General features: G+C 44.8%; 117 protein-coding genes, 1 other RNA gene, 1 pseudogene and 2 riboswitches (2 of these 121 only partly in view). Of the genes and pseudogenes, 81 read left to right on the forward strand and 38 right to left on the reverse strand.

The genetic code is table 11. The features are described 5' to 3' along the window. Window positions 1-460 carry the 3' portion of a LysR family transcriptional regulator gene (locus NST16_RS01090; protein WP_168748780.1) on the forward strand. 413 nt of this gene lie to the left of the window's left edge, so 460 of the gene's 873 nt are visible here — the last part of the coding sequence; its start codon lies beyond the left edge, outside the window; the stop codon is at window positions 458-460. Between the two features lie 157 nt (window positions 461-617). Beyond that, complete coding sequence (locus tag NST16_RS01095; protein WP_010331920.1) at window positions 618-1,628, forward strand: LLM class flavin-dependent oxidoreductase; 1,011 nt, start codon at window positions 618-620, stop codon at window positions 1,626-1,628. A 46-nt stretch (window positions 1,629-1,674) separates the two neighbouring features. On the opposite strand, the gene araR is transcribed toward NST16_RS01095, so the two are convergent. Beyond that, a complete protein-coding gene (araR, locus tag NST16_RS01100) occupies window positions 1,675-2,763 on the reverse strand; it encodes an arabinose utilization transcriptional regulator AraR (RefSeq protein ID WP_010331919.1) in 1,089 nt (362 codons plus the stop codon). A 203-nt stretch (window positions 2,764-2,966) separates the two neighbouring features. Between araR and araE the strand changes: the two genes are divergently transcribed. From araE to gap, 3 genes are all read left to right on the forward strand, one after another. Next, window positions 2,967-4,361 carry an arabinose-proton symporter AraE gene (gene araE, locus NST16_RS01105; protein WP_010331918.1) on the forward strand — a complete coding sequence of 465 codons (1,395 nt, stop codon included), beginning with the start codon at window positions 2,967-2,969 and terminating at the stop codon, window positions 4,359-4,361. 297 nt (window positions 4,362-4,658) lie between these two features. After that, the gene (gene cggR / locus NST16_RS01110; RefSeq protein WP_010331917.1) at window positions 4,659-5,681 is read left to right on the forward strand and encodes a gapA transcriptional regulator CggR; all 1,023 of its coding nucleotides are present in this window, start codon (window positions 4,659-4,661) and stop codon (window positions 5,679-5,681) included. A 46-nt stretch (window positions 5,682-5,727) separates the two neighbouring features. Beyond that, window positions 5,728-6,735, forward strand: coding sequence for a type I glyceraldehyde-3-phosphate dehydrogenase (gene gap / locus NST16_RS01115; protein ID WP_010331916.1), 1,008 nt, complete (start codon window positions 5,728-5,730; stop codon window positions 6,733-6,735). A gap of 112 nt (window positions 6,736-6,847) precedes the next feature. Here gap and NST16_RS01120 read toward each other — a convergent pair whose 3' ends face one another. Then, complete coding sequence (locus NST16_RS01120; protein ID WP_154648864.1) at window positions 6,848-7,000, reverse strand: hypothetical protein; 153 nt, start codon at window positions 6,998-7,000, stop codon at window positions 6,848-6,850. A 48-nt stretch (window positions 7,001-7,048) separates the two neighbouring features. On the opposite strand from NST16_RS01120, the gene NST16_RS01125 reads away from it, so the two are divergent. The 4 genes from NST16_RS01125 to eno are packed head-to-tail and all read left to right on the forward strand — an operon-like array spanning window position 7,049 to window position 11,873. Continuing rightward, on the forward strand, window positions 7,049-8,233 hold the full coding sequence (locus NST16_RS01125) for a phosphoglycerate kinase (protein WP_340883606.1): 1,185 nt from the start codon (window positions 7,049-7,051) through the stop codon (window positions 8,231-8,233). A 30-nt stretch (window positions 8,234-8,263) separates the two neighbouring features. Next, complete coding sequence (tpiA, locus tag NST16_RS01130; RefSeq protein WP_010331914.1) at window positions 8,264-9,025, forward strand: triose-phosphate isomerase; 762 nt, start codon at window positions 8,264-8,266, stop codon at window positions 9,023-9,025. Beyond that, window positions 9,018-10,553, forward strand: a complete 1,536-nt coding sequence (gene gpmI, locus NST16_RS01135; protein WP_229149238.1) for a 2,3-bisphosphoglycerate-independent phosphoglycerate mutase — start codon at window positions 9,018-9,020, stop codon at window positions 10,551-10,553. Before tpiA ends, gpmI begins: the two co-directional genes overlap by 8 nt. Before the next feature lie 27 nt (window positions 10,554-10,580). Continuing rightward, the gene (gene eno, locus NST16_RS01140) at window positions 10,581-11,873 is read left to right on the forward strand and encodes a phosphopyruvate hydratase (protein ID WP_003151625.1); all 1,293 of its coding nucleotides are present in this window, start codon (window positions 10,581-10,583) and stop codon (window positions 11,871-11,873) included. Window positions 11,874-11,918: 45 nt separating this feature from the next. Here the strand turns inward: eno and NST16_RS01145 are convergent, their stop codons facing one another. Further along, window positions 11,919-12,380, reverse strand: a complete 462-nt coding sequence (locus tag NST16_RS01145) for a GNAT family N-acetyltransferase (RefSeq protein ID WP_168748777.1) — start codon at window positions 12,378-12,380, stop codon at window positions 11,919-11,921. Window positions 12,381-12,512: 132 nt separating this feature from the next. On the opposite strand from NST16_RS01145, the gene NST16_RS01150 reads away from it, so the two are divergent. Then, window positions 12,513-14,330, forward strand: coding sequence for a zinc ribbon domain-containing protein (locus NST16_RS01150; protein WP_340883610.1), 1,818 nt, complete (start codon window positions 12,513-12,515; stop codon window positions 14,328-14,330). Window positions 14,331-14,369: 39 nt separating this feature from the next. On the opposite strand, the gene NST16_RS01155 is transcribed toward NST16_RS01150, so the two are convergent. The 3 genes from NST16_RS01155 to opcR all read right to left on the reverse strand — a co-directional run bounded on the left by NST16_RS01155 (window position 14,370) and on the right by opcR (window position 16,573). After that, window positions 14,370-15,071: a zinc ribbon domain-containing protein gene (locus tag NST16_RS01155; RefSeq protein ID WP_340883612.1), complete on the reverse strand. Its 702-nt coding sequence runs from the start codon at window positions 15,069-15,071 to the stop codon at window positions 14,370-14,372. A 159-nt stretch (window positions 15,072-15,230) separates the two neighbouring features. Then, window positions 15,231-15,845: a PH domain-containing protein gene (locus NST16_RS01160; protein WP_024122878.1), complete on the reverse strand. Its 615-nt coding sequence runs from the start codon at window positions 15,843-15,845 to the stop codon at window positions 15,231-15,233. A gap of 170 nt (window positions 15,846-16,015) precedes the next feature. After that, a complete protein-coding gene (gene opcR, locus NST16_RS01165; RefSeq protein ID WP_010331908.1) occupies window positions 16,016-16,573 on the reverse strand; it encodes an opuC operon transcriptional regulator OpcR in 558 nt (185 codons plus the stop codon). A 262-nt stretch (window positions 16,574-16,835) separates the two neighbouring features. On the opposite strand from opcR, the gene opuCA reads away from it, so the two are divergent. The 4 genes from opuCA to opuCD all read left to right on the forward strand — a co-directional run bounded on the left by opuCA (window position 16,836) and on the right by opuCD (window position 20,267). After that, window positions 16,836-17,975, forward strand: coding sequence for an osmoprotectant ABC transporter ATP-binding protein OpuCA (gene opuCA / locus NST16_RS01170; RefSeq protein ID WP_010331907.1), 1,140 nt, complete (start codon window positions 16,836-16,838; stop codon window positions 17,973-17,975). Between the two features lie 21 nt (window positions 17,976-17,996). Continuing rightward, window positions 17,997-18,650 carry a glycine betaine/carnitine/choline/choline sulfate ABC transporter permease OpuCB gene (gene opuCB / locus NST16_RS01175; protein WP_010331906.1) on the forward strand — a complete coding sequence of 218 codons (654 nt, stop codon included), beginning with the start codon at window positions 17,997-17,999 and terminating at the stop codon, window positions 18,648-18,650. A gap of 64 nt (window positions 18,651-18,714) precedes the next feature. After that, entirely contained in the window at window positions 18,715-19,581 is an 867-nt protein-coding gene (gene opuCC / locus NST16_RS01180; RefSeq protein WP_340888243.1) for an osmoprotectant ABC transporter substrate-binding lipoprotein OpuCC, read from the forward strand. Between the two features lie 17 nt (window positions 19,582-19,598). Beyond that, window positions 19,599-20,267: a glycine betaine/carnitine/choline/choline sulfate ABC transporter permease OpuCD gene (opuCD, locus tag NST16_RS01185; RefSeq protein ID WP_010331904.1), complete on the forward strand. Its 669-nt coding sequence runs from the start codon at window positions 19,599-19,601 to the stop codon at window positions 20,265-20,267. 32 nt (window positions 20,268-20,299) lie between these two features. On the opposite strand, the gene NST16_RS01190 is transcribed toward opuCD, so the two are convergent. After that, window positions 20,300-20,833 carry a GbsR/MarR family transcriptional regulator gene (locus NST16_RS01190; protein ID WP_268472131.1) on the reverse strand — a complete coding sequence of 178 codons (534 nt, stop codon included), beginning with the start codon at window positions 20,831-20,833 and terminating at the stop codon, window positions 20,300-20,302. A gap of 284 nt (window positions 20,834-21,117) precedes the next feature. On the opposite strand from NST16_RS01190, the gene opuBA reads away from it, so the two are divergent. Genes opuBA through NST16_RS01210 form a run of 4 tightly spaced genes read left to right on the forward strand, consistent with a single transcriptional unit; the run spans window position 21,118 to window position 24,559 of the window. Then, window positions 21,118-22,263 carry a choline ABC transporter ATP-binding protein OpuBA gene (gene opuBA, locus NST16_RS01195; RefSeq protein ID WP_340883618.1) on the forward strand — a complete coding sequence of 382 codons (1,146 nt, stop codon included), beginning with the start codon at window positions 21,118-21,120 and terminating at the stop codon, window positions 22,261-22,263. Between the two features lie 14 nt (window positions 22,264-22,277). Continuing rightward, window positions 22,278-22,931, forward strand: a complete 654-nt coding sequence (gene opuBB, locus NST16_RS01200) for a choline ABC transporter permease OpuBB (protein WP_168748769.1) — start codon at window positions 22,278-22,280, stop codon at window positions 22,929-22,931. Between the two features lie 11 nt (window positions 22,932-22,942). Then, a complete protein-coding gene (gene opuBC / locus NST16_RS01205; protein WP_010331900.1) occupies window positions 22,943-23,863 on the forward strand; it encodes a choline ABC transporter substrate-binding lipoprotein OpuBC in 921 nt (306 codons plus the stop codon). Window positions 23,864-23,878: 15 nt separating this feature from the next. After that, window positions 23,879-24,559: an ABC transporter permease gene (locus tag NST16_RS01210; protein WP_268504636.1), complete on the forward strand. Its 681-nt coding sequence runs from the start codon at window positions 23,879-23,881 to the stop codon at window positions 24,557-24,559. 45 nt (window positions 24,560-24,604) lie between these two features. Here the strand turns inward: NST16_RS01210 and NST16_RS01215 are convergent, their stop codons facing one another. The 4 genes from NST16_RS01215 to rghR all read right to left on the reverse strand — a co-directional run bounded on the left by NST16_RS01215 (window position 24,605) and on the right by rghR (window position 27,709). After that, window positions 24,605-26,305 (reverse strand): HAMP domain-containing methyl-accepting chemotaxis protein, encoded by a 1,701-nt coding sequence (locus tag NST16_RS01215; protein WP_326191690.1) that lies wholly within the window; start codon window positions 26,303-26,305, stop codon window positions 24,605-24,607. A 130-nt stretch (window positions 26,306-26,435) separates the two neighbouring features. Beyond that, on the reverse strand, window positions 26,436-26,762 hold the full coding sequence (gene catR, locus NST16_RS01220; RefSeq protein WP_010331897.1) for a catDE operon transcriptional regulator CatR: 327 nt from the start codon (window positions 26,760-26,762) through the stop codon (window positions 26,436-26,438). Window positions 26,763-26,853: 91 nt separating this feature from the next. Next, complete coding sequence (locus NST16_RS01225) at window positions 26,854-27,273, reverse strand: helix-turn-helix domain-containing protein (protein WP_168748757.1); 420 nt, start codon at window positions 27,271-27,273, stop codon at window positions 26,854-26,856. 28 nt (window positions 27,274-27,301) lie between these two features. After that, window positions 27,302-27,709, reverse strand: a complete 408-nt coding sequence (rghR, locus tag NST16_RS01230) for a transcriptional repressor RghR (RefSeq protein WP_010331895.1) — start codon at window positions 27,707-27,709, stop codon at window positions 27,302-27,304. Between the two features lie 152 nt (window positions 27,710-27,861). Here rghR and NST16_RS01235 point away from each other — a divergent pair, with 152 nt between their 5' ends. Further along, entirely contained in the window at window positions 27,862-28,095 is a 234-nt protein-coding gene (locus NST16_RS01235) for a helix-turn-helix domain-containing protein (RefSeq protein ID WP_010331894.1), read from the forward strand. A gap of 43 nt (window positions 28,096-28,138) precedes the next feature. Here NST16_RS01235 and NST16_RS01240 read toward each other — a convergent pair whose 3' ends face one another. Continuing rightward, window positions 28,139-28,903 carry an alpha/beta fold hydrolase gene (locus NST16_RS01240; RefSeq protein WP_339191533.1) on the reverse strand — a complete coding sequence of 255 codons (765 nt, stop codon included), beginning with the start codon at window positions 28,901-28,903 and terminating at the stop codon, window positions 28,139-28,141. A 152-nt stretch (window positions 28,904-29,055) separates the two neighbouring features. Between NST16_RS01240 and secG the strand changes: the two genes are divergently transcribed. The 13 genes from secG to azoRB all read left to right on the forward strand — a co-directional run bounded on the left by secG (window position 29,056) and on the right by azoRB (window position 40,587). After that, on the forward strand, window positions 29,056-29,286 hold the full coding sequence (gene secG / locus NST16_RS01245) for a preprotein translocase subunit SecG (RefSeq protein ID WP_003220028.1): 231 nt from the start codon (window positions 29,056-29,058) through the stop codon (window positions 29,284-29,286). Window positions 29,287-29,416: 130 nt separating this feature from the next. Continuing rightward, entirely contained in the window at window positions 29,417-30,157 is a 741-nt protein-coding gene (locus tag NST16_RS01250) for an alpha/beta hydrolase (protein ID WP_010331892.1), read from the forward strand. A gap of 18 nt (window positions 30,158-30,175) precedes the next feature. Then, a complete protein-coding gene (gene rnr, locus NST16_RS01255; protein WP_010331891.1) occupies window positions 30,176-32,512 on the forward strand; it encodes a ribonuclease R in 2,337 nt (778 codons plus the stop codon). 142 nt (window positions 32,513-32,654) lie between these two features. Continuing rightward, window positions 32,655-33,125, forward strand: coding sequence for an SsrA-binding protein (gene smpB, locus NST16_RS01260; RefSeq protein WP_010331890.1), 471 nt, complete (start codon window positions 32,655-32,657; stop codon window positions 33,123-33,125). A 174-nt stretch (window positions 33,126-33,299) separates the two neighbouring features. Beyond that, window positions 33,300-33,662: a transfer-messenger RNA gene (ssrA, locus tag NST16_RS01265) on the forward strand. A 180-nt stretch (window positions 33,663-33,842) separates the two neighbouring features. Then, entirely contained in the window at window positions 33,843-34,637 is a 795-nt protein-coding gene (locus tag NST16_RS01270; RefSeq protein ID WP_340883623.1) for an SDR family NAD(P)-dependent oxidoreductase, read from the forward strand. Window positions 34,638-34,750: 113 nt separating this feature from the next. Further along, window positions 34,751-35,305, forward strand: coding sequence for a TetR/AcrR family transcriptional regulator (locus NST16_RS01275; protein ID WP_340883624.1), 555 nt, complete (start codon window positions 34,751-34,753; stop codon window positions 35,303-35,305). Window positions 35,306-35,320: 15 nt separating this feature from the next. After that, window positions 35,321-35,674, forward strand: coding sequence for a DMT family transporter (locus NST16_RS01280; RefSeq protein WP_268449171.1), 354 nt, complete (start codon window positions 35,321-35,323; stop codon window positions 35,672-35,674). Between the two features lies 1 nt (window position 35,675). Next, window positions 35,676-36,065 (forward strand): YvaD family protein, encoded by a 390-nt coding sequence (locus NST16_RS01285; RefSeq protein ID WP_268447197.1) that lies wholly within the window; start codon window positions 35,676-35,678, stop codon window positions 36,063-36,065. Window positions 36,066-36,158: 93 nt separating this feature from the next. Beyond that, window positions 36,159-37,100 carry an EamA family transporter gene (locus NST16_RS01290; RefSeq protein ID WP_268504640.1) on the forward strand — a complete coding sequence of 314 codons (942 nt, stop codon included), beginning with the start codon at window positions 36,159-36,161 and terminating at the stop codon, window positions 37,098-37,100. A gap of 6 nt (window positions 37,101-37,106) precedes the next feature. Beyond that, window positions 37,107-37,763: a GntR family transcriptional regulator gene (locus NST16_RS01295; RefSeq protein ID WP_168748749.1), complete on the forward strand. Its 657-nt coding sequence runs from the start codon at window positions 37,107-37,109 to the stop codon at window positions 37,761-37,763. 138 nt (window positions 37,764-37,901) lie between these two features. Next, complete coding sequence (locus tag NST16_RS01300; RefSeq protein WP_268449173.1) at window positions 37,902-39,800, forward strand: FUSC family protein; 1,899 nt, start codon at window positions 37,902-37,904, stop codon at window positions 39,798-39,800. Between the two features lie 160 nt (window positions 39,801-39,960). Further along, window positions 39,961-40,587, forward strand: coding sequence for an FMN-dependent NADH-azoreductase AzoRB (azoRB, locus tag NST16_RS01305; protein WP_168748747.1), 627 nt, complete (start codon window positions 39,961-39,963; stop codon window positions 40,585-40,587). Window positions 40,588-40,622: 35 nt separating this feature from the next. Here the strand turns inward: azoRB and NST16_RS01310 are convergent, their stop codons facing one another. Continuing rightward, window positions 40,623-41,669 carry an oxidoreductase gene (locus NST16_RS01310; protein ID WP_268449175.1) on the reverse strand — a complete coding sequence of 349 codons (1,047 nt, stop codon included), beginning with the start codon at window positions 41,667-41,669 and terminating at the stop codon, window positions 40,623-40,625. 157 nt (window positions 41,670-41,826) lie between these two features. Between NST16_RS01310 and csoR the strand changes: the two genes are divergently transcribed. The 7 genes from csoR (at window position 41,827) to NST16_RS01345 (ending at window position 49,217) form a co-directional block, all read left to right on the forward strand. Continuing rightward, the gene (gene csoR / locus NST16_RS01315; RefSeq protein WP_024122845.1) at window positions 41,827-42,129 is read left to right on the forward strand and encodes a copper-sensing transcriptional repressor CsoR; all 303 of its coding nucleotides are present in this window, start codon (window positions 41,827-41,829) and stop codon (window positions 42,127-42,129) included. 75 nt (window positions 42,130-42,204) lie between these two features. Then, window positions 42,205-42,414, forward strand: a complete 210-nt coding sequence (copZ, locus tag NST16_RS01320) for a copper chaperone CopZ (protein ID WP_229149220.1) — start codon at window positions 42,205-42,207, stop codon at window positions 42,412-42,414. 83 nt (window positions 42,415-42,497) lie between these two features. After that, entirely contained in the window at window positions 42,498-44,909 is a 2,412-nt protein-coding gene (copA, locus tag NST16_RS01325) for a copper-exporting P-type ATPase CopA (RefSeq protein WP_268449178.1), read from the forward strand. 168 nt (window positions 44,910-45,077) lie between these two features. After that, window positions 45,078-47,189, forward strand: coding sequence for a heavy metal translocating P-type ATPase (locus NST16_RS01330; protein ID WP_268449180.1), 2,112 nt, complete (start codon window positions 45,078-45,080; stop codon window positions 47,187-47,189). Between the two features lie 118 nt (window positions 47,190-47,307). Beyond that, window positions 47,308-47,976, forward strand: a complete 669-nt coding sequence (locus NST16_RS01335) for a DsbA family protein (RefSeq protein ID WP_268449182.1) — start codon at window positions 47,308-47,310, stop codon at window positions 47,974-47,976. Between the two features lie 4 nt (window positions 47,977-47,980). Continuing rightward, window positions 47,981-48,397, forward strand: coding sequence for a disulfide oxidoreductase (locus tag NST16_RS01340; RefSeq protein ID WP_268449185.1), 417 nt, complete (start codon window positions 47,981-47,983; stop codon window positions 48,395-48,397). A 208-nt stretch (window positions 48,398-48,605) separates the two neighbouring features. Beyond that, window positions 48,606-49,217, forward strand: a complete 612-nt coding sequence (locus NST16_RS01345; RefSeq protein ID WP_340883627.1) for a trimeric intracellular cation channel family protein — start codon at window positions 48,606-48,608, stop codon at window positions 49,215-49,217. 109 nt (window positions 49,218-49,326) lie between these two features. On the opposite strand, the gene NST16_RS01350 is transcribed toward NST16_RS01345, so the two are convergent. Next, complete coding sequence (locus NST16_RS01350; RefSeq protein ID WP_168748739.1) at window positions 49,327-49,761, reverse strand: hypothetical protein; 435 nt, start codon at window positions 49,759-49,761, stop codon at window positions 49,327-49,329. Window positions 49,762-50,338: 577 nt separating this feature from the next. Here NST16_RS01350 and helD point away from each other — a divergent pair. From helD to NST16_RS01370, 4 genes are all read left to right on the forward strand, one after another. After that, window positions 50,339-52,663 (forward strand): RNA polymerase recycling motor HelD, encoded by a 2,325-nt coding sequence (gene helD, locus NST16_RS01355; protein WP_340883629.1) that lies wholly within the window; start codon window positions 50,339-50,341, stop codon window positions 52,661-52,663. Between the two features lie 174 nt (window positions 52,664-52,837). Further along, entirely contained in the window at window positions 52,838-54,652 is a 1,815-nt protein-coding gene (locus NST16_RS01360; RefSeq protein ID WP_268449192.1) for an assimilatory sulfite reductase (NADPH) flavoprotein subunit, read from the forward strand. A 25-nt stretch (window positions 54,653-54,677) separates the two neighbouring features. Then, window positions 54,678-56,396: an assimilatory sulfite reductase (NADPH) hemoprotein subunit gene (gene cysI / locus NST16_RS01365; RefSeq protein ID WP_286057973.1), complete on the forward strand. Its 1,719-nt coding sequence runs from the start codon at window positions 54,678-54,680 to the stop codon at window positions 56,394-56,396. A gap of 259 nt (window positions 56,397-56,655) precedes the next feature. After that, window positions 56,656-58,668 carry a Na+/H+ antiporter gene (locus tag NST16_RS01370; RefSeq protein ID WP_168748735.1) on the forward strand — a complete coding sequence of 671 codons (2,013 nt, stop codon included), beginning with the start codon at window positions 56,656-56,658 and terminating at the stop codon, window positions 58,666-58,668. A gap of 46 nt (window positions 58,669-58,714) precedes the next feature. Here the strand turns inward: NST16_RS01370 and yvgO are convergent, their stop codons facing one another. Then, entirely contained in the window at window positions 58,715-59,200 is a 486-nt protein-coding gene (gene yvgO, locus NST16_RS01375; RefSeq protein ID WP_010331869.1) for a stress response protein YvgO, read from the reverse strand. 244 nt (window positions 59,201-59,444) lie between these two features. Here yvgO and pgoN point away from each other — a divergent pair, with 244 nt between their 5' ends. Beyond that, window positions 59,445-60,275: a glyoxal/methylglyoxal reductase gene (gene pgoN, locus NST16_RS01380; protein ID WP_095714057.1), complete on the forward strand. Its 831-nt coding sequence runs from the start codon at window positions 59,445-59,447 to the stop codon at window positions 60,273-60,275. A 15-nt stretch (window positions 60,276-60,290) separates the two neighbouring features. Here pgoN and modB read toward each other — a convergent pair whose 3' ends face one another. Continuing rightward, window positions 60,291-61,001 (reverse strand): molybdate ABC transporter permease subunit, encoded by a 711-nt coding sequence (gene modB, locus NST16_RS01385; protein WP_326329860.1) that lies wholly within the window; start codon window positions 60,999-61,001, stop codon window positions 60,291-60,293. Beyond that, a complete protein-coding gene (modA, locus tag NST16_RS01390) occupies window positions 60,973-61,755 on the reverse strand; it encodes a molybdate ABC transporter substrate-binding protein (protein WP_268449196.1) in 783 nt (260 codons plus the stop codon). Before modA ends, modB begins: the two co-directional genes overlap by 29 nt. Window positions 61,756-61,865: 110 nt before the next feature. Between modA and NST16_RS01395 the strand changes: the two genes are divergently transcribed. Continuing rightward, window positions 61,866-62,792, forward strand: coding sequence for a substrate-binding domain-containing protein (locus tag NST16_RS01395; RefSeq protein WP_268471569.1), 927 nt, complete (start codon window positions 61,866-61,868; stop codon window positions 62,790-62,792). A gap of 27 nt (window positions 62,793-62,819) precedes the next feature. Here the strand turns inward: NST16_RS01395 and NST16_RS01400 are convergent, their stop codons facing one another. Together NST16_RS01400 and NST16_RS01405 are read right to left on the reverse strand one after the other, a co-directional pair. Then, window positions 62,820-64,679 (reverse strand): LTA synthase family protein, encoded by a 1,860-nt coding sequence (locus NST16_RS01400; protein ID WP_340883634.1) that lies wholly within the window; start codon window positions 64,677-64,679, stop codon window positions 62,820-62,822. Between the two features lie 101 nt (window positions 64,680-64,780). Further along, window positions 64,781-65,263: a metal-dependent hydrolase gene (locus tag NST16_RS01405; RefSeq protein ID WP_286057979.1), complete on the reverse strand. Its 483-nt coding sequence runs from the start codon at window positions 65,261-65,263 to the stop codon at window positions 64,781-64,783. Window positions 65,264-65,429: 166 nt separating this feature from the next. Between NST16_RS01405 and sspJ the strand changes: the two genes are divergently transcribed. Both sspJ and NST16_RS01415 read left to right on the forward strand, forming a co-directional pair. After that, on the forward strand, window positions 65,430-65,570 hold the full coding sequence (gene sspJ / locus NST16_RS01410) for a small acid-soluble spore protein SspJ (protein ID WP_010331863.1): 141 nt from the start codon (window positions 65,430-65,432) through the stop codon (window positions 65,568-65,570). Window positions 65,571-65,685: 115 nt separating this feature from the next. After that, a riboswitch (Lysine riboswitch) is annotated at window positions 65,686-65,865 on the forward strand. A 104-nt stretch (window positions 65,866-65,969) separates the two neighbouring features. Further along, the gene (locus NST16_RS01415) at window positions 65,970-67,379 is read left to right on the forward strand and encodes an amino acid permease (protein WP_168748730.1); all 1,410 of its coding nucleotides are present in this window, start codon (window positions 65,970-65,972) and stop codon (window positions 67,377-67,379) included. A gap of 194 nt (window positions 67,380-67,573) precedes the next feature. On the opposite strand, the gene NST16_RS01420 is transcribed toward NST16_RS01415, so the two are convergent. Continuing rightward, a complete protein-coding gene (locus NST16_RS01420) occupies window positions 67,574-68,521 on the reverse strand; it encodes an iron-hydroxamate ABC transporter substrate-binding protein (protein WP_340883638.1) in 948 nt (315 codons plus the stop codon). A 212-nt stretch (window positions 68,522-68,733) separates the two neighbouring features. On the opposite strand from NST16_RS01420, the gene NST16_RS01425 reads away from it, so the two are divergent. The 6 genes from NST16_RS01425 to NST16_RS01450 all read left to right on the forward strand — a co-directional run bounded on the left by NST16_RS01425 (window position 68,734) and on the right by NST16_RS01450 (window position 74,866). Beyond that, window positions 68,734-69,774 (forward strand): FecCD family ABC transporter permease, encoded by a 1,041-nt coding sequence (locus tag NST16_RS01425; RefSeq protein WP_445684603.1) that lies wholly within the window; start codon window positions 68,734-68,736, stop codon window positions 69,772-69,774. Beyond that, a complete protein-coding gene (locus NST16_RS01430; protein ID WP_326226712.1) occupies window positions 69,774-70,784 on the forward strand; it encodes a FecCD family ABC transporter permease in 1,011 nt (336 codons plus the stop codon). Before NST16_RS01425 ends, NST16_RS01430 begins: the two co-directional genes overlap by 1 nt. 14 nt (window positions 70,785-70,798) lie before the next feature. Further along, a complete protein-coding gene (locus tag NST16_RS01435) occupies window positions 70,799-71,608 on the forward strand; it encodes an ABC transporter ATP-binding protein (protein WP_286057982.1) in 810 nt (269 codons plus the stop codon). Window positions 71,609-71,780: 172 nt separating this feature from the next. After that, complete coding sequence (locus tag NST16_RS01440; RefSeq protein ID WP_340883645.1) at window positions 71,781-72,974, forward strand: efflux RND transporter periplasmic adaptor subunit; 1,194 nt, start codon at window positions 71,781-71,783, stop codon at window positions 72,972-72,974. Continuing rightward, window positions 72,958-73,644 carry an ABC transporter ATP-binding protein gene (locus NST16_RS01445; protein ID WP_010331856.1) on the forward strand — a complete coding sequence of 229 codons (687 nt, stop codon included), beginning with the start codon at window positions 72,958-72,960 and terminating at the stop codon, window positions 73,642-73,644. Before NST16_RS01440 ends, NST16_RS01445 begins: the two co-directional genes overlap by 17 nt. Continuing rightward, window positions 73,637-74,866, forward strand: coding sequence for an ABC transporter permease (locus NST16_RS01450; protein ID WP_229149180.1), 1,230 nt, complete (start codon window positions 73,637-73,639; stop codon window positions 74,864-74,866). The genes NST16_RS01445 and NST16_RS01450 overlap by 8 nt, the downstream gene beginning before the upstream one ends. A gap of 33 nt (window positions 74,867-74,899) precedes the next feature. Here NST16_RS01450 and NST16_RS01455 read toward each other — a convergent pair whose 3' ends face one another. From NST16_RS01455 to NST16_RS01465, 3 genes are all read right to left on the reverse strand, one after another. Continuing rightward, on the reverse strand, window positions 74,900-75,301 hold the full coding sequence (locus tag NST16_RS01455; RefSeq protein ID WP_168748724.1) for a regulatory YrvL family protein: 402 nt from the start codon (window positions 75,299-75,301) through the stop codon (window positions 74,900-74,902). A gap of 63 nt (window positions 75,302-75,364) precedes the next feature. Beyond that, window positions 75,365-76,522, reverse strand: coding sequence for an oxalate decarboxylase (gene oxdC / locus NST16_RS01460; RefSeq protein ID WP_010331853.1), 1,158 nt, complete (start codon window positions 76,520-76,522; stop codon window positions 75,365-75,367). Between the two features lie 119 nt (window positions 76,523-76,641). Next, complete coding sequence (locus NST16_RS01465) at window positions 76,642-76,797, reverse strand: YvrJ family protein (protein WP_010331852.1); 156 nt, start codon at window positions 76,795-76,797, stop codon at window positions 76,642-76,644. 205 nt (window positions 76,798-77,002) lie between these two features. Here NST16_RS01465 and sigO point away from each other — a divergent pair, with 205 nt between their 5' ends. The 5 genes from sigO (at window position 77,003) to NST16_RS01490 (ending at window position 81,333) form a co-directional block, all read left to right on the forward strand. Then, window positions 77,003-77,533 (forward strand): RNA polymerase sigma factor SigO, encoded by a 531-nt coding sequence (gene sigO, locus NST16_RS01470; RefSeq protein WP_340888244.1) that lies wholly within the window; start codon window positions 77,003-77,005, stop codon window positions 77,531-77,533. 3 nt (window positions 77,534-77,536) lie between these two features. Continuing rightward, a complete protein-coding gene (gene rsoA / locus NST16_RS01475) occupies window positions 77,537-77,773 on the forward strand; it encodes a sigma-O factor regulator RsoA (RefSeq protein WP_168748723.1) in 237 nt (78 codons plus the stop codon). A gap of 153 nt (window positions 77,774-77,926) precedes the next feature. Continuing rightward, entirely contained in the window at window positions 77,927-78,646 is a 720-nt protein-coding gene (yvrH, locus tag NST16_RS01480; RefSeq protein ID WP_326191659.1) for a two-component system response regulator YvrH, read from the forward strand. Further along, window positions 78,643-80,385 (forward strand): ATP-binding response regulator, encoded by a 1,743-nt coding sequence (locus tag NST16_RS01485; RefSeq protein ID WP_010331848.1) that lies wholly within the window; start codon window positions 78,643-78,645, stop codon window positions 80,383-80,385. Before yvrH ends, NST16_RS01485 begins: the two co-directional genes overlap by 4 nt. A gap of 69 nt (window positions 80,386-80,454) precedes the next feature. Then, complete coding sequence (locus NST16_RS01490; protein ID WP_268471563.1) at window positions 80,455-81,333, forward strand: SMP-30/gluconolactonase/LRE family protein; 879 nt, start codon at window positions 80,455-80,457, stop codon at window positions 81,331-81,333. 35 nt (window positions 81,334-81,368) lie between these two features. Here NST16_RS01490 and NST16_RS01495 read toward each other — a convergent pair whose 3' ends face one another. Continuing rightward, a complete protein-coding gene (locus NST16_RS01495) occupies window positions 81,369-82,160 on the reverse strand; it encodes an SDR family NAD(P)-dependent oxidoreductase (protein ID WP_340883652.1) in 792 nt (263 codons plus the stop codon). A gap of 153 nt (window positions 82,161-82,313) precedes the next feature. After that, a riboswitch (cobalamin riboswitch) is annotated at window positions 82,314-82,452 on the forward strand. Between the two features lie 102 nt (window positions 82,453-82,554). Here NST16_RS01495 and NST16_RS01500 point away from each other — a divergent pair. The 11 genes from NST16_RS01500 to liaR all read left to right on the forward strand — a co-directional run bounded on the left by NST16_RS01500 (window position 82,555) and on the right by liaR (window position 92,595). Beyond that, a complete protein-coding gene (locus NST16_RS01500; RefSeq protein ID WP_340883654.1) occupies window positions 82,555-83,508 on the forward strand; it encodes an ABC transporter substrate-binding protein in 954 nt (317 codons plus the stop codon). Beyond that, on the forward strand, window positions 83,471-84,532 hold the full coding sequence (locus NST16_RS01505; RefSeq protein WP_340883656.1) for a FecCD family ABC transporter permease: 1,062 nt from the start codon (window positions 83,471-83,473) through the stop codon (window positions 84,530-84,532). Before NST16_RS01500 ends, NST16_RS01505 begins: the two co-directional genes overlap by 38 nt. Next, a complete protein-coding gene (locus tag NST16_RS01510; protein WP_340888246.1) occupies window positions 84,532-85,872 on the forward strand; it encodes an ABC transporter ATP-binding protein in 1,341 nt (446 codons plus the stop codon). The genes NST16_RS01505 and NST16_RS01510 overlap by 1 nt, the downstream gene beginning before the upstream one ends. A gap of 22 nt (window positions 85,873-85,894) precedes the next feature. After that, a complete protein-coding gene (locus NST16_RS01515) occupies window positions 85,895-86,488 on the forward strand; it encodes a cob(I)yrinic acid a,c-diamide adenosyltransferase (RefSeq protein ID WP_340888248.1) in 594 nt (197 codons plus the stop codon). Window positions 86,489-86,650: 162 nt separating this feature from the next. After that, the gene (locus NST16_RS01520; protein ID WP_010331840.1) at window positions 86,651-87,919 is read left to right on the forward strand and encodes an MFS transporter; all 1,269 of its coding nucleotides are present in this window, start codon (window positions 86,651-86,653) and stop codon (window positions 87,917-87,919) included. Between the two features lie 161 nt (window positions 87,920-88,080). Continuing rightward, complete coding sequence (liaI, locus tag NST16_RS01525; RefSeq protein ID WP_010331839.1) at window positions 88,081-88,461, forward strand: cell envelope stress-induced membrane anchor protein LiaI; 381 nt, start codon at window positions 88,081-88,083, stop codon at window positions 88,459-88,461. 26 nt (window positions 88,462-88,487) lie between these two features. Continuing rightward, window positions 88,488-89,168, forward strand: coding sequence for a stress responsive protein LiaH (gene liaH, locus NST16_RS01530; RefSeq protein WP_010331838.1), 681 nt, complete (start codon window positions 88,488-88,490; stop codon window positions 89,166-89,168). A gap of 99 nt (window positions 89,169-89,267) precedes the next feature. Further along, window positions 89,268-90,140 carry a LiaG family protein gene (gene liaG, locus NST16_RS01535; RefSeq protein ID WP_340883657.1) on the forward strand — a complete coding sequence of 291 codons (873 nt, stop codon included), beginning with the start codon at window positions 89,268-89,270 and terminating at the stop codon, window positions 90,138-90,140. Window positions 90,141-90,174: 34 nt separating this feature from the next. Then, window positions 90,175-90,903, forward strand: a complete 729-nt coding sequence (liaF, locus tag NST16_RS01540; protein WP_326196751.1) for a LiaRS two-component regulatory system accessory protein LiaF — start codon at window positions 90,175-90,177, stop codon at window positions 90,901-90,903. Then, window positions 90,900-91,982, forward strand: coding sequence for a two-component system sensor histidine kinase LiaS (liaS, locus tag NST16_RS01545; protein ID WP_168748716.1), 1,083 nt, complete (start codon window positions 90,900-90,902; stop codon window positions 91,980-91,982). Before liaF ends, liaS begins: the two co-directional genes overlap by 4 nt. Next, window positions 91,960-92,595: a two-component system response regulator LiaR gene (liaR, locus tag NST16_RS01550; protein WP_168748715.1), complete on the forward strand. Its 636-nt coding sequence runs from the start codon at window positions 91,960-91,962 to the stop codon at window positions 92,593-92,595. Before liaS ends, liaR begins: the two co-directional genes overlap by 23 nt. Before the next feature lie 7 nt (window positions 92,596-92,602). Here the strand turns inward: liaR and NST16_RS01555 are convergent, their stop codons facing one another. The 3 genes from NST16_RS01555 to NST16_RS01565 are packed head-to-tail and all read right to left on the reverse strand — an operon-like array spanning window position 92,603 to window position 96,229. Next, on the reverse strand, window positions 92,603-93,718 hold the full coding sequence (locus NST16_RS01555) for a Ger(x)C family spore germination protein (protein WP_286057992.1): 1,116 nt from the start codon (window positions 93,716-93,718) through the stop codon (window positions 92,603-92,605). Continuing rightward, window positions 93,715-94,812, reverse strand: a complete 1,098-nt coding sequence (locus NST16_RS01560) for a spore germination protein (protein ID WP_340883660.1) — start codon at window positions 94,810-94,812, stop codon at window positions 93,715-93,717. Before NST16_RS01560 ends, NST16_RS01555 begins: the two co-directional genes overlap by 4 nt. Beyond that, window positions 94,781-96,229 (reverse strand): spore germination protein, encoded by a 1,449-nt coding sequence (locus NST16_RS01565; protein WP_340883661.1) that lies wholly within the window; start codon window positions 96,227-96,229, stop codon window positions 94,781-94,783. Before NST16_RS01565 ends, NST16_RS01560 begins: the two co-directional genes overlap by 32 nt. 117 nt (window positions 96,230-96,346) lie before the next feature. On the opposite strand from NST16_RS01565, the gene NST16_RS01570 reads away from it, so the two are divergent. Beyond that, a complete protein-coding gene (locus NST16_RS01570; protein WP_010331829.1) occupies window positions 96,347-96,532 on the forward strand; it encodes a YvzF family protein in 186 nt (61 codons plus the stop codon). A 66-nt stretch (window positions 96,533-96,598) separates the two neighbouring features. Further along, window positions 96,599-97,987: a class II fumarate hydratase gene (fumC, locus tag NST16_RS01575; RefSeq protein ID WP_010331827.1), complete on the forward strand. Its 1,389-nt coding sequence runs from the start codon at window positions 96,599-96,601 to the stop codon at window positions 97,985-97,987. 37 nt (window positions 97,988-98,024) lie between these two features. Here the strand turns inward: fumC and NST16_RS01580 are convergent, their stop codons facing one another. After that, on the reverse strand, window positions 98,025-98,900 hold the full coding sequence (locus NST16_RS01580) for a TetR/AcrR family transcriptional regulator (RefSeq protein ID WP_168748710.1): 876 nt from the start codon (window positions 98,898-98,900) through the stop codon (window positions 98,025-98,027). Between the two features lie 168 nt (window positions 98,901-99,068). On the opposite strand from NST16_RS01580, the gene spxO reads away from it, so the two are divergent. Continuing rightward, complete coding sequence (gene spxO, locus NST16_RS01585; RefSeq protein ID WP_003221681.1) at window positions 99,069-99,233, forward strand: anti-adapter protein SpxO; 165 nt, start codon at window positions 99,069-99,071, stop codon at window positions 99,231-99,233. Window positions 99,234-99,260: 27 nt separating this feature from the next. On the opposite strand, the gene cssS is transcribed toward spxO, so the two are convergent. Next, a complete protein-coding gene (gene cssS, locus NST16_RS01590; RefSeq protein ID WP_339178119.1) occupies window positions 99,261-100,616 on the reverse strand; it encodes a secretion stress-responsive two-component system sensor histidine kinase CssS in 1,356 nt (451 codons plus the stop codon). Beyond that, window positions 100,613-101,290 (reverse strand): secretion stress-responsive two-component system response regulator CssR, encoded by a 678-nt coding sequence (cssR, locus tag NST16_RS01595; protein ID WP_168748709.1) that lies wholly within the window; start codon window positions 101,288-101,290, stop codon window positions 100,613-100,615. The genes cssS and cssR overlap by 4 nt, the downstream gene beginning before the upstream one ends. A 274-nt stretch (window positions 101,291-101,564) precedes the next feature. Between cssR and NST16_RS01600 the strand changes: the two genes are divergently transcribed. Further along, window positions 101,565-102,941, forward strand: a complete 1,377-nt coding sequence (locus NST16_RS01600) for a S1C family serine protease (protein ID WP_326196756.1) — start codon at window positions 101,565-101,567, stop codon at window positions 102,939-102,941. 41 nt (window positions 102,942-102,982) lie between these two features. On the opposite strand, the gene mrgA is transcribed toward NST16_RS01600, so the two are convergent. Together mrgA and NST16_RS01610 are read right to left on the reverse strand one after the other, a co-directional pair. Then, complete coding sequence (mrgA, locus tag NST16_RS01605) at window positions 102,983-103,444, reverse strand: metalloregulation DNA-binding stress protein MgrA (RefSeq protein WP_268447220.1); 462 nt, start codon at window positions 103,442-103,444, stop codon at window positions 102,983-102,985. 77 nt (window positions 103,445-103,521) lie between these two features. After that, complete coding sequence (locus tag NST16_RS01610; RefSeq protein WP_268504670.1) at window positions 103,522-104,376, reverse strand: oxidoreductase; 855 nt, start codon at window positions 104,374-104,376, stop codon at window positions 103,522-103,524. Between the two features lie 135 nt (window positions 104,377-104,511). On the opposite strand from NST16_RS01610, the gene NST16_RS01615 reads away from it, so the two are divergent. The 4 genes and pseudogenes from NST16_RS01615 to NST16_RS01630 all read left to right on the forward strand — a co-directional run bounded on the left by NST16_RS01615 (window position 104,512) and on the right by NST16_RS01630 (window position 108,202). Further along, window positions 104,512-106,296 carry a M3 family oligoendopeptidase gene (locus NST16_RS01615; RefSeq protein WP_340883667.1) on the forward strand — a complete coding sequence of 595 codons (1,785 nt, stop codon included), beginning with the start codon at window positions 104,512-104,514 and terminating at the stop codon, window positions 106,294-106,296. A 109-nt stretch (window positions 106,297-106,405) separates the two neighbouring features. Next, a complete protein-coding gene (locus NST16_RS01620; RefSeq protein ID WP_010331818.1) occupies window positions 106,406-106,843 on the forward strand; it encodes a YusW family protein in 438 nt (145 codons plus the stop codon). Between the two features lie 215 nt (window positions 106,844-107,058). Continuing rightward, window positions 107,059-107,886 (forward strand): ABC transporter ATP-binding protein, encoded by an 828-nt coding sequence (locus NST16_RS01625; protein WP_081638363.1) that lies wholly within the window; start codon window positions 107,059-107,061, stop codon window positions 107,884-107,886. A gap of 27 nt (window positions 107,887-107,913) precedes the next feature. Next, a pseudogene (locus NST16_RS01630) lies at window positions 107,914-108,202 on the forward strand (YusU family protein). Window positions 108,203-108,247: 45 nt separating this feature from the next. Here the strand turns inward: NST16_RS01630 and NST16_RS01635 are convergent. Then, window positions 108,248-109,114, reverse strand: coding sequence for a LysR family transcriptional regulator (locus NST16_RS01635; protein WP_010331815.1), 867 nt, complete (start codon window positions 109,112-109,114; stop codon window positions 108,248-108,250). A 142-nt stretch (window positions 109,115-109,256) separates the two neighbouring features. Between NST16_RS01635 and NST16_RS01640 the strand changes: the two genes are divergently transcribed. Further along, entirely contained in the window at window positions 109,257-109,997 is a 741-nt protein-coding gene (locus NST16_RS01640) for an SDR family NAD(P)-dependent oxidoreductase (RefSeq protein WP_340883669.1), read from the forward strand. A 20-nt stretch (window positions 109,998-110,017) separates the two neighbouring features. Next, a complete protein-coding gene (locus NST16_RS01645) occupies window positions 110,018-110,401 on the forward strand; it encodes a tautomerase family protein (RefSeq protein ID WP_326196760.1) in 384 nt (127 codons plus the stop codon). A 34-nt stretch (window positions 110,402-110,435) separates the two neighbouring features. On the opposite strand, the gene mdtP is transcribed toward NST16_RS01645, so the two are convergent. The 4 genes from mdtP to NST16_RS01665 all read right to left on the reverse strand — a co-directional run bounded on the left by mdtP (window position 110,436) and on the right by NST16_RS01665 (window position 113,283). Further along, window positions 110,436-112,058, reverse strand: coding sequence for a multidrug efflux MFS transporter MdtP (gene mdtP, locus NST16_RS01650; protein WP_326196850.1), 1,623 nt, complete (start codon window positions 112,056-112,058; stop codon window positions 110,436-110,438). 16 nt (window positions 112,059-112,074) lie between these two features. Then, window positions 112,075-112,521: a MarR family transcriptional regulator gene (locus NST16_RS01655; RefSeq protein ID WP_010331810.1), complete on the reverse strand. Its 447-nt coding sequence runs from the start codon at window positions 112,519-112,521 to the stop codon at window positions 112,075-112,077. 171 nt (window positions 112,522-112,692) lie between these two features. Continuing rightward, complete coding sequence (locus NST16_RS01660) at window positions 112,693-113,025, reverse strand: spore coat protein (RefSeq protein ID WP_010331809.1); 333 nt, start codon at window positions 113,023-113,025, stop codon at window positions 112,693-112,695. 12 nt (window positions 113,026-113,037) lie between these two features. After that, window positions 113,038-113,283 carry a hypothetical protein gene (locus tag NST16_RS01665; RefSeq protein WP_010331808.1) on the reverse strand — a complete coding sequence of 82 codons (246 nt, stop codon included), beginning with the start codon at window positions 113,281-113,283 and terminating at the stop codon, window positions 113,038-113,040. A 98-nt stretch (window positions 113,284-113,381) separates the two neighbouring features. On the opposite strand from NST16_RS01665, the gene NST16_RS01670 reads away from it, so the two are divergent. Continuing rightward, on the forward strand, window positions 113,382-114,290 hold the full coding sequence (locus NST16_RS01670) for a proline dehydrogenase (RefSeq protein ID WP_340883676.1): 909 nt from the start codon (window positions 113,382-113,384) through the stop codon (window positions 114,288-114,290). A 28-nt stretch (window positions 114,291-114,318) separates the two neighbouring features. Here the strand turns inward: NST16_RS01670 and NST16_RS01675 are convergent, their stop codons facing one another. Continuing rightward, the gene (locus tag NST16_RS01675) at window positions 114,319-114,462 is read right to left on the reverse strand and encodes a YuzL family protein (protein WP_010331806.1); all 144 of its coding nucleotides are present in this window, start codon (window positions 114,460-114,462) and stop codon (window positions 114,319-114,321) included. Between the two features lie 175 nt (window positions 114,463-114,637). Here NST16_RS01675 and NST16_RS01680 point away from each other — a divergent pair, with 175 nt between their 5' ends. After that, a protein-coding gene (locus NST16_RS01680) for a 3-hydroxyacyl-CoA dehydrogenase/enoyl-CoA hydratase family protein (protein ID WP_340883678.1) crosses the window boundary here: on the forward strand, window positions 114,638-115,343 show its 5' portion. 1,664 nt of this gene lie beyond the right edge of the window; the window shows 706 of its 2,370 coding nt (coding positions 1-706); its start codon is at window positions 114,638-114,640; the stop codon falls past the right edge of the window.

Genomic DNA, 115,343 nt, shown 5'->3' on the forward strand with positions numbered 1-115,343 from the left:
TACACGGATGATTGATGCCGGCATTCTTCTGTATCCGGCAGACAAGATGGAGTACATTCGGCTGAAAAAAGACAAAATGGTCGTCGTGCTGCGTGATGATCATCCGCTGTGCAGCCGATCAGCCATTACGCTGAAAGATCTCGATTGTGAGCCGATGGTTGTCTGCGACGGCGGCTATGAATCCCCTTTTATCGATAAGTTCAAGCAAGCTGGTTCAACGCTGCACACTGCTTTCACTGTCTATAACGTTAACACCTCGATCAGCATGATCAAAGAAGGTTTGGGCCTGGCGATTTTATCAGAAATGTCGATGTCGGGGATGACGCTGCCGGAGCATGTGGTGACTAGGGATCTCGATCCGCAGGTGTATCGGGATGTGCAGCTTGCCGTTCCTTCATTACATGAGGCTTCTTTGGCCGCTAAGCTATTCATTGAGATGGCACAGGAGCTTTTTGTATAAAAATCAAATGATGAACACCTTTTTATTGTTCGAATTTCATCGAATCAAATTCTTTTCATCCTAAACGCAGTTGTGTTAAGGTGTGATAGAAGTCCTTTCGATAGAGACGTAACAGCATGAGCTGTTTACTTATATCACAACTGCAAAGGAGAACAATATGTCTAACAACCAACGCAAAGATACCTTGCTTTCTGTCTTGAATTTATCTCCTGTTGTTCAAGGGGGAACGATAGCAGAGTCATTCCGAAACAGCATGGACTTGGCGCGCCGTGCAGAGGAGTGGGGCTATCACCGTTATTGGCTTGCAGAGCATCATAATATCGAAGGTGTCGCAAGCTCTGCCACCGCCGTACTGATCGGCCATATTGCCGGCGGCACAAAGAAAATCCGCGTCGGCTCCGGCGGCATTATGCTCCCGAACCACTCATCTCTTGTAATCGCTGAACAATTCGGCACCCTGGAAACGCTGTATCCCGGACGGATTGATCTGGGGCTCGGACGTGCGCCGGGAACAGACCAATTGACTGCAAGGGCGCTCCGCAGAAACATCAGCAGCGGTGAAGATTTCCCAGAACAATTAGAGGAACTGCGCAATTACTTTAAACCGTCAGGAAATGTGCGCAATCAAGTCCGCGCCATTCCCGGAGAGGGCATAGATGTGCCGATTTGGCTGCTGGGCTCAAGCGACTTTAGTGCCCGTCTGGCAGGTGAGCTGGGCCTTCCGTTTGCATTCGCTGCTCATTTCTCACCGGCGAATACGGTTCCCGCTTTGGAGCTGTACCGCAATTCCTTTACGCCGTCAGAAGTGCTCAACGAACCGTATGCGATGGTCGGCGTAACGATTATCGCCGCAGATACAAACGAGAAAGCACAGCATCTGGCTACATCCCATTACCAGCGATTCCTTGATCTTGTCCGCGGTACGCCAAACCAGCTGAAGCCGCCAGTAGAAGACATGGATCAAATCTGGAGCCCATATGAAAAAGCAATGGTTCATCAACAGCTCAGTTCAACCATCGTCGGCGGTCCTGAAGAAGTGAAGGAAAAGCTTGAAGACTTTGTCAAAACAACTCAGGCCGATGAAATTATGGTCAACTCAGAAACCTTTGATCACGCTGACAGAATGCGTTCATTTGAAATCGTGGCTGACATTTGGAAAAACAGATAAAGGCCATAAAAAAGCAATGTAAAGGGGAAACCCATACATTGCTTTTTTATTCATTCAGCTTTCTTGCGGACTGACGGATGATCAGCTCAGGTTCAAAAATGACATCTTCCTGCTTAGGCTTTTTATGCTCCAAACAGTCAATAACATATTTTGCGGCAGCTTTACCCAGAACAGACTTCGGGTGCTTCACGGAGGTTAATTTCACCTCGGAAATTTGCGCGAAATGAGAGTCATCATACCCGACGATGGACATATCCTCAGGCACCTTGATATCCATCTCCCGAAGCATATCAATCACCTTCAGTGCAATTTCATCATTATAGCAAAGGATAGCAGTCGGCATGTTTTTGCTGTTTTTCTCCAGTGTCTCTTTTACTTTCTCCAGCAGCTTCGATTCCTTTTCCTCCGTCGTAAACGTCACAATCATATCCGGGGAAGGGAATAACTCATGCTCACGATGTGCCTGTATAAATCCGTTCATCCGTTTGACACCTTGTGTATCATCAGCTTTAAAAATACCCATCATGTGCGTATGGCCGAGAGAGAGCAGGTGCTCCGCAGCCATCATGCCGCCTTTCACATCATCGAGAGTAAAACTTGGTGCGGCAAGTTCGGCGTATGACGCATTAATCATCGCAAAAGGAATGCCGTTTTTCTCTAAATTGAGATAGTAGCCAATATTCGGCGTTTGCAGAGCGCTTTTGGTCGGTTCTACAATCAACCCGTCAATATGCTGTGACAGCAGGTTTTCTAATCCTCTGCGTTCATTGTCCGGATTGTTGTTTGTGCTTGTCAAAAGCATAGAATATCCCTGCTCGCTTAAATAAGACTCGATTCCCCTAATGATGCTCGGGAAAATATAGTCTGATATGTAGGTCGTCAGAACGCCGATCGTTTTATTGGAATGCAGCGCTGATTTAGCGGAGCGTGAAGCGACAAAGGTGCCCCCTCCTTGCACGCTGTATAGCAGCCCTTGCGATACGAGGTCTCCAATGGCTTTACGAATGGTATGCCGGCTGACGCCAAATTGCTGCATTAACTCGTTTTCGGTAGGGATCTTTTGATCGGGCAGAATTTTACCTTGATTAATCCATGAACTGATTTCTTCTTTTACTTGAGCATATTTTGGTAACATATCCATTCCTCCAAAATGTATACGGACAAATTTCAGTATATCACAGTGATCTATACAAGAAAACATTGACAGAAAATACAAACAGGATTATTCTATATTTGTACGTACTAATAAAGAACAAATTTCGTTAAAATTTTAAATAAGTACGTACAATTGTAATGGAAAATGTAAACGCTTTACTCAACTTTCGGGAGGGCAGAGAAATGAAGAACACTCCAACTCAATTAGAACCAAATGCTCCTGTAACAAGAAGCCATTCAATGGGATTTGTGATTTTGATATCATGCGCGGCGGGGCTTGGCGGTTTATTGTACGGCTATGACACTGCAGTTATTTCTGGTGCTATTGGTTTTCTCAAGGATTTATACAGCCTGAGTCCGTTCATGGAGGGGCTTGTCATTTCAAGCATTATGATTGGAGGAGTTGCGGGAGTCGGGATATCCGGGTTCTTAAGCGACTGGTTCGGGCGCAGAAAAATCTTAATGACAGCGGCCCTGTTATTTGCGGTATCAGCAGTTGTTTCTGCTGTTTCACAAGACGTGTCGACCTTAATCATTGCGAGGATTATCGGAGGTTTGGGGATCGGAATGGGTTCGTCATTATCCGTCACTTATATTACGGAAGCGGCGCCGCCCGCCATACGCGGAAGTTTATCTTCCTTATATCAGCTCTTTACGATACTGGGTATTTCCGCAACGTACTTTATTAATCTCGCTGTCCAGCGCTCCGGAACATATGAATGGGGCGTGCAAACCGGCTGGAGATGGATGCTCGCTTACGGAATGGTGCCATCCGTTATCTTTTTCCTTGTCCTGCTGGTCGTGCCGGAAAGTCCTAGATGGCTGGCGAAAGCGGGCAGAACAAAAGAAGCGTTATCGATACTGACACGTATTAATGGAGAAACTGTCGCAAAAGAAGAATTGAAGAACATTGAAAACTCTTTAAAAATAGAACAAATGGGCTCACTATCACAGCTCTTCAAACCAGGCCTCAGAAAAGCGCTTATTATTGGAATCCTGCTGGCGCTCTTTAATCAAGTGATCGGCATGAACGCCATCACCTACTACGGGCCGGAAATCTTTAAAATGATGGGATTCGGACAAAATGCCGGATTTGTGACAACCTGTATTGTCGGTGTCGTGGAGGTCATTTTTACTGTCATCGCGGTTTTATTGATTGATAAAGTTGGGCGCAAAAAACTGATGTCCATCGGTTCAGCTTTTATGGCGATTTTCATGATCTTAATCGGAACGTCGTTTTATTTTCAGTTAACAAGCGGATTTATGCTGATCTTCTTTATATTAGGTTTTGTCGCCGCGTTCTGTGTATCGGTCGGGCCGATCACATGGATTATGATTTCTGAAATCTTCCCGAACCATCTGCGGGCAAGAGCCGCTGGGATCGCCACCATCTTTTTATGGGGAGCAAACTGGGCGATCGGGCAGTTTGTGCCGATGATGATCAGCTCGTTCGGACTGGCCTACACGTTCTGGATCTTTGCCGTCATTAACATTCTCTGCTTCCTGTTTGTCGTCACAATCTGTCCAGAAACGAAGAATAAATCGCTCGAAGAGATTGAAAAGCTTTGGATAAAATGAAAACGCTTTAAAAAGTGAAGCCCTTTCGATTGAGAAGGGCTTTTTATTTTGTGCGCACCATTAAAGGTTTGCTGTATAAGATAGAAATATAGAGGGAAAAATAATGAAAGAGAAACGCAGCTGCATAAAACTGCGCGAATATTGTCGATGAATTGGCTCTTAACAGTTGAATAAACATTTCCACCCTGTTAAAATAATTAAAGAAAGCAGAAATAATTTTTTTTGGCTATGATGGGACGTTTTTTGTCATAGCGGGACGTTTGGTGTCCAGCAAAAAAAGGAAGGAACGTTTGAGTCATGAACCAGTTAATACAAGCTCAAAAAAAATTATTGCCTGATCTTCTGCTCGTTATGCAAAAGAGGTTCGAAATCTTGCAGTATATCAGGCTGACAGAACCCATCGGCCGCAGAAGCCTCTCTGCCAGTCTCGGAATCAGCGAGCGTGTGCTGAGAAGCGAGGTTCAGTTTTTAAAGGAACAGAATCTGGTCGATATTAAAACAAACGGCATGACGCTGACAGAAGAGGGTTATGAACTGCTTTCCGTTTTAGAAGATACGATGAAAGATGTTTTAGGTTTGACGCTTTTGGAAAAGACATTAAAAGAACGATTAAATCTAAAGGATGTCATTATCGTATCCGGAGACAGCGACCAATCCCCATGGGTCAAAAAAGAAATGGGAAGAGCGGCTGTCGCATGTATGAAAAAAAGATTTTCAGGCAAAAATATCGTCGCTGTGACCGGCGGTACGACAATTGAAGCTGTCGCCGAGATGATGACGCCGGATTCTAAAAACCGCGAGCTTTTGTTTGTGCCTGCAAGAGGCGGTTTAGGCGAAGACGTAAAAAACCAGGCGAACACCATATGCGCGCATATGGCGGAAAAGGCTTCAGGCACTTACCGGCTTTTGTTTGTTCCGGGACAGCTGTCACAAGGCGCCTATTCATCTATTATTGAAGAACCTTCTGTCAAAGAGGTGCTGAACACGATTAAATCAGCGAGTATGCTGGTTCACGGAATCGGCGAAGCTAAAACTATGGCTGAGCGGAGAAACACACCTTTAGAAGACTTAAAGAAAATAGATGATAAAGACGCGGTGACAGAAGCGTTCGGCTACTACTTTAACGCGGACGGCGAAGTGGTCCACAAAGTGCATTCTGTCGGAATGCAGCTGGATGACATAGACGCCATTCCCGATATTATAGCGGTAGCCGGCGGATCATCAAAAGCCGGGGCGATCGAGGCTTACTTTAAAAAGCCGCGCAACACGGTTCTCGTCACTGACGAAGGAGCCGCAAAGAAGTTATTAAGGGATGAATAATCCCTCAATATAAATATCTCTCACTTATTTAAAGGAGGAAACAATCATGGCAGTAAAAGTCGGTATTAACGGTTTTGGTCGTATTGGACGTAACGTATTCCGCGCAGCATTAAACAATCCTGAAGTTGAGGTAGTAGCGGTTAACGATTTAACAGATGCTAACATGCTCGCTCACCTTTTACAATATGATTCTGTACACGGAAAATTAGACGCTGAGGTTTCAGTTGACGGTAACAACCTTGTTGTTAACGGTAAAACAATTGAAGTTTCTGCAGAACGCGATCCTGCTAAACTTAGCTGGGGTAAACAAGGCGTTGAAATCGTTGTTGAATCTACTGGTTTCTTCACAAAACGCGCAGACGCTGCGAAACACTTAGAAGCTGGCGCGAAAAAAGTAATCATCTCTGCTCCTGCTAACGAAGAAGATATCACAATCGTTATGGGTGTTAACGAAGATAAATACGATGCGGCTAACCACGACGTTATTTCTAACGCATCTTGCACAACAAACTGCCTTGCGCCGTTTGCAAAAGTACTTAACGACAAATTCGGCATCAAACGCGGTATGATGACAACAGTTCACTCTTACACAAACGATCAGCAAATTCTTGATCTTCCGCACAAAGACTACCGTCGTGCGCGTGCAGCAGCTGAAAACATCATCCCAACTTCAACTGGTGCGGCTAAAGCAGTTTCTCTAGTTCTTCCTGAACTAAAAGGCAAACTGAACGGCGGAGCAATGCGTGTTCCAACTCCAAACGTTTCTTTAGTTGACTTGGTTGCTGAACTGAACCAAGAAGTAACAGCTGAAGATGTAAATGCAGCTCTTAAAGAAGCAGCTGAAGGAGATCTTAAAGGAATCCTTGGCTACAGCGAAGAGCCATTAGTTTCTGGCGACTACAACGGAAACAAAAATTCTTCTACAATCGATGCTCTTTCTACAATGGTTATGGAAGGCAGCATGGTAAAAGTAATCTCTTGGTACGATAACGAAAGCGGCTACTCTAACCGCGTTGTTGACCTTGCAGCTTACATCGCTAAAAAAGGTCTTTAATTCATAGCTGAAAAAAGGACCTTACTTGGTTCTTTTGAATAGAAGCGCTATAATGAAAGCGGACAAGGGAAGGGGACGGACTCCCTTTCCCTTTTTCCATGAAGACCGGCTTTCAGAAAACGTTCTGTGAAAGAGAAGCATCTGCGCTTTGCAGCTTTCCGGCGCCTTCGCCTGCGGCCACTGCCCTGGCTTCAGACGATCTGCCCTGTGCCGAAAAGTATGCGATCTGCCCTCGCGGAGTCATCGCTTGATCAGACGGTTTCACGTTTTTCGTGCTGCATGCAAACCATTTTGAAGGAGGATCTCCTAAAGCATGAATAAGAAAACTCTCAAAGACATCGACGTAAAAGGCAAAGTTGTATTCTGCCGCGTTGACTTTAACGTTCCAATGAAAGACGGGGAAGTAACAGACGATACACGTATCCGTGCTGCACTTCCGACAATCAAACACCTTGCAGGCCAAGGCGCGAAAGTCCTTCTTGCGAGCCACTTAGGCCGCCCGAAAGGCGAAGTCGTTGAGGAGCTTCGTTTAACTCCTGTTGCTGCACGTCTCGGCGAATTGCTTGGCAAAGAAGTGAAAAAAGCGGATGAAGCATACGGTGATGCTGTAAAATCACAAATTTCCGACATGAAGGACGGAGACGTTCTTGTGTTGGAAAACGTACGTTTCTACCCTGGTGAAGAGAAAAATGATCCTGAACTTGCAAAAGCATTTGCTGAGATTGCAGATGTATATGTGAATGACGCATTCGGTGCTGCCCACCGTGCCCATGCATCTACAGCTGGAATTGCCGAGCATCTGCCAGCGGTTGCAGGTTTCTTAATGGAAAAAGAGCTTGACGTACTCGGAAAAGCAATTTCCAACCCTGATCGTCCGTTCACTGCCATTATCGGCGGAGCGAAAGTAAAAGATAAAATCGGCGTCATCGAAAGTCTTCTTGATAAAGTAGACAACCTGATCATCGGCGGCGGTCTTGCTTACACATTCGTTAAAGCGCTTGGTTATGAGGTTGGTAAATCTCTTCTTGAAGAAGATAAAATCGAGCTTGCGAAAACATTTATGGATCGCGCGAAAGAAAAAGGCGTTAACTTCTACATGCCTGAAGATGTACTCGTTGCAGATGATTTCTCTAACGATGCAAACGTAAAAATTGTGCCGATCTCTGAAATCCCTAGTGATTTAGAAGCAATCGACATTGGTACGAAAACACGCGAAACGTATGCTGATGTCATCAAAAACAGCAAACTTGTCGTGTGGAACGGACCGATGGGTGTATTCGAAATCGATTTGTTCGCTCAAGGAACAAAAGCGGTTGCGGAAGCATTGGCAGAGGCGAAAGATACATACTCTGTCATCGGTGGAGGAGACTCTGCAGCAGCGGTTGGAAAATTCGGCCTAGCTGACAAAATGAGCCACATCTCAACAGGAGGCGGCGCATCCCTTGAGTTCATGGAAGGCAAAGAGCTTCCAGGGGTAGCTGCACTGAACGATAAATAATTTTAAAACTGCTATAAGGAAGTGGAACAGATGAGAAAACCAATTATAGCCGGTAACTGGAAAATGAACAAAACACTCGGCGAGGCTGTCAGCTTCGTTGAAGAAGTGAAATCTTCCATTCCAGCAGCAGACAAAGCGGAAGCTGTTGTTTGCGCGCCAGCGCTTTTCTTAGAAAAGCTGACTTCTGCTGTGAAAGGCACTGACCTTAAAGTCGGCGCTCAAAACATGCACTTTGAAGAAAGCGGCGCGTTCACAGGCGAAATCAGCCCGGTTGCTCTGAAAGACCTTGGCGTTGACTACTGCGTCATCGGCCACTCTGAGCGCCGTGAAATGTTCGCTGAAACTGATGAAACAGTTAACAAAAAAGCACATGCTGCTTTCAAACACGGTATTGTGCCGATCATCTGTGTTGGTGAAACGCTTGAAGAGCGTGAAGCCGGCAAAACAAATGATCTTGTGGCTGACCAAGTGAAAAAAGGCCTAGCGGGTCTTTCTGAAGAACAAGTTGCAGCTTCTGTTATTGCTTATGAGCCAATCTGGGCAATCGGAACAGGCAAATCTTCTACATCTAAAGATGCGAACGACGTGTGTGCGCATATCCGTAAAACCGTCGCTGAAAGCTTCGGCCAAGAAGCGGCAGACAAGCTTCGCATTCAATATGGCGGAAGCGTAAAGCCTGCAAACATTAAAGAATATATGGCAGAGTCCGATATTGACGGTGCTTTGGTCGGCGGCGCGAGCCTTGAGCCACAGTCATTCGTTCAATTATTGGAGGAAGGTCAATATGAGTAAAAAACCAGCTGCACTCATCATTCTTGATGGGTTCGGATTACGAAACGAAACAGTAGGGAACGCAGTCGCTTTGGCGAAAAAACCGAATTTTGACCGCTATTGGAATCAGTATCCTCATCAGACACTGACTGCTTCAGGCGAGGCTGTAGGTCTTCCTGACGGACAGATGGGGAACTCCGAAGTAGGGCACTTAAATATCGGTGCGGGCCGTATTGTGTATCAAAGCTTAACACGCGTAAATGTTGCCATTCGCGAGGGAGAGTTCGAACAAAATCAAACATTCCTTGACGCGATCAGCAATGCGAAAGAAAACAACAAAGCCCTGCATCTGTTCGGCCTTTTATCAGACGGCGGTGTGCACAGCCATATCAATCATTTATTCGCGCTGTTAAAGCTTGCGAAAAAAGAAGGGTTGACAAAGGTATATATCCATGGCTTCCTTGACGGCCGTGATGTAGGTCCGCAAACTGCGAAAACGTACATCAACCAGCTGAACGAACAAATCAAGGAGATCGGTGTCGGAGAAATCGCCAGCATTTCCGGACGCTACTACTCAATGGACCGCGATAAACGCTGGGACCGTGTAGAAAAAGCGTACCGTGCAATGGCATACGGCGAAGGCCCGACTTACCGCAGCGCATTGGATGTTGTTGATGATTCATATGCGAATGGAATTCACGATGAATTTGTCATTCCATCTGTCATCACAAAAGAAAACGGTGAGCCTGTTGCGAAAATCCAAGACGGCGATTCTGTGATTTTCTATAATTTCAGACCGGACCGCGCCATCCAGATTTCTAACACGTTCACGAACAAAGACTTCCGCGATTTCGACCGCGGCGAGAATTATCCGAAAAACCTGCATTTCGTCTGCTTGACTCACTTCAGTGAAACAGTTGACGGCTATGTGGCGTTTAAACCGATAAATCTTGATAATACAGTCGGAGAAGTATTATCTCAGCAAGGATTAAAACAGCTTCGAATTGCAGAAACTGAAAAGTATCCGCACGTCACGTTCTTTATGAGCGGCGGCCGTGAAGCTGAATTCCCGGGTGAAGAGCGTATTCTTATCAACTCGCCGAAAGTCGCAACATACGACTTGAAGCCTGAAATGAGTGCGTATGAAGTGAAGGACGCGCTTGTCAAAGAAATCGAAGCTGACAAGCATGACGCGATTATCCTTAACTTCGCAAACCCAGACATGGTCGGCCACTCCGGAATGGTTGAACCTACAATTAAAGCAATTGAAGCAGTGGACGAATGCTTAGGCGAAGTCGTTGACGCGATTCTCGCTAAAGGCGGACACGCCATCATTACCGCTGATCACGGTAATGCTGATATTCTGATTACAGAATCAGGCGAACCGCACACTGCACATACAACAAATCCAGTCCCTGTAATTGTAACGAAAGAAGGCATCACGCTGCGTGAAGGCGGAATCCTAGGCGACCTTGCACCAACGTTATTAGACCTTCTCGGTGTTGAAAAACCGAAAGAAATGACTGGAACATCTTTAATTCAAAAATAAGCTGAAAATCAAAGGAGAGACAAACTCATGCCATACATTGTTGATGTTTATGCACGCGAAGTATTAGACTCCCGCGGCAACCCAACAGTTGAAGTTGAAGTATATACAGAAACAGGAGCATTCGGCCGCGCATTAGTGCCAAGCGGAGCTTCTACAGGTGAATACGAAGCAGTTGAGCTTCGTGACGGCGACAAAGACCGTTACCTTGGAAAAGGCGTGTTAACAGCTGTTAACAACGTAAACGAAATCATTGCTCCAGAGCTTCTTGGCTTTGATGTAACTGAACAAAACGCAATCGATCAGCTTTTAATCGAGCTTGACGGTACTGAAAACAAAGGCAAACTTGGTGCGAACGCAATTCTTGGCGTATCTATGGCTTGTGCGCGTGCTGCTGCTGATTTCTTACAGATTCCTCTTTACCAATACCTTGGAGGATTCAACTCAAAAACGCTTCCTGTACCGATGATGAACATCGTCAACGGTGGAGAGCATGCTGACAACAACGTAGATATTCAAGAATTCATGATCATGCCTGTAGGTGCTCCTAACTTCCGTGAAGCACTTCGCATGGGCGCTCAAATCTTCCACAGCCTGAAATCTGTTCTTTCTGCTAAAGGAATGAACACAGCTGTAGGTGATGAAGGCGGATTCGCTCCAAACCTTGGTTCTAACGAAGAAGCGCTTCAAACAATCGTTGAAGCAATCGAAAAAGCCGGCTTCAAACCTGGCGAAGAAGTAAAACTTGCAATGGATGCTGCATCTTCTGAGTTCTACAACAAAGAAGACGGCAAATACCATCTGTCTGGCGAAGGCGTTGTGAAAACGTCTGCTGAAATGGTTGACTGGTACGAAGAAATGGTTTCTAAATACCCAATCATCTCTATCGAAGATGGACTTGACGAAAACGACTGGGAAGGCCACAAGCTTCTTACTGAGCGTCTTGGCAAAAAAGTTCAGCTTGTTGGTGATGACCTCTTCGTTACAAACACGAAAAAACTTGCTGAAGGTATCAAAAACGGCGTAGGCAACTCTATCCTGATCAAAGTAAACCAAATCGGTACATTGACTGAAACATTCGATGCGATCGAAATGGCGAAACGCGCAGGCTACACTGCTGTTATCTCTCACCGTTCTGGTGAAACAGAAGACAGCACAATCGCTGACATCGCTGTGGCAACAAACGCAGGACAAATCAAAACAGGTGCTCCGTCACGTACGGACCGTGTTGCGAAATACAACCAGCTTCTTCGCATCGAAGATCAGTTGGCTGAAACTGCTCAATACCACGGTATTAACTCTTTCTACAACTTAAACAAGTAATAAAATGACCGCCGAGAGAAATCTCGGCGGTTTTTTTGGTGCTTTTTACAGATCCAAATAAAGCCTCACCATATCACGGCATTGAATGCCGTTTTCAAAGATCTCCTCCTCATAATGTCTAATAAAAAAATCATGGTCGATCGCTTGCAGGCGAAATCCGCATTTTTGATAAAGAGAAAGCTGATGGATGCTGGAATTCCCAGTGCCAATCTCAATCACCTTTGCTCCCATATGTTTCGCTTTTTCGATGGCGTCGCGGATAAGAAGCTTGCCGATGCCTTGTTGTTGCATGGTTTGTTTTACTGCGATGTTAACGATTTCTACGGTTTGCGGTCTAGTTGTGATGATCACGTATACACCAGCTAATTCGCCCGATATATAAGCTGTGTAGCATTCTCCTCTGGCAATGTATTCATCAACAATTTCTTTTGACGGATCGGCGAGCAGCAGAAGCTCATACAGCGCTTGATCATAGTTTGTCGCTTTTTGAATGGTGAGCTGTTGCATCATCATTCCACCTTTTCACATGTTTATAGAGATATTTTCGTGATTTCCTCCAATTTCATACCATTCTATTATAAAATATGTAACATAGGAAATATGTACAAAATAGTGGATAACAAATAGGAGGAAAGTCACATGTTTTGTAAGGAATGCGGTCAAAAAAATAATGAAGGGGCCAAGTTTTGTAAAGAGTGCGGCACCCCGATCGGAGGGAGCGGCAGACAGGCAAATAAAGAAACAGCAAGCACTGCTGAAACGAGGCAGACACCGCGAAAACCAATCCCTAAGAAAACCATCATGTTATGGAGCAGCATTGCCGCAGCGTGCGTCATATTATTCGCCGCATATAAAACCGGAGCGTACTTGACTTCAAAGGATAGGTTAGTCGACAAGTTTGAACAGGCTGTAAATGATGAAGATAAAGACCAAATCGCGTCTCTCCTTACGCCGGTAAATGATAAGCTTAAGCTGACTAAAAATAATGTCAAGCCGTTTCTTACATATTTGAAGGATCATCCTGACAAAAAAGATGAGCTTTTTGCATCGCTGCGTGCTGAAACAGTCCAAAAGGATATTGTATACGCGGAGAAAGATGGGAAAAGCTTGCTAGTGTTTGACCATTATGATTTAAAAATAGCACCTGTTTATTTTGAAGTAACCAGCAATTATAAACATACGGATCTCTATGTGAATAAAGAGGAAGCCGGATCTGTAAAGAAAGCAGATCAAGCACAAACCCTCGGACCGTATATTCCCGGCGAATATACTGTCTCAGCCAAACTGAAAAACGATGTAGTCGATCTTGTGAAAAAGGAAGATATTCAGGCGGTTGGTGACAACAGCTTTCATGTTGATCTCTCATTAGAAGCAGACAATGTAACATTCAGCTTAGCGGATGACATCAAGGATGGAAAGGGAGAGTTGCTCATTAACGGTACATCCATTCATAAAGATCCGTTCAAATCTGTCACATACGGCCCGCTTCTGACAGACGGATCAATGACAGCTACGGTCGAAGCGGAGTTTCCATGGGGAAAAACAAAAACAGCGGGCGTGCCGATTGATAGCAAAGAAATGGAGTTAACGTTAATTCCTGACCAAGACACACAAGAAACAATCATGAACACGATTGTCAAAACGACAAAGCAATATTCCAAAGCGCTTTCTGATGGAAATACAGCTCAGATGACAGAGGCAAGTGCCAGTTGGAAAGCCGAAGTAAAAGAGAACGTGGACTCGATGAAAAACACGGATTCTTACTTAAAAGATAAATACCTGGAAACAGACTTTGATTTGGATACATTTGCTCTATCCCAGAAGAATGACGGTACATGGCAGGCGACGGTAAAAGGAAAAGAACTTCACCAGTCCGCTAATTATAATGACTATACGAAACCTGAAATGTCGGATGAAAGCCCGAGCTATGAATATCTGCTTTCATATGATAAAAAACAGAAAAAGTGGATTTTCGAAGATACGGAATCAACTTTTGATTCTGCCGGAACAAACATAAAGAAAATAAAAAATGATCATGCAGAGACGTACACGTCAGCTTGGGCAGACGCAAAAGGCAAGAAAGCAAGCGTAAGCCCATCGACCGGCGATGTCACGGATGAACAAGTGACATCATTTATGGTTAGTTATCTGACAAATCAATCAACCGCAGTGAATTTAAATGAGTTTGCGGTCATGGAAGGCAATCTGGAAAAAGGAAGTTCATTATATAATGATCAGCAGAAATTGGTTAAGAAGCTGTACAGCGAGGGGACGACTGAAGTATTTATTGATGTAGAGGTAAAAAGCTTTAATCAAAGCGGCTCGACTATCACAATTAAAACATATGAAGAATTTGATATTACAAAATCAGGCGGCAGTACAAAGCGCAGAACATACAACTGGACCTACACCGGCGTAGTGAAAGACGGAAGAATTTATTTAACATCTATTCAATAAAAACAAACCCCCATCACCAGCAGGTGATGGGGTTGTTTTTTAAAAGAAGATATAATGGAAAATCTCTTTGATATAATGTTCGATGATGAACCAAAACGCAACGCACGTGATCAGATAAATCACAATGGTTGAGTAAATGATATCAGCCTTTCCTTTATACGAATGCTGGTAACTGCTCAGCATCGCAGGGGGAATAGCGAAGAATGCGCCAATTAAACCAATTGCTAACACGGTGAAACAAAGATCTGTATGTAATAAAAACAATAGAAGTGCAAAAATCAAAATAGCTGTAAACGGAATAAGAAACGCACCAAATCTGGATAGTGAATCTTTAAATGACACGTGGTTTCCCGCGATTTTTAAGGAAAAAAAGATCAATGCATGCAACCCGAAAATATAAAGGACAAAGTAAATGGTTGGCTTGAAAAAGATACCTGTAAAGCTCGCACTGCCGGGACCATCTGAAAAAAGAATATAAAACATCAGCGGAGTTAGTAAACTGAAAAGCACCATTGTAATGATTCCGCTGATCAGCTGTTCTCCACCTGTTGTTTTGCACTCCTGATAAGGGCGTTTCAGAACAGCCAGGACAAATGAACCGAACTGCTTTGCTGCTTGTTTTGCAGCCTCAGCTCCCGTCTGTGCTCCTTGATTTTCGCCCGCTTGGCGTGGAAGAGGCGATCCGCATTTCTCACAAAATTTTCCGCCATCTGCTTGATGGCCGCATTGAGGACAAAACATATGATGACTCCTTTTACATGTAATATAGGGAAAATAGACTAATAATGTCATTATAAAAGAAAAAAGTAGAAAAGTAACCAATATCTATCCAAAAATTTTCTCCAAGATTATGTATCAGAAAAAGACACGGGCTGCCAGATGCGAACCCGTGTCTTTTTTCTAGTTATTCATATATTTTTCAAATACGTCACCGAAATCTTTAATATGGTACTGCGAGCGGACGGAAGTGACCCATGTAAATCCAAATTCGGTCAGCTCTTTGTATTGTGTTTCAATATTGACGTGCTCAGGGCGGGTATGCTGAAGGATGGTGACTGCTCGTTCCAGACTTTGTTCAGCCTGATTGATCAAAATGTCATTTTCATAGATCGTTTCAGAGATACGGAGAAGGGCTTTATACAAATCTTTTAGCTTTTCAATTTGCTCTTTATGCACATCGATATCAAATTGTTCAGAGCCCAGCTTGAACTTGATTTCAACATCCAAATCGACTTTCCCGGCAGTTTCCAGAAAAACATCAGAGATTTTATATTGGGAATAAGGGTAGCGTTTCAGCGTTCGTTTAGAGGAAGTGGCACGTTCGCCGTCAACATGGATCAGCGCCAGATTCGTGAAGCAATATTCATCGGCTTTTGTTTTAATCAGGAAATAAATTTTTTCGTTGTCTTCATGCATGACATAGTCATCAGCATCTGTTTTGTCATAATCCTGAGGTTCGATAATTTTTCCGATATCTGATAATCCGAGTGCATCTGCTGCAATTTTCTTGAACATATAGATACATCCTTCCTATTTACATAGTCACTTCATTGTAGCATGTGGCGTTTCCGAACGGCTATAAACATGTGCGAAGAATCAGCCTCTGGGTAAGGCCAATGTCACATGGAGGAATCTCATATATGATGTTTCCACTATTCATCTCATCATGTAGAAAAGCAGCTCCCTTACTTCAGGGAGCTGCTTTCAGCTGTTTTCGGCACGTATTCAAATACTTCCTCACTCTCAAAAAACTCAATTAAGCGGCTCAGCCAGTCATAGTAATGGAGCCATTCTCTTAATTCATTCAGCAGCTGATTGACTTTCTCTTCCGCTTCGGGGGTAAGCCCGTCCCTTTGTAAAAGATCTGTCAGCTCCCGGTTTAATTTTTTATACAGCACTTTGTTTTTGCTCACGACCTTTGTCCAATTCGCCGCAAATAAAGATATGAAGGTTTGGTAATAATCCTGCTCTACGTCGTAAAGATCTTTTCTTACGCCTTTTTCAAACACTTTTTCGGCAATGTTGGCATCAATCATTTCACGGACGACCTGGCTCATCCGTGTTTTGCTCATGCCTGTTGCTTCTGACAGCTCGCTTAACGTCATCGGTTTTCGATTCATATAAATAATCCCGAGCACACGCCCGACAGTAGAAGGCATTCCAAACGTATGCATATTTTCGGCAATCTTCTCAATGAGATGCTCTTCAGCATGTTCAATGATGTCGAGAGCAGTTTTTTCCACAGCTGATCATCCCTTCAAATGGCAATTGATGGTGTCAATATATCATATTTCTGCCAGTTGTTGAAAACAGCTGTATGCGGAGGAAGCGAGAGGTATCCGGCGTAATTGTAAGAACACCTTCTCTGTCTGAGTCATAGCAATAAATATCTGTAAATAACATATAATTTCAACACATTGTAAACTTTTTATTTTATAAAGTTCAAATTATAATAAAGATTATACTTTTCAGAAAAATGAATGGAAACCTGCGGAGGTGCACGGATTGCTGAAATTAGAACAAGTGTCAAAAGTATATAAAGGCGGCAAAAAAGCTGTGAACAGCATTGATTTAGATATTGCCAAGGGTGAATTTATCTGTTTTATCGGCCCGAGCGGCTGCGGAAAAACGACGACGATGAAGATGATTAATCGACTGATTGAACCGTCGTCAGGAAAGATCTTTATCGACGGAGAAAACATAATGGAACAGGACCCGGTTGAACTGAGGAGAAAAATCGGCTATGTGATTCAGCAGATCGGTTTGTTTCCCCACATGACCATTCAGCAGAACATTTCACTCGTCCCGAAACTGCTGAAATGGCCTGAAGAAAAACGGAAAGAACGGGCGAGCGAGCTGTTAAAGCTTGTTGATATGGGCCCTGAATATTTAGACCGTTATCCCCACGAGCTCAGCGGCGGACAGCAGCAGAGAATCGGCGTGCTGCGCGCACTGGCTGCGGAACCCCCTCTCATTTTAATGGATGAACCGTTCGGAGCGCTTGACCCGATCACGCGGGATTCCCTTCAGGAAGAATTTAAAAAACTGCAGAGAACGTTAAACAAAACCATTGTCTTTGTGACCCATGACATGGACGAAGCTATTAAGCTAGCTGACCGGATTGTGATTTTAAAAGCGGGTGAAATCGTTCAGGTCGGCACACCTGATGAGATTCTCAGAAATCCGGCAAATGAATTTGTAGAGGAATTTATCGGGAAAGAGCGCCTGATCCAGACAAGACCTGAAATTGAGCGGGTTGAGCAGATGATGAACAGGATGCCTGTCACGGTCACAGCGGACAAAACGCTTTCTCAGGCCATTCAGCTGATGAGAGAAAAACGCGTCGACTCGCTGCTTGTTGTAGATGAGCAAAATGTGCTGAAGGGATACGTAGATGTTGAAATCATTGATCAAAACCGCAAAAAAGCGAGCGTTGTTGGTGAAGTGTACCGATCGGATATGTATACCGTGCAAAAAGGAGCCCTTCTCCGAGATACCGTCCGGAAAATCTTGAAGCAAGGAATGAAGTATGTTCCCGTTGTTGATGAAGAGCACCATTTAGCAGGGATTGTGACAAGAGCAAGCCTTGTGGACATCGTATACGATTCCATATGGGGTGAGGAAAACCAGCTAATGACGATCTGATCAGGGGAGGAGCTCTTATACATGAATCAAATGATGACTTTTTTACAGACGAACGGCGGTGAGCTGCTGTATAAAACAGGTGAACATTTATACATTTCGCTCGTTGCTGTTGTGTTGGGCATTATCGTTGCGGTGCCGCTCGGTGTTCTGCTGACCAGAATGAAAAAAGGCGCTGGCGCGGTTATAGGTGCCGTCAACATTGTGCAAACCTTGCCAAGTCTGGCGATCCTGGCGTTTTTTATCCCGCTTCTCGGTGTGGGAAAAGTGCCGGCGATCGTCGCTTTATTTTTCTATTCGGTGCTTCCGATTCTGCGCAATACGTATACAGGCATTAAAGGTGTAAACAAAAATCTGCTTGAGTCAGGAAAAGGGATTGGAATGACCGTCTGGGAGCAGATTCGGCTCGTCGAGATTCCGCTGGCGATCCCAATTATTATGGCGGGAATCCGTACATCAACGATTTATTTAATCGGCTGGGCGACCCTTGCCTCATTTATTGGCGGCGGCGGTCTCGGTGATTACATTTTTATCGGACTGAACCTGTATCAGCCTGAATACATCATTGGCGGTGCTGTGCCGGTTACGATCTTAGCCATTATCATTGATTACTTGTTAGCCGTGACGGAACGAAAAGTGACACCGAAGGGATTGCAAGGGATGAAGGAAGTTTCTTAAGGAGTTGGCTGTGTTGAAAACGAAAAAAATCAGATGGATCGGCGCGCTCGCTTTCGCCTTTGTCATGCTGCTGAGCAGCTGTTCTTTGCCGGGACTTGGCGGCGCCTCCAAAGATACGATCAAGGTCGGAGCGCAAAGCATGACAGAATCAGAAATCTTAGCGAATATGATTGCGCAGCTCATTGAACATGATACGGATTTAAATACGGCGTTAGTCAAAAATCTCGGATCAAACTATGTTCAGCACCAGGCGATGCTTGGCGGTGACATTGACATCTCCGCCACGCGCTACTCAGGGACCGATTTAACGAGCACCCTCGGAATGGAGGCTGAAAAGGATCCGGAAAAAGCGTTAAATATCGTGCAGAAAGAATTTGATAAACGTTTTAAATATAAGTGGTTTGATTCTTACGGGTTTGATAACACATACGCCTTTACCGTAACAAAAAAGTTTGCGGAAAAGGAGCATGTAAACACTGTGTCTGACCTGAAGAAAAACGCTTCTGAATATAAACTGGGCGTCGACAATGCCTGGCTGAAACGGAAGGGCGACGGGTATAAAGGCTTTGTCAGCATGTATGGATTTGAGTTTGGAACAACCTATCCGATGCAAATCGGACTTGTCTATGACGCAGTCAAAAACGGGAAAATGGACGCCGTTCTTGCTTATTCCACAGACGGCCGGATTAAGGCGTATGATCTGAAAATCCTAAAAGACGACAAACAGTTTTTCCCGCCGTATGACTGTTCACCTGTGATTCCGGAAAAGGTGCTTAAAGACCATCCTGAGCTTGAAGGCATTATTCATAAACTGATCGGGAAGATTGATACGGAAACCATGCAGGAGCTCAACTACGAAGTAGACGGCAAGCTGAAGGAGCCGTCTGTTGTGGCAAAGGAATTTTTAGAGAAACATCATTATTTTGACTAAGAAAAGAGGCAGATTAAATGGAAGTATTACAGCAGCTTGGCACTTACTATTCGCAAAACGGCGGCTATGTGCTGCAAGAGTTTTACCGCCATTTTCTGATGTCGGTGTACGGTGTTTTGTTTGCGGCCATCGTCGGTATTCCGCTTGGCATCCTGATTGCCAGATATCGAACATTAAGCGGCTGGGTTTTCGCCGTCACGAACGTGATCCAGACGGTGCCGGCACTCGCCATGCTGGCCGTGCTGATGCTAGTGATGGGGCTTGGCGCCAATACGGTCATTTTATCGTTATTTCTTTATTCACTGCTGCCGATCATCAGAAATACGTATACAGGCATTGTCAGCATTGAACATGCCTATCTTGAATCCGGAAAAGCGATGGGCATGACAAAGTTTCAAGTGCTGCGAATGGTCGAGCTTCCGCTGGCGCTTTCTGTCATTATGGCCGGCCTTCGCACCGCGCTCGTTATTGCCATCGGCATTACAGCCATCGGGACATTTGTCGGCGCCGGAGGCCTCGGAGACATCATCGTCAGGGGATCAAACGCAACAAACGGGACCGCGATTATATTAGCTGGTGCGATCCCGACAGCCCTTATGGCGGTGATAGCTGATTTGGTCATGGGCTGGCTTGAACGCGTGTTAAGCCCGATTAAAAAGAAGAAAAAACTGCTCAGTGCAGCTTAGTAAAAAAACGCCTTGTTCATGACAGGGCGTTTTTACGGTTTCGGCACATATTTAAAAATCTCTTCACTCTCAAAAAACTCAATCAGACGGCCGAGCCAATTGTAATAGTCGAGCCATTCCTTTAATTCCTTCAACAGCTCATTCACCTTTTCTTCCGCTTCAGGAGAAAGCTCTTGATCCAAGATACTGAGCAGCTCCCGGTTGAGTTTTTTATGCATCATTTTATTTTTGCTGACGACTTTGCTCCAAGTGGCTGTAAACAGTGTGATAAAGGTTTGGTAGTAATCCTCTTCAACATCGTATAAGTCTTTTCGCACGCCCTTTTCGAACACCTTCTCGGCGATGTTGGCATCGAGCATGTCCCGCACGACCTGGCTCATTCGCGTTTTGCTCATGCCAGTCGCTTCTGATAATTCCGTCAGCGTCATCGGCTTCCGATTCATATAAATAATGCCCAGCACACGTCCAACGGTAGAGGGCATTCCAAATGCTTGCATGTTTTCCGCGATTCTTTCTATGAGGTGGTCTTCAGTCTGTTCAATTATCGTTAACGGATCTTTCTCCAACAGTTTCAATCCTTTCAGCTAACAATTCAGATGTCAATATACCACATTTTTGATGCGGCGGAAATGCTGTAACCATAGAATTTGGCAGGAAATTGGAGCAATAAGGAGATCATTACCGGTCAATACGGGTAAATCAGTGCTTACACATACTTTATAAATAATATGAACAAATTGTAAACTTTTTATTTTATAAACTTTATTCTATAATGAGAAGCATTCAATTGTCTGAAAAATTAAATATGAATTGAACGAATTGAATGAATTTAATTTTGGAGGTGCGATGTTTGCTGACATTACAAAATGTCTCGAAAACATATAAGGGCGGCAAAAAAGCTGTGAACAGCGTGAATCTGGAGATTGAAAAAGGTGAATTTATCTGTTTTATCGGTCCAAGCGGCTGCGGAAAAACGACAACGATGAAAATGATTAATCGATTAATTGAGCCGTCAGCCGGCCAGATTTTTATTGACGGCGAGAACATTATGGAACAAGACCCGGTAGAACTCAGACGTAAGATCGGCTATGTCATTCAGCAGATCGGTCTGTTCCCCCATATGACCATTCAGCAGAACATTTCACTTGTGCCTAAGCTGCTGAAATGGCCGGAGCAGCAGCGGAAAGAACGTGCGCGTGAGCTTTTAAAATTGGTCGATATGGGACCTGACTATTTAGACCGTTATCCTCATGAATTAAGCGGGGGACAGCAGCAGCGAATAGGTGTATTACGGGCACTTGCCGCGGAACCGCCGCTTATCTTAATGGATGAACCGTTTGGGGCGCTTGACCCGATTACGCGGGATTCCCTTCAGGAAGAATTTAAAAAACTGCAAAAAACCTTACATAAAACCATCGTATTTGTTACCCATGATATGGATGAAGCGATTAAGCTTGCAGACCGGATTGTCATTTTAAAAGGCGGAGAGATTGTTCAGGTCGGAGCGCCTGATGATATTCTGAGAAATCCGGCAAACGAATTTGTTGAGGAATTTATCGGCAAGGAGCGCCTGATTCAGTCATCAAGTCCTGATGTTGAGGGGGTTGATCAAATGATGAGTACACACCCGGTGACCATTTCGCCAGATAAAACGCTCTCTGAAGCGATCCAGCTGATGAGGCAGGAGCGTGTCGACTCGCTGCTGGTTGTAGATGACAGCCATGTTCTTCTAGGCTATGTGGATGTGGAAATCATTGATCAATGCCGGAAGAAAGCCAATCTGGTAGGCGAGGTCCTGCATCAAGACGTCTACACCGTATTGGGGGGCACACTGCTGCGGGATACAGTACACAAAATTTTAAAACGGGGTGTAAAGTATGTGCCGGTTGTAGATGAAGACCGCCGTTTAATAGGAATTGTGACGAGAGCGAGCCTGGTTGACATTGTATATGAGTCCATCTGGGGAGAAGAAAAACAGCTCGCAATATTGTCATAGGGAGGTTGTAAGACGTGAATCATATCATTGAATTTTTGCAAACCAACGGGGGCGAGCTGCTTTACAAAACATATGAGCATATCACCATTTCTCTCATCGCCGTCATTTTAGGCGTTGCTGCCGCTGTGCCCCTTGGGGTTGTGCTGACCAGAATGAAAAAAGGAGCCGGCACCATTATCGGTATTGTAAATATCATTCAGACGCTGCCTAGTCTGGCAATCCTCGCTTTCTTTATCCCGCTCTTGGGAGTCGGAAAAGTCCCGGCTATTGCGGCCTTGTTTTTCTATTCCGTTTTGCCGATCCTGCGCAACACGTATACCGGGATTCGCGGCGTTAACAAAAATCTGCTTGAATCAGGAAAAGGCATCGGGATGACGGCTGCTGAACAGATTCGCCTCGTGGAACTGCCGCTTGCCGCGCCCGTCATCATGGCGGGGATCAGAACATCTACGATTTATTTAATTGGATGGGCGACGCTTGCATCCTTTATCGGCGGCGGCGGATTGGGTGATTATATTTTCATCGGCCTGAATTTATATCAGCCGGAATATATCATCGGAGGAGCGGTTCCTGTCACGATATTGGCGATTGTCATTGATTATGTGCTGTCAGTAACTGAACGAAAACTGACACCTGCCGGCATGCAGAGATTGAAGGAAGTTTCATAAGGAGGCGGCTCATGAAAAGAAAATATCTCAAGTGGATGATCGGTTTACCGCTCGCAGTAATGCTGATGCTAAGCGGCTGTTCGCTTCCGGGTCTCAGCGCCGCTTCAGACCAGACCATTAAAATCGGCGCGCAAAGCATGAGTGAATCAGAAATCATCGCCAGCATGCTTGGCCAGCTGATCGAACACCATACGGATCTAAAAACAACAACCATTAAAAATCTAGGCTCAAATGCAGTGCAGCAGCAGGCCTTATTGAACGGAGAAATCGATATAGCGGCCACAAGATATACAGGTGACGCGCTGACAGGCACGCTGAGGATGAAACCTGAAAAAGATCCGGACAAAGCGCTGGCGCTGACACAGCGGGAGTTTAAAAAAAGATATGATTTAAAATGGTATGACTCCTACGGGTTTGATAATACGTATGCCTTTACCGTCAGCAAGAAGCTTGCGGACCAATATCATTTAGAAAACGTATCAGACGTCAAAAAATGGGCGCCGCAATTAAAGCTGGGCGTCGACAACTATTGGATGAAGCTGAAGGGGAATGGCTATCAGGATTTTACGAAAACCTACGGCATGACATTCGGCGGCACGTATCCAATGCAGATCGGGCTTGTGTATGACGCGGTAAAAAGCGGAAAAATGGACATTGTCCTCGCTTACTCCACGGACGGGAGAATTAAGTCCTATGATCTCAAAATGCTAAAGGATGATAAACAATTTTTCCCGCCGTACGACTGCTCTCCGGTTGTTCCGGAACAGGTGCTGAAAGAACATCCTGAACTGGAAAGCATCATTCAAAAAATGATCGGAAAAATCGATACAGCCACAATGCAGGAGCTCAACTATGAAGTCGACGGTAACCTAAAAGAACCGTCTGTCGTTGCCAAGGAATATTTGCAAAAGCATCACTACTTCGAATCGTGAAAGGGGGATTGACCAATGAATGTGCTTGAACAGTTAATGTCGTATTATGCACAGAACGGCAGCTACGTCATAGAAGAATTCGGCCGCCATTTTCTCATGTCGGCTTACGGCGTCTTGTTTGCCGCTGTCGTCGGTGTTCCGGTGGGGATCCTCATTGCGCATTTCCGCCGCTTGTCAGGTTGGGTATTCGCCGTTACAAATGTCATTCAGACGATTCCAGCGCTCGCCATGCTGGCAGTCTTGATGCTTGTTATGGGGCTCGGTGCAAACACCGTGATTTTATCATTATTTTTGTATTCCCTGCTTCCGATTATCCGAAACACGTACACAGGCATTGTCAGCATTGAACACGCAACCTTAGAATCAGGAAAAGCGATGGGGATGACGAAATTCCAGATTCTTCGGATGGTTGAGCTCCCGCTCGCGCTTTCTGTCATTATGGCAGGCCTTCGAACGGCTCTCGTCATCGCCATCGGCATTACAGCCATCGGCACATTTGTCGGCGCTGGCGGCCTTGGGGATATGATTGTCCGCGGGTCAAACGCCACAAACGGAACGGCGATTATTCTAGCAGGCGCGATTCCGACTGCGGTAATGGCGGTTGCAGCTGATTTGCTTATGGCTTGGCTGGAGCGGGTATTACATCCGGTCAAGAAAAAAAGAACCAGGGTGAGACGTATTCAAACAGCTGCATAAGAACAAAAAAAGAGGCTTGCATGATTCCAGCCTCTTTTTTCATATTTAAATTGTAAACTGATCCATTTTTTCATTAAGTTCTTTCGCCAAACGCTCAAGCTCCTCAGCATTTTGAAGCACTTGATCCATTGAATGGGCGGATTGCTCGGTAATGGAAAATGTTTCTTCAATGCCGGCGGCGGATTCTTCAGAAACGGAGGCGATATTTTCAATCGATTGGTTAATTGTGATCGATTGGTTTGTTAACTGCTTTAATCCGTCCGTTACTTCCTTAATGCTATCCGCTACATAGGTGACCGATTGCTTAATGTTCTGCATGGCCTGTCCGGTGTCAGTCAGGTTTTCGGTACCTTTTTCTACTTCGGTAAAGCTGCTTTCCAGGTATTGAATGACAGTGTTGATCTCCTGCTGTGTGCCGCCTACTATTTTAGTGATATCCTGAACGGAGTCAGATACGCCGTCTGCTAGCTTTCGGACCTCTTCGGCTACAACGGCGAAGCCTTTGCCGCTTTCTCCTGCGCGGGCTGCCTCAATTGCGGCATTAAGTGACAGTAAGTTCGTTTGCTCGGCAATGCCATTGATGACCTGAACAAGCTTGTTGATGTCCTGTGAATGCTGTTCCAGCGATCTCACTTTGTGAACGGCTTCCTGAACGATATGATGTATCGTTTTCATTTGCTGCACTGACGTATTCATATTTTCGTTTCCGTTTACGGCGAGTTCGAGAACGTTTTGAGACGTATCGCTGATCGTCATGCCGTGATTGTAGGCTTTATCAATGCTTTCTGTAAATTCATTCATTGATTCGGCAATCGTCACAGCGTCTTGCGCCTGCTGCTCGGAGCCTTCAGCCATTTCGTTCATCGTTTCGGTAATATGCCTGCTGCCGGTTCTTGTTTCATTCGTTGCAGTGGTCAGCACTTGTGATGAAGAAAGCACGCGGGTGGAAATTTCTTTTGAATACCCGACGATATCTCTTAAATTCCCTACCATTTTCTGAAGCGCTTCGTTCAGATCGCCAAGCTCGTCTTTTGATGCCAGCGGCTCTATGTCATTTGACAGATTGCCCTCGGCGATTTCATTCGCAGATGTTTTCATTCGAATAATCGGTTTTACAATGCTGCGATTGATATAAAGCCAAATACATATGCTGATGACGATGGAAGCTGCCAGAAGCATAGCCGTGTAAATGAGGCCTTTATAATAAACGTCCTTGGTTTCTTTCACCGCCGTGTTGCTGCCTTCTTTATTAAAGTCAACCAGTTCAGTGATTGATTTTTTCATATCCTCAAAGCTTGCTTCAGTCTGTACCAATAAACCCCTTGCTTTATCTATATCATTCGTGCGTCCGCTCTCTAAAATCTGGTTATGAATATTCGTATATGAGTTGACTTCAGTCTTGAGCTGTTCGAAAATGCTGCGCTCTTTGTCGTTAGAGATTGTTTTTTCATAGTTATCAAGCTTTTCATTGATATTCTTAAGGATCTGGTTCATATCTTGTTCCAGCGTATCCATTTTATCTTTGTCTGTATAAATCAGGAAATCCTTTTCCGTAGAGGAAAGGTGCTCTGTCAAATAATTAATAGATGTGATTTCTTTAATGCCGTCTATCCATTTTGTGTTGATTTCATCTGTCTTTTTGATGATGTGCTGCATATTGAAAGCGCCTATTCCGCCTATAAGCAGATTGATGAGGATCAGTGTCAAAAAGACCAGGCTGAATTTGCGGGAAATCGTCAGTCGCATATAAGTGTTCTCCTTTTAAAAAAAGTGATGTGATGTACTATATATCGGCTGAGAAATTGTTTTTTCACCTGGAAATAAAAAATAAAAAACGGCTCTGTTCTCTCCTTTGAGATCAGAACCGTTTTAGCAATTACATATGAAAGGAAGGGTCAATCCATTCAGTCGCCCATTTGGAGATTTCACCCAGAATGGGCGCTAACGCCATTCCTTTGTCGGTTAATGAATATTCGATGCGAACTGGAGTTTCGGGGATGACATCCCGCTTAACCACTCCTTCTAGCTCAAGTTCTTTCAGCCTTTCTGACAGAACTCTGCCGCTTAGATTTGGAAGTGCTGCTTCTATTTCGCTAAATCGCTGCTGACCGTTCAACAGTTGAAAAACGATTAAAGCAACCCAGCGTTTGCTCAAGATGTCGACTGCTTTTTCAAATCTAGGACACATTTCTGATTGGTTCATGCTTTTCACCTCGTCTGTCATTATTATAACGCAAATAACAAGGGAACGTATGCATGCGTGATTGATAAAATGCGGAAAGAGATGCAGAGGATCACGTGGAAGAAGAGCGTTTTTTCGCTTCGGAAGCTAAAAAATCGAAGTATTTGCTGAGATTTTCAATATCCTTTTTTGAGAGGTGCTTCCATTCCTTGCTGTTAAAAAGAGACAGGTTCCCCGCTCCGCGAGTGACTGCTGTCTGATAAATCGCATAAATAGACTGATAGCCTTCTGAAGCCTCTCGAATTTCTTCAGGAAAAGCGGTGATGTGCCCTGCAGCTGCCATCAGGTTTTCGTGCGGTATTTTCAGCACAGCTGCGAGCTTTTTTATGGTCGCGGGCTTCGGTGTGCCGCGCTTTCCGTTTTCTATTTTTGAAATGGTTGCTGAGCTGATGCCCGAATACACTGCAAGCTGGTTCACTGTTAGTTTGCGGGCGCGGCGCAGCGCCCTTAATTCCTGTCCGAATGTTGACATGATAATCGCCTCGCATTTCTACTAAGAGTTATTGATCAGCAGATCGTTTTTTGGCTTCGTCTGAAATAAAGGAGAAATAATGATCCAGCATGAGCAAATCCTCTTTATTGAGATACTGCCATTTTTCACTCTCAAGAAGGGCAAGATTTTTCAGGTCATAAGCCTCCGCCTTTTCAAGCAGCTGGCACTTCGTTTCATAAGGCGCTCTGGCTTCATGAACCTCTTCGATATATCCCGCTTTATACATAAGCCCTTCATAAGGAATTTTTAAGGCTTCCGCCAATTTTTTGATGGTGGCAGGTTTAGGAACGCCGCGTTTGCCGTTTTCAATTCTGGAGATGCCGGCCGCACTTACACCGGAATAAGTCGCCAGCTGGTTGACGGTTAACTTTCTCTCCTCACGCAATGCCCGTAATTGTTCGCCAAAGCTTTCCATATGTCTCACCCCGTCCCTCACTGTTACTCATATTTTAGTATGTTTATTGACTAAAGGGAATAGGGAGGCTGGAAATGTATTGACAAAAGTTAACAAACGCCGTAATGTAAATGTATAGAAAAAAGTTTTTTCATGAACGGAAGGTGAGGAAAGTGCCAGTAGAAAAGATACAGATTAGACGTGATTATGTATTGCAGTATATGGTCAATAACGATTATTCCCTCAATCAGCTTGCGCTGGAAATCGGAGTCTCACCCGCCACACTGAGCCGTGTGCTGAATGGAGAAAGACGGCCGGGACAGCTTGTGATCGGAAAAATGCTTCACTATTTTGACTTGAAGTTTGAGGATCTTTTTTACTATGATTTCATTGACAAAAGTCAATGATGCAAAAACGCCTGGGGAAACCAAGCGTTTTCTAAGCCTTTGATTAATGTGTCAATACAAAACCCGTCACAAGTTCATTACAAGTTTTCCATTGCTTTGTCGGCAGCTGATGGCCCTGATATTCCAACCTGAAAAATTCAGCGTGGCTGCATGCTTTCCGGTAATAGCCTGCATGTGTAAAGGTCCAGTCGCGCAGGCCGCCATACATAAACAGCATCGGCATGTTAAAACGGCGCAATTGTCCAAGGCAGCTGTAGCGGAGCGAATCCTGATAATATTGATACCAATGGCCAAGATCAGCTTTCATCATATGACTCGTTAATAGATTTCGGAGCTGTCTGTTTTTCGTATGGCTGCTGGCGATGATTTTCATCAGCATGCCGGGATTTTTTTCAAGAAGATACATTCCCATTTTGTGAAGCTGCTGACCGACCATGGTATGAACAGCGGGGTAAGCGCCGGTCAACACCAAATGAGACACTTTGTCCGGCCGGGTGAAGCCAATGTGCTGTGCAATTAAGCTGCCGGCGGAATACCCGAATACTGCAGCCTGATCAATGTGCAAACGATCCATAAATTGCACGATCTCGTTTGCGTAATAGGAAATCGAGATTTGCTGGTCTGCGTGATCGCTGTCGCCATGACCGCTTAAATCGGGAAATATCACCCTGAAATGATTCGCCAGAAGGCGCTGATAATAAAAAACCTTGCGTCCCATGCCTGGCGGGTGAATAAAAATGACAGGGATTCCCTGTCCATATTCCTCATAATATAGTTGTTTCTTATTGACTGTGCTGACGATCGGCATTGCTGTTCTCCTTTTTCGCTCAATTCATATGAATAGGCTAACCAAAACAAAATGTCTTATCCGGCCTTTTGGCGTCTGATACGGCGTGACATGCCAAACCTTTTCATGTAAAATAGAAGTAATGTAGGCCAGTGAGTCTGGAGGTGTAAGGGATGCACGCGGTTTTGATTACCTTATTGGTTATCGTCAGTATTGCACTTATTATTGTCGTTTTGCTTCAATCCAGTAAAAGCGCCGGATTATCTGGTGCGATTTCAGGCGGAGCGGAGCAGCTCTTCGGGAAACAAAAAGCAAGAGGTCTTGATTTGATTCTGCACCGCATTACGGTTGTGCTGGCAGTCTTGTTTTTCGTGTTGACGATTGCGCTTGCTTATATCCTATAGGGCAATGTTTGTATAAGGTCTGATGTAAAGTCAGGCCTTTTTCACGTTTCTGGCTGATATCAGAGCGTTTTTTTCTGATCAAACTGTGGAAAACTAAAATGATCGTGCAGAAAGAAAGGGAGAAATGAGCATGAAAGTTGTGACACCAAAACCATTTACATTTAAAGGCGGAGACAAAGCGGTGCTTCTGCTGCACGGCTTTACAGGGAATACAGCGGATGTGAGAATGCTGGGACGTTATTTGAATGAACGAGGCTATACGTGCCACGCGCCACAATATGAAGGACACGGCGTTCCTCCTGAAGAATTGGTACATACGGGGCCGGAAGACTGGTGGAAAAACGTAATGGATGGCTATGATTATTTAAAATCTGAAGGCTATGAGAACATTGCTGCCTGCGGACTGTCGCTTGGCGGGGTTTTTTCGCTGAAATTGGGTTACACTGTACCCATAAAGGGAATTGTTCCAATGTGCGCGCCAATGCATATCAAAAGCGAAGAGGTCATGTATCAGGGCGTCCTTTCCTACGCGCGCAATTACAAAAAATTCGAGGGGAAAAGCCCGGAACAAATAGAAGAGGAAATGAAGGAATTTGAAAAAACGCCGATGAAAACCCTTAAGGCGCTGCAAGACTTGATTGCCGATGTGCGAAAGAATGTCGATATGATTTATTCTCCGACATTTGTTGTGCAAGCCCGTCATGATCACATGATTAATACCGAAAGTGCCAATATTATTTACAATGAAGTGGAAACTGACGATAAACAGCTGAAATGGTATGAGGAATCAGGCCATGTTATCACGCTGGACAAGGAACGGGACATCGTACATCAGGATGTGTATGAATTTTTAGAGAAGCTGGATTGGTAACTAACAGGAGGTCGGATGATGGAAAAAGAAGCATTTATGGATAAGCTTCTCTCGTTTATGAAGGAAGAGGCATATAAGCCTCTGACTGTTCAGGAACTTGAGGAGATGTTACAGATTACGGAAGCCGAGGAATTTAAAGAGCTCGTCAAAGCGCTGGTTGCGCTGGAAGAAAAAGGGCTTATCGTGCGGACGAGAAGCGACCGTTATGGCATTCCGGAAAAAATGAATTTAATTAAAGGAAAGCTTTCAGCGCATCCGAAGGGATTTGCCTTTTTGCTGCCTGAGGATACATCGTTAAGCGATGTGTTTATTCCGCCTAATGAGCTAAATACAGCTATGAACGGCGATATCGTAATGGTACGCCTGAATTCGCAGTCAAGCGGCTCCAGACAAGAGGGCACCGTCATACGCATTTTAGAAAGGGCGATTCAGCGTGTTGTCGGAACGTATACAGAAACAAAAAACTTCGGTTTTGTGATTCCGGATGACAAAAAAATCACAAGCGATATATTTATTCCTAATAGCGGGAAAAACGGAGCGGCTGAAGGACATAAGGTTGTTGTTAAGCTGACCAGCTACCCCGAAGGCCGCATGAACGCAGAAGGTGAGATTGAATCCATTCTCGGCCATAAAAATGATCCGGGCATTGATATTTTATCGGTCATCCATAAGCACGGCCTGCCGGGAGAATTCCCTGCCGACGCAATGGAACAAGCGACAAGCACGCCTGATACGATTGATGAAAAAGATCTGAAAGACCGCCGTGATCTCCGTGATCAGGTCATTGTTACCATTGACGGAGCAGACGCGAAGGACCTGGATGACGCGGTTACAGTGACAAAGCTGGATGACGGCAGCTATAAGCTTGGCGTTCATATTGCCGACGTCAGCCATTACGTGACTGAAAATTCGCCGATTGACAAAGAAGCGATGGAAAGAGGAACGAGTGTGTATTTGGTTGACCGTGTGATTCCGATGATTCCGCACAGACTGTCAAATGGTATTTGTTCATTAAATCCGAAGGTTGACCGCCTGACACTTTCTTGTGAAATGACCATTAACAGCCAGGGTGAAGTCACAGAGCACGAAATCTTCCAAAGCGTCATCAAAACAACGGAAAGAATGACATATTCCGATGTGAATCAAATTCTTGTTGATGATGATGAAGAATTAAAACAAAAATACGAACCGCTTGTGCCGATGTTCAAAGACATGGAGCGACTGGCAGAAATTCTTCGCGAAAAGCGGATGAACCGCGGCGCCGTTGATTTTGACTTCAAAGAAGCAAAGGTGCTTGTTGATGAAGAAGGCGCGGTCAAGGACGTTGTGATCAGAGAACGCTCTGTCGCCGAAAAACTGATTGAAGAATTTATGCTTGTTGCGAACGAAACTGTTGCAGAGCATTTCCATTGGATGAACGTTCCGTTTATTTACCGGATACATGAAGAGCCCAATGCTGAAAAACTGCAAAAGTTTTTAGAGTTTGTGACGACATTTGGCTATGTTGTAAAAGGTACGGCGGGAAATATTCATCCGCGCGCGCTGCAAAGCATTCTTGACGCTGTTCGTGACAGACCGGAGGAAACAGTGATATCTACTGTCATGCTTCGTTCCATGAAACAGGCGAAATATGATCCGCAAAGCTTGGGGCACTTTGGCCTGTCAACGGAATTCTATACTCATTTCACATCGCCGATCCGCCGTTATCCGGATTTGATCGTTCACCGGTTGATCAGAACGTACTTAATCAACGGCAAAGTCGATGAAGCGACACAGGAGAAGTGGGCTGAACGACTTCCGGATATCGCTGAACATACTTCATCAATGGAACGCCGTGCAGTTGACGCAGAGCGTGAAACAGATGATTTGAAAAAAGCGGAATATATGCTTGATAAAATTGGTGAAGAATTTGACGGCATGATCAGCTCTGTGACAAACTTCGGGATGTTTGTCGAGCTGCCGAATACAATTGAAGGACTCGTCCACGTCAGCTTTATGACGGATGACTATTATCGCTTTGATGAGCAGCATTTTGCGATGATCGGCGAACGGACGGGGAATGTGTTCCGTATCGGGGATGAAATTACAGTCAAAGTCGTTGACGTCAATAAAGACGAGCGCAATATTGACTTCGAGATCGTCGGTATGAAAGGCACCCCGCGCCGTCCGAGAGAAATGGACAGCCGCAGCCGAAAACGCGGAAAACCTGCCAGAAAACGCGTGTTAAGCACAAATACGCCTGTATCTCCTGCTCCTTCCGAGGAAAAAGGAGAGTGGTTCACAAAGCCGAAGAAGAAAAAGAAAAAACGAGGCTTTCAAAACGCACCGAAGCAGAAACGGAAAAAGAAGAAATAGCAGCTCAACCAGCAAATAGGGCCGCAGTGCTCTATTTGCTTTCTTTCGGAAACAGCTTTTCATTGTCGCCATGCGTGACATTTGGTAAAATAGAGCGTATCGCAAAGGTGGACAGTTTTCCTTAGTGAGAGGAGGTTCTGGCATGCCGAAAGGGTCAGGAAAAGTATTATCTCAAAACAAAAAAGCCAATCACGATTATTTTATAGAAGAAACATATGAAACAGGCATTGTATTGCAAGGAACAGAAATCAAAGCAATTCGCGCCGGCCGCGTGAACCTTAAGGATTCCTTCGCCAAAATTGAACGGGGAGAAGTATTTCTCCACAATATGCACGTCAGCCCGTATGAGCAGGGAAACCGTTATAACCACGATCCGCTCCGGACAAGAAAGCTGTTAATGCACCGTAAGGAAATTAATAAGCTGATCGGCTTAACGAAGGAAAAAGGTTATTCTCTCGTTCCGCTCAAGCTATATTTGAAGAACGGCTTTGCCAAAGTTCTTCTCGGTCTGGGTAAAGGGAAGAAAAACTATGACAAACGTGAAGATCTGAAGCGCAAGGATGCGAAGCGTGAAATTGAAAGAGCGTTCAGAGACAGTCAAAAAGGGTTCTAAAAGCATAACGCTTGATACTGAAATCCAGCCTGTGCTATACTGATTTCACGATGAGATGACACGGTCTTTTCTTGAAGGATTTGTCAATTGAAATAAGCCGTGATCATGTTATAATAGGAATGTAGCCAGTTTGAGTGAGAGCTTGATATTTCTCCCGTATTTCCCTTATAACAAGGGGACGTTACGGATTCGACAGGGATGGATCGAGCTTGAGCTGCGAGCCGAGAGGCGATCTCGTAAACACGCACATAAATATAACTGGCAAAACTAACAGTTTTAACCAAAACGTAGCATTAGCTGCCTAATAAGCGCAGCGAGCTCTTCCTGACATTGCCTATGTGTCTGTGAAGAGCACATCCAAGTAGGCTACGCTTGCGTTCCTGTCTGAGAACGTAAGAAGAGACAAACAGACTAGCTCTCGGAAGGCCCGCCCGCAGGCAAGAAGATGAGTGAAAACATAAGTATGCAGGCTACGCTCGTAGACGCTTAAGTAATCGATGTTTCTGGACGTGGGTTCGACTCCCACCGTCTCCATACATAATGCAAAAAAAGCAGAACCTTTTACAGGTTCTGCTTTATTTTTTTCGTATAACAGGCACCAAAAAGTGCGTACTTCCATTTCAATCCCAGCTGTTTCATACTGGTTTTACAGCAGATGTTTCACCAATCACATTTCTGTTAATAAATAAGAGGAAACAAAAACGGAGGGATAAACGAATGAAGCTGAATTTACATGGAAAAACCGCACTGGTGACTGGCTCAACGTCGGGGATCGGCAAAGCGATTGCCGCTTCGTTAGCGGAAGAAGGCGCGGCGGTTATCATTAACGGACGCCGGGAAGAAAAAGTGAATCAGACGATAGACGATTTGAAAAAACAGCATGCAGAGGCTGTGTTTTATCCGGCCGCATTTGACCTTGGAACCGATGAAGGCTGCAATGACCTGTTTCAGGCATATCCGCAGGTTGATATTTTGATCAATAATTTAGGGATTTTTGAACCGGCGGAGTATTTTGATATTCCTGATGAGGAGTGGTTCCGATTTTTTGAAGTGAATATTATGAGCGGTGTGAGGCTCACACGCAAGTATTTACACAAGATGATAGAGAAAAAAGAAGGCCGGGTGATTTTTATTGCCAGTGAAGCGGCAATCATGCCTTCACAGGAAATGGCCCATTACAGCGCGACGAAAACGATGCAGCTTTCCATTTCCCGCAGCTTGGCTGAGCTGGCAACCGGCACAAATGTAACGGTAAATACAGTCATGCCGGGTTCAACCTTAACAGAGGGAGTGGAAACAATGCTGAACTCTCTTTATCCTGGTGAAAACCTGACTGTTCAAGAAGCCGAAACCCGTTTTATGAAGGAAAACCGTCCGACTTCAATTATCCAAAGGCTGATTCGGCCGGAAGAAATTGCCCATTTTGTTACATTCCTAAGCAGTCCGCTGTCTTCCGCAATTAATGGCGCGGCACTGCGGGCGGACGGCGGCTTGGTCCGCAGCGTCTTTTAGAAAACCTCTCCCTCTGGGATGAGGTTTTTTTATTATATGGATTTCCAGAACCTGCTATCGTATAATATTGGTACCGAAATAGTTTTGGTAGTACCAAAAGCGAGGTGGTTGATTTGGAGAAAAGAATATTGGCGGAAACCATTCGGCTGATCAGACAGAAAGGTTTTTCATTTACAATGAACGATCTGGCGGCAGCGCTTGGAACAAGCAAGCGGACGCTTTATGCGCATTATTCGTCGAAAGATCAGCTTGCGGAGGCCGTCGTGGAGCAGTTCATCTCAGAGATGAAGCAAATGGAAAAAAGCATCTATGAAGATGAGACCCTAGGTGCGCTTGAAAAGGTGAAGCAATTGCTGATCGGTCTTCCACAGGAAATGGAACTGCTGAACATGGGGTTATTACAAGAGCTGAAGAAATCCCATTACGATGCGTGGCTCACATTAGACATCTTTATGAAGGAGGAATGGTCAGTTGTTATCGATTTGTTAAACGAATGCAAGGAGCAAAAGAAGATCAGAAACATCAATATAGATTTATTGGTTCAAATGTATATAGGGAGCATCAACCAAGTGTACGATCCTGATTATCCGCTTAAACATCAGTACACAACAGGAGAGGTTCTTGAATCAATCGTAGATGTATTATGTAACGGCATAACAGAAAAATGAGGAGGCTGGTGGTGCGTGCAGTGGGTGTCTTTATGTTTGGCCATTTTATTTGAAGTTGCCGGAACGGTCAGTATGAAGCTTTCATCGGGTTTTACAAAGCTTCTGCCGAGCGTGCTATTGATGTTTTTTTATGGCGGGAGTCTTTTCTTTCTGACGCTTACGCTCAAATCAATCGATGTATCTGTTGCTTACGCTGTCTGGTCGGGGATGGGTATTGTCCTGATCACAGTTGTCGGGTTTTTGTATTTTCAAGAGAATATAAGTGTCATGAAACTGATTTCAATCGGGCTGATTATTGCCGGTGTAGTGTCTTTAAACCTGATCGATCAAGGTGCGGAGCCTCAAACGGTACATAAAAGTGAGCAGTAACATGCGAGTGATGAAACTGTTCTTTCTCGTGACTGATATCGGTTTTATATTGTACTGGCTGTCTGCCGGCTTTTCATTAATGCCGGAAAGCTGGGCCTTTAAACATTATCAAGATCCGTTTATGATCGCTTGGAATTGGTCCTTTTTTCCCTTAGATATTTTAATCTCCATGACTGGTTTGTACAGCTTGTATTTGCAGCGCGTCAAAAGAGCAATATGGAGGCAAATGGCGCTGATTTCTCTTGTGCTGACCTTCTGTTCAGGCCTTCAGGCTTTATCATTTTGGACATTTAGCGGGGATTTTGATCTTGCATGGTGGCTGTTTAATGGATACCTGTTGATTTATCCTTTATTTTTTATTCAAAGACTTTTATCTAAGCAGTGCGAGTAGCACTGCTTTTATTTTTCGAAAACACCTTGTTTTCAGAAAATTTAACGATACAATATGTAATATATTGCATATTACATGTCAGGAGGATATACGTTGGCGACTCAGAAACAACGGTTGTACGGCTTTTTTATGGTGATTGTCGGAGCCGCTTTTTGGGGATTATCGGGTACGGTTGCCCAGCATTTATTTGAAACGAGTGATGTATCGGTGGAGTGGCTTGTAACGGTGCGTTTACTGTTATCAGGCCTGTTGGTGCTGATTATAGTATCCGCCGGTAAAAACAGGAGGGCAGTTTGGGGCATATGGAAAGATAAAAAAGCGGCTGTCCAGCTTATTGTTTTCGGGATTGCCGGCATGCTGGGTGTTCAGTATACATTTTTAGCTTCAATCGGCAACGGGAACGCAGCGGTGGCCACGCTGCTCCAATACTTAGCGCCTGTTCTGATTATGCTGTATTTGCTTCTAACCCGAAAGAATTCATTTCAGTTTTTCGATTTTTTGGGGCTTTTGTTGGCTTTAGGAGGCACTTTTTTGCTGCTGACGAATGGAAACATCAGCAATTTAACAGTTTCTCCTTTGTCTGTTGTGTGGGGGATTCTGTCTGCTGGCGCGCTTGCCTTCTATACGCTGTATTCCAGTTCTCTTTTGAAAACATGGGGGTCGGCTATCGTCATAGGCTGGGGGATGCTGGTCGGGGGCGTCGGCATGAGCTTTATTCATCCGCCTTGGGCTGTCCAGGCAGAAGGCTGGACGGTTTCTGGAATTGTATCGGTCGCTTTTATTGTCATTTTCGGAACGTTATTGGGATTCTGCATGTATCTAGAGAGCTTGAAATATTTATTTCCCCAAGAGGCGAGCATGCTGGGATGCACAGAGCCGGTTGCCGCAGTCGCGTCTTCTATTCTTTGGCTTGGCGTGTCCTTTGGGTTGTTTCAGGCGGCAGGAGCGGCATGCATTTTAGTCATGATTTTTGTCCTTTCACAGAAGAAAAGTGCCGGCAAAACGGCAGCATTAAAAAACAATATTCAGAGGTGATGCTTTATGCCGATACCGTCAAATGCCCCGAAGCCGAAACGCCAGACTGCCAAAAAGCTTGCGTTTGAGCAAATTCAAAAGTGGATCGTGGAAGGAGTGCTCATGCCCGGAGAAAAATTGAATGATGACGCATTAGCCAAAGCGCTTGGCGTCAGCAGAACACCGGTCAGAGAAGCCTTGCAATTATTAGAGATGCAGGGGTTTGTTGAAATGTCGCCGGGAAAAGAAACACGAATTTCACAGATTGAAAAAAACGATGTCTTCAAAGTCTATCCGCCGATGGCGTCTCTCCAGTCCACCGCTGCCGAATTGGCGATTGAAAACATTCAATCGTCTCATATAGAGCAGCTGACAGCCATCAATTACGAAATGAAAGCGGCAATTGATCAAAACGAAATCTATGAAGTGCTTGGCATTGATAAAGCGTTTCATGATGTAATTATTGAGGCGGCTGATAATGAATATATCAGCAATTTTACCTCTGTTCTTCATATGCATATTCTTCGGCTTGAGTACCTCTTTTTCAAGTCTCCGCAGAATTCTATTGAAGAACATAAGCAAATCATTCAAGCATATAAGGAGAAGGACCGGAAAAAGGCGGTTGAGCTGACATACAGCAACTGGATCAAACCAATGCAGGACATTGCGAAAAAACTTGTGTAATGAAGGCAGAGAAGATGGGTCTCTGTCTTTTTTGATGAGAGCATATCCAATGAGAAGATGAGTCGGTTTCTGGGCATACTATGGCGAATAAACGGGAAGAGACCTACATCATTTCGTTGTAGAAGAGGGTTATGTGATATGAACAAGTCTTCTGATCAAAATCGTAGAACAGTGCCAAGTGTTGTCAAGGATGCCTTTCGCATTCATGCAACTCCTTTTCCATGGAAAAAGGCGATCGGTTCAGGCATCGCTTCAGGACTTCCTGTGTTTGTCGGCGCATTGTCGGGACACACGGATTATGGTCTAACCGCAAGCATCGGCGGTTTTGTTTTTATATATGCAGGCGGGGAATCGTATACGAAACGTATCCTGAAGCTGCTGTTTGTTTCATTAGGGATCGCCGTCTCGTTTGGATTGGGGACGCTGTTGGCAGGGACTTTTTGGAGCATGGCAGCTGTTCTAGGGCTTATCGGGGCAGCTGCAATGTTTATTTTTGGCGCACTTGGGATTCAAGGTCCAGCACCCATGTTTTTTGTCCTTGCGTTTTTGGTGAGTTCGGGTTTGCCGGCAGATCCTTCAGAAGCTCCGCTCAGAGCGGGACTGACATTTGCCGGCGGGCTTTTCGCCACGGGAATCGCCTTGATTGGCTGGATCAATAACAGACATGGACCGGAAAATGAAGTGCTGCAAACCACATACCGCCAGCTAGCATCTTGCCTTTCTGCTGTCGGAACTCCTGATTTTCATAACGCGCAGCATCAGACCGTGCTGATGCTGAGAACAGCCCGTCAAACGGTACTCGGCAAAGGAAACAGATGGAGAAAGTCGTCTCATGATGAACGGTTTATCCGTTTGCTGGAAAAGGCTGATAATCTCTTTATCGCCATCATTCATTTTTCTGCTGAAACACCAAACGCAGATACAGTTCCGCTCGCAAAGGCACTTCGCCAAACTGCCGATATGCTTGGACAGGCTCGTGTTTCCGATGCGTTTCCTATCAAGGAGGATGAAGCGGAGCCAACCCGGAAGCTGTATGAAGGAATCAACGAGGTTTTGAGTATCGCTTCAGGACGGAATGATGATCCATCGGATGCGGAGCCAAGCCGGCTGCCATCTTCCTATTATTTTCTGAGAAATGCCTTTGACTGGAAGTCACCTGTTTTGATTCGGGCATTAAAGTATGGAATTGTGCTGTTTGCGGCTGCTTTGTTTGCCAATGCCTTCGGTTTTCACCGTTCTTATTGGATCCCGCTCTCGGCAGCGGCAGTGATGCTGGGCACGACTGTTGTCTTTACGCTGCATAGAGCTATTCAGCGTTCGGCAGGAACCGTACTTGGCGTGATGCTGGCAGGGGCGATCCTGTTCTTTAAGCCAGCCGGCGTGTATATCGCTTTATGTATCACAATGCTTCAATTTCTTCTTGAAATGCTGATTGTCCGCAATTATGCTTTGGCGGTTCCTTTTCTGACCGCAAATGCGCTTGTCATAACAGAAAGCATGCATGGCGGCTTAGGGACCGGTTATTTTATAGCGGCGAGGCTGACCGATGTGGCTGTCGGCAGCACAATTGGGCTATTGGGAACGATCCTTTTGTGGAGACGTTTTTCAGCAAAACGCCTGCCTGAACACATGAGGGAAGTGATCCGGCTGGAAGGACAGTTTATGGAGAGGCTGTTAGCAGGACAGCAAATAGACGGACATCAGCTAAGAGTGAGCTTAGTCAGGCTGCGGGATGCATATGATAAAGCACTAGGAGATTTTCCAAAAGCGAAAGCGGATACGCTGTGGCCGGCGATCTCTGGAGTCCAGCACTTGGGTTATTATTTGCTCTCCGCCCAAGCCCATCACCGCCCGCCCTCTCCGGTTTCTGAACAAGAAATAAACCATTTGAGAGCGTTTTTTGAACAGGCTGAGCAATCAGTATTGATGAAAATGCCGCCGGCTGTGATAGAAGTGCCGCGTATTCCGTATTATCCGCGAATCAGCGGGGAACTCTACACATTGTATACAGGTTTGCGAACAGCTTATGAAAAGTAAGCTGTTCGTACGGGTTTAAAAAAATCTTTAATTCGAGATATTTTACTTGAAAGCAATTTTTATTACACCTATAATAAGGATTAAGAGATAAAGAATAATCATGACGCGTCTGAATGATAATAACGGATGTGTAATTTTAAAATTGAAAGGGCTGGTAAAAATGGCAAAAGTATTGTATATCACTGCTCACCCGCATGATGAAGCGACTTCTTACAGCATGGCAACAGGTAAAGCGTTTATCGAATCATACAAAGAAGCAAATCCAAATGATGAAGTTGTACATATCGACTTGTACAAAGAAAACATTCCTCATATTGATGCTGATGTATTCAGCGGCTGGGGCAAGCTCCAGTCCGGCGATGAACTTTCTGAAAACGAAAAAGCGAAAGTGGGCCGTTTAGGAGAGCTTAGCGATCAATTTGCATCTGCTGATAAATATGTGTTCGTCACGCCACTATGGAACTTCTCATTCCCGCCAGTGATGAAAGCATACCTTGATTCAGTTGCAGTAGCAGGAAAGTCTTTTAAATACACTGAACAAGGTCCAGTCGGCTTGTTAACTGATAAAAAAGCGATTCACATTCAAGCGCGCGGCGGCTATTATTCAGAAGGCCCTGCGGCTGAAATGGAAATGGGCCACCGCTACATCGGCATTATGATGAACTTCTTCGGCGTTCCATCCTTCGATGGCATTTTCGTAGAGGGCCATAATGCAGAGCCTGACAAAGCACAGCAAATCAAAGAAGATGCAATTGCCCGCGCAAAAGAAGCAGGAAAAACATTCTAATGAAAAAAGCCTCCCCGTATAAAGGGAGGCTTTATTTATTGTTCTAACGAAATGGTCCGTTTCTCTTCACTGCTTTTTACAGCCGCTTCAATAATCCGGATGACATCAATTCCCTCTTCAGCTGTGACAGGGAGCGGCGTGCCTTTGCGTATGCTGTCCGCTATTTTGCGGTAATAGGTAAGGTAAGAGCCGTTAACTGATGGAATGGTTTTAGTTTTTTTGTTTTCGCCATGAACAGTTGTCAGCTGACCGTATGATTCGGGATCATCCGCACCCCAGCTGTCATTCTCCGGTTTTTTTCCGGCTCTGAGGGCATCTTCCTGTCCGTCGATCCCGTATTTGATAAAACTTGAATGCTGTCCGTGAATTTGATAACGCGGGCCGTTTGCCGCGGCGATTGATCCGCCGTATAGAATGGCTTGAAGCTTACCGTAATCCATTGTCAAATGAAAATAATCAACGGTTTCAGCATGTTCTCTTTGAGCCATGACTTTTGCGGTTACAGCTTTAGGCATTCCGAATAAATGCAGTGCCTGGTCTATGATATGGGAGCCGAGATCATACAGCGTACCGGTGGCAGCCCCTTCTTTTTCCCGCCATCTTGCTTGAACCTCTGGTTTGTATCGGTCATAGGAGACCTGATATGTATTGATATCTTCTAGAGACCTGTCATCAATCAGTTTTTTAATTGTTAAAAAGTCATTATCCCATCGTCTGTTATGGTATACGCTTAACGATACGCCTCGTTCGTCGGCCGCTTTTTTTAATTTTTCCCCTTCTTCAGCAGTGGCTGTCATCGGTTTTTCAATGACGACATGTTTGCCCGCCTGAATGCATGCCAATGCGTGCTCGTAGTGGAGGCCGCTCGGAGTGGTGACGATGACAAGCTCAATTGCCGGGTCATTTGTCATCTCCTCAAGCTCATGCACTACTTCGGCATCAGGGAAATCACGCTTCACCTCTTCCGTTCGCGACGTCATCACCTTACTGATATGATACTCATCCAGAACGGCAAGCAGCGGCGCGTGAAAGACAGAGCCTGACAGTCCATACCCTAATATCCCTACCTGTATCGTATCCACTTTTCTTCTCCCCTTTTAAAAGTGCTTTGATAAAGGTATATACCCTTTTCTTCAAATGGTAAAACCTGCATGGTGAATTTTTTTGCTGCCGCAAGCTTAGACAACGGTTTGGACAATCAGTATAATGGGAATTAATATATGAAACAGAGGTGTGCGCATGGAGAAGCATAATGAACATAAAGCATTAAACCATAAAAGCTCGAAAGAAAAGGATCAAATTACAAACCGATTGAAACGGATTGAAGGCCAGGTCAGAGGCATTCAAAATATGGTGGAAAACGACCGATATTGTGTTGACATTCTTGTGCAGATTTCAGCTGTTCAGGCGGCGATGCAAAAAGTGGCTCTCCACTTGCTTGAAGATCACGCCCATCATTGCGTAGCAGACGCCATCAAAAGCGGAGACGGGGACCAAGCCATTTCCGAGCTATTAGACGTATTTAAAAAATTAGCGAAATAATCATGTTTTATTATTGTAATACCCTACGGGGGTATGGTAGGATGAAAACAGAGCGAATAAACAGGAGGTATTGATATGGAACAAAAAACATTACAAGTTGAAGGCATGTCTTGTCAGCACTGCGTCAAAGCAGTTGAAACGAGTGTGGGAGAGCTGGACGGCGTTAGCGCTGTTCGCGTTCATCTTGAAGCAGGAAAAGTTGATGTTACGTTTGATGCCGGCAAAGTGTCAGTCAAAGACATTACGGATGCGATAGAAGACCAAGGCTATGATGTAGCTAACTGATTCACGGTATCGCACCTTGATGAAGGTGCGATATTTCTTTCATTTTTATATACCCCCCGGGTGTATATAAAGGAGTGAGTGTATTGAGTGAGCAAAAGGAAATTGCGATGCAGGTATCTGGTATGACTTGTGCGGCGTGTGCCGCCAGAATTGAAAAAGGCTTGAAACGGATGCCTGGTGTCACAGACGCCAATGTGAATCTGGCGACGGAAACGTCAAATGTCACCTATGACCCTGCTGAAACAGGAACAGAAAAAATCCAAGAAAAAATAGAAAAACTGGGCTATCACGTCGTAACGGAAAAAGCTGAGTTTGATATTGAGGGCATGACCTGTGCGGCATGCGCCAGTCGGATTGAAAAACGGCTTAATAAATTAGAAGGCGTTACAAATGCTCCGGTGAACTTTGCTTTAGAAACTGTGACAGTTGAATACAACCCAAAAGAAGCGGCTGTCAGCGATTTTAAAGAAGCCGTTGATAAGCTCGGATATAAACTTAAGCTGAAAGGCGATGAGGATAGCGAAGCCGCTGCTTCTAAAAAGAAAGAAGAACGGCAGCAAACAGCGAGACTGATCTTTTCAGCTATTCTGTCATTTCCTTTACTGTGGGCAATGGTGAGCCATTTTACATTTACTTCGTTCATTTGGGTGCCGGATTTATTCCTCAATCCGTGGATGCAATTTGCCCTTGCGACCCCGGTGCAGTTTTTGATCGGCTGGCCGTTTTACGTCGGCGCATATAAGGCGCTCAGAAATAAAAGCGCCAATATGGATGTATTGGTTGCACTCGGAACAACGGCTGCTTATGCTTACAGTCTTTATCTTACGATTCAAAGCCTCGGTTCCCATGGGCATACTGACGGCCTTTACTATGAAACAAGCGCGATTTTGCTGACGCTCATTTTGTTAGGAAAGCTGTTTGAAACAAAGGCGAAAGGGCGCTCATCAGATGCGATTAAAAAGCTCATGAAGCTGCAAGCCAAAACAGCGGCGGTTGTAAGGGACGGACAGGAGCAAATCATCCCGATAGATGAAGTGGCTGTTGGTGATATTGTTCATGTCAAACCAGGCGAACGAATTCCTGTCGATGGAGAGGTGCTGGAAGGCCGCTCGGCTGTAGATGAATCCATGATCACAGGAGAAAGTCTTCCCGTTGACAAATCTCCCGGTGACAGCGTGACAGGGGCGACTGTGAACTCAAACGGTTTTCTGAAAATCAAGGCTGTTAACGTTGGGAAAGAAACAGCGCTTTCTCATATCATCAAAATTGTGGAGGAAGCACAGGGATCAAAAGCGCCGATTCAGCGTCTCGCCGACCAGATCTCCGGCATTTTTGTGCCGATTGTATTGGGGATCGCCGTTCTCACGTTCCTTATTTGGTATCTGTGGGCGTCTCCAGGTGATTTTGCTGAAGCGATCAGCAAGTTTATTGCGGTTCTCGTCATCGCCTGTCCATGTGCACTGGGCCTTGCCACCCCGACAAGCATTATGGCAGGATCCGGACGGGCGGCTGAATTTGGCATTCTTTTTAAAGGCGGAGAGCATTTAGAAAAAACACATCGCCTTGATACCATTGTTCTTGATAAAACAGGAACTGTGACAAACGGAAAGCCGAAGCTGACGGATGCCCTTCCATCTGATGCCTTTGAAGAAACAGAGCTGCTCCGGTTCGCAGCAGCTGCTGAGACGGGCTCGGAACACCCGCTAGGTGAAGCGATCGTTGCCGGTGTGAAAGATAAAGGGCTGGAGATACCAAAGCTGACCCATTTTGAAGCAAAAGTAGGCGCGGGTATATCAGCCGAAGCCGGAGGCAAAACGATACTCGTCGGCACAAGACGGTTAATGGAGAGCGAACGGATTGAGCATGAAGCTCTTCTTCCTCGGATGGAGGAGCTTGAAGGAGAAGGAAAAACGGTGATGCTCGTGTCCATTGATGGTGCCGCAGCGGGACTTATAGCGGTTGCCGATACGATAAAAGACACGTCGCGGGAGGCAGTCACCCGCCTGAAAGAGATGGGGCTGGATGTCATCATGATGACCGGGGACAATCGCAGAACGGCAGAAGCGATTGCGAAGGAAGCTGGAATTGCCAGCGTCATTGCTGAGGTCCTTCCTGAGCAAAAGGCAGCGGAAATCTCCCGTCTGCAAAAAGAAGGACGCCAGACAGCAATGGTCGGTGATGGAATCAACGATGCACCCGCGCTTGCCACAGCGGATATCGGCATGGCAATTGGAACAGGCACTGACATCGCGATGGAAACAGCGGACATCACGCTCATTCGAGGTGATCTGAACAGTATTGCGGACGCCATCCGTATGAGCAGACTTACCATGAAAAACATTAAACAAAACTTATTCTGGGCACTTGGCTATAACAGTCTCGGCATTCCAGTCGCGGCCCTTGGATTTTTAGCGCCATGGATAGCGGGAGCGGCAATGGCTTTTAGCTCTGTATCTGTTGTTCTGAATGCATTGCGTCTGCAAAAAGTAAAATAAAAACCGGTGTTTTGCCGGTTTTTATTTTACATTGACACTTTCTTGGAAGACACCATATAATAGATGTAACTATTATATGAGTATATGCTCATATATGTAATTTTGATACTCACACTCATTCATCTGCTTTGATGAGGGAATCCTAAATCGGAAGGTAAGGTGAGACAAATGAAACAAGTGAAGCGGGAATATGTTCTGGACGGTTTGGATTGCAGCAACTGCGCACAAAAAATTGAAAATGGCGTCAAAGGCATCAAAGGCGTTGACGGATGCGCGGTTAACTTTGCAGCAAGCACACTGACTGTCTCAGCCGATGGCAAAGAAGAACAATGGGTCACCAATAAGGTCAAGAAAAAAGTAAAATCAATTGATCCTCATGTAACCGTTCGTCCGAAACATAAAAAGAAATCAGCAGATGACGGTTATCGAAAAAGAATGATCAATATGCTGATCAGAATGGCAGCAGCGGTCATTCTCGGAGCAGCGGCATATTTGATTCATGCCGGCCCAATACTGGAATTTTTATTATTCTTTGCCGCCTACTTGATAATCGGGGGGGATATTGTCGTTCGAGCGGTCAAAAACATCAGCCGCGGACAAGTGTTTGATGAACATTTTTTAATGGCTCTTGCTACAATCGGCGCTTTTTTGATTCAGCAATACCCGGAAGGCGTTGCTGTAATGCTGTTTTATCAAATCGGTGAGCTGTTTCAAGGAGCCGCGGTCAGCCGTTCAAGAAAATCGATCAGTGCATTAATGGATATCAGGCCGGATTACGCCAATATGAAAATAGGGGATGGCATCAAGACCGTTTCTCCGGAGGACGTGCAGACAGGAGATATCATTGTCGTCAACCCGGGAGAAAGCATACCGCTGGACGGAAAAGTCGTACAGGGATCAGCGATGGTTGATACATCAGCGCTGACAGGAGAATCTGTTCCAAGAAAAGCGGCAGAAGGACAAGAAGTCATGTCCGGCTTTATCAATCAAAACGGCGTTCTGCATATCGAAGTAACAAAAGGCTATAAGGATTCCGCGGTATCCAAAATATTAGATTTGGTTCAAAATGCGAGCAGCCGCAAAGCGCGGACTGAAAACTTTATCACGAAGTTTGCCAAGTATTATACACCGGCTGTCGTCATCATCGCCGCTCTGCTGGCATTTGTCCCGCCGCTGGTTATTCCTGGCGCTTTACTTTCTGATTGGGTGTACCGCGCGCTTATTTTCTTAGTCATTTCATGCCCATGCGCCCTTGTTGTCTCCATTCCGCTCGGTTTCTTCGGCGGAATCGGCGCAGCTTCGAAGGCCGGGGTGCTTGTGAAAGGAAGCAATTATTTAGAAGCCTTACATCAAGTCAAGTACGCTGTGTTTGATAAAACAGGCACCCTGACAAAAGGCAGCTTTGAAGTGACAGAGATCAAACCTGCGGAAGGCCTTTCGAAGGAGACTTTACTCGAAGCCGCGGCATACGCTGAGCTTCACTCTCAGCACCCGATTGCAGAATCTGTCCGGAAAGCCTATGGTAAGCTACTTTCTCCTGACAAAATCGAGTCATATGAGGAAATATCCGGCCACGGTATTTTCGCTAAGGTGAACGGAAAAGAAATCCTTGCGGGGAACAAGAAGCTGATGGAAAGAGAACAGATTAAGAGCGTCCCGGATGAAAACGCCGGTACAATTGTTCACGTGGCTATTGATCAGCGCTATGCCGGGGCGATCATCATAGCAGATGAAGTAAAGGAAGACGCAAAACAAGCAATCGCAGATTTGAAATCACTCGGTATCAAACAGACAGTCATGCTGACGGGCGATTCAAAACAGACAGGAGAAACAGTCGGAAAACAGCTCGGCCTCGACGAGGTTTATGCGGAGCTGCTGCCGGAGGATAAAGTGGAGCGGGTAGAAGCACTGGAATTGAAGCTGCTCCCGAATGAAAAGCTCATTTTTGTCGGTGATGGAATTAATGACACGCCGGTGCTTGCGCGCGCGGATATCGGAGCGGCGATGGGCGGACTCGGATCAGATGCAGCTGTAGAAGCCGCGGATGTTGTGCTGATGACAGATCAGCCGTCGAAAATAGCGGAAGCGATTCGGATTGCCAAACGGACTCGGCGAATCGTGTGGCAAAACATCGGCTTTGCCCTAGGTGTTAAGGCTATTTTTCTCTTACTCGGAGCGTTTGGATTTGCGACCATGTGGGAGGCGGTTTTCTCAGATGTCGGTGTTACGCTTCTTGCTGTTGCAAACGCCATGCGTGTGATGCGCCTCAAAATGAGATAATTGTCGGACAGAATTCACTATTTCGGGCTTTTCTTATAGACGGTTGTCTTGTTAAAATAAAGAAGTGGGTCAATGGAGATCCGCTTCTTTTTTAATTTTAAAACGATGAGGTGTCGGAGTGAAAAAGAAACAGCAGTCTTCTGCGAAATTCGCGGTCATCCTTACGGTTGTCGTTGTTGTCTTATTAGCAGCAATTGTCATCATTAATAACAAAACAGAGCAAGGCAACGAAGCAGTGTCAGGACAGCCGTCTATCAAAGGCCAGCCTGTGCTTGGCGAGGATGATGCACCGGTAACAGTAGTGGAATTCGGAGATTACAAATGTCCGTCTTGCAAGATGTTTAACAGCGACATCTTCCCCAAAATCCAAAAAGACTTTATTGACAAGGGCGATGTGAAATTTTCTTTCGTGAACGTCATGTTCCATGGAAAAGGCTCAACGTTAGCAGCTCTTGCCTCAGAGGAAGTATGGAAAGAAGATCCTGATTCTTTCTGGGCATTTCATGAGAAGCTGTTTGATAAGCAGCCGGACACAGAGCAGGAATGGGTAACGCCAGCGGTTCTCGGTGATATTGCAAAAAGCACGACAAAGGTAAACCCTGATACGCTGAAGGACAATCTTGATAAGGAAACGTTTGCTTCTGCAGTGGAAAAGGATTCAGCTCTTAATAATAAAATGAACATAAAAGCAACGCCTACAATTTACGTTAATGATAAAGTGATCAGTGATTTTTCGGATTATGAAGAAATTAAAGAAACGATAGAAAAAGAGCTGAAAGGGAAGTAAGCGCATGAAAAATAGAATGGTTTTTTTATATACTTCCTGGGTTGTCGCTCTAATTGCCATGCTGGGCAGCCTGTATTTCAGTGAAATCAGAAAGTTCATCCCGTGTGAACTGTGCTGGTACCAGCGTATTCTCATGTATCCGCTCGTTCTGATTTTAGGAATCGCCACCTTTCAGGGTGACACACGCGTGAAAAAATATGTGCTGCCGATGGCGATTATCGGCGCCTTTATTTCGATTATGCACTATCTGGAGCAAAAAGTGCCGGGCTTTAGCGGCATCAAGCCATGTATAAGCGGTGTGCCTTGCTCGGGTCAATATATTAACTGGTTCGGTTTTGTAACCATTCCGTTTCTGGCCTTGATTGCTTTTATTTTGATCATCATTTTTATGTGCCTCCTCAAAGGCGAAAAACCTGAATAAGAAAAAAGCGCCCGCGAATGCAGGGCGCTTTTTTAACTTGTACAAATGATAGGAGCTGCCAGAGGTAAACCCATGCTGATCGGTGTTTGCTGTTTTCCCTCTAAATTTATCTTTTTTTATCATAAAAATGTTATTGATTTTCACCTGAAGCGGTTATAAAATCTAGAGGTCGTCAGAAAATTTAACAAATATAAAGGGAGTCATCAGAATGGCTTGGGAGCTGCTCAGTGTGATCGGCATCATTGCGTTTGCGGTTAGCGGCGCAATTGTTGCGATGGAAGAAGAATATGATATTTTAGGTGTTTATATATTAGGAATTGTCACAGCTTTTGGAGGAGGAGCGATCCGCAATTTGCTGATCGGCGTTCCGGTGTCAGCATTGTGGGAGCAGGGTGCGTACTTTCAAATCGCTCTGGTATCGATCACGATCGTTTTCTTGTTTCCAAAGCTGCTGCTGAAGCATTGGAACAAATGGGGAAATTTATCGGATGCGATTGGTCTTGCAGCCTTCGCTATTCAGGGCGCCCTGTATGCCGTTAAAATGGGGCATCCGCTTAGTGCCGTTATCGTGACTGCGGTGCTGACGGGAAGCGGCGGAGGAATCATTCGGGACCTGCTTGCCGGGCGCAAGCCGCTCGTGCTGAAAGCGGAAATCTATGCGGTATGGGCGGCGCTCGGCGGTTTAATCGTCGGCTTGGGCTGGACCGGAAACTCGATCGGTTTATACGCGCTGTTTTTTGTGCTCGTCGTATGCCGCGTTTGTTCGTATATGTTCAATTGGAAGCTGCCAAACCGTTATTATCGCTTAGATAGTCAGTAAAATAAAAGAAACCTCTCCGTCATGGAGAGGTTTCTTTTATGGTAGCCTGCTGGGATCAAATAAAAAGTCCTTTCGAATGCTGACCGCACAGAGCAAAGCTGTTTGAAAATTAATAGGTAGCCCAAAAGGTATAGCTGATGGTTTTTTTAGTTCCTGTGTTAGTGAATTTGAATCTGTATGTTGTTTTGTAGCTTTTAGAAGCTTGTTTGTAACTTAAATTTGTAGAGCCTTTTTTCGTTGCATAAAAAGTTTTAACATTTTTCCAGCCTTTATTTGTCTTTTGTTGCAGAGTTGCTGTAATTTTCCCGCTGCCTGATCCGTTTGCCTTAATGTTGGCCCAAGTTCCTTGCCCTGGATAATAAATATGAAAAGTTGGCGAGTAAGTATAGTTTTTAAACGAGCCCGAATGGTAATGAGTACTCCATATTTGCCCTTTTTTAACCCAATCTTTAGCTTCCGCTTTGTTGTTTACTAGGTCAATCGCCGTAAAACTTGTTACGGCTACGACGAATGCCAGCAACATCATAGATAGCTTTTTCTTCACTGAGTATTTCCTCCTAACTTATTCTGGTTCTTTCTTCATGTTCATATCATAAACCGAGAGAAATAATGTAACATCGTCCTATTCTCCCAAATTAAAAAACTTCAATTTGTTGAAATGTGTCGAAATTGGATGGAAAATGACTATTTTACTGCGACTATAGGTACGATAGCAAGGATGTAGTTGCTTTATGGAAGATGACAATAACAGCCAGTTTAGTCATTCTTCATGTTAGATGAACGGACAAACACGATAAAGCTCTGTATGTTTTTAAAATGAAAAAGATATATCCTATCGAAGATTGAATGGAATAAGGAATCGATACTGATGAAAGAGAAGATTCGCAACCTAAGAAAAGCACGTCCAACAGTGATCAATGTGAAATCTTAAAATAAAAAACCGATCTCGAGTTGAAATCGGTTTTTTAATGCATATAAATAACCCAAACCTTGAACGATGTTGGGTGAATGTGCTATTATAAATTGTATTTGCCTATTTTTATCATATATTAAATATATATCCAATTCTATTTTACCTTATTTCTTCTTCGTTTGTCAACTATTTTCTGGAGGTGCCGTTCATGAATCAGCATGATAAGGAATGGAAAGAAGAGCAGTCAAGAATAGATGATGTACTGCAGGAGCTCGAGAATAAAGAGCGGCTTCTCGAAACGTCTGCGGGCGGGTTAAAGCATGATATTATCGGATTACGAAAAAACTTCTGGGAAGATGTCACGGTTAACTTTGATGACGCTCATGAAGCTGTTGAAACGATGGCTAGCATTAAGCAGCAAGCAGAGCTGCTGTCTGATCGGGAACGGAATCATCGGCATGTGGATCAGCAGCTCAAGCGAATTCATCAATTAAAAGCAACGCCTTATTTCGGCCGGATTGATTTTATTGAAAACGGCGACAAACAGGCAGAGCAGATCTATATCGGTTTAGCATCCTGTATGGATGAGCAGGAGGAACACTTTCTGATTTATGATTGGAGAGCGCCGATATCAAGCCTTTACTATAATTATTCCCCAGGAAAAGCTGAATACGAGGTACCCGGTGAAACGATAGAAGGGGAAATGGTGCTGAAGCGCCAGTTTATCATTAAAAACGGTGCTCTCAAAGCGATGTTTAATACAGATATGACGATCGGAGATGAGATGCTCCAAGAGGTGTTGAGCCACCACTCTGATACACAAATGAAAAACATTGTGTCCACGATCCAAAAAGAACAAAATCAGATTATCCGAAATGAAAAAAGCAAATTTCTGATTGTGCAGGGTGCGGCAGGCAGCGGAAAAACGTCAGCGGCGCTCCAGCGTGTCGCTTATTTGTTATACAGGCACCGCGGTGTCATTGATGCCGGACAAATCGTTTTATTTTCCCCCAACTTTTTGTTTAACAGCTATGTCTCCTCTGTTTTGCCTGAATTAGGCGAAAAAAATATGGAGCAGGCGACGTTTCAGGAATATATCGAGCATCGGCTTGGCCGCAAGTTTCAATGTGAAAGCCCCTTTGATCAGCTGGAATATTGCCTGACCAAAACAAAAGATGGCCGTTTTCAATCAAGGCTTGCCGGAATCACGTGGAAGGCAGGTTTATCTTTTCAGCAATTTATTGATGAATACGTCAGCAGGCTGTCTTCTGAAGGAATGATCTTTAAAAATATCGTTTTCCGCGAGCAAAAACTGATCACAAAGGAACAGGTCCAAGCATATTTTTACTCGCTCGATCAAAGCCAGTCCATTCCGAACCGAATGGAACAAACAGCAAATTGGCTGCTGAGTGAGCTTAACAAGCTGGAGAAAAAGGAACGGCGAAAGGATTGGGTCGTACAGGAAGCCGAGCTTCTCGACAAAGAGGAATATTTGGAAGTGTACAAAAAGCTGCAGGCAAGAAAACGGTTTAGTGAGAGTACATTTAACGATCATCAAAGAGAACAGCAGCTGCTTGCCGCCATGATTGTAAAAAAGGCTTTCAGCCCAATTAAACAGGCAGTCAGACAGCTGGCGTTTCTTGATGTCAAACAGCTGTATCTGCAATTGTTTTCTGACTGGGGAAGCAAAGCTCAAACAGAGGAAACTGAGGCAATAGGGGAGCTGACAAGATCGGCATTTGGAGAAAATAAACTGCTCTATGAGGACGCGTCTCCATTTCTATATTTGCAGGATTTGCTAGAAGGCAGAAAGAAAAACACGCAGATCAAACATCTATTTATCGATGAAGCTCAAGATTATTCTCCATTCCAGATGGCGTATATAAGGAGTATTTTCCCGTCTGCCAGCATGACAGTGCTCGGTGACATCAATCAGTCTATTTATGCCCATGCAATAAACGGTGCAGCGCGTATGGATGCCGGCTTTGAAGATGAGCAGGCTGAATGTGTCCGTTTAAAAAGAACGTACAGATCAACGAGACAAATTGTGGAATTGACAAAGGCGCTGCTTCAGGACGGGGCGGATATCGAGCCTTTTAACAGAGATGGGGAAATGCCCTGCGTGTTAAAAAGCGAGGGTCACGAGGATCTTTGCCAAAAGCTTACGAAAGAAATTGGGCGCCTTAGAAAGAAAGGGCATAAAACCATTGCCGTTATTTGCAAAACGGCGCAGCAGTCAAGACAGGCACACGCTCAAATGAGCGAATATATCGATATTCGGCTGATCCATAAAGAAAACCAAACGTTTCAAAAGGGAGTCTGTGTTATTCCGGTTTATTTAGCGAAGGGAATTGAGTTTGACGCAGTACTTGTCTATGATGCCTCAGAAGAGCAATATAGAACAGAGCACGACCGCAGGCTGCTGTACACTGCCTGCACCCGGGCCATGCACGGGCTGACTGTTTCTTCTATCGGTGAGCCAAGTCCGTTTGTGAGTGCTGTGCCCCCTCATTTATATAAGAGTGTTGATTGAAAGAGAAGGGATACCTTCTCTTTTTTTCTTCATTTCAATGAGACAAAGGGTTTTATCATTAATAATCTTAATCGTTATCATCATGTAAATATATTTTACTTGCGATGTGTCTTCCGGTAAAGTTCAATTAGATACTATTTCGATCAGTTTATACAATTTTGTGAGGTGGATACGTTGCAACTTCAGGTCATGAACAGTCCGTTTAATCAGGAGCAGGCAGAGCTCCTTAACCGCCTTCTGCCAACCTTGACAGAATCTCAGAAAATTTGGCTGAGCGGCTATTTATCAGCGCAATCTGTTTCCGTACTGGAAACAACGGGGGCGCCGGCTGCTGAGTCTGCGGGTGTTACGGCACCGGCCATTTCAAAAGAAGTCACCGTTCTTTACGGTTCACAGACGGGAAACGCACAAGGGCTTGCAGAGAACGCCGGCAAGCAGCTTGAGGAGCGAGGCTTTCAAGTTACCGTTTCATCGATGAGTGATTTTAAGCCGAACCAGCTCAAGAAAATTAACAATCTTCTGATTGTCGTCAGTACGCATGGCGAAGGCGAGCCGCCTGATAACGCACTGTCGTTTCACGAATTTTTGCACGGAAGACGGGCGCCTAAGCTTGAGGATCTTCGCTTTTCTGTTTTGGCGCTTGGTGACAGTTCATACGAATTCTTCTGTCAGACAGGAAAAGAATTTGATCAGCGCTTGGAAGAGCTTGGCGGGAAACGAATCTCTCCGCGCGTTGATTGTGATTTGGACTATGATGAGCCGGCTGCTGAATGGCTGGAAAGTGTATTTGAGGGCTTAAGTGAAGCCGAGGGCGGAAGCGCCGCGCCTGCGCCGGCAGCAGCGCCTCAAACTGGTGAATCTGCGTATTCAAGAACAAATCCGTTTCGGGCGGAAGTGTTAGAAAATTTAAATTTAAACGGCCGCGGATCAAATAAAGAAACACGCCATGTGGAATTGTCTCTTGAAGGATCAGGCCTTACGTATGAACCTGGTGACAGCCTCGGCGTCTATCCGGAAAATGATCCGGAGCTTGTCGATGCGCTGCTTCAGGAAATGAATTGGGATCCCGAAGAGATTGTGACGCTGAATAAGCAAGGCGATGTCCGTCCGCTGAAAGAAGCGCTGATTTCCCATTATGAAATTACTGTTCTCACAAAGCCGCTTCTTGAACAGGCTGCTCATTTGACGGGAAGCGAGGAGCTTAGAGAGCTTTTAGCACCGGGAAATGAGGGGAAAGTGAAAGCATATATGGAAGGGCGCGATTTGCTTGATTTGATCCGGGATTATGGCCCGTTCAGTGTAACGGCGCAAGAATTTGTATCCATTCTTCGAAAAATGCCGGCCCGCCTCTATTCAATTGCGAGCAGCTTATCCGCAAACCCGGATGAAGTGCATTTAACGATTGGTGCAGTCCGGTACGACGCGCATGGCCGCGAACGAAAAGGCGTCTGCTCGATTTTATGCGCTGAGCGTCTGCAGCCGGGAGACACACTGCCGGTTTATGTCCAGCATAATCAGAACTTCAAGCTTCCGAAGGATCCTGAAACACCAATTATCATGGTCGGCCCTGGGACAGGCGTTGCGCCGTTCCGTTCCTTTATGCAGGAACGAGAGGAGACGGGAGCTGAAGGAAAAGCATGGATGTTCTTCGGTGATCAGCATTTTGTTACAGATTTCCTTTATCAGACAGAGTGGCAGAATTGGCTGAAAGACGGCGTGCTTACAAAAATGGACGTTGCGTTTTCACGCGATACGGAAGAAAAAGTGTATGTGCAGCACCGCATGCTTGAACAGAGTGCAGAACTGTTTGAATGGCTTCAAGAAGGAGCGGCTGTTTACATTTGCGGAGATGAAAAGTACATGGCACACGATGTCCATAACACCCTTTTAGAAATTATAGAAAAAGAAGGCAATATGACCCGTGAAGAAGCGGAAGTTTATCTTGCCGATATGCAGCAGCAAAAACGTTATCAGCGTGATGTATACTGATTTGACCTGAAAGGAGTTTTTCAACATGGTGACCAAAATCTTAAAAGCACCGGACGGCTCTCCAAGTGACGTCGAGCGCATTAAAGAAAAAAGCGATTATTTGCGCGGCACACTGAAAGAAGTGATGCTGGATCGGATCAGTGCGGGAATTCCGGATGATGATAACCGCCTGATGAAACACCACGGCAGTTATTTGCAGGATGACCGGGACCTCCGCAATGAACGCCAAAAGCAAAAGCTTGAACCGGCTTATCAGTTCATGCTGCGTGTCCGTATGCCGGGCGGCGTATCAACGCCTGAGCAATGGCTCGTGATGGATGATCTTTCACAGAAATACGGTAACGGCACTCTAAAGCTGACGACTCGTGAGACGTTCCAAATGCATGGGATTTTAAAATGGAACATGAAAAAAACCATTCAGACGATCCACTCGGCTCTTCTGGATACAATCGCAGCTTGCGGAGATGTAAACAGGAATGTCATGTGCACATCGAATCCTTACCAGTCTGAAATCCATTCTGAAGTATACGAATGGTCCAAAACATTAAGTGATGATCTTCTCCCTCGGACGAGAGCGTATCATGAAATTTGGCTTGATGAAGAAAGAGTGGCCGGCACACCTGACGCAGAAGAAGTCGAGCCAATGTACGGGCCGCTTTACCTGCCGCGGAAATTCAAAATCGGTATTGCGGTTCCGCCGTCAAACGATATTGATGTCTTTTCTCAGGATCTCGGATTCATTGCAATTGTGGAAGATGGCAAGCTTATCGGATTTAACGTGGCAATCGGCGGCGGTATGGGAATGACGCACGGCGACAAAGCGACATATCCGCAATTAGCCAAGGTAATTGGATTCTGCCGCCCTGAACAAATGTATGACGTTGCTGAAAAAACAATTACGATTCAGCGAGACTATGGAAACCGTTCCGTCCGTAAAAATGCCCGTTTCAAATACACAGTTGACCGCCTCGGTTTGGAAACAGTGAAAGAGGAATTGGAAAATCGTCTCGGCTGGAGCCTGGAAGAAGCGAAGCCGTACCATTTTGACCATAACGGCGACCGCTACGGCTGGGTAGAAGGCATTGAGGATAAATGGCATTTTACGCTGTTTGTCGAAGGCGGCCGCGTGACGGATTACGAGGATTATAAGCTGATGACAGGCTTGCGTGAAATTGCTAAAGTTCATACAGGTGATTTTCGTCTGACAGCCAATCAGAACTTGATTATCGGTAACGTTTCAAGCGAGAAAAAGGACGAAATCAACGCGTTAATCGACCAATACGGTTTAACTGACGGGAAGCATCATTCAGCGCTCCGTCGCAGCTCTATGGCATGTGTCGCACTTCCGACCTGCGGATTGGCAATGGCTGAAGCAGAACGTTACTTGCCGTCCCTTTTAGATAAAGTAGAAGAGATTATTGACGAAAACGGTCTTCGTGATGAGGAAATTACCATTCGCATGACAGGCTGCCCGAACGGCTGCGCCCGCCATGCGCTCGGAGAGATTGGATTTATCGGAAAGGCGCCTGGCAAATATAATATGTATCTAGGCGCTGCGTTTGACGGCAGCCGCTTAAGCAAAATGTACCGCGAAAATATCGGAGAAGAAGACATTTTGAGCGAGCTGCGCGTCCTGCTTTCCCGCTATGCGAAAGAACGCGAGGAAGGCGAGCACTTCGGTGATTTCGTCATTCGCGCCGGTATCATTAAAGCGACAACTGACGGCACGAATTTTCATGATTGATTATAGATACGAGAGACAGGGAGGATTGCCCTGTCTCTTTTTCATTTTGCTTTACGGCAAAAAAGTTCACCATGAGCATATCATGAGAAAAAATACCCTAAAAAGGGTACTATAAAAGAAGACTAGTGTGGAGGAGACTCCTGCGGAATCCAGTATGGGATGTAAGGCCATCTTTTATCTTTTGCAAGCCTAAGCCTCTTCGGACAAATATTGATTAACTCATCATGCAGATACGCAACAGATTAAGGAGGTTATGCATTTGGACATATTTTTAGTCGTCCTTGTTTTACTGGCTATTATTGCGATTTCTAACATTGTCAATCGGTTTATCCCGTTTATTCCAGTGCCTCTGATTCAGGTGGCGCTTGGGATTATTGCCGCCTCATTTCCACAGGGGCTTCATTTTGAATTAAACACGGAATTGTTTTTCGTTTTGTTTATTGCGCCTCTTCTATTTAATGATGGAAAGAGGACGCCTCGGGCGGAGCTTTGGAATTTAAGAGCCCCCATTTTATTGCTTGCACTTGGCCTTGTATTTGCCACTGTGATTGTAGGAGGATACACGATCCACTGGATGATTCCTGATATTCCGCTGGCAGCGGCCTTTGGACTGGCAGCCATTCTTTCACCGACTGATGTTGTCGCTGTCAGCGCATTATCAGGAAGAGTGAAGATGCCCAAAGGAATTCTGCGCCTGCTTGAAGGGGAAGGACTGATGAATGATGCATCAGGTCTGGTTGCCTTTAAGTTTGCGATTGCCGCAGCGGTTACCGGGGCATTTTCATTGGCCCAAGCAGCTGTCAGCTTTGTGTTTATTTCTGTTGGCGGCCTTTTGTGCGGGGTTGTGATTTCGTTCTTGATTATCCGCTTTCGTCTATTCCTGCGCCGCCTTGGCATGCAGGATGTCACGATGCACATGCTGATTCAAATTCTGACGCCGTTTGTGATTTATTTGGCAGCGGAGGAAATCGGTGTTTCCGGCATTTTAGCAGTTGTGGCAGGCGGTATTACGCATGCGGTTGAACAGGATCGTCTCGAATCGACGATGGTCAAGCTGCAAATCGTCTCATCAAGTACGTGGAATATTATTTTATTTATTTTGAACGGTCTTGTCTTTGTCATCCTTGGCACACAGATTCCGGATGTCATTTCCGTCATTTTTAATGATACAGCGATCAGCAACATGAAAGTGATCGGCTATATTCTGGTCATTACATTTACGTTAATGCTCCTCAGATTTCTGTGGGTGCTGTTTTTCTGGAACGGCAAGTGGTTCTTTAATAAAGATCAAACCATTTATAAGCCGGGACTTCGTTCTACACTGTTGATTTCCATTTCAGGTGTGCGGGGAGCAGTTACGCTTGCAGGTTCATTCTCCATCCCATATTTCTTGGAAGACGGCACACCGTTTCCGCAAAGAAATCTGATTCTCTTTTTAGCCGCAGGCGTCATTTTATGTACGCTTGTCATCGCCACCGTTGTGCTTCCGCTTCTGACTGAAAAAGAAGAAGATGACGAAGAAAAAAATAAGAAGCTGCTGACGGCGAGACGCAAGCTGATTAAAACGGCTCTCAAAACGATTAAAGAAGGCATGAATGATACAAACAAAACGGCGTCTCTTGCGGTCATTGCTGAATACAATGAGAAAATGAAAAACCTTCGTTTTCAGCAATACACAACGTCAACCCGCATAAAAAAGTATGAACGGAAAATCCGCGCTCAAGGGATTAAAGCCGAGCAAGAAGAACTGATGAAACTGCTGGAGCGGGGAGACATCCCGGAAGAAACGGCAAACGCTCTGCAGGAACGGTTTAATGAATTAGAAATTTTGTATGCCAACCCGTTTAAAGTCGGTTTATCAAAGACAAGGCTGAAACGGCTGATGCATTGGATTTTCTTCGGAGAGCATAAAAAGCCGGAGATGTCGATTTTAAACGAAGAGGGATTAATGAGAGCAACTAGAGTTAAAACGGCTAAAGCCGCGCTTGAACATTTGGAAAAGCATATACCGGAAGAACATAAGGAAGTATTTTTATCTGTCATCTCGTTTTATAAACAATTAATTTTCAGATTGAAGCACAGCCATCACGAACATAAATCGAGCGCCCATTTCGAAAATCAGAAGCTGGAAGTGAAGCTGAAGGCTGTGCAGGCGATCAGAAATGAGATTCAGACACTCTTTGAGGAGCGGGAAATTTCCCGGGACATCTCTCATGAGCTTCGCCAATATATTAATGATGTGGAAGCCGCAATGCTAGAAGGCGGCGAATAACTTCAAGAAAAAAAGCTGGCATCGGATGCCAGCTTTTTTCTATAGGTTAGGGGCGATGGAATTCGACAGTGTTGTCATGCCGGTCGAACCAGCCTCTGAAGGCCCAGTTGATCCAGCCGCCGTCTCCTTTGTTTGTGAAGCTTCCGTCTTCAAATACCCAAATGCCGTACGTAATGCCGTCATATACGGCCGAGCCGTAAAACTGCACACCATTTAAATGATCTTCATATTCCTGGCTTAAGTTAAAAACCATGACGTTATATTTTTGGCCGGAAGCGTAGAAGGAAGATTCCATGAGATTTTTCACAAAACCATCGCGGTTCTGGGCTGATTTAATGGCATCTGAAATTTGGTTGGCAATTCCAAGCAAATCAAGGTTAACGTTTAAACCGACTTCTGCGGCAGCAGTTCCGGCGGTTGTTTTCTGTGAGATCTTCGGTGCGGGATTTTCCTCAGCAGAGGCAAGGGAAAAAGGGGCAATTGTCAAAGCGGCGCCAAGAGCAATAGTCATTGGGATACGAATACGTTTCAATTTGTTTCCTCCTCTATGTTTTTGTGGGCTACAGTATTCGCTTACCCTGCTCGCTGTCTAACTAATCTTATAATTGATAAAATAGGAAAAAATTAGCGCTAATGCTCATTATTTACTATGAGATGAAATTCATCCTTATGAAAAAAGAAGCAATAAGAGGCTCTTAAGCGTATTATTGGTATCTGCTGAGAGGAATGTGAGATAATATAGGCGCTTACATTTCAATGAAAGGGTGGATGTTCAAGTGGCAACAAGTTTAAAAGATACTGTAAAGCTACATAACGGAGTTGAAATGCCTTGGTTCGGTCTTGGTGTTTTTAAAGTAGAAAACGGCAGTGAAGCGACTGAATCTGTTAAAGCTGCGATTAAAAATGGCTACCGCAGCATTGATACAGCGGCTGTCTATAAAAATGAAGAAGGTGTAGGCATCGGCATCAAAGAATCCGGTGTTGCAAGAGAAGAGCTCTTCATTACGTCAAAGGTATGGAATGAAGATCAGGGCTATGACACAACGCTTGCTGCCTTTGAAAAAAGCCTGGAAAGACTTCAGCTTGATTATTTAGACTTATATTTAATCCACTGGCCTGGCAAGGATAAATATAAAGATACATGGCGCGCGCTTGAAAAGCTGTATAAAGACGGCAAAATCCGCGCGATCGGCGTCAGCAACTTCCAAGTTCATCATTTAGAAGAGCTTTTGAAAGATGCTGAAATCAAACCGATGGTGAACCAAGTTGAATTTCACCCTCGTTTGACGCAGAAAGAATTAAGAGACTACTGCAAAAAGCAAGGCATCCAGCTGGAAGCATGGTCTCCGCTTATGCAGGGGCAGCTGCTTGATAACGATGTGCTCACACAGATCGCTGAAAAATATAATAAATCTGTAGCACAAGTGATTTTGCGCTGGGATCTTCAGCATGAAGTTGTAACGATTCCAAAATCCATTAAAGAACACCGTATTATCGAAAACGCTGATATTTTTGATTTTGAATTGTCTCAAGAAGACATGGACAAAATTGATGCGTTAAATCAAGATGAACGTGTCGGTCCAAACCCCGATGAGCTTCTGTTTTAATCAAAAACTCCCCGTCTAAGTACGGGGAGTTTTTTCATGTGTTTTTTTCAGTTGAATCAAAAACAGCATTAGAAAGGAAATCACGATGATACAGATGACCCAAGCCCACGCAAGTGTGTTGTTGCCGGAATCCAAAGCCACATAAATGGCCGTCGGCAGTGTTTGGGTAACACCCGGGATATTCCCGGCAAACATCAAGGTGGCGCCGAATTCACCGAGTGCCCGCGCCAGGCTGAGGATGCTTCCGGTCAGCAATGATGGATATGCCAGCGGAATGGAGATATGGATAAACACCTTCCATCTGCTTGCGCCGTCTACCATTGCCGCTCCCTCTATATCAGGGTCAATATCGGAAAATCCAGTTTTGGCCGATTGATACATAAGCGGAAAAGCTACGATAGCAGAAGCAATCACAGCGGCCCACCAGGTGAAAATGACGGGTTGGTGAAAGATCCATTCGATCGCTTGTCCGATGAAGCTGTGCTTTCCAAAAATGACAATCAAAATAAAACCGACAACGGTGGGCGGAAGAACGAGAGGAAGCATAAAAATCGTTTCGAGTGCAGTTTTTCCGAAAAATGATGCCCGCGCCATCCACGCTCCCGCCAATGTTCCGAGAATGATCACCGCGATTCCAGCGACCGCCGCCACTTGAAAGGAAAGCGCAACCGGCGTCAAAAATTCTGAAGTGCTGATGTTATGCAGCAGTAAAACCATATTTCTCAAACACTTTCATCGCTTCATCTGTTTGCAGATAATCGTAAAATTCCTTCGCTTCCTTATGGTGTTTCGTATCTTTTACAATTCCTAACGGATAAACAATCGGGCTGTGTGTGTCAGCTTTTGCCTCGTCGACGATTTTGACTTTCTTAGAGATCAGCGCGTCCGTTTTATAAACGACGCCTGCGTCTACATTGCCTGTTTCTACATATGAAAGAACCTGGCGAACGTCTTTTCCGTAAACGATCTTATCTTTTATTTTGTTCCATAAAGACAGCTTTGTCAGTGATTCTTTTCCATAAGCTCCTGCCGGAACGGATTCCGGGGTTCCAAGAGCGATTTTTTCTGAATCAGTCAGATTGTCGAAGCTTTTGACAGGTGAATCTCCGTCTTTTGGCACGACCAGCACAATTTCATTTCCGACTACATCAGTGCTGTCTTTTTTAGCGATATCCCCATCATCTACAAGCTTTTGGAATTTGTCCTCAGCGGCTGAGAAGAACAGATCAGCCCCAGCTCCTTGAGAAATTTGCTTTTGTAAGGCGCCTGATGAGCCAAAGTTATCTTGGATCGTAATATTGTGATGGGTTTTCTCATAATTCTTTTGAATTTCCTCGAGTGCATCCTGGGCACTGGCAGCTGCTGAAACAGTTAAGGTCACTTCTTTCTCATTGTCACTTGATGACTGGCTGGCAGAGCAGCCTGATGCAAGCAGAAAAACAGTTAATGCTGCGGTCAGAATGGAATACTTCTTAAACATGATTGCACCCCTTATGATTAGTTATATCTAATTATAACGGATTATGTTTGGGTTATGTGGGTTTTTATACATTCTCCGAAAAGGTATAATGAAATAGGAGAGTGATGATAATGAATGAAACCTCTTCCTATACGATAGAAGAAGTTGCTGGTCTGCTGAAGGTATCAAAGCTGACCGTTTATGATTTGATTAAAAAAGGCATGATCCCTGCTTACCGTGTCGGAAGGCAGATGCGTGTCGATGAAGCAGATTTAAAGCAATATAAGGCAAACATGAGGATGTCTCAGCCGGTGTCTACACACGAAGAGCCAAGAAAGGCACAGGAGCCGATGCCGGAGGGCAGGCAGAATGTCGTTATCAGCGGACAGGATATATCGATGGATCTGCTCAGCAAGCATTTGGAAAATGCCATTCAAGAGACGCCGCTCCGCCAATACAAAGGCAGCTTAAACAGCCTGATTGACATGTACCAAGGCAAATGCGACATTGTCAGCCTGCATCTGTACGATGCGGAAACCGCTCAATATAACACGCCTTATGTCAAACGCATTCTGTCAGGCGAACCGTTTTGTCAGATGAATGTTGTTCTTCGCAAAGCCGGCCTATACGTTCAAAAAGGAAATCCAAAAAATATACAAGGCTGGAATGACCTGAAACGAACTGACATCCGCATCATCAACAGAGAAAAAGGATCGGGCGCAAGAGTGCTGCTTGACGAACAGCTTGGTCTGCTTGGTGTGACGCCTTCAGATGTCAAGGGGTACAGTGACACTGTGACTGATCATTATGCTGTTGCCTCCCAAGTCTCAAGCGGACAGGCAGACGCGGGAATCGGGGCGCAGCACGCGGCACATATGGGAAGCGTTGATTTTATCCCGCTCATCGAGGAGCAATACGACGTTGTCATTTTGAAAAAACACCAGCAGCTGCTTAAAGCTGTAAAGAGCATCTTGAAATCGGAAGACTATAAGGCCAACCTATCTCATCTCAATGGCTATCAAACGAAGCTGACAGGCAAAGTGATATACGAAACATGAAAAAAAATCCCTCTAAGAGGGATTTTTTTATTGACCATAAAAACGCAGAAGGTCTCCGTTTAACATTTTATCAGAGAGAGACAGCTCTTCATTTGCTTTTTCCTTATAGGGAGTGCACGCATCTTGGTTTTCTAACACTTCTCCTGTTTTTTGGCTGTAGCATGTGTTTTTCGTATACACATAGTCGTTCGTGATAAAGCTGCCGTTTCTCAGCACGGCAAATGGCGTTCGGTCGTTTGACAGCAAATCATTGCCGAACTGAATATCACCTTTTGTATTGAATCCGAGCAGGTGCATCAGAGTCGGCCTGACGTCAACCTGCCCTCCGGCATCGGAGATTGTTTCCGGATTTTGATCAGTGATTCCAGGAATATGAATGATAAACGGCACCCGCTGAAGCTGGACGGTGTCATACGGCGTAATGTCACTTTTTCCTAAAAACTCTGCCAGGGCTTTATTATGGGCTTCTGAGATGCCGTAATGATCTCCCATAAAGACAATCATCGAGTTTTCGTATAAGCCTTCTTCCTTGAGCTTTTTGATAAAATGCTTCAGTGCTTCATCCTCATAGCGAACCGTCGTCACATAGCGGTTTAACAGGTCGCTGCTTGAATCATATTCATCAATCAGCTGATCCTTTTCGTCAATTTCAAACGGAAAATGGTTCGTCAATGTGATGAAATTGCTGTAGAACGGCTGCGGCAGGCTTTTCAGTTTACGAGCTGACTGTTCCAGAAATTCCTTATCCTTTAAACCCCAGCCTGTTGAGGTTTCAGGAGTCACATGGAATTCATCGACATCAAAAAAGCGGTCAATCCCAAACGTTTCATACATCACATCTCTGTTCCAAAATGTCTTATGATTGGCGTGAAAGACGGCTGAATAATAATCATGCTGCTTGAGTGATTTGTACATCGTATGAAATTGATGGTCGCTTTTCGTAAAAAAGACGGCGCCGCTTAGGGAAGGGTATAGAGAGTTAGCGACGATAAATTCCGAATCAGACGTTTTGCCTTGCTCTGTTTGCTGATAAAAATGATCAAAGGTATAGCTCTTCTTCATCAGGTCATTCATGAACGGGGTAATTTCTTTTCCGTTTACCTTTTCATTCAGAACAAAGCTTTGAGTCGATTCAAGCGTCACAAAAATCACATTCCGTCCCTTTGCCAGTCCGAACTTGCTTTGATTGGGCTTGCTGTAGTCAGCCTCAGTGTAGTTTTTGATTGTAGAGAGGCTGTCTTCATCGGCAAATGCCTTCGCACTCATATTGACAGTCTGAGAAATGGTATCGTAGATGTGAAACTGAAACAGACCAATACTTTTGACGAGCACTTCCCGATCGAAGGAATGGGCCAAGAGCTTCGGCTGTTCAATTTCGGCAAGCCCCAGCGTACATATAAGAATCCCGCAGGAAGCGGCATAGTACCGTTTGACCGTACGAGGGTTCGCTTTTGACTCCGGTCTCTTTTCTTTTCTGGAGGAGAGCAGCAGAAGAAAAGTCAAATCCGCAAACAGAGCGATGAACAAAGGATTAAACAGCTCTTTTACACTGCTGCCCATATCGCTCATGTTGCTTGCCTGAAACAAAACCGGGATGGTAATAAAATCGATATAAAAGCCGTAAAAAATCGTGTTGGAGATCAAAATGGCAGTCAGAACCAAATTGGCAATCAGCAAAAAGCTGCGCTGCTTGCTGCCCTGTAAAAGCAGGCCAATTCCAAATAGAGGGAGTATGAAGCTAAGCGGATTGATCAGCAGAATCAGCTCCTGTAATAGAGAGTCGGTCTGCAAATCAAAGCCCAGTTTATAGATCACATAAGTTTTGATCCACATGAATAAGATGGATAAACTTAAAAAACGCTGATTGTGAAAAAAGGTTCCTTTCATCAATTTATAACTCCTCACGTTTTCTTGAACATCTGCCATGAGATGCTTCTTATGTAAAACCTACTAAAAACAGTCTTCTTAGACAAGCATCAGCACTCGGTTTAAAACATGCGCCCATGGAACAGTATATAAAAATAATAGCATGATGCTATTGTCAGACCGGCCAACACAAGCTGTTCGGAAAAACTGCCTGTCTTCATATACAGCGGCAGCCGTATGCGAATGGTTGAAGGGAATAACAATTTGATGCCATTCACTGTCCAGGCATCCAGAACCAAGTGGCTTGCCATTCCGATCATCAGCCCTGCTGATATGTTTTTATCTGGAATATATGTAGCTGTGATAAAAAACATGATGAGCAGAAACAGCAGGCTGTGTGTAAAGGTGCGATGGCCAAATACGGAACTTACTATTTTTGATAAGATAGGAAATCTTCTTCCGATTTTACTTTGTGTGTGGCAGATGTCGGGAATTAATGCGCCAACCGCGCCGGACGCCGCCATGAGTACTGGGTCAAATCCATAATAATAAGCTGCTGCGGTACAAGAAGCGATGCCTCCCATGATGTGTGTTTTTCCTGTCATTTCCCCGCTTCTCCTTTATGTTTTGCAAAAATCTCTGAATTACAAATATATCAAGAGAATGTATGTTTGAGCAACAGAACTTTGGCCGATAAAAAAATGAGCCGCATAATTTTCTGAGAAAAAGGCATCTTAAAGATGTACCTATTTTTTAAAAGAGGTGATACGAATGGCTTTCTTTAATAAAGATAAAGGGAAACGATCTGAAAAAGAAAAAAACGTAATCCAAGGAGCTCTTGAGGATGCCGGTTCAGCTCTTAAAGATGATCCGCTTCAAGAAGCTGTGCAAAAAAAGAAAAATAATCGCTAACCGCATGCGGATAGGGCTTGGCTCTATCCGCATTTTCCATCTGTTCCCTTTGACAGATCATTCTTTCTTTGATAACCTTCTGGAGTAACTGAATAAATAAATCCTCACTCTTTCTCAGTGAGGTAGAGGTTGCGCGGATGATGAGTCACACATGCTAGGCTGACAGGAGCTGTTAAACATGTGTAAAAGGCATCAGCGCCGAAGTGTGGAGAAAGCCGATCCTTCTCTATGCTGGGACTGTATCTGAATAAGTGCAGGACTGCCGCGTGCTTTTTCGCGGAGGGCTATCCGGAGATCAAGGGTGTGTGTTTCTTTAAGCATGGACTTTTGTTCAGGCTTTTTTTGTATTTACATGATCTCGGGTTCTGGTCCGTACAAAGAATCATTGGAGGTACTGGAATGGAACAGACAAAAAAATGGGGTTTTTGGTTATTAACGGCGTTTGTCGTTGGAAATATGGTTGGATCGGGAATTTTCTCCCTGCCGAGTTCGCTTGCTTCGATTGCAAGTCCGCTTGGCGCCACGTCCGCCTGGCTTTTGACAGGTGCGGGCGTGCTGATGATTGCACTTGTCTTCGGGCACTTGTCGATTCGCAAGCCTGAGTTGACAGCGGGGCCGCAAAGTTATGCGAGAGCGCTGTTTTCTGATCCGAAGAAAGGGAACGCTGCCGGATTCACAATGGTGTGGGGCTACTGGGTGGCGAGCTGGATCAGTAACGTGGCGATTATCACAAGTCTCGCCGGTTACTTGACTTCGTTTTTCCCGATCTTAGTTGATAAACGTGTACTGTTTGCTGTCGGCAGCCAAGAGGTGACACTCGGCCAATTGCTAACGTTTGCTGTATGTACGATTTTGCTCTGGGGAACGCACACGATTCTTGTTGCAAGCATTAACGGTGCAAGTAAATTAAACTTTATCACAACGTTTTCGAAAGTATTAGGTTTTGTTTTCTTTATCATTGCCGGATTGTTTGTGTTTCAAACGACATTATTCGATCATTTTTATTTTCCGGTTCAAGGTGAAAATGGCACAACCATTGGCATCGGCGGACAGGTTCACAACGCCGCCATTTCTACTTTATGGGCGTTTGTCGGAATTGAATCAGCAGTGATCTTGTCTGGACGCGCGCGTACTCAGCGTGATGTCAAACGTGCAACAATCACAGGGTTGTTGATCGCATTAAGCATCTACATTATAGTGACATTGATCACGATGGGTGTTCTGCCGCACGATAAACTTGTCGGATCTGAAAAACCGTTCGTTGATGTGCTGTATGCGATTGTCGGAAACGCAGGAAGCGTGATCATGGCACTACTAGCGATTCTTTGCTTATTCGGAACGATGCTCGGCTGGATTTTGCTTGGCTCTGAGGTTCCATACCAAGCTGCTAAAGCAGGCGATTTTCCGGCGGTCTTTGCGAAAACGAATAAAAAGGGAAGCCCGGTTATTTCTCTGATCATTACAAATGTGATGTCACAGGTCTTCATATTCTCTGTTATTTCCCGGACAATAAGTGACGCATTTACATTTTTAACGACAGCAGCGACACTTGCGTATTTAATTCCGTATTTAGTGTCTGCGATCTACAGCCTAAAGCTGGTTATAAAAGGCGAAACGTATGATCAGCTGAAAGGCTCCCGCGTAAAAGACGGATTGATCGCGTTGTTAGCGTGTGTATACTCATTGTTTGTTATCGTAACAGGAACTGCCGATTTAACGACATTTATTCTCGGCATCGGTTTGTTCTTTGTCGGTCTGGTGATTTATCCGTTTGTGATTAAGAAATTCTCGAAAGAAAAACAAGCATAAAAAAAGACACCTGACAATGCAGTCAGGTGTCTTTTTTATATTACTCCACGAATGCCATACACAAAATAGCTGACAGGAACGCGCTTCGTATGAATGGAGTAAGAAAATATGCGATGTGGTTCAGTATGAGGTGCTCCGGCTTGTCGGTTTCTTTGCAAAATAGAAAAGAGCCGCAGATCAGTGCGGCTCTTTGTTTATTTTGTTAAGCTTTCGGTGATAAATTTCAGCTGTCCTTCTAGTGAAATTGGGTCTGTGAAATAGAAGCCGATTGGGTCAATTTTATAGACATGATCATTTTTGACAGCATCGAGGTTTTTCCAAATGGAACTGTCAAATACGCCGCCGTCGTCTCCGCCTGATTGCCATGGACCCGCGAAAATGTAATCTCCGGCGAAGTCAGGGAGCTTTTCTAAAGAAATGCTGGTATATCCGGGGCCTTGGTCAATGGCTTTTTCCTTTGTCAGCTTTGTGGCCTGTAAACCAAGATCTTTGTAGACGATGCTTCCGCCTCTTCCGAAATCTTTACCGAATACATAAATGTCCTTGCCGTTTGTTTGCATAATGGAAACTGTTTTGCCACCGATGACTTTTTGAATTTTTGTTTTGGCTGCCGCTACTTTTTTGTCCCACTCGGCAAGCCACTCCTCCGCTTTATCTTCTGTTCCTGTCATTTTTGCAAATTCTTTCAGCTGTTCAATGTTGTCGAGCTTATCGTATTTCACCGCAACAGTTGGTGCGATTTTTTCGAGCTTTTTAATATCGGCGCCTTGTGTTGTCCAAACGATGATCAGGTCAGGCTTTAAATCAATCACTTTTTCAACAGAAGTGCCGTCTCCGATATTTGTGACTCCGTCGGTTTTACCTTTGTAGTAAGGGTTTTTAAATACATTTTCAGGTGCACCGACGACGTTGATGCCCAGTGTTTTGAAGTCTCCGTAGTAGCCGTCAGCCATGACAACCACCCGTTTAGGATGTTTAGGAATTTTCACATTTCCGTTTTCAGCCTTGTATGTAACGGTTTCTTCGTCTTTTGAATCAGAGGAAGAGCCTTTGCTTTCTGAATTATTTCCGCAGGCTGCCAGCGCTGCAATCAATAAAAGAGCAAAAAAAGCGGCTCCAAGCTTCTTGTATGTATGGGTCATATCTCATACCTTCTTTCAAAAAAATAGATGATAAAGAGAATCATTATCATCTGTGATTATACCATCACAAGTGCCAGTTGACACGATATTTTTGCATTTATATTCTCATTTTTATCAAAACGCTCTATTAAATCAGCGGAAAAAAGTGATATACTGAAACAGCAATTGATAATCATTATCATTATCGAAAGGAAGTACGGCTGTTGAGTCACATGAAAAATAAACAGATGATATCAGATGAAGAAATTCAATGGACATCCCGGTCGTTAGGTGCGGTCATTGTGCTTGTTGCGGGGTTATGTTTCCTATGCTTCGGGGCGATGCTGTCCATTTCTCTCGGTGCTGCGGATATCCATTTACGGACTGTGTGGGACGCTATCTTTCATTTTCAGCCAAATGAAACCTCACACCAAATTATACACGATCTTCGGCTGCCAAGAACGGCTGCCGCCGCACTTGTCGGCGCATTGTTAGCCGTGTCTGGGGCGATCATGCAGGGCATGACAAGAAACCCATTGGCGGAGCCTTCTATCATGGGGATAACATCTGGCTCTGCTTTTGCCATTTCAATTGCGTTTGCTTTTTTTCCAGGACTTTCAGCCATCGGGCTTGTGCTGTGGTCCTTTGCGGGTGCGGGACTGGGGGCATCAACGGTATTGGGCATCGGCATGTTTTCCAGAGGCGGTCTCACGCCTGTAAAGCTTGCTCTTGCCGGAACGGCCGTCAGTTATTTCTTTACGGGCATTTCAACCGCAATTGCGCTCCGTTTTGATGTAGCACAGGATGTCAGCTTTTGGTACGCAGGCGGGGTAGCGGGTGTGAAATGGTCAGGCGTACAGCTGCTGGTTATCGCAGGAGCTGTCGGTATAACGCTTACGTTTATCATTGCCCGGTCTGTGACAGTGTTAAGCCTTGGTGACGATCTGGCGAAGGGGCTTGGGCAGTATACATCTGCGGTAAAACTGGTTGGGATGCTTGTCGTTGTGGTGTTGACCGGTGCTGCTGTTTCCATTGCCGGCACTATTGCATTTATTGGACTGATCATTCCTCATATCACAAGGTTTTTGGTAGGGGTTGATTATCGGTGGATCATTCCTTGCTCGGCGGTGCTTGGGGCTGTTTTGCTTGTTTTTGCTGACATTGCGGCCAGACTCGTCAACGCGCCGTTTGAAACGCCTGTCGGCGCTCTGACCTCTCTCATCGGTGTTCCCTTTTTCTTTTATTTGGCACGTCGTGAAAGGAGAGGGCTGTAATGAAAACAAAAACGAAAAAACCCCTTGTTGTGATAGCGGTGACTTTACTGCTGATCATGCTTGTCTTTTTTATCAGTCTGAATCTGGGTGTCATAAAAATTGCTCCATTGCAAACGCTCAAGGTCTTTTTCGGGCAAGGGACGGCGCGGGATGAGCTTGTCTTATTTGAGTTCAGGCTGCCGCGAATAGTTTTGTCGTTGCTTGTTGGGGCGGGTATCGCTGTTGCCGGAGCCATTTTGCAAAGCGTGTCTCAAAATGATTTGGCTGAACCGGGTATTCTCGGGATTAACGCGGGGGGTTCGCTTGCTGTTGTGCTCTTTATTTACTTTTTTCAAGGGTCGGCATCAGATCTGGGCTTCTTAGGGACGTTTATGCTGCCGTTCAGTGCTCTGGCAGGCGCGTTCCTCGCTGCGTTTCTCATTTATCTCCTGGCTTGGAAAAAAGGTGTGACTCCGATTCGGCTGATCCTGGTCGGCATCGGTGTGAATGCGGGATTTAATGCCCTTTTGCTTATTTTTCAGCTCAAAATGGACCCGCATGACTTTATGCAGGCTGCGGTTTGGATATCAGGCTCGATATGGGGGGCCAATTGGAACATGATCTGGGCGGTACTCCCCTGGATTGTGATTTTGCTTCCTTTTACTTTATATAAAGCACGCTATCTGAACATTTTACAGCTGGGAGACCAATTAGCGACCGGACTTGGCACTGCTGTTGAAAAGGAAAGACGGATTCTCCTTCTGGCAGCGGTCGCTCTTGCCGCATCCTGTGTGGCAGCTGCAGGAGGCATCGCGTTCCTCGGATTAATCGCACCGCATGTGGCAAGAAGGCTTACCGGTCCCCGCCATCAGACGCTTATACCCGTTTCCGCCTTTATCGGCGCGTTTCTGTTTCTGCTGGCTGATACGCTGGCGAGAAATGTATTGGCACCATCAGAAATTCCGGTCGGACTTGTCATCTCCGTTTTAGGTGCGCCTTACTTTGTTTATTTATTGATGAAATCGAATTGAGGAGGGGACCGAACTTGAATTCATTATCAACGGAACAGCTTGGGATCGGTTATGGCGACAGGCTGATTGTAGAAGATTTAAATATATCCATTCCTAAAGGAAAAATAACAACCTTAATTGGGCCGAATGGCTGCGGAAAGTCAACGATATTAAAAACGATGTCCAGAATTATGCGCTCGCATCAAGGTGCCGTTTACTTAAACGGCAATGCGATTCATAAAATGTCTACTAAGGACATTGCGAAGGATATGGCCATTCTGCCGCAGACGCCTGAGGCTCCGAGCGGATTAACGGTGTACGAATTGGTGTCGTACGGCAGATTTCCCCATCAATCAGGCTTCGGCAGATTAAATGATGAAGATCGCCGCATCATCAAATGGGCACTCGAAGAAACCGGCATGGCGGAATACCATGAGCGTCCGATTGAGGCATTGTCAGGCGGACAGCGTCAGCGCGTGTGGATTGCGATGGCGCTTGCACAAGGGACAGAGCTGCTTTTGCTTGATGAGCCTACAACATATCTCGATCTTGCACATCAGCTCGAAATCCTGCAGCTGCTTGACAGACTGAACAAGGAACAGGGGCGGACGATTTTAATGGTCATTCATGATCTGAATCATGCGGCCCGTTTTTCCCATTATATGATTGCGCTCAAAAAAGGCAAGGTCATCAAGGAAGGGACCGCACTGGAGGTCATGACGCCGGATATTTTGAAGCGGGTATTCCAGATTGATGCTGAAATCGTCACTGATCCTCGTACAAATAAACCCGTATGCTTAACCTATGACCTGATTAAAACTGAAAAACAGCTTGTTTCTGTGTAAGAAAAATCCCGGTATAACGCCGGGATTTTTTATTTTCAACCCCCAAAAATGTAATTTCACTTACAAATTCCGTATTTTGAAGAAAAAGATTGAAAGTCTATTTGAATTAATAGATAATATTGGTTAGAATGTTTCGAAAATATTACGAAGATTACAGAAAGAGGAGATCATTGTGTCCAAGAAGAAAAAATGGCTTATTGCCGGTTCGATATGTGCCGGTGTGCTCGTACTGGCGGGGATCGGCGCCGGCGGTTTTTACTTTTTTACTCACATGAATCAAGTTGCCGTTTCATCGGAGCCTTATGCTGAATCAGTCGCGGTGTATATGGGCGGTGAATCTGAATCAGCCCAATCGTTTTCAGGAAAAGTTGAACCAGAGAAACAGCAAAAAGTATACATAGATTCAGAGAAAGGAAGCATTAAAAAAACGTACGTCAAAGAAGGCGATAAGGTCAAAAAAGGCGATAAGCTTTTTGAGTACGAGGGTGAGGATCATTCTGACGAAATTGAGCAAAGCAATTTACAAATTGAAATGACAACCCTTCAAATCAGCCGCTTGCAAAAATCAATAGCAGAAACAGAGAAGAAGCTGAAAACAGCCGGAAAAGACGAGAAAGCACAGCTTCAAGACGAGCTTGACCAGGCCAATTTTGATTTAAAGACAAGCCAGCTTGAACTGAAGCAGCACCAAAAAGAACTGGCTGCACAATCGAAAAACAAAGGTTCAAATGTGATCACAAGCAAGCATGACGGTATTGTTCAAAGCGTCAATCAGGATATTGCGGACGGCGCCACTGGTGATCAGGCAGCAGGACCGTATATCCAAATCGTTTCAACGGGCAAATACCTTGTAAAAAGCCAAATCAACGAGCTGTTAATGGACACGATTAAAAAAGGCAGCAAGGTCAGAGTTACGCTGAAAACAGGCAGTGAAGGCGAGTGGAAAGGCAAAATTACTTCAATCGGCAAGCTTCCTGCTGGAACAGGTGAGGGGGAAGCGTCAGAAAGTTATGCTGAAGAGGAAATGAATCCCCAATCTTCTAACTATCCTTTCACTGTTTTATTGGACAGCCATAAGGGCCTTGAAGTCGGCTATCATGTCAACATTGAAGTCATTAGTGACGAAGCTGATGCGAATACCATTAAGCTGCCTTCCGACATGATTATCCAGGACGATGGCGAACCGTATGTTTGGAAGACGGATGAGGATCAGAAGGCGGTTAAACAGCCTGTTGAAATCGGGGAAACAGACGAAAGTGACATGGTCGAAATCAAAAGCGGCCTGACACCGGAAGATTATGTGATCTATCCTGATCCCGCGGTCAAGGAAGGAAAGCAGGTTACAGTCAATGCTGACACTGAATAATGTTTCTAAATCGTACAAGCTGGGCAAAGAAGAGGTGCCGATCTTAAAGCAGATTAATCTCACCGTCAAGGCTGGTGAATTTCTGGCCATTATGGGGCCGTCCGGTTCAGGAAAGTCTACGTTAATGAATATTATAGGCTGTTTGGACAGGCCGACCTCCGGAACCTATATGCTAGACCAAATGGATGTATTAAAAGGGAAAGACGGTGCTTTGGCTGACATTCGCAACGAATCAATCGGATTTGTGTTTCAAACCTTTCATTTGCTGCCGCGCCTTACCGCATTGCAAAATGTCGAGCTGCCGATGATTTACAATAAGGTAAAGAAAAAAGAAAGAAGGCAAAGAGCCTACGAAGCTCTTGAAAAGGTTGGTTTGAAAGATAGGATCTCCTACAAACCGCCAAAGCTGTCCGGCGGACAAAAGCAGCGGGTGGCGATTGCAAGAGCCCTTGTCAATCAGCCGCGGTTTATTCTGGCAGATGAACCGACCGGGGCGCTTGATACAAAATCAAGTGAACAAATTTTGTCGCTGTTTTCACAATTGCATCAGGAAGGCACAACGATTATCATGATCACCCATGACCCGGACGTCGCCAGAAAAGCCGACAGAACCGTTTTTATCAGAGACGGAGAATTAGTGTTAGACGAGAGAGGGATTAGCCATGCTTGAACATATTCGGATCTCCTTTCAATCTATTTTTTCACATAAGCTGAGGTCGATTCTTACGATGCTTGGTGTCATTATCGGTATAGCGGCGATCATTGCGATCGTTTCTATGCTGAAAGGCCAAAGCGAGCAATTAAAGCAAAGTATGATTGGCATGGGAAATAACGCGATTAATGTAGTGTACCAGCCAACAGGCGGGGAGGAGGAAGGCGGTTACCAGGAGGTTTCTTATACGTCCGCCCCCCCTGTATCTGAAGAAACGATTGAGACGATAAAATCAGACCCTGTTGTAAAAGGATTATCTTTATATTACCTGTCTGAAGGCGCCTCCGTTTTTCACTTAACGAACGTTTCATATCCTCAAGTGTACGGAGTTGATGCTGATTATTTTGATATGTTCCCGATTAGCATCACCGAGGGGAGAAAACTGACGGAAAAAGAATTAAACAGCACACACCAAGTGGTTATGATCAATGAGGCTGCAAGAGATGAGCTGTTTCCTGATGGTGACGCTCTGCACAAAAACATCGAAATGAACGGTGTGCCGTTCCGGGTTGCTGGTGTTTTTCAAGAAAAGAAACAGGAAGAAAGCATGTTTGGTGGCGACTATGCGAATCCGGTTTTATATGCGCCGAAAAAAGTGTGGCCGCTTATTGAAGGATTCGACGCGCCGACACAGATTGCGGTGCAGGCAGACTCTTCTGAGCATATCCAAGAAGCCGGTGTAATGGCCGCGGATCTTCTAAATCAAGGACTGTCAGATGCTGATTTGGAAAAAGCGGAGTACAGCGTGATGGATCTTCAGGAGGTCGCTCAGGAAGTGGAATCCTTTAACCAGTCATTTGCTCTGCTGCTTGGCGGGATTGCCAGCATCTCCCTTTTGGTCGGAGGCATCGGTGTCATGAACATTATGCTCGTTTCAGTGACGGAGCGCACGCGGGAAATCGGAATTAAGAAGGCGCTCGGTGCAAAACGGCGCGTGATTTTATTTCAATTTTTAACAGAGGCCGTCGTGCTGACAAGTATTGGCGGAATTCTCGGTGTGCTTGCGGGCTTTGGCATCGCTAAACTTATCACGGTTATCTTTCCGATGCCTTTCATCATCTCCGTTCCGGCAGTTATCGGAGCACTCATTTTCTCAATGGCAGTCGGCATTATTTTCGGCTTGCTGCCGTCCATTAAGGCATCGAAGCTTCAGCCTGTCGACGCGCTTCGATATGAATAAAAAGAACGCATCCAATCGGATGGCGTTCTTTTTTTAGCTGGGCAGTGATGAATTGCATTTATCCAAAATAAGAAAAACGGCTGCGAGAATCATCTCTTCTGTGGTTGAAAGCCAAATGTCATGAATCATTTGATCTGTCGTATAAGCGGTTATCCATAAAAACAGCAGCTGGACGGTGCCGGCCATAAGGATAAAAGCTCGTCTTCCAGTCTTGAAAAACGTAAAACTATGTATCATCAGCCGTTCAAAAGGTTCAAAGCATAGTCCGATCACAAGAAATAACACAGCAAATAGCAGGACATGAGCAGCTGATCGGTAGCTCATTCCCGCCAAAGAAAAAACACTGAGAATGATAGTGAAATAGCAAAATAACACAGCCGCCGCTGCCAGCACGTACTGTACGGCCTGCTTTATTGTATCTTTTTGATGTAGCACTGATTCAGCTCCTTATCAGCGCTTGCAGAGAACGAGCGCTCTCTGCAAGCTGCCAGTTGTTTATTATTTACTGCTTTTCTTTTTCACAACCGGATGCTTTTCTTTTGAAAGGACATCCGTAAATTCTTTGCCTAAGTCAAGGTGTTCTTGGACGAAGGTTTCAGGAAGCATTGCGAGCCATTGGTTTAAAGATACATCGGCATAATGGTCATCCTTAAAGATTTCTAAAAAAACGAGCGGTTCATCGCCGAGGTTTTCTACGTAGTGGCCCATCGCAAATGGAACATAACCGACATCACCGGCTTGATAGTTAAAGGTTCTCGCATGGCCGTCAGCAGCAAAAACGGTCATTCTCGCTTTACCGGAGATGTAATATTGCCATTCATGCGTATTCGGATGCCAGTGAAGCTCTCTCATGGCGCCAGGTTCCACAGTTACGAGCGCTGATGCAATGGTTTTAGACACAGTAAAGTTTGTCGAATCCGCAATGTACACCTTTCCTCCTTCTGATGCAATCGGCTCCTGTTCAAGAAGGCGGTACGTAAACGGATAAGGCACTTCGCCGTACGGCCCTTCCACAATGTCATCTTTTAAACAGCCGGGTACAGGTTTTTCAAATATATATTTTTCTTTGCCTGGCAAATTGGCGATTTCTTCTTCTGTCACGCCGAAATTAGCGGCAATGACTTCTTTAGGGGTGTGGGCAAGCCAGTCTGTCAGCTGAAACGTGCTGTTTTCAGAGAATGACCCGTCGTCAAACACGAGCAGGAACTCTGCCCCTTCTTCGAGTGCTTGAATCGAGTGCGGCAGGCCTGACGGGAAGTACCATAAATCTCCCTCGCCTACATCATCAATAAAGCTGCGGCCCTTTTCATCCACAATCGTGACGCGTGCTTTCCCATAGATCATGTATGCCCACTCTGCTTCCTTATGCCAATGAAGCTCGCGAATGGCGCCTGGCTTCAGCCGCATATTAACAGAAGCCAGGTTTTCTGAAATCGGCAGCTCACGTACGGTAACTTCACGGGCGTACCCGCCTTTTTCCAAACGGTTATGAGTATCTGAGAAAGAAAACTTCATATTTTCAACGGTGCCATGATCGGTTTCCGGCGGTACGAGCATATCGGGATTCTGCCGGTCCCTTTCAATATTACGCGGGATTTTCACTGTCGCTCCCTTATCTCCTCTGATTGGCTGTGGAATGTCGTTTTGTTTTTTCATTTTCTTGTCTCCTCCTTAAAAATAAATGTGACGCAGAAAGAGAATGTGAAAGGCCTTTCGTTTTCCCTTCTGTCTTGTTAAGTGAAAAGAAACGATGAAAAGTCAACTTCGATACAAAATTAATGTTTCGCTTTCTGATCTTTCACCTCTGTCATCAATTCAATGAGCTGATCAAACTTTTTCTCGAAACGGGTCAGCAGGTACATCGCAATCAGTGCCGGGAAACCCAGATTGCTGATCTGCTTGACGACCTCCTCTATAAAAACCTGATCCATGAAAAACACCTCCTTCCTTTTTGTGCAGTCATGTAAGTAAGTGAAGGGAACCCAAGAAATCGTAAACCATGACTGGAAGGTTTGCTTCAGCAAGCGCTAGTCTGAAAGTAGTAGTTTACTTTTTTTTGCTTTCCTTCATTTAATTTAGTAGGGAGGCGGTTTGATGGACTATCAGGGTCTGTTGCGATCGAAATGTAAGGAGATTATGAAGCATCCCATCGTGAAGCATTTTTTGAGCAATCCTCAGCATTACCGTTTGTTCAAAAATGTAATGGAAAACCCGAATGAAAAGGATGCAAAATCGTTGGACGAGCAATTCAAGCAATTTTATAAGGAGATTCGCATCGTCAAGTATATGAATTCGATGATTCGAATTTTTTCCATCGATTTTGATAAGCGGGTTCGCAAAAATCAAAAACGGTATCCGCTGACGTTTGATCATCCGGAAGCAGGAGAACGACTTCCTTCCGAAACGGGAAGTGACGCGTTTGAGGAGTTTTTAGACCTGCAGGATGATTTGAGCCAGCATGTCCAGGATTATCAGCTTTATCAAGCGATTCAGAATCTGACTGACAAACAAAAAAGCGTGCTGACAAAAGTCTATCTTCACGGTGCCACGATGCAGGAAATCGCTGATTCATTAGGTGAGTCCCGGCAAAATATCTCTAATATTCATAAAAAGGGATTAGAAAATATTAGAAAGCAGCTAGCGGCGCAAAAAAAGGGGGAAAAGTAAACTGTGAGCGGCCAGTTTGAACATAATAGGAATCATGATGAAATGTACGACATTGAGCATCTGATTGCATGCTTTTCACCGATGATCAGAAAAAAACTCAGCAATACGTCCTATCAAGAAAGAGAAGATTTAGAGCAGGAGCTGAAAATCAAAATGTTTGAAAAGGCTGATATGCTTCTGTGTCAGGATGTTCCGGGATTTTGGGAGTTTATTTTATACATGGTAGACGAGAACTCATAACGATACCTCATTCTAAGAAAACGGGAACATTTTTGCAGGTTCCCGTTTTCTGCTGTTCACCCCCGTCAAGAGCCCTCCTATTCAAAAATGTACCAAAAAGAAACGATATAATGATAAGATGAAAAAAAAACAGTGACAGAAAGGAACATAAAAGTGGAAAATGCGTCAATTTTAATCGTAGACGATGAGAAAGCGATTGTGGATATGATCAAACGCGTTCTCGAAAAAGAAGGTTATCGACATATAATGGATGCGGCAAGTGCAGAGGAAGCCATTCCGATCGTAAAGACAAATAAGGTTGATTTAATCGTACTGGATGTCATGATGGGCGGAATGACCGGTTTTGAGGCCTGTACATTAATCAGGGAGTATTCAGACGCCCCGATTTTTTTCCTGACGGCGAGATCATCGGACGCTGACAAATTATCTGGTTTTGCGGTCGGAGCTGATGATTATATTACAAAACCATTTAATCCGCTGGAATTAGCCGCGCGGATCAGAGCGCATTTAAAGCGTACCTATCAGACGAAACCAGCTGAAACAAACAAAACCTATACATATGATTACTTTACATTTTCTCCGCAAAATGCCGAGCTGATTGTGGGCGGGGAAACTGTCGCCTGTTCGGCTCAGCTTCTGCAGCTGCTTCAATATTTTTGCGAACATCCCAATGTGGTGCTTTCTAAAGATCAAATTTATGAAAAAGTATGGGGCTATCCTTCGTATGGAGATAACAATACGGTCATGGTTCATATCCGCAAGCTCCGGGAAAAAATTGAGCGTGACCCGAGCAATCCTGAATATATCGTAACCGTTCGCGGTCTCGGATACCGTTTTATCCCGAGTCCAGAAGGAAACGGAAAGCGCCCATGAGGTTAAGATGGAAGTTTCTGTTTCACTTTTTCGGGCAGATGCTGATTGTTATCCTTCTTCTTTCAATCATGCTTGTGGCTTCCTTTTTCTATTTAGACTCGCGATTTAGCGATGCGGAATCCAATTCAGGGCTGACAAAGGCAACGACTGACACGCTTGAGGCATACCTCGATGTAAACGAAGACGGGTCATGGGAAGTGGACGATTTTCTGAAGAAATCTGTTGATAAACAGCACGGCTGGATGCAAATCATTGATTCTAATGGAAAAACGGATTATTCCTACAGTGTGCCGAAAGACGTGCCCGGCACCTACACAAAGAAGGAGCTTTTGTCTATTTATAAAAGCAAGAAGCTTGATAACTATAAGCTGAATTATTGGGCAATCAATATTGAAGACAAGTCTTATCTCCTCTTGTTCGGCTGGAAGTCAAAGAGCGAGCAGCTGCTGACTTCCATTGAAAGCCGTGAACCGTCCCTCGACTCTTTGTCACAATATAAGTCCGGTACAGTTGACTATATTAAGCGGGAAAAAGGCGCCATTTACTTATTGGACAGCGATGGGAACATTCTCGACAGCATCAACAGTACAAAAAGTGAAAGAAAAACGATGAACCAGCTGGAACTGCTCAAATACAGCTCTAAACCCTGGAACTATAAACGGGAAATTTCCGTTAAGATCCTCAATAAAGACAGATGGATGGTCGCTACGGTGCCGAACCCTGTCTATGTAACCGATCAGGAGTTTAACAAATCGTTTCTTAATGTTGTCCTTAAAGCGATGTTCCTGATTATGGGCGTTCTACTTCTCTATATTTTTTGGATGACGGCCTGGTATATGTTCAGGTTTGGCCTGCCGATTTTTCATACAATCAAATGGCTTGTCAATCTATCGAAAGGGAAGCTTGAAGAGCCGAAAAACCGTAAAGGGCGCCCGGTCAGCAAAAACAAAAAGGGGAAAATCAAACAGCCGTACCGTTTCTTCGGTGAGATATTTGAATCTATGGATCAGCTGACGGAAACGCTGCGACGGGACAAGAGAAACCGAGAAAAAATTCAGGCGACACGGGAAGAATGGATCGCCGGTTTGTCTCATGATTTAAAAACACCCCTCAGCAGCATTTACGGCTACAGCATGATGCTTGAATCGAAGCAATACGACTGGTCTCCTGACGAAGTGAAAGAAATGGGGCAGGTGGTCAGAGAGAAATCGGAATACATGTCAAAGCTCATCGAGGACTTAAATTTAACGTACCGTCTAAAAAATGACGCTCTGCCGATGGAGAGAAACCTCACAAGCCTCATTCCATTCTTTAAAAATGTCATTGAGGATTTCAAGAAAAATCCGTTTTCTGAAGGGTATGATATCTCATTTGTATCAAGAGAAGAGCATATTGAATTTGCACTGGATGAAGCCTGGTTCAGACGCATCCTGGAAAATCTGCTCGGAAATGCTGTGAAGCACAACGATAAAGGAACAGCAATTCAGGTGATTCTTGAACAGACAAAAAATCATATTTCATTGAAGGTCAAAGACAATGGGAGAGGAATGGATGAGGAGACGATCACCCATTTATTTAACCGCTATTACAGGGGAACCAATACGAAAGATCCGGCTGCCGGGACGGGGCTTGGACTGGCGATTGCCAAAGAGCTGGTGCACCTGCATAACGGAACGATTCACGTCAACAGCAGGATCAATATTGGCTCCGTCATTACTATCCTTTTCAAAAAAGAATAAGGCGTGTGGTTTGGACATCTCTTTGCCGGGAATAACAATATATAGAATGAAGCTAAAGAGGTGTTACACATGGATGCAGTATTAGAAGCAGACACTAGGGCAGTAATCGGTGAAGGCCCGTTATGGGATGAAGAAAACGGCCGACTATACTGGGTTGATATTTTAGGAAGTGAGCTCCATATTTTTGATCCTAAAGAAAAAATCAATCGTTCGGTCAAATTTACATCCTTTGTGACGGCGCTTGCGAAATATTCAAAGGATGAGCTGATCATGACGATGAAAGACGGTTTTTACCTGTATCATCTTCATGATGACAGTCTTGAAAAAATCAAACAGCCGAAGGATATGCATGAGAGCCTTCGGTTTAACGATGCCAAATGTGATCCGTACGGAAGGCTTTGGGCAGGGACGACGAGCATGGAAGGCGAACAAAAACAAGCCTCGCTTTATCGTTTGGACGCAGATGGGAGCCTTGTCAAAATGAAAGATCAAGTCTCAACCTCAAACGGTTTGGATTGGGATCGCGAACGCAACCTGATGTACTACATTGACACGCCGACGCAGGAGATTGTGTGCTATCAATACGATCCCGAAAGCGGAAACGTCTCAAACCCAGAAACCGTCTATCGTTTTGAAAAATCGGATGGGCTGCCGGATGGCATGACAATTGATCAAAACGGCATGCTGTGGGTAGCGCTGTTTGGTGGAAGCCGTGTGGTTCACATTGATCCTTTTCAGAGAAAAGAAATTGATTCAATAAGTGTTCCGGCCAAATATGTCACGTGCTGTGCGTTCGGCGGCCAAGACATGAAAACCCTTTACATTACAACAGCTACTGAACAAATGACCGAAACAGAAAGATATGAACAGCCTCATGCGGGCGGATTGTTTTCAGCCAGACTTGAAACGGGCGGATATCAGCCGGTTCCATTCGCTGGGGAGTTATAAAAAAAACGCATCCGAAAACGGATGCGTTTTTGCATTTAAAGTGAACGGATAATTCCGCCTTCCACACGCTGTGCCGTGCCATTAATGGCAGATGCGGCATCAGATGCGAGGAATACAATTGTGTTGGCGACTTCTTCAGCTGTTGCGTATCTTTGAATGAGTGAAGTCGGCTCATTCACTTTAAAATAGTCTTGCACAAATGTATCTGTATCCTGGCCGGCTGCCTTTGCGGCGCCCTCCATATAGGACGCAACGCCTTCTGTCCAAGTAGGTCCCGGAAGCACTGAATTAACCGTAACGTTTGTGCCCTTCGTCATTTCAGCCATTCCTCTGGACAGGCTGATCAGCGCTGTTTTGGTCATTGAATAAGGAATCATAGTCGGAAGCGGTTTAACGCCTGCTTCACTTGCAATATTCAAAATGCGGCCGCTGTTTTTGGCAAGCATCTTTGGAAGGAAGTGACGGCTTGTCCGAACAGCGCTCATCACGTTTACTTCAAAATATTGATTCCATTCTTCATCCGTTACCTCGGCGAAATCCTTCACTTCAAAGAAACCGAGGTTGTTGACAAGAACATCTATATCTCCGATCTGCTTCACTTTTTCCAGAAAAGCTGCTGCTTCATCCGGTTTTGATAAGTCGGCGGCTGCTCCATGCACCGTTCCATAGGAAGAAAGCTCCTCAACCGTGCGATCGACTGTCTCTTGTGTTCGGCCATTGACTACAACGGCTGCACCTTCTTGCAAAAAGCTTTTCGCCGCGGCTTTCCCGATGCCGGAAGTTGAGCCTGTGATTAAGATGAGCTTGTCTTTTAGCTGTAAGTCCATAAAAATCATTCCTTTTTTATTGATCATGCTACTTAGTATACAAGATAAAATTTAGTGTTTACGAGAATTTTGCTTCCATACATGCGCGGCGGAAAAGTCATTCATACTGCATATACAAGCCTGTCAGCCATATAGTATAATAACTCCGAAAAAGGATACGAAAGTCAAACAGGTGCCGGTACGTGAAAATAGCCGGCTTAATAGGGAAACCGGTAAAAGCCGGTGCGGTCCCGCCACTGTAATTGGCCTTTGCGCCAAGAGCCAGGATACCTGCCTGTTTGATAAGCACGAAGTCTGCGAGGACAGATGATGTGTAAACAATAGGCTTTTTTGTTGTTTACAGCATCTTTACCATCGTAGAGATGCTTTTTTAGTTCATTTAGGAGGAAAGGGTATGAAAAAATTAGCCGGAATATGGACGGCGCTTCTGCTGACCGCCATTATGATTTCAGGCTGCGGCAATGCGGCAGATGAGAAGGATTCCGTTGCGAAGCAAAAGACAGCCGCGTCTGAAGCGTTCCCTGTCACAATTGATGATGCGTCAAACGAAGACGTTACCATCAAAAAGGAGCCGGAAAAAATTGTTTCATTAATGCCGAGCAACACGGAAATTATATATGCTCTCGGACTCGGTGACAAAGTGGTCGGCGTCACCAAAAACGATACATATCCAAAGGAAGTCAAACAGGTTGAGAAGGTTGGGGATATGAATGTAAACGTTGAGAAAGTCATTTCTCTTAAACCTGATCTCGTTCTCGCCCATGAATCTTCCATGTCAGCCTCAGCTGATGCCATTAAGCAGCTGAGAGACGCTGGCATTCCTGTGCTGACTGTCAATGATGCACAATCTTTCGCAGAGGTATACAAATCAATCGAAATGATCGGTGAAGCTGCCGGGGTCGAGAAAAAAGCGGGCCAACTGGTCAACAGCATGAAATCAGACCTGCAGGAGATTAAAGAAAAAGCGAAATCCATTTCAAAAGACGAGGAAAAAAGCGTCTTTATTGAGGTTTCGCCTGATCCGGACCTTTACACAACCGGAAAAGACACGTTTATGAATGAAATGCTGAATGTCATCCATGCTAAAAACGCTGCAGCGGATCAAAAAGGCTGGGTGGAAATGACAGACGAGGCCATCGTTAAGCTGAATCCAGACACCATTGTCACAACGGACGGTGTAAAAGCGGATGCGGTGGAAAAGCGTGATGGCTGGAGCGGAATCAATGCTGTGAAACATCATCGCGTTTATGATGTTGATCCGGATCTCGTCACACGTTCAGGTCCGCGTCTGATCGAAGGGGTCGAAGAACTTGCGGAAAGCATTTACCCGGATACGTTTAAAGAATAATCGTTTTGCTGCTTATAGCATCAGTATCTTATTTTTAGCCGCTAGTATCATATTGGGGATTTCTTGCGGCAGTCTGCAAATTCCGATACCCGCCATCTTCCATATCTTTTGGCATGAAGGCTTTGGCGGCTCTGCCGGCTCCTATGATCCAATGTATACAAATATTATGTTGAATATCAGACTGCCGAGAGTTGTGCTGGCCGCCCTTGTGGGGGCGGCTCTTTCTATCGCTGGGGCTGCTTTTCAGGGGCTGTTGAAAAATCCGCTTGCTGATCCCTACACGCTCGGTGTTTCATCCGGTGCTTCAGTGGGGGCGGTTGTGACCCTATTCTTTAGCCTGCAGCTTCCTGTCATCGGAGGCTTTACACTGCCGGTTGTGAGTGTAACCGCGGCACTTGTCACGATGGCGGCGGTCCTTTTCTTCAGCCGCCTCGTTCATGCATCAATGTCTGTTTCCACCCTCATTTTGACCGGTGTCATCATCAATTCATTTTTGGGCGCATTTATTTCTCTTGTCATTGCTCTGACAGGAGATAATTTACTGCCTATTGTGCATTGGCTGCTTGGCAGCGTCTCGATGAGAGGCTGGAGCTACGTTGCACTGTTTCTCCCGTTTTTTCTTTTAGGAATCATGCTGCTGATCATAAACGGAAGGGAACTCAACGTGATGACCTATGGAGAGGAGAAAGCAAGGCTTCTCGGGGTCAGCGTCCAGCATAGAAAAATGATGATTTTAATTGCAGGGTCACTGCTGACGGGCGGCGCTGTGGCTGTATCCGGCACCATTGGCTTTGTCGGACTTGTGATTCCGCATATCACAAGATTGCTGTGGGGAACGGATCATCGGCATTTATTGCCGCTGTCTGCCTTGCTTGGCGCGGGATTTCTCGTCTTGGCCGATCTGCTATCGAGAACAATGATTCAACCGATTGAATTGCCGATTGGCATTATTACAGCCTTAGCGGGAGCTCCTGTTTTCGCTCTGATTTTAATTCGGCAGCATCGCGGGGGGAGAAGCTTATGATTAAGGCAGAAGGGCTGTCGGGAGGTTACGGAGACAGCCGGCTGATTAAAAATATCAGTTTAACAGTGAAGAAGGGAGAATTTCTTGGCATTCTCGGACCGAATGGGAGTGGAAAAACAACACTGCTTCACTTGCTGACAGGAACACTTCCGCCAATAGAAGGCTCCGTTTGTCTGGCTGGCAAACCACTCACTGAATATAAGCCGAAGGAACTGGCGCAAATGATGGCAGTTCTGCCGCAAAAAACAGATCAAGCCTTTAGCTTTACTGTCAAAGAAACCGTATCCTTCGGCAGATATCCATTTCAAAAAGGGCTGTTCAGCCAGCAGACTGAAGAGGATGAAGCCATCATTGAGAATGCGATGAAACAAACAGGGGTACTTGCCTTCGCTGACAAATCGATTCGTGATCTAAGCGGGGGTGAACAGCAGCGGGTTTATTTGGCTCAAGCACTGGCGCAGCAGCCGCGCATTTTATTTTTAGACGAACCGACTAATTTTCTGGATTTGGCCTATCAAAAAGAACTGCTCGATCTTATCAAGCGCCTGACGAGAGAAAATGGGCTGGCTGCTGTCAGTGTTTTTCACGATCTGAATACCGCTAGCCTGTACTGTGATGAAATCGTCTTTATAAAAAACGGAACAGCCGGGCCTAAGCAAAAACCGGAAACCGCCATCACAGAAGAGCACATAAAGGCGTTGTATAACACGAAAGTCAGCGCTTTACTCCATCATCAATTGCCTAAACCGCTTATTGCGATTCAGCCTGAAGAGGCCGCCCCAAAGCTGCCGGCGATTCCATTTGAAGCTTTGCTGCAAGTGCGGCGCGACGAGATCCTTTTGCAAACGGAAATCCCGCTCCGGACGCTGTCTTCGGCTCCTATCGGTTCAGGCTTTTCTTGGAACCGGACGTTTCTCCATAAACGGCTGCCTGCCCATTCAGATCAAAAAGAAGGGCTTACAGCCTATTTATCTGAAAACGGCTTTTATCCGCAGGAAACCTGTGCGATGGCCTCCTCCGGCAGACTTGACCGGCTTGTGTGCCGTACGTTTGAAGACGAAGAGCTGTCCGTTTGTATTTGTGTCATGTCTGGCTTTTCGATATGGATTTTGATCAACGGCTTTGCGACAGACCAATTCTTCGTCAGGGCTGTCATGGGAGCGGAAGCCGAGCGCATGAAAGTGCTGGGCGGTGAACAAAATGAACCTGGAGAAATCCTCGTTGCAGCGACACAAACTAAAGAGACATCTTCAGAAGAAAACATAGAAAAACGGCTGAAACAATTGATTCGGTTTGGGACAGCTGAATGTGTGCGAGAGGCTGCGGGCCTGCTTGAATAAGTCTGTAAAGGAGACAGATATGATGAAACTATATACAAAAACAGGCGATAACGGGCAAACGAGCTTAATCGGAGGCAGAACAGATAAGGACAGCCTCCGAGTAGAAAGCTACGGCACGATTGATGAGCTGAACAGTTTTGTCGGGCTGGCCTTGGCTGAGCTCTCCGGAAAGCGTGGCTTTGAGGATCTAACGGCCGAGCTGCTCAACATCCAGCACGAGCTCTTTGACTGCGGGGGCGATCTGGCAATCATCACAGAAAAAAGAGACTATAAGTTGAAGGAAGAATCCGTCTCCTTTTTAGAAATGCGAATCGATGCCTATACAGAAGAGGCACCTGAACTAAAGAGATTTATTCTTCCGGGCGGATCAAAGGCCGCTTCGCTTCTCCATGTGGCGCGCACCATTACAAGGCGGGCGGAACGTCAAGTGGTGGCGCTGATGAAAACGGAAGAGATCCATGAAATGGTGCTCCGTTATCTCAATCGATTGTCCGACTATTTCTTTGCCGCAGCACGGGTTGTCAATGTGAGAAGCGGTATTGACGACGTGGAGTATGAAAGAAGCGCTATTGTGTTTCGCGATCGAAACAGCAGCGGATTAAAAAAACATGAATGAAAGCTGGCATTTTCAATACATGCCGGCTTTTTATTTTTTCATTTTGTCAATTTCCCTTTTTACGACAAAAAATGAACCTTATGAATTATTGACTGAAAAATGGAAAAATGAGATATTGTAACAAATTGATGTAAAAAATAGGCAGTGGGGGGGCTCTGATTGATGGTGAGATTCATTGAAAGTGATAGCGTCTGGAAGAGAAATTTCAACTTCCTTTTCTTCTCAAGAATAGTCAAGATTTCCGGCGATATGTTCGCATTTAATTCGATATTATGGTTTTTAATTTTTGACGGTGAAGGTGCGATCGGAACTGCTTTATTGATTGCTGTCACCTTTTTGCCGGAAGCTGTTTTAGCACCTGTGACGGGTCCTTTCATGAAACAGAATACATTGAAATTCTGGATGTACTTTTCAGACCTGACAAGAGCCGCGGTTGTTTTAATCATTCCGCTCTGCCATTTCGGCGGATTCTCTCCGCTGTGGTTTGTTATGACTCTTATGATTGTGCATTCAGCTACTGGCGCTGCCTATAATCCTGCTTCAATTGCTTTAATCCCGCAAATTGTAGATGAAAAAGGCATTCAAAAAGCAAATGCTGTGCTGCAGTCGTCCGCCCAAATTGTCCGGCTTGGAGCTGTGACACTATGCGGCGCTCTCCTTACGTTTATCAGTCCTTCTTATACAATGCTTATGGCTCTCGTACTTTATCTTATTTCTGGTTTTCTTGTTCTCTTTATCAAATACACTGCTGTTGAAACAAAATCGGAATCAGCGGCCGTTGCACAGAGAGGTACATATTTTGGCAGACTGAAACGCGGTTTTGTCCTAGTCAGAAAACATCAAATCTTATATCCGCTTGCTATCTATTGTATCTTTATGAATTTCGCGGCAGCCCCTTGGGAAGCGCTCTCCGCTGTATATGTTGCGGAGGATTTAAACGGACAGCCGATTGTGTATTCGCTATTAAAAGCCACCACCGCAATAGGCGCGTTTTTATTGGGATTTGTACTGACAAAAGTAAAAGTAAACAAGTACGGACTGCTTTTCGTAACCGCCGGCATCATTGAAGGATTCGCTTTCTTTATTACCGGAATGAATACCTTTTTGCCGCTCGTCTTTTTCGCCGCTTTTACATTTGGCGCTGCAGTCAGTGCGATCAATGTTCCCGAGTATACAATTATACAGACATCTGTCGATAGTGAGGACCAGCCGCAAGTTTATGCCGTCATACATATGATCTCAAATATTTCAATTCCGGCCGGCGCTGTCATTTGCGGATATGCCGCAACCGCTTTTGGTTCAGGAAATGTGATCGCTGCCGGGGGAGTTGTGGAAATTATCGCGGGGATTGGAATTCTTCTGTTTACAAAGCTGGCCAAAGCAGAACAATCCGATTTGGTAAAAGAAAGGGAAGCAAGTGTTCATATGTAAAGGTTTTTGAAGATGCCATGCCTCGTGCATGGCTTTTTTTATGCCGCTGGGTCCGGTGCTGTCTACGACTCTGGTCTTATCCAAAAATCAATCTCTGATTCGTTTTGCTCATCTTGTGTTTTGTATAAGATGAAGACAAGGAAAACGAAAGGAGGATCTGCATGAAGATCAACAAGAAAACGATAGGCGGATTCTTATTAATTGTATTTGGAATCTCCGTCTTTTTTGGGGGCGGCAGCTTCGGCTTTATCATTCCGCTTGCGATCGGAGGATTGCTGACATACGCGGGAATTAAAAGATTCGCAGCAGGCAAAACCATCACAGGTATCATCTTGGGCGGAATCGGGGCGATGATGCTCATTTGCTCACTTCCGTTTCTCGTCGGCATTGCACTCGCGGCTGCTATGGTGTATTACGGCTGGAAACTGATGAAAAACGGATCCGCGGAAAGCGATATGTCAAGCTTTGACCCTGAACCAGCTTCTGCCGGCTACCAGTCTCATTTTGATGACGAATGGGAAAATTTCTTAAAGAAAAAATAACACATGATATGAGGAGGAATAACGGTATGGTATTAAAAAGAATGAGAGATATGTTTGTTGCGTCAGTTCATGAAGGCTTGGATAAACTGGAGAATCCTAAGGTGATGTTGAATCAGTACGTTCGTGATATGGAAAGCGATATTGCAAAAGCAAAACAAACGATCGTCAAACAGCATACGATCGCCTATCAATTTAAGAAAAAATATGAAGAAGCAAATGAAGTGGCTGGAAAGCGTAAGAATCAAGCTCAGCTCGCTTTTGATGCCGGTGAAGAAGAGCTTGCAAAAAAAGCGCTGACAGAAATGAAGTATTTAGAGGGAAAGGCAGCAGAGCACAAAGCTTCCTATGAACAGGCAAGCAGCCAGCTGGCTGAGCTGAAAGAACAGCTTGCCACACTTGAAACAAGGCTACAGGACGTAAAGGATAAAAAACAGGCGCTGATTGCCCGGGCAAACGCTGCAAAAGCAAAAGAGCATATGAACGCGACATTCGACAAAATTGACAGTGAAAGCGCGTATCGGGAATTTCTCCGGATAGAAAACCGAATTGAGGAATTGGAAATCCGTGCCGATTATTCGAAGTCAGCGGAAGCCGGCACAGAAACGAGCCAAAGTGAATTTGCAGACGAAGTAGAAGCTGAAATCGAAAAGATGCGGGAACTCTCTTTGAAAAAATCAGATCAAACCTCACATGCAGCAAATGAATAAACAGGACAGGGAAGGGTTTTCGTCAAGTCCTTCCCTTCCGCACGTATTCATTCACAGGCTTTTCCTTTATAATAGAATAAATGAGAAGGATGAAAACAAATGAAAAAAATGCTGGGCAAACTGCTGATCATTGCCGGTATTCTTATTTTTTCTGCGGTTGTTATCAAAGACGTGTTTGCTGAAGGTCTTTCATTCATAAACGGCACTGAAGCTGATTCAGCCAGTGCTTCACCGCATGAGTTCGATAGCGTAATCATTGAATCGGATCACAAGAATGTGAAGATCATAGCGGAAGAGCGTAATGACATATCAGCAACCATCTCAGGTGACTCGGGGAAATTGTTTGTGGCTGAAAAGAGAAGAAAGCTGGAGCTGACGGCAAAGGAAAAAGAATTTCAATTTTTGAATGGATTTCATCGATCTGCCCTTGTCGTCCGCATTCCATACACGTACAAAGGCGGTTTGGCTGTGAGAACCTCAAGCGGCGACGTGTCTGTAGACGGTAATAAACATCTCACGCTTTCTAAGCTGAACGCAGCATCTGCAAGCGGGAATATGACCGTAACGGGTATCCGCCTACAGGAGCTGGAGGTGAAGGGCTCTTCAGGAGATGTGTCGATATCAAATACAGACGCTAAAACAGCCAGCATCCGCTTAACTTCAGGCGACGCAAACTTGGATGGTGTTTCAGGCTCACTTGATATACGGATGACATCAGGAAACGTTGACGCGGATTTAAAAAAGGCAGCGGGCTCTTCAGCTGTCACATTGACGAGCGGTGATGTGAATCTGGAGCTTCCCGAAAACGGCAGTTTCAAAGTCAATGCTGCTTCAGAGAGCGGAAGCGTCAGTTCGGCGTACCCATTTGCTGATACAACACATAAAGATCATCATCAAATCACAGGCTTACAAGGAAGCGGACAGCATCTAGTCGATATTAAAACAGGCAGCGGGGATGTAGCGATACGGTAGCATCTGGCAGAAGAAAGGAGGCGGAACAACCAGAATGACAAAAAAACAGCTTCTTGGACTTATCATTGCTTTATTTGGCATCAGCATGTTTTTGCAAATTATCGGAGTAGGCGATCTGCTGTTTTGGCCGCTCTTTTTTCTGATTGCCGGTTATTTTTTGAAAAAATACTCTCGTGACTGGCTTGGGTCCGTCATGTACATCTTTGCCGCTTTCTTATTTTTGAAAAATCTGTTCAGCATCACCTTTAACTTATTTGGCTACGCTTTTGCCGCATTTTTAATTTACGCCGGCTACCGGCTTGTGAAAGGAAAGCCTATTTTTGAACCGAATGAGAAACCTACCGATTTAACGAAAAAAGAAAAACAGTCCGAGCCCCCAAAAGATGTGAAACATCCTGACATGCGAAGCTTTTTTATCGGCGAACTTCTGATGATGAAGCAGCCGTTTGATCTGAATGATTTAACTGTATCGGGTTTTATCGGCGATGTGAAAATCGACTTGTCAAAAGCGATGATTCCGGAGGGAGAGAGCACCATTGTCATCAGCGGAGTGATCGGAAACGTTGATATTTATGTTCCATCAGATCTTGAAGTGGCTGTCAGCTCGTCCGTTTTTATCGGCGACATTAATCTGATTGGCTCGAAGAAAAGCGGATTAAGCACGAAGGTATACGCCGCGTCTTCTGATTTCAGCGAGTCCAAACGCCGGGTGAAAGTATCCGTCTCCCTATTTATCGGTGATGTGGATGTGAAATACGTATGAGAAAAAAACTGCTTGCCAGTCTCCAATGGCGTGCCATTCGCATGACAACGGGAATCAGTCTGCTTCTATTTGTCTGCTTGATTTCTTTTATGATGGTTTACTATCGGCTCGATCCATTTGTGTTGCTGTCGTCAAGCTGGTTCGGGATTCCGTTTATCCTGATTTTGGTGCTGATCAGCCTTACGATCGGTTTTGCGTCAGGGTACATGTACGGCAACCGGCTGAAAACAAGGGTCGATACATTAATTGAATCGATTTTAACATTTGAAAATGGCAACTTCGCTTATCGTATACCGCCGCTCGGTGACGATGAAATCGGGCTTGCAGCCGATCAGCTGAATGAAATGGCGAAGCGGGTTGAACTTCAAGTAGCTTCCCTGCAAAAGCTTTCAAATGAACGGGCTGAATGGCAGGTGCAAATGAAAAAATCAGTCATCACAGAAGAACGCCAGCGATTGGCCAGAGATCTGCACGATGCTGTCAGCCAGCAGCTCTTTGCGATATCGATGATGACCTCCGCTGTATTAGAACACGTAAAAGATACGGATGATAAAACGGTGAAACGGATCAAGATGGTAGAGCATATGGCGGGAGAAGCCCAAAATGAAATGAGGGCGCTGCTGCTCCATTTAAGACCTGTGACGCTCGAAGGGAAGGGGCTGAAGGAGGGGCTTACGGAGCTTTTGGACGAGTTTCGGAAAAAACAGCCGCTTGATATCGAATGGGACATACAGGATACGCCGATTTCCAAAGGCGTAGAGGATCATTTATTCAGGATCGTACAAGAGGCTCTTTCCAATGTATTCAGGCACTCAAAAGCCTCAAAAGTATCCGTGATTCTCGGCGCAAAAAACAATCAGCTGCGGCTGAAGGTCATTGATAACGGAAAAGGATTCAAGATGGAGCAGGTAAAAGCGTCATCCTACGGCTTGAATTCGATGAAAGAACGTGCAAGCGAAATCGGCGGAGTCGCCGAGGTGATTTCGGTTGAAGGAAAAGGCACACAAATTGAAGTAAAGGTCCCGATTTTCCCGGAAGAAAAAGGAGAGAACGAACGTGATTCGAGTATTGTTGATTGATGATCATGAAATGGTCAGAATGGGACTCGCCGCTTTTTTGGAGGCGCAGCCCGATATAGATGTCATCGGCGAAGCGTCTGATGGCAGCGAGGGTGTACAGCTTGCTGTTGAATTACAGCCTGATGTGATCTTAATGGATCTTGTCATGGAAGGCATGGACGGCATTGAAGCGACAAAGCAAATTTGCCAGAAGCTTTCCGATCCGAAAATTATTGTGCTCACAAGCTTCATTGATGATGATAAAGTGTATCCTGTTATTGAAGCGGGAGCGCTCAGCTACTTACTAAAAACATCAAAAGCGGCCGAAATCGCTGATGCGATCCGTGCCGCAAGCAAGGGAGAGCCGAAGCTAGAATCAAAAGTGGCGGGGAAAGTATTATCCCGGCTGCGCCACTCAGGTGAAAACGCGCTCCCGCATGAATCCCTCACGAAACGGGAGCTTGAGATTCTCTGTCTGATTGCAGAAGGAAAAACAAATAAAGAGATAGGTGAGGAGCTGTTTATCACGATCAAAACAGTCAAAACCCACATCACCAATATTTTATCAAAGCTGGATGTCAGCGACCGGACACAAGCAGCCGTCTACGCACACCGCAATCACCTCGTGAAATAGGCGTCGGTTATTTAGACGCGCCCTTCGTTCCGAAGTCTCTGACGACCACATTGACATGATATTTTATTTCCGCATTGCTGAAATGATCATCCCATTTTTTTGAAATCTTCTTCCATTTCTGAGGATAATGGATTCTGACTTCGTTACCCAGTCCGGTCACGTCTGTTTTGATCTCTTTCTGCAGCGTGCCCTTAATAAATGCTGTTACTGTTTCTTCTAATCGTTTTTCGACTGTTTTTTCAATATCTTTGATATATGAATCCTTAAACGAATCTTCATTAGGATTCCAATCCTCGGATAAACGCCCTTCAATATTACGTGTGACGGTGAATATAAACTTTCCGTCCTTGTAGGCTGTCTTGATCTTACGATTGCTGGAATACACTTCATAAGAAAAAAGGTAGCCATTACGTTTCAAATCAATGACGCCGCCTTTGACCGCGCCGGTAAATAAGTTAATATTTTGGACTTCACCCGGTGTTAAATTTCTGCTCCATAACTTATCTTTTATGATAGCAGCTCCGTTGATTGCGAGTTTGCCGTTTTCCTCACCGACATGGGGAATGAGGAACGAATCGTCAGAGGTCAAGTGTTCTGAAATCTCCCCCAATGTAACAGGCTCCATCATTCTGATGGTTACCTTTCCATTCTCTGTCAGATTATAAATCACATTGGATGCGGGCTCGCCTTCATCATTCATCTTAAATATGTCCTTCGTGCGGCCATCGGTGACAAACACATATGAACTCCGCCTTGTCCCGTTGTCTCTGACAAATTGATTAATGATCGAGTCCATTCGAAAATCTTCAAGCACGCCCTTGGAAAATAAAATGAGACGTAAATGCTGGGAAAACGTAGGATTGTGCTTTAATGCCGATGTTCTCATCATTTGATGGACTGTTTCACCCTTTGTGACAGCAATCTGTGTCGGATCAGATGAAGAGCCTTCCTTTGAACTGATTTTTTTCGGCACAAGAATTTGCTGTGTCAGTTGTAAATTATGATCATCCGGCTTGTCTAAGCCTACTCCGATCACCAAGCTTAATTCTTCGATATTCTTGCTGTCCCAGCATCCGGACAGTAAGAGGGCGCATATGAAAATACTTAAAATCCGGATTTTCATTTTGCTGTAATCCTCCTTTTGACAGCTACGATGAAAAAGAGAATGAAGGGAAGTAAAAACAGGCAGACGAAAATGTATCCGAGATAATCGCTATACATCATGACCTGATTAGAGTCATCCGGCCATAGAGAAAAGTAATAGACAGCCGCGCCAATGAGAACCATGCTTTTTTTAGTCGATATTCCAAACGTCTTCTTCAGTCCGTTAGCGGCAAAATACCCGTAAACGACAAACGTTGTGAAAAACTGAATAATCCAGACGACCAGTAAAAACGATTCAAACCGTTCAATGAATATGCCTTTAAGCTCAAAGGATTGAAAGAGAGAAATGGTCGGCCAGACCAGCGATTTCACCTCAGGAGCTGTCAAAGCCCCGACAACGATAATATATGTCAGGATATATAATATAATCGGAATCATAAAGCCAATAGCCGCGTATCTGAATGTGTATTTCTTTTTCTTCATATGTTCAGGAAGAAACAGCATCACTTCCATTCCTAAAAAAGAGATGGAAACGACAGTTAGGGAGTTCGCAATGGGCCCCAAGCCCTCACCTAAAACAGGGCGCAAATTATTGATGTCAAAAATTTTAAAACTGATCCCAAACACGATCAGCAATATAATAATCGTAATCGTTAAATAAAAGGGAAACAGCCGCGAAACATCACTTAGCCCCCCAACAATTAAATAGATGCCGCAGCAGATAAACGTTAAAATAATGATTTGAATCGGCGTTTTCTCCAGAAGGAAAAACTTCACCATTTCAGCCATCGCCCTGGTTTCAAAACTGGCCACTCCGATAAAATAGCAGGAGATCAAAAGCCCCATGATGCTGCCAATCCATTTCCCAAGGCCTTCCCGCAAATACTCAAACAGTGAGGGATATTGATGTTTTTTCTGAATGAGCGTGTTTAAATAAATGAAAAAAATGAAAATGACACCTTCTAATATCAACACGATCCAGCCGTCGGGAGTATTACCCTTAGTGGTCAGCGCTCGGGGCAATGTTAAAAGACCGGCACCGAGCATTGTATTTGCAACAACAGAAATACCTTGAAAGGTATTAAGTTTGAGTGGAGTCTGTTTTTGGCTCATTTGGATTATTCGCCTCTTTTGGTTTGTTTTTAATTGGGAGACGGATAATGGAATCCTCTGTATTTTTCAGGCTGAAAAATCCATTTGGCGAAAAATACGGAGACCCAAAGCTCGTTTGTCTCGTTAGGTGCGTATAAATGACCAGCATAAATAAAATAATCCCGTACAGCCCGAGTATTGCGGCGGAAAACATCGAAATAAAACGCAGCACCCGGAAAGACAGCCCCATTCCGTATTGGGGAACGGTAAAGGATGCAAGGGCAATGACACTGACGACAATGACCATAATCGAACTGACGAGATTCGCTTCTACCGCAGCTTGTCCGATGACTACGCCCCCAACGAGGCCGATCGTCTGGCCAAGTGGATTGGGAAGACGCAGCCCGGCTTCTCTGAGCAGCTCGATCGTCACTTCCATCAGCAAGGCTTCAAATATCGGAGGAAACGGCACGTTTTCCCTGTTTGCCGAAATCGTGACGGCGAGCGCGGTCGGCAGCAGCCCTTGATGAAACGACACGAGCGCGATATAAATCGATGATAAAAACAAGGTGATGAATATAGAAGCAAAACGCAGCGACCGGATGAGGGATGCCGAGATCCAGCGTTCGTAGTAATCATCCGGAGATTGCATCAGTACACCGAGAGAAACCGGCACCAAAAGCACAAATGGGGAACTGTCCACCAAAATCGCAACCCGGCCGTTGAACAGGGCGGACGAAACTTTATCGGGCCTTTCCGTATTTTGAATTTGCGGAAATGGCGAGTATTTATTATCTTCAATAAGTTCTTCAAGTGTTCCGCTGTCCTGGATATCCTCCAGTTTGATATTGTTAAGCCGCGCTTTTACCTCTTTTACAACGGACTTTTTTGCTTTGCCTTCAATGTACATCATCGCCGCCGACTTCAGCTTGTTTTCGCCGATCATGATTTTTTTGGTAATGAGTTTCGGATGAGAGGTTCTTTGTCTGATTAGCGCAAGATTTGTATCGATGTCCTCCACAAACGCAACCTTTGGTCCGCGAACCACTTTTTCAGTTGTCGGTTCTGTCAGGCTTCTTGTTTGTTTCTTTTCTGTGGACAGAATATAGGCTTTGTTGAGGCCATTCACAAACACCGCGCAATTGCCGCTGAGAATTTCCTTAACCGTTTTTTCGGCCGTTTCTACCGGCCTTGCGTCAATTTGGTCGAGACGTTTTTTGACCTGGTCAAGCGTCAGCGTCTCCTCATCCTCCATTAAGGTTTTAATCGATTCTAAAACCTTCTGCTGGTCATTCAATTCACTAAAGTAGAGAAAGTAAAAAACAAGTCCGTTTGCCAGCATTTTTTTGTTTTTCACCAGATCATCGTTTTCTTTTAATTTTGGAAGCACCAATGCCAAATTATCGTGTATATATTCCTTAAACTCTGTTTGTTCCAACGAGGTCACCTCTTGTCCAAAACCTTAGTAGAGGTTATCTTTTCCTGTTAAAAAAATGATATACTGTGTTACAGTATTTTATGGCAGAAGTTTTTTTATGAAAGCGGAGGATATGAAGTGGCACAGGTAAGACTTGCAGGAAAACAAGAAGAAATAGAACAGCTCATTAAATCATTTGAAAAGCATTACGATGTCTCTTATACATCAAGGGAGTACGGGCGAACGAATCCGAAGTACAAATATTCAAAGGACTCCCGCGTATATCTTGAATTAAAATTAAAATCTGCCAAGATCGAAAAATAAAAAGGATTTTTTATATCACTGGCGAATTTGATCTATTGAAGCAACCGTTATGGAGGGATACATAAAATGGACTACAGAATTGAAAGAGACACCATGGGAGAAGTAAAAGTTCCTGCTGATAAATTTTGGGGCGCTCAAACACAGCGAAGCAAGGAGAACTTCAAGATTGGTTCTGAAAAAATGCCGATGCGTGTTGTGAAGGCGTTTGCAATATTGAAACGCAGCACGGCGATCGCTAATAAACGCTTAGGCAACCTAGATGCGGAAAAAGCGGAAGCCATTGCAGCAGTTTGTGATGATGTGCTCAAAGGCAAATATGATGATAACTTCCCGCTTGTTGTATGGCAGACCGGAAGCGGAACACAAAGCAACATGAACATGAACGAAGTGGTGGCCAATCGCGCGACCGCGTTATTAAAAGAAAAGAACTCTGATCAAACAATTCATCCAAATGATGACGTTAACCGCAGCCAAAGCTCAAACGATACGTTCCCGACAGCGATGCACGTTGCTGCCGTTTTATCTGTCTATGAACAGCTTGTGCCTGCGCTTGATCAGCTTCGCAATACGTTAGACGAAAAAGCGAAAGCATACAATGATATTGTAAAAATCGGACGTACGCATCTTCAGGATGCCACACCTCTGACGCTTGGACAGGAAATCAGCGGATGGGTGCACATGCTCGATCGCTCGAAGGAAATGATTTTAGAAGCGACAGACAAAATGCGTGCGCTTGCAATCGGAGGTACAGCTGTCGGAACAGGAATCAATGCTCACCCGGAATTTGGAGAGCTTGTTTCAGAGGAGATCACGAAACTGACAGGTCAAACGTTTAACAGCTCGTCGAATAAATTCCACGCGCTGACAAGCCATGACGAAATCACATATGCACACGGCGCCTTAAAAGCTCTTGCCGCTGATTTAATGAAAATCGCAAATGATGTCAGATGGCTTGCGAGCGGACCTCGCTGCGGCATCGGGGAGATTGTCATTCCTGAAAATGAGCCTGGCAGCTCCATTATGCCTGGAAAAGTGAACCCGACACAAAGTGAAGCACTGACGATGATCGCAGCGCAAATTATGGGGAATGATGCGACAATCGGCTTTGCCGCAAGTCAGGGGAACTTTGAACTCAACGTATTTAAACCTGTGATCATTTACAACTTCCTGCAATCCGTGCAGCTGCTGAGTGACGGAATGAACTCCTTCCATGATAAGTGTGCCGTCGGTATCGAGCCAAATAAAGAAACGATTCAGGAAAACTTGTCGAATTCCTTAATGCTGGTTACGGCGCTGAATCCGCATATCGGATATGAAAACGCCGCAAAAATTGCCAAGCTTGCCCATAAAGAGGGATTGACGCTGAAAGAAGCGGCTTTGAAGCTTGAATTGCTGACAGAAGAACAATTTAACGAAATGGTGAAACCGGAAGATATGGTAAAACCAAAGGCGTAATAGAGAAAAAACGGCTGCTTGTGAAGCAGCCGTTCTTCTAAATATATTGATGTTTCAAGAGAAATGTAAGCTGCTCGGCATCTTCTGCGAGAGCTTCCGACTCCATCAGGTTATGGATCATTCCTTTTATGATCACCAGCTTCGGTGTTTTTTTCTTCATTTCTGCTTCAAGTATGTCCAAGCTCTCCGATAATTCAAGGGAGGAGTTTGTGTTCAAGCTTTTTATTTTCTCACGAAGGCTTTTCACAATCGATTCAGTCAGCGGGTCAGGCCGTCCGTGAGACAGGGGCCCGAATAAAGAGCTTGCTTCTTCTAATGTGATGAAAGGCTCATCGTTTCGTTCAGACATGCCTTTAACCATATCATCAATGCGGTTAATAACGATATCTGCTAATTGATCCGGCTTCACAGTATACCCGAGCAAAATCATGCATTCCAGGTAAATCTGGCTGATCCCTTCTATTAGAAAACAAAGCTCCGCTGTATAAGGTTCAGCTTTTTCTCCGTATATGTTTAACAGACTGTCAATGTGAAATTGAAGGGAAGTCTGGCGGATTTTTTTTGCGCATTGCTCTACTTCATCCGTGTAAGGCAGAGAACCTTCCTTCATTTGCATTGTAATAAAGTCTTTGTGTTCAAGGATGTTTTCATAGAACACGGTAAGCTGCTTGCGGTAAGCTGTTCTAGGGCTGTCGCCTTTCGTTTTAATATTTAAAATACGGGTAAATGTTTTATCATAATAGAAATTCAGCATAGATAAAAGCAGCGCTTCTTTAGAAGGAAAATAAATATAAAAAGCGCCTTTTGAAATCTTGCATGCTTTGGCAATTTCTTGAACTGATGTTGCGTTATATCCTTTTTGGGCAAACAGTTTAATGGCTGTTTCAATAATCAGCTTCTCTTTTTCCTTCAAATGGTTCCACCCTTTCGGAGCTTGAGGCCTACATAGGATATGACCATATAGTCATACCATACGTTTTAAATTTAACCTTATTGTAACTTGTTTTTTTATCATGTATTATTTATATTATAGATTGAGATGACCGAACGGTCAAAGCTCAAGCGAAAGGGTGAATCTGAAATGAGAGAATTGGACGAAATGATCAGCCGCTTGCGAAACAGAGGAATTAAAGTGGAAAAAGTCAAATATCCGAAGCAGACGTTGTCAGAGAAAAAATGGGTTCATCAATGCAAACAGCCGCTCAAAACGAATTACAGAGATTTTAACGGCTATTCTTTCACATAAAAAATAGACTGCAAAAATATCTACAGTCTATTTTGGCACTGCTATGCGGTATGTTACACCCGTTTTGTCATTTTCAATTGAGATAGACGCCTTATGAAGAGTTAAAATACGTTTTACGATGCTGAGACCAATGCCGAATTCGCCTTTCTTCCCTTTATTAAAAGGCTCATAGAGGCTGGAAAGCATCTCATCTTCAATATGCGGTCCGTCATTTTTAATGGTGATAAAGATATTCTGATCATCCTGTTTCATGATGATTTCAATCTTTGTTGCGGCGTAACGGATTTGATTTTCCAGTATGTTCTCCAGAAGCTTGTTCCATTGCTCGGGATCACCCGGCATAAGAATGTCTTCATCTATATCAATTCCCCAAGATAATTCTTTTCGCGCCCATTTCAGTCTTTCAATGACTTCTTCTGTCACTTCCATAATACTGAATGTTTCATGTTGTACTTTTTGCTTAGATAAATAATCGAGCTTTGTTAAATATAATAAATCTTTTATTTTTTTCTCCAGCTTAAGGGCTTCACCTTCAATGACATCTACTGTATTTTCAAGATCTCCTTTAGGAAAAATCCCGTCTTTAATGGACTGGGTGTATCCCCTGATCACCATAACAGGCGTTTTTAAATCGTGTGAAATATTTTGTAAAAGGGTTCTTTCTGTTTCATCCTTTTGCACAAGCTTTTGGCGCATCTCTTCGATGGTATGCCCCAATTTGCCGATTTCATCTTTCCGATCCACTATGACAGGATCATCCCAATCCTGTTCTGAAATCCGTTTGACGTGCTTTTCAAACGAAACGAGAGGCCTTGATAAATATTTCGCAAGCCAAATCGCCGGAATCCAGCTCAATAAAATGACAACCGCTATAATAAACAGCAGCTGTTTGAACAGAGTGAAGGCCAGATCGTCCCGATAAGAATCAAGTGCATAGGACAGCATCATGGCGGATTGCCCGTTTACGGAAAGTCCCTTCTTAATGACAAAAAACACTTTTTCGCCATTAATTTCAGCGCTGTATCGTTTCTTTTTGGCTTCCTGTTTATCAGCCAGCTGGTATACCTTATGGATAAAATCAGACGACAGGATTCGTAAATCCTTGTCTGAAGAAGCCGCTTCGTTTTCGGGCAGAAGCACGTGCTGAACAGAGCGCACGGTCGTCGGCGCCGTGGCTTCCTCGCTGTAATAGCGCCTTTCGATTGAACCAGGCAGGCGGTACTCGGTCAGAACATGCTGTTCATTTTCAATGGTGGTGTACGTTTCATTGGTGAAAAAATCACGCAGCGTGTTTGAAAATAAAACAAGCAATAAAATCGATATGGCTAACAGGATGCCGGAGATGACAACCCATATTTGAAACGAGAGAGGCTTGTTTTTCATGATGTCATCATCCTGTAGCCAAACCCGTAAATGGTCTCCACTTTGAGTTCAGGCATCTTTTTACGCAGCCTCCGGACAAGATCGTCAACAACGCGGTCAGTTCCAAAGTAATCATGTCCCCATACCTTTACGAGAATATCCTCACGGGAATATGGATGTCCTTTATGATGAATAAATAAGAGGAGGAGATCAAATTCCTTCGACGTTAAATTAATCAAATTGCCGTTTTCATCATAAACCTCTCGGGCGTCTTCTGCGACCCGATAGGAGGAGACGACAGTTTCGTTCTTTTGTGCGGACGGCGCTTCCTTATAGACAAGCTGCAACAGCTTTTGCACACGTATAATCAGTTCCCGCGGGAGAAATGGTTTTGAAATATAGTCATTGCTTCCAAGCTCTAACCCAAGCACTCTGTCAATATCGGCGTCTCGTGCGGAAATAAAAATGACCGGCACGTCAGGGTCCTTCTCTTTAATTTCTTTTATTAATGTATAGCCGTCAGTATCCGGCAGCATGATATCGAGAATCCAGAGGTGGGGAGACGGCGTCATTTTTTTTCTGGCGTCTTCGCCTTTCGTAAAAGATGTAATGTTCCAGCCCTCATTCTCTAAATACTTCGTCAGCAATTCATTCAGATTATCCTCATCTTCAACTAGATAAATGGTATATGACAAGGCCCTTCACATCCTTTCAACGTCATTATAAACTAGTTTTAACATACGGCAGGCAATTTTCATAATTTCACATATTCTTTTCATTTTTATCCCACAATGTTTGTTTATGATGTGTATAAGGGAAGAAAGGAAAAAAAGAGCGGGGAAGATGCAGGATGATCAAACATATTCTATTTTGGTGCTTTGCTTTTCTCCTCATTATTGGGACAATTGAACTTGTACATGCGATGAATATGTAACGATAAACGAAAAACCGAATAAGGAGTGTATGCATATGGATTACCGACGTGATGACCAAAACGGGGAACAACAAACGGAACCTTCACATACAGAAAACATGAATACAGATAACCGGAAGCTGATTGAGCATCCTGAACAAAAATTGCTTGATCAGCCTCATTCTTATGAAGCGGGACGAAAAGAAACGGCTTCCGCTTTAGAAATGGAAAAGAAAGAAACAGCTGTAAAAAAAGAGAAGAAGCGGAGAGCGGCATGGCTGAGCCCGATTTTAGGCGGGATCATCGGCGGCGGACTGATGCTCGGCATCGCGCCTTATTTGCCGTCTGACCATAATGAGACAACCGAGACGGCTTCCGCAAATAAACAGGTGCAATCCGACAATTTTACAACGACACCTGTGACAAACGCGACCAACGTGGCTGATATGGTAGAGGACTTAGAGCCGACGATTGTCGGCATCTCAAATATCCAAACCTCTCATAATAACACATTCGGCACAGAAGGCAGCTCCGGTTCAGAAAGTGAAAGCGGAACAGGGTCAGGGGTTATTTTCAAAAAAGACAATAACAAAGCATATATCATTACAAACAACCACGTAGTGGAAGGAGCGAATAAGCTGACTGTTACCCTGTACAATGGTAAAACGGAGACAGCAAAGCTTGTGGGAAGCGATGCAATTACCGATTTGGCTGTTTTGGAAATCAACAGCAAGAACGTCAAAAAAGTGGCGAGCTTCGGTGATTCTTCGCAGCTGCGCACAGGTGAAAAAGTCATCGCCATCGGTAATCCGCTCGGCCAGCAGTTCTCAGGAACAGTGACACAAGGGATCATTAGCGGACTTAACCGGACGATTGATGTCGATACGACTCAAGGTACCGTTGAAATGAATGTGCTGCAAACAGACGCCGCAATCAATCCGGGGAACAGCGGCGGCCCGTTAATCAATTCAAACGGCCAAGTGATCGGTATCAACAGTCTGAAAGTGAGTGAAAGCGGGGTTGAGTCACTCGGTTTTGCGATTCCAAGCAACGATGTAGAGCCAATTGTTGACCAGCTTCTTGAAAATGGAAAAGTGGACCGTCCATTCTTAGGCGTGCAGATGATTGATATGTCACAAGTTCCTGAAACGTATCAGGAAAATACACTCGGCCTGTTTGGGGATCAATTGAGCAAAGGTGTCTACGTCAAAGAAGTTCAATCAAATTCACCGGCGGCTAAAGCAGGAATGAAACCTGAGGATGTGATTGTCAAATTAAACGGCAAAGATATCCAAAGCAGTGCGGATATCCGTCAAATTCTTTATAAAGATTTAAAAGTCGGAGATAAAACAACAATTCAAGTGATACGCAACGGAAAAACGAAAAACCTGAATGTGACACTGACCAAGAAGACAGAGAGCCTCAGCAGCTAACTGGCAAAAAAGCTGAACCCGAAGAGGGTTCAGCTTTTTTTTTAGCCTAAATAAGAGGAAAGCATCCACACTTGTTTTTCGACTTCTTCTATAAGTCCGACAAACAAGTCTGCTGTCGCATTGTCTTGATTTTCTTCCGCGAGGCCGATGACGAATTTAGACTCGCTGCTGATTTGTTTATAGTCGTTCACCAAAGCTTGGACCATTTCTGAAGCTGACGTTTCGTTTCCGCCGTCTGTGATGGATGCTTGCTCAGTGTATTCTTTTAAAGTGGCAACAGGCTGTCCTCCGATAGCCAGCAGGCGCTCAGCAATCGTATCTACAGTTTCCGCCGCGTGGTCATACAGTTCTTCAAATTTTTCATGCAATGTAAAGAAGTGAGGCCCTTTTACATACCAATGAAAACGGTGCAGTTTGGAATATAGAAGAAACCAGTTTGATAATTGGGTGTTCATTGAATTCTCAACTAATGTCAGGTTTGTTTTTGCGTTTTCGGTTTTCATAATATTACGTCCTCCTTGTGATCTGTTAATTTAATTATATCACATATTAATTAAAAATCAATACTAAATTATAATAATTATAATTTAGTTCGGGTGAATAGTTTTTTCTTCAAGATAGATTCCCAAGCGGACCAAGGAAAAAGTGCACGGAATAGCAGGGTGAGCTTGACGCCTTTTCCGATCGGATAACGCAATTTCTTTACGCGCTGTTTCATCGCTAATTGATAAATGAGGTCGGCAACCTCTTGGGGGTCTCCGCTTTCAGCGGCATTTTTTTCAACATAAGAAAGGATCTTTTTATAGTATTGATGATAGGCTGAATCGTTAGCCGGCACAGTCATGTGATTCGATAAAGATGTTGTCCAGATCGATGTCTTGTATGAGCCTGGCTCGATCAGGGCGGTTTCAATGCCGAAAGGAAGCAGCTCCAAGCGCAGACTTTCAGAAAATCCTTCTAATGCATACTTGGAAGCGGCGTAAGGCGACAGTGCCGGAAATCCCGTCAAACCGCTGATACTGCTTACGTTTATAATCTTTGCCCCGCTATGCTTTCTTATGTAAGGCAGGACAGTTTTTGTGACATTGATCAATCCGAAAACATTCGTTTCAAATTGCTTTCTGAAATGCTCCATCGGCACATCCTCGATAAATCCCCCGTAAGCTGTACCCGCGTTATTAACGAGTACATCAATTGGGGCATACGCACTTATGGTTTTTCCAAACGCTTCGATCGAGTGTTCATCAGTGACATCGAGAGCGGTGATATGAATGGAGTCAGCTACATGATGTTTTGCTGCTAAACCGCGCAGCTGTTCCGCTTTCTCGGGCTGCCTTGCTGTGGCAATGACGAAGAATGACTGAGCCAGTTTGACTGCCGCCAGCAGACCAAAACCGCTTGACGCTCCTGTTACGATAGCTATTTTTTTATTCATTTTCCATATCCTCCTGTTTGGCGCTACAGCTATTGTACAATGATGCACAGAGAATGACGCCTATAAAAGAAATTTTTATACAATAATTCAGAATTGTTCTATAATAAAATCAAATGAGGAAAGGGGTTTTGAGTCATGGGATTGCAAGGGGTAGACAAAACATGGGATCTGGATTCGTTTTTTAAAGGCGGGAGCCAGTCAGAAGAATTCAAGAGATATATTGAAAAGCTGTCACAAAGCCTGCGTGCATTTCAAGACATGACGGATGCTTTTGAGCCGCCAGAAACGCCGGCTGATGCTGGAAGGCTGACCGCATTGCTCGATGCATTTGAACAAAATTCGGTCAAGCTGCAGCAGGCTGGTGCTTTTGTCTCGTGTCTTCAGGCACAGAACATTAGCGATCAGAAGGCGAATGAGCATAAATCATTCATGCATCAGCTAGTCGCAGATTTTCAGTCCTCCCTTGTCACATTGGATCATAAACTTGTGGAGATTGATCAAGGCGTGTGGGAAGAATTGCTCAAAACAACCGGGCTGCGAGAGGTATCATACATATTAAATGAAAGAAGAGAACGGGTTGCCGAAAAGCTCAGCCCAGACAAAGAAAAACTGATTGGAAGCCTTGCGGTTGACGGCTATCATGCCTGGGATGATTTATATCATATCGTTGTCGGAAAAATGACCATTCCGTTTGAGGAAAAACAATTATCTGTCGGACAGGCGGAAAACATGATGTCTCATCAGGACCGTACTGTCAGGAAAACCGTTTTTGAACGCATCAATCATGCATGGGAGCGGGAACAGGATATTTTCAGCAGCACGCTGAATCATTTGGCGGGATTCCGGCTGGAAACCTACAAAGCGCGGGGATGGCAGGATGTTCTGAAGGAGCCGCTGCAAATCAACCGGATGAAAAAAGAAACGCTGGATACGATGTGGCAGGTCATTACTGAAAATAAGCAGCCGTTCGTTCAGTTTCTCAACCGGAAAGCATCCATGCTTGGTCTCGAAAAGCTCAATTGGTACGACGTTGAGGCACCGATTGGGTCTGCCGGGAAGGAATACTCATACGATGAAGCCGCAAACTTAATCATCAGCCAATTTTCCACGTTCGGCCGAAAGTTGTCCGCCTTTACAGAAAAGGCGTTCCGTGACCGCTGGATTGAAGCCGAGGACAGAAGCGGGAAAAGAGTCGGCGGCTTTTGCACGAGCTTTCCTGACAGCGGGGAATCCCGTATCTTCATGACGTTTTCCGGCAGTGCCTCGAACGTCTCAACGCTTGCCCATGAACTCGGGCATGCCTTTCATCAGGAAGCGATGCTCAATGTAAGGCCGTTAAATCGATCCTATGCTATGAATGTAGCGGAAACTGCGTCAACTTTTGCGGAAATGATTGTGGCAGACGCGACTGTCAATCAGGCGGAAACAAAGGAAGAAAAGCTTGTGCTTTTGGAGGATAAAGTGCAAAGAAGCGTTGCTTTCTTTATGAATATCCACGCGAGATTTTTATTTGAAACGAGATTTTACGAAGAACGAAAACGGGGAATTGTGCCGGCGGACCGTTTAAATGAGCTGATGGAAGAGGCGCAAAAAGAAGCGTTCTGCGGCGCTTTAGACGAGTATCATCCGCTATTCTGGGCGTCAAAGCTCCACTTTCATATTACGAGAGTGCCGTTTTACAATTACCCTTATACGTTCGGCTATCTGTTTTCCCTCGGCATTTACGCTCTGGCGCTTGAAGAAAAAAACACGTTTGAAGAGAAATATATAGCGCTATTGTGTGATACGGCATCCATGACCGTAGAAGATTTAGCGATGAAGCATTTAGGCGCAGACATCACGAAGAGAGACTTTTGGGAAAATGCCATCAAGCTGGCCGTGCAGGACGCCGAAGCCTTTTTGCAAATGACTGAATCATAAAAGGAAAGCCGGGCGCTGAAGCCCGGCTTTTTCTGTTCTCTTCTCTGAATGAGGATTCCATTCCTTGGACATACCTAAAAGAAATGGAATTCTACAGGGGGGAACCATTATGCATTTGATCAGAGCGGCCGGGGCCGTTTGTCTCGCAGTTGTTCTGATTGCGGGCTGCCGTCTCAATGAAGAACAGCAGCTAGCAGAAGGAGAAAATACGGCAGTTACTCATATGAAATCCGTTCCTTACAGCAATTTTTCGCTTCGCGTCAGCTACGGTGACGGTGAGCATAACCGCTATGAAGGAATATACGAAAAAAACGGAACTCATGAAACGGCAGAAATACAAGATAAGCTCTCTGGCATCAATCAAGAGGGAGAAGAAGCGCTGGATGAGATGAAAATGATTCTAAGCGAGCTGTCCGTGACAGATCAAATGGCTGAGAAAGAAGTGATTCACAGTGTGCTGGCGGCTTTTAACCTTGACAGCCACTATGATCATTTTGACTTAAAAGTGAAGCTTAAGAACGGAACTGTCAGAGAAATTAAAAAATAATCATGTGCTGAAAAACCCATAACCGCCATTTTTGACCAGAAAACTAATTGAAAATGATTTTCAAAGTCACTGTTTTCTGCTACAATGATGGATATATGACCATATCAGAGACTGAATATTGTATCACTTGCATTGATGACAATTTACTTACATGCATGTCTATATAAAACGTGCAATACATAGTGCTGCTAAAAAGCCAGCAAAAAGGAGCGGTTATGGGTATGAGTGCAATTTCTACAGAAACGCTGAGCTTAGGGTACGGGGATGCCGTTATTATTGATGAACTGAATTTAACGATTCCAAAAGGTGAAATTACCGTATTTATCGGCAGCAATGGCTGCGGAAAATCGACACTTTTACGTTCATTGGCGCGGCTGATGAAGCCGAGAGGCGGTTCAGTGCTATTGGAAGGAAGAGCGATCGCCAAGCTTCCGACAAAGGAAGTCGCAAAGGAGCTTGCCATCCTGCCGCAGGGGCCTTCTGCTCCGGAGGGACTGACGGTGCATCAGCTTGTAAAGCAGGGAAGGTATCCTTATCAAAACTGGCTGAAACAGTGGTCAAAAGAGGATGAGGCAGCTGTAGAGAGAGCGCTAAAAGCCACAAAGCTGGAGGATATGGCTGACCGCGCCGTCGATTCCTTATCAGGCGGGCAGCGCCAGCGGGCTTGGATAGCGATGACGCTTGCCCAGGAAACGGATATTATCCTTCTGGATGAACCGACAACGTATTTGGATATGACGCATCAAATTGAAATTCTTGATTTGCTGTTTGAGCTGAATGAGAAGGAACAGCGGACGATCGTCATGGTGCTCCATGATTTGAATTTAGCGTGCCGCTACGCACATCACCTTGTGGCTATTAAAGATAAGCAGATTTACGCTGAAGGCCGTCCAGAAGAGGTCATTACTTGTGATCTTGTGCAAAATGTGTTTTCTATGAACTGTCAGGTCACACAGGACCCGCTGTTCGGAACGCCTCTTTGCATTCCTCATGGCCGGGGCAGATGCATTGTCCGGGAAGCGGCTTTCACATCACATGGATAAATAACACGGCTAAAGGAGCTTTCATCAATGAGAAAGCTCCTTGCTGTTTTCTCGAAAGGAAGATGTATGAATGGAACAAAAACTGCAAGAACAGCTGGATGGATTGCTTGAAAAATATACCGAGCTTCTCCTTGGGGAGTCAAATCGTGAATTAAAAGAAGAAGTGAAGCAGTGGATTGTGTACACGCATATCGCCAAAAGCATGCCTCCGCTCGCCAAGCATTGGAATACGACATATCCTGACGCAAAGCAGGGCATTAAAGACATCATACAGCATATCAAACAGTTAAATGAAGAGCACCGAAACAAAGAATAGGCTAAAAAAGCAGTCTGCCGCTCATAATCGGCAGACTGCTTTTTGTTATGTTGCGGTTTCATTTGGTGCGAAGGAAGCCATAAAGGTGCGCAGCGCGCTGCTGATAAACGAATCCTTACGGAGAATAAACTCCGTTTTCATCTGTCTGAGAGGTTCAGGGAGCGTGTACAATCGGATCGAACCTTCAGACTCGTGTTTTTGTACAACAGTCCGCGGGAGCAAGGAGATGCCAAGGCCCGCTGTCACCCCGCCTATAATCGCTTCAAGTGTGCCGAACTCCATAATAACCGGCTGTGTGACGCCGGCAGAGTGCAGCCATTTTTCAAGGGTATCTCGGTACGAACAGCCTGTGCTGTAAACGAGAATCGGCTTTGTGATCGCTTCTTCTGCACAGGACACAGATGCAGCGGACACGACTACGGGCTCCTCCTCAAATGCGGGAAAGGACTGGAGCTCAGGATGATTGCATTCACAGCCGATAAACGCGCCATCGAGTTCATACCGAAGAACTTTATCAATTAAAAATTGTGTATGCCCTGTTATTAAAGACAGCTGTACGTTTGGATACTCTTCATAATACGAAGCAAGCAGTTTGGGAAGCCTGACTGCGGCGGCTGTCTGAGTGGAACCGATCATCAGCTGTCCGCTCGGCTCAGTTGAGGAAGAGAGCGCTTTGGACGCCTCATCCAGCAGCCCGATAATTTTATTCGTATAATCCAACAGAAGCTTTCCGCTGGAAGAGAGTGTCATGCCTCGATTATGGCGCAAAAAAAGGGTGGTGCCGAGCTCAGCTTCCAATTGCTGAATTCTGGCCGTCACATTTGATTGCACGTAGCCAAGCTGCAGTGCGGCTTTCGTAATTGAGCCTTCACGGGCTACCATTTGAAACACACGTAGATCTCCGCTTTCCATGTTGAATCCCCCGCTCTTTTGCTATCAATCTAAATGATAGCAAGTATCTTTAACAATCATTATACGGAACACCAAACCTGCATTACAATAGAACCAGCAGTTTAGATTTCAAAATATATACAAACAACAAGGAGTGGCGGCAATGGATCTTAAGAACAAAATAGCTCTCGTCACTGGGGGCGGCACGGGAATCGGAAGAGCAGCATGCATTGAATTAGCGAAACGGGGAGCGATTGTTGCAGTGAATTATTCACGCTCTCGTGCTGAGGCTGAGGAAACAGCAGACATCATCAAAAGAGAGGGCGGGCAGGCCGTTGCTATCCAAGCCGATGTGTCCAAAAACAGTGAAGTGCAGGACATGGTTCAATCAATAGGAAAGCAATACGACACGATTGACGTTTTAATCAACAATGCAAGTATTACACAGCATATTCCAATGGATGATCTTGATGCCGCGACAGAGGACGTATGGGATAAGATATATGCGGTCAATGTCAAAGGAATGTTTTTTTGCGCGAGAGCAGCGGCTCCTTTCATGAAAAAAAGCAAGGCTGGGGCGATCGTTAATATTGGCAGTATCGCGGGGGCAACCGGGGCGGGCTCTTCTATGCCATACGCTGTGTCAAAAGCAGCGGTGCACGGCCTGACAAAATCATTGGCACACGCTTTGGCGCCAGAAATCAGAGTGTGCGGTGTCGCACCCGGAGCTGTTGCGACAAGATGGTGGGCAGGACGTGAAGAAAAAATGAAAAACATGAGCGGCACTTTGCTGTTGCAGCGAATTGCTGAAGCGGGTGATGTGGCACAGCTGATTTGTTCCGTTCTTGAACAGGAATCCCTGACAGGACAAATCATCACGATTGACAGCGGCCAGACGATGTAAAGAAAGGAGCGGCTTGAGAGATGCCATTTGTACAGATTCATTTACGAGCGGGGAGAAGCAAAGAATGGCTTCAAAAACTAAGCAGTGCCATTCACCAGTCTATGATCGAAGAAATCAATGTGCCGGCTGATGATTACTTTCAAGTGATCCGGCAATACCAAAAAAGCGAATTTTTTTATGATCCGTGTTATTTACAGGTAGAGCGCACAGATGAACTGATTTACATCCATTTTACATTGAAAGATTCAAGAACAACAGAGCAGAAGAAATCGTTTTACCATTCTGTGGCAAGCCGGATTCATTCGGAGCTCGGTGTAAGAAAAGAAGATGTGTTTATCATACTGGCTGGAAATCAGGATGAAGATTGGTCCTTTGGGGATGGAAGGGCTCAGATGATCGAATAAAAAAGCCCCGCGGTTATGTCCGCGGGTTGCTCTATTAATGAGAAGGGGATTCAACGGCTTGAGAAGCTTTTTCCTTTTGTTCATCCGTGTTCTTATTCGAAAGCTTAATAGGTCTTAAGAATAAGGTAAATACAGCTCCGACTGCGATAAAGATGAGGCCTGCATAAAAAACACTGTGGAGTGAATCCATTAATGATGTTTTTAAAATCGGCACGACATGGGATGAGAAAGCCGCAGGAATTTGTTTGATTGCGTCCGGGCTGAACAGTGATTGCAGCAGCCCTTGCGGATTTGTGTCAATCATGCCCTTTAATTGAGAAGCAAAGGCGTTTGCCTGTGCCGGAAGCGAGTCTAAATATGGAACCAGTTTATCAGTCAGCAAGCTTCCGGATCGGGCGTTCATTATAGCGCCCAGCATGGTAATACCGAATGTGCCCCCGATAGAACGGAAGAATTGGCTGGAAGAGGTGACGACCCCAAGCTCCTCTTTCGAAAAGCTTTCCTGTAAAGCCAGCGTCAGAATCGGCATAACAAGACCCATTCCAAGACCAATAATGGCCATATAGGATGTTGCGATAAGTTTGCTCGTATCTAGGTCCAATGTGGTTAACAGAAGGAATCCGCCAGCCATAATCAGCATGCCTGTTATGATTTGCGGTTTAATTCCTATTTTGTAAACAAGCTGGCCGCCGATAATGCTTGTGATAATCATTGAGATCATCATTGGTGTCATAATCGTCCCTGATTCAGACGCGCTTACACCGACAATTCCCTGCATAAAGAAAGGAACAAACGTAATTGCGCCAAACATTCCGATACTCATAAAAAAGCCGATCAGGTTCAAAAACGTAAATGTTCTATTTTTAAATAGATACATAGGAAGGATCGGTTCTTTCGCTTTCGACTCAACAATAATAAAACTCACAATACCAATCAATGCGAGAGCGAACAAGCCGAGAATCTGCCATGAACCCCAAGCGTAATCTTTTCCGCCGAAGCTTAGGGCAAGAAGAAGGCTGACAACCCCGACAATCATTGTAAAAATACCGGCGATATCAAAGTTGATCGGACCAGTCTGTTTACGGCCCTGCAATCCTCTGGCAATAAAAATAACGGCGATAATTCCAACAGGAAGGTTAATATAGAAAACCCATTTCCAGTTTAATGAATCAACGATCCAGCCGCCGATTTGCGGACCGATAACAGAAGCAAGTCCGTAAATGGCACCAAAGACCCCTTGGAATTTGGCACGCTGTTTTCCTGTAAATAAGTCACCAATGACAATCATGGCCATCGGCATCATAATACCTCCGCCAATTCCCTGCAAACCGCGGAAAATAATTAATTCTGTCATATTGTTGGCCATTCCGCACAGAGCTGAAGCAGCCATAAAAATAAGCAAACCTGATACATAAACGATCCGGCGCCCCAATAAGTCGGCTAATTTACCGGCGATCGGCACGACCGTTGTTGATGTTAACAAATACGCTGTAGTCAGCCAGGTCATCATGCTTAGACCGCCAAGATCTCCGACGATTTTCGGCATGGCAGTTCCGACAATGGTGCCGTCAAGGGCTGAGAAAAACATGGCAATGATTAAGCCGGTTATTAATAAAGTCCGTTTTGATTGTTTTCCTTCATTACTCATTTCATCCATTTCCTCTTTTCCTAATTTACTTTTCATTGGTTTCGGCAGCAGCTTGTGCCAGCTTTTTCGTAATATGTGCTGCCTGCATCATTTCTTCATCTGTCAGGTAGGAAAGGTATCGTGCCATTATGGCTTTTCTGCCCGCCAAAACGTCCTCGAACTTTCTGTCTCCTTCATCGGTAAGGCTGATATTAATGACTCGCCTGTCTTGTGTATTGTGTTTTCTGACGATCAGATTTTTTTGTTCAAGGCGGTCTGCCATTAACGTAACCGCGCTTGGCTTGACCTCCATCCGTTCGGCAATTTCAGAAATTTTAAGGCTGCCATTCTTTTTTAAGCTCGCGAGCACAAACAGCTGCGCGGGGGTAACCCCCTGTTTCTCCATGCTATCCAGCATTTCAGGCTGTATCTTTTGAAAGAGCGTCTGAAGCGATAATTGAATATCAGACATTAACTGATCCGCACTCTTCATCTTCATTTCTCCTCTTTAATATAACTATTGTTTATATTTAATGCATTAAAATAGTTAATGCTTATTAAATATAAATAAGTGTTAATAAAAAGTCAACTGATTTTACACACAAAAAAAGGATAGATGCCAGTAAAGCACATCGTACCCTTTTGCTGATCTGATTGATAAACTTTATTGCTGATAAGGAGACTGCTGCTGAATGGTCTGCTGGAACTTTTGATAGGATTGCTGCAGCTTTTGGGCGTCCTCTGCTTCAACAGCATACCAACCATATTGGAACATGAGATCATACAGTTTTCTTTGCGCTTTTTGTGACTCATCAAAAATGGTTTGAATATCCTGATAGAGAGATTCATGGCTGAACTCGTGCAGAGCAGTGCAATACGCAGTGGTCATGTATTTTTCTGTTGTCAAAAGCTCATTGACGAAATCTCTGTCATTCATTTCTGATGTAGTCGGCACAGGTGTTTGCGGGTTGCTGATTTTCTGATTTTGCTGATTCATTTTGGCGCCTCCTTATTGGATGTAGCCGGACTGCTGCTGGCCTGGCTGCAGGTGCTTTAATATTCTTTGATAGTGATCGTGATGCATATGTCCGACGCGGTCTAGTTCTTGTTTTAATGTTTGATCCTGGCACTGCTGCGCCATAAAATGCGCTTTTTTCATCGCGAGCAGATTCCAGTTCAGCATGTCATTCAGATACAAATGATCCTTTGTTGAAATGACAGAGGGCGGCATTTGAGATTGCTGCTGATTGTTCATTGTAATCCTCCTTTGCGTTCTATCCGTTTTATGTTTCCTTCAGTATGGGAGTTATATACAGGTGTTTTGAAGAAGGCTGTATCGTCAGGAGGAATTGGATGTTGAGACATATGTTTTTATTCTTATCTCAAAATAAAACGCTCACCAAACTTGCCAAAGCATACGGATCACGGCTGGGGGCGCGGAGATTTGTCGCGGGGGACACGATTGAATCGGCTGTTCGGACCATTAAAAAGCTGAATCAATCCGGTTTGTGCACAACCATTGATTATTTAGGCGAGTATGCGGCTACACATAAAGAAGCAAGTCGAGTCGCGGCAGAATGCAAGAAGGCCATTCAAGCGATTGCCGAACACCGGTTAGATTCCGAGCTTTCCCTTAAGCTGACGTCATTAGGGCTCGATATTTCAGAAGAGCTGGCGGTTTCACATTTGCGTGACATTTTATCTGCTGCGAAGGAAAATGGCGTGGCTGTGACGATCGATATGGAGGACTACTCACATTATGAACAGACACTTGCCATCTACAGGCAGTGCAAGCAGGAATTTGACATGCTGGGTACGGTGATACAGGCGTATCTTTACCGGGCGGCAGAAGATATCCGTAAGCTGCGTGATCTGAAGCCGAATCTCAGACTCGTCAAAGGCGCTTACAAGGAATCTGCGGCTGTTGCGTTCCCTGATAAAAAAGGAACAGATCTTCACTTCCAGAGCTTAATTAAACTGCATCTGCTGAGCGGGAACTATACTGCCGTCGCTACACACGATGATGACATCATTGCGTTTACGAAGAAACTCGTTGCCGATCATGATATCCCGTTGTCCCAATTTGAGTTTCAAATGCTTTATGGCATCAGGCCGGAGCGGCAGAAGGAACTCGTGAAGGAAGGGTACAAGATGCGTGTGTATGTCCCGTATGGAACCGATTGGTTTAGTTACTTTATGAGAAGAATCGCCGAAAGACCCGCTAATGCTGCTTTTGTGTTAAAAGGGATTTTCAAAAAGTGAAAGCAGCCGCGGGACGCGGGCTGCATTGTTATTGTTCCATGTTATGTTTCTTATACTGCTGATTTTGGCTTGTCCGTTTTCCGCCGCCGTAATGCTGTGTCGGACCGGCATCTCCTTTTACGCTCGCCGCGCTTACTGCTGCTGAAGACGGGTTCTTTTTTTCTCTCACCATTCCCTTCACCTCCGGGTTTAAGTTTCCCGTCTTCTATCTGCTTCATACAAAAAAATAACAAATTAGCTATTGAAGTCGAAACAAAAATCTTTTATGATGAAAGAAGAAACGGGTTTCCATTTTTTTTGACCAAAAAATGAATGATTATTCATTCAACGCTCAAGGGGGATGTCTCATGCACAAACACATTCAAAAAGCAGCCGTTTTAGGATCGGGGGTTATGGGTTCCGGTATTGCTGCGCATTTGGCTAACATCGGAATTCCGGTCCTGCTGCTTGATATTGTGCCGAACGATTTAACGAAGGAAGAGGAGAAAAAGGGGCTGACCAAGGAAAGTCCGGAGGTGCGCAGCAGGCTGAGCAGATCTGCGGTGAAAAAGCTGCTGAAACAAAAGCCCGCCCCTCTTACGTCAGCACAAAACACCGCTTATATTACTCCCGGCAATCTAGAAGATGATGTCGAGAAGCTGAAGGAAGCTGATTGGATTATTGAGGTCGTTGTCGAAAATCTTGAGGTCAAAAAGAAGATTTTCTCTCTCGTGGATGAGCATCGGAAATCGGGCAGCATCGTCTCGAGCAACACGTCCGGCATCTCAGTGCAGGCGATGGCTGAAGGCAGGTCTGAAGATTTTAAAGCTCATTTTCTCGGAACGCATTTTTTTAACCCGGCGCGATATTTAAAGCTGCTGGAGATCATTCCGATTAAAGAAACTGATCCTGACATCCTGGCGTTTATGACATCCTTCGGTGAAAATGTCCTCGGCAAAGGTGTGGTCACAGCTAAGGACACACCAAATTTTATCGCAAACCGAATCGGGACGTACGGACTTCTCATTACGGTTCAAGAAATGCTGAAAGGCGGCTATCAGGTCGGAGAAGTCG

The sequence above is a fragment of the Bacillus sp. FSL K6-1005 genome (genome assembly GCF_038000225.1).
Classification (GTDB): Bacteria; Bacillota; Bacilli; order Bacillales; family Bacillaceae; genus Bacillus; species Bacillus mojavensis.

Coding starts and splice junctions, on each gene's coding strand:
- NST16_RS01095 (WP_010331920.1), top strand. CDS start 618: ATGTCTAACAACCAACGCAAAGATACCTTGCTTTCTGTCTTGAATTTA.
- araR (WP_010331919.1), bottom strand. CDS start 2,763: ATGTTACCAAAATATGCTCAAGTAAAAGAAGAAATCAGTTCATGGATT.
- araE (WP_010331918.1), top strand. CDS start 2,967: ATGAAGAACACTCCAACTCAATTAGAACCAAATGCTCCTGTAACAAGA.
- cggR (WP_010331917.1), top strand. CDS start 4,659: ATGAACCAGTTAATACAAGCTCAAAAAAAATTATTGCCTGATCTTCTG.
- gap (WP_010331916.1), top strand. CDS start 5,728: ATGGCAGTAAAAGTCGGTATTAACGGTTTTGGTCGTATTGGACGTAAC.
- NST16_RS01125 (WP_340883606.1), top strand. CDS start 7,049: ATGAATAAGAAAACTCTCAAAGACATCGACGTAAAAGGCAAAGTTGTA.
- tpiA (WP_010331914.1), top strand. CDS start 8,264: ATGAGAAAACCAATTATAGCCGGTAACTGGAAAATGAACAAAACACTC.
- gpmI (WP_229149238.1), top strand. CDS start 9,018: ATGAGTAAAAAACCAGCTGCACTCATCATTCTTGATGGGTTCGGATTA.
- eno (WP_003151625.1), top strand. CDS start 10,581: ATGCCATACATTGTTGATGTTTATGCACGCGAAGTATTAGACTCCCGC.
- NST16_RS01145 (WP_168748777.1), bottom strand. CDS start 12,380: ATGCAACAGCTCACCATTCAAAAAGCGACAAACTATGATCAAGCGCTG.
- NST16_RS01150 (WP_340883610.1), top strand. CDS start 12,513: ATGTTTTGTAAGGAATGCGGTCAAAAAAATAATGAAGGGGCCAAGTTT.
- NST16_RS01155 (WP_340883612.1), bottom strand. CDS start 15,071: ATGTTTTGTCCTCAATGCGGCCATCAAGCAGATGGCGGAAAATTTTGT.
- NST16_RS01160 (WP_024122878.1), bottom strand. CDS start 15,845: ATGTTCAAGAAAATTGCAGCAGATGCACTCGGATTATCAGATATCGGA.
- opuCB (WP_010331906.1), top strand. CDS start 17,997: ATGAATCAAATGATGACTTTTTTACAGACGAACGGCGGTGAGCTGCTG.
- opuCC (WP_340888243.1), top strand. CDS start 18,715: ATGCTGCTGAGCAGCTGTTCTTTGCCGGGACTTGGCGGCGCCTCCAAA.
- opuCD (WP_010331904.1), top strand. CDS start 19,599: ATGGAAGTATTACAGCAGCTTGGCACTTACTATTCGCAAAACGGCGGC.
- opuBC (WP_010331900.1), top strand. CDS start 22,943: ATGAAAAGAAAATATCTCAAGTGGATGATCGGTTTACCGCTCGCAGTA.
- NST16_RS01210 (WP_268504636.1), top strand. CDS start 23,879: ATGAATGTGCTTGAACAGTTAATGTCGTATTATGCACAGAACGGCAGC.
- NST16_RS01215 (WP_326191690.1), bottom strand. CDS start 26,305: ATGCGACTGACGATTTCCCGCAAATTCAGCCTGGTCTTTTTGACACTG.
- catR (WP_010331897.1), bottom strand. CDS start 26,762: ATGAACCAATCAGAAATGTGTCCTAGATTTGAAAAAGCAGTCGACATC.
- NST16_RS01225 (WP_168748757.1), bottom strand. CDS start 27,273: ATGTCAACATTCGGACAGGAATTAAGGGCGCTGCGCCGCGCCCGCAAA.
- rghR (WP_010331895.1), bottom strand. CDS start 27,709: ATGGAAAGCTTTGGCGAACAATTACGGGCATTGCGTGAGGAGAGAAAG.
- NST16_RS01240 (WP_339191533.1), bottom strand. CDS start 28,903: ATGCCGATCGTCAGCACAGTCAATAAGAAACAACTATATTATGAGGAA.
- secG (WP_003220028.1), top strand. CDS start 29,056: ATGCACGCGGTTTTGATTACCTTATTGGTTATCGTCAGTATTGCACTT.
- NST16_RS01250 (WP_010331892.1), top strand. CDS start 29,417: ATGAAAGTTGTGACACCAAAACCATTTACATTTAAAGGCGGAGACAAA.
- rnr (WP_010331891.1), top strand. CDS start 30,176: ATGGAAAAAGAAGCATTTATGGATAAGCTTCTCTCGTTTATGAAGGAA.
- smpB (WP_010331890.1), top strand. CDS start 32,655: ATGCCGAAAGGGTCAGGAAAAGTATTATCTCAAAACAAAAAAGCCAAT.
- NST16_RS01270 (WP_340883623.1), top strand. CDS start 33,843: ATGAAGCTGAATTTACATGGAAAAACCGCACTGGTGACTGGCTCAACG.
- NST16_RS01285 (WP_268447197.1), top strand. CDS start 35,676: ATGCGAGTGATGAAACTGTTCTTTCTCGTGACTGATATCGGTTTTATA.
- NST16_RS01295 (WP_168748749.1), top strand. CDS start 37,107: ATGCCGATACCGTCAAATGCCCCGAAGCCGAAACGCCAGACTGCCAAA.
- NST16_RS01300 (WP_268449173.1), top strand. CDS start 37,902: ATGAACAAGTCTTCTGATCAAAATCGTAGAACAGTGCCAAGTGTTGTC.
- azoRB (WP_168748747.1), top strand. CDS start 39,961: ATGGCAAAAGTATTGTATATCACTGCTCACCCGCATGATGAAGCGACT.
- csoR (WP_024122845.1), top strand. CDS start 41,827: ATGGAGAAGCATAATGAACATAAAGCATTAAACCATAAAAGCTCGAAA.
- copZ (WP_229149220.1), top strand. CDS start 42,205: ATGGAACAAAAAACATTACAAGTTGAAGGCATGTCTTGTCAGCACTGC.
- NST16_RS01330 (WP_268449180.1), top strand. CDS start 45,078: ATGAAACAAGTGAAGCGGGAATATGTTCTGGACGGTTTGGATTGCAGC.
- NST16_RS01340 (WP_268449185.1), top strand. CDS start 47,981: ATGAAAAATAGAATGGTTTTTTTATATACTTCCTGGGTTGTCGCTCTA.
- NST16_RS01345 (WP_340883627.1), top strand. CDS start 48,606: ATGGCTTGGGAGCTGCTCAGTGTGATCGGCATCATTGCGTTTGCGGTT.
- helD (WP_340883629.1), top strand. CDS start 50,339: ATGAATCAGCATGATAAGGAATGGAAAGAAGAGCAGTCAAGAATAGAT.
- cysI (WP_286057973.1), top strand. CDS start 54,678: ATGGTGACCAAAATCTTAAAAGCACCGGACGGCTCTCCAAGTGACGTC.
- modA (WP_268449196.1), bottom strand. CDS start 61,755: ATGTTTAAGAAGTATTCCATTCTGACCGCAGCATTAACTGTTTTTCTG.
- NST16_RS01395 (WP_268471569.1), top strand. CDS start 61,866: ATGAATGAAACCTCTTCCTATACGATAGAAGAAGTTGCTGGTCTGCTG.
- NST16_RS01400 (WP_340883634.1), bottom strand. CDS start 64,679: ATGAAAGGAACCTTTTTTCACAATCAGCGTTTTTTAAGTTTATCCATC.
- NST16_RS01405 (WP_286057979.1), bottom strand. CDS start 65,263: ATGACAGGAAAAACACACATCATGGGAGGCATCGCTTCTTGTACCGCA.
- sspJ (WP_010331863.1), top strand. CDS start 65,430: ATGGCTTTCTTTAATAAAGATAAAGGGAAACGATCTGAAAAAGAAAAA.
- NST16_RS01415 (WP_168748730.1), top strand. CDS start 65,970: ATGGAACAGACAAAAAAATGGGGTTTTTGGTTATTAACGGCGTTTGTC.
- NST16_RS01420 (WP_340883638.1), bottom strand. CDS start 68,521: ATGACCCATACATACAAGAAGCTTGGAGCCGCTTTTTTTGCTCTTTTA.
- NST16_RS01425 (WP_445684603.1), top strand. CDS start 68,734: ATGAAAAATAAACAGATGATATCAGATGAAGAAATTCAATGGACATCC.
- NST16_RS01430 (WP_326226712.1), top strand. CDS start 69,774: ATGAAAACAAAAACGAAAAAACCCCTTGTTGTGATAGCGGTGACTTTA.
- NST16_RS01445 (WP_010331856.1), top strand. CDS start 72,958: ATGCTGACACTGAATAATGTTTCTAAATCGTACAAGCTGGGCAAAGAA.
- NST16_RS01450 (WP_229149180.1), top strand. CDS start 73,637: ATGCTTGAACATATTCGGATCTCCTTTCAATCTATTTTTTCACATAAG.
- oxdC (WP_010331853.1), bottom strand. CDS start 76,522: ATGAAAAAACAAAACGACATTCCACAGCCAATCAGAGGAGATAAGGGA.
- NST16_RS01465 (WP_010331852.1), bottom strand. CDS start 76,797: ATGGATCAGGTTTTTATAGAGGAGGTCGTCAAGCAGATCAGCAATCTG.
- sigO (WP_340888244.1), top strand. CDS start 77,003: ATGAAGCATCCCATCGTGAAGCATTTTTTGAGCAATCCTCAGCATTAC.
- NST16_RS01485 (WP_010331848.1), top strand. CDS start 78,643: ATGAGGTTAAGATGGAAGTTTCTGTTTCACTTTTTCGGGCAGATGCTG.
- NST16_RS01490 (WP_268471563.1), top strand. CDS start 80,455: ATGGATGCAGTATTAGAAGCAGACACTAGGGCAGTAATCGGTGAAGGC.
- NST16_RS01495 (WP_340883652.1), bottom strand. CDS start 82,160: ATGGACTTACAGCTAAAAGACAAGCTCATCTTAATCACAGGCTCAACT.
- NST16_RS01500 (WP_340883654.1), top strand. CDS start 82,555: ATGAAAAAATTAGCCGGAATATGGACGGCGCTTCTGCTGACCGCCATT.
- NST16_RS01515 (WP_340888248.1), top strand. CDS start 85,895: ATGAAACTATATACAAAAACAGGCGATAACGGGCAAACGAGCTTAATC.
- NST16_RS01520 (WP_010331840.1), top strand. CDS start 86,651: ATGGTGAGATTCATTGAAAGTGATAGCGTCTGGAAGAGAAATTTCAAC.
- liaI (WP_010331839.1), top strand. CDS start 88,081: ATGAAGATCAACAAGAAAACGATAGGCGGATTCTTATTAATTGTATTT.
- liaH (WP_010331838.1), top strand. CDS start 88,488: ATGGTATTAAAAAGAATGAGAGATATGTTTGTTGCGTCAGTTCATGAA.
- liaG (WP_340883657.1), top strand. CDS start 89,268: ATGAAAAAAATGCTGGGCAAACTGCTGATCATTGCCGGTATTCTTATT.
- liaF (WP_326196751.1), top strand. CDS start 90,175: ATGACAAAAAAACAGCTTCTTGGACTTATCATTGCTTTATTTGGCATC.
- liaS (WP_168748716.1), top strand. CDS start 90,900: ATGAGAAAAAAACTGCTTGCCAGTCTCCAATGGCGTGCCATTCGCATG.
- NST16_RS01555 (WP_286057992.1), bottom strand. CDS start 93,718: ATGAAAATCCGGATTTTAAGTATTTTCATATGCGCCCTCTTACTGTCC.
- NST16_RS01560 (WP_340883660.1), bottom strand. CDS start 94,812: ATGAGCCAAAAACAGACTCCACTCAAACTTAATACCTTTCAAGGTATT.
- fumC (WP_010331827.1), top strand. CDS start 96,599: ATGGACTACAGAATTGAAAGAGACACCATGGGAGAAGTAAAAGTTCCT.
- spxO (WP_003221681.1), top strand. CDS start 99,069: ATGAGAGAATTGGACGAAATGATCAGCCGCTTGCGAAACAGAGGAATT.
- cssS (WP_339178119.1), bottom strand. CDS start 100,616: ATGAAAAACAAGCCTCTCTCGTTTCAAATATGGGTTGTCATCTCCGGC.
- NST16_RS01600 (WP_326196756.1), top strand. CDS start 101,565: ATGGATTACCGACGTGATGACCAAAACGGGGAACAACAAACGGAACCT.
- mrgA (WP_268447220.1), bottom strand. CDS start 103,444: ATGAAAACCGAAAACGCAAAAACAAACCTGACATTAGTTGAGAATTCA.
- NST16_RS01610 (WP_268504670.1), bottom strand. CDS start 104,376: ATGAATAAAAAAATAGCTATCGTAACAGGAGCGTCAAGCGGTTTTGGT.
- NST16_RS01615 (WP_340883667.1), top strand. CDS start 104,512: ATGGGATTGCAAGGGGTAGACAAAACATGGGATCTGGATTCGTTTTTT.
- NST16_RS01620 (WP_010331818.1), top strand. CDS start 106,406: ATGCATTTGATCAGAGCGGCCGGGGCCGTTTGTCTCGCAGTTGTTCTG.
- NST16_RS01625 (WP_081638363.1), top strand. CDS start 107,059: ATGGGTATGAGTGCAATTTCTACAGAAACGCTGAGCTTAGGGTACGGG.
- NST16_RS01635 (WP_010331815.1), bottom strand. CDS start 109,114: ATGGAAAGCGGAGATCTACGTGTGTTTCAAATGGTAGCCCGTGAAGGC.
- NST16_RS01640 (WP_340883669.1), top strand. CDS start 109,257: ATGGATCTTAAGAACAAAATAGCTCTCGTCACTGGGGGCGGCACGGGA.
- NST16_RS01645 (WP_326196760.1), top strand. CDS start 110,018: ATGCCATTTGTACAGATTCATTTACGAGCGGGGAGAAGCAAAGAATGG.
- mdtP (WP_326196850.1), bottom strand. CDS start 112,058: ATGGATGAAATGAGTAATGAAGGAAAACAATCAAAACGGACTTTATTA.
- NST16_RS01655 (WP_010331810.1), bottom strand. CDS start 112,521: ATGAAGAGTGCGGATCAGTTAATGTCTGATATTCAATTATCGCTTCAG.
- NST16_RS01660 (WP_010331809.1), bottom strand. CDS start 113,025: ATGAATCAGCAAAATCAGAAAATCAGCAACCCGCAAACACCTGTGCCG.
- NST16_RS01665 (WP_010331808.1), bottom strand. CDS start 113,283: ATGAACAATCAGCAGCAATCTCAAATGCCGCCCTCTGTCATTTCAACA.
- NST16_RS01670 (WP_340883676.1), top strand. CDS start 113,382: ATGTTGAGACATATGTTTTTATTCTTATCTCAAAATAAAACGCTCACC.
- NST16_RS01675 (WP_010331806.1), bottom strand. CDS start 114,462: ATGGTGAGAGAAAAAAAGAACCCGTCTTCAGCAGCAGTAAGCGCGGCG.